Here is a 110,983-nt window from a genome sequence, read left to right on the forward strand (position 1 = left end):
TCCACGTCGCCATGAGCAGCGGGAAGTTCCACGGGATGATCTGCCCGACGACGCCCAGGGGCTCCTGGAAGTGGTAAGCGACCAGGTCCTCGTCGATCTGCGAGATTCCGCCCTCCTGGGCGCGGATCACGCCCGCGAAATAGCGGAAGTGGTCCACCGCGAGCGGCAGGTCGGCGGCCAGCGTCTCGCGGACCGGCTTGCCGTTCTCCCACGTCTCGGCGACCGCGAGCTTCTCGAGGTTCTCCTCGACGCGGTCGGCGATCTTGTTGAGGACGTTCGCGCGCTCGGCGGGCGAGGTCTTGCCCCAGGCGCGGGCGGCGCCGTGGGCCGCGTCGAGCGCGAGGTCGACGTCGTCGGCGGTGCCCCGGGCGATCTCGGTGAACTCCTCACCGGTGACCGGGGTGGGGTTGGCGAAGTACTCGCCCTTGGCGGGCGGTACGTACTCGCCTCCGATGAAGTGGTCGTACCGGTCGCGGTACGTGACCACGCTGTCCGGTTGCCCCGGAGCCGCGTACTTCGCCATGGGCGTTCCTTCCGCGTCGTTGCGAACAGGTGGCGAACGTAGAACCGGCAACGTTTCACCCGCGTTGCATCCGATCGGGGCAACGGGATGCTTGCAGGCGCGGCGACGCGGCCTGCATCCTTGACTGGTGCACCCAGCTGAGCTGGGGGACGCCCGCCCGGTGATCTTCGAGTCGTGGCGGCGGTCCCTCGCCGCGCGCGTCGACCCGGACCGGCACGAGGCGCCGGTCGTCTACGCGCCCGACGAGATCGCGGACCTGCGGGGCGCGCACCCGCTCGCGCACACCGTCCCGCTGCTGCGCGGCACCCTGTCGATGGACGACACGATCATGATCGTCACCGACGCGCGCGGGCACATCCTGTGGTGCGAGGGTGACAACCGGATCCGCCACCGGGCCGACCGCGTCCACCTCACCGAGGGCTCGCGCTGGAGCGAGGACGTCATCGGCACGAACGCGATGGGCACCGCTCTCGTGACCGGCCGTCCGGTCACCGTGCACTCGCGCGAACACCTGGTGCGCACCTACCACGGCTGGACGTGCGCCGCGAGCCCGATCCACGACCCGCACACCGGCGTCCTGCTCGGCGTCGTCGACGTCAGCGGGCCGCTCAAGACCATGCACCCGGCCGTCGCGCAGCTCGTGTGCGCGGCCGCCCAGCTCGCCACGCACCACCTGCGGCAGTTCGCCCCGCGCCGGCACGTGCTGACGCTGGAGTTCCTCGGCGGGCTGCACGCCGACCTCGACGGCAGGCCGCTCGCGCTCACGCTGCGCAACGCCGAGGTGCTGACCGCCCTCGCCCTGCACCCCAGGGGGCTGACGGCCGAGCAGCTCGCGTTGTTGCTCTACGGCGAGCGGGGGAACCCGACCACGGTCCGCGCGGAGCTGCACAGGCTGCGCGCGCAGCTCGGTGGTGTCCTGCTGACGAGGCCGTACCGGCTCGACGCGGTGGTGCGCGGCGACTTCCTGGACGTGCGGACGGCACTGCGGTCCGGCGACGCGGGCGAGGCGACCCGGCACTACAGCGGTGACCTGCTGCCGCGCTCGGACGCCCCGGTGGTCCGCGAGGAACGGACCGACCTGGCCGCCGCGGTGCGCAGGGGCGTGCTGGAGCGAGGCGACCTCGACGCGCTGCTGGCGTTCGCGGACAGCGGGGAGGACGCCGAGGTGCTCGAACGCCTGCGGGTGTCGCTGCCCGTCACCGACCCCCGGCACGCCCTGGTCTCCTCGCGCCTGAAAAGGGCGCTGGAATAGGCTTTCCCGCAAGGGGAGGGCGAGTGAAGCAGTGCATCAACTGCATGACCAGGTTGCCGCGCAAGGAAGTCACCGAGGTCGCGTGGTGTGCTTTGTGCGCGCCGTGCCTGCGGGTCGTGGCGGACCAGATGAAGGTGCTGCACGACAGGCCCGGTGGCGCGCCCGTGCAGATCCGGCAGTGCGGCTGGTGCGGTGTCGCGCGGTCCTGCGGTACCGCAGCGCGCACGCGGTGCCTGGTGTGCCTGGACGACAGGTCGGTGCCGGACCCGGCGGTGCAGGAGATCGCGCACCGGCTGGAGCTCGACGGCACCTGGCGGGAGAACTCGGAGCTCATCGCCGCGACGACCGTCAAGGTCCGGCTCGCCAGGTACGCCCGGCCGGGCTGGACCGTGCTCGCGACCGACGTGCACGGGTTGCCGTGGACGGGCTTCCGCTGGCTCACGAAGTCGCACGGCACGTGGGGCCGCAATGACGAGACGGGCGAAGTGCAGCAGCTCAAGCGTGCGCGCGGGGAGGCGACACTGCTCTACCTCGTGCGGTACGGCAAGGTGCTGAAGTTCGGGCGCGGCAGCGAGGACAGGGTGGGCGCGCACGTCTCGCAGGGCGCCGTGCCGGTTCTCGTGCTGACCGCACCGGGCGAGCAGGTCGCCGTCGCGAGGGACCGGCTCAAGCGCGAGCACCGCGGCGAGATGGTGTCGCCGCGGACGCCGGTCGACCTCTTCGCCGTGCTGCCCGGCGGCGAGGACGTCACCGATCGGTTCTCGCGGAGTTGATCGGCCCCCGGCCGGGTAGTCCTGCACCGTGGACGAAGTCGTCGTGGTGGGACAGATCGCACGGGACCTGGTCCTCGTCGTCGACGAGGTGCCGGACGCCGGGGGCACCGCGCCCGTGCGGGAGCGCCGGGAGGTGCTCGGCGGCAAGGGCGCGAACATCGCGGTCGGCCTGGCGCAGCTGGGCGCGCCGGTCGCGCTCGTGGGTGTGGTCGGTGACGACGACGTCGGTGAACGGCTGATCGCGCGGGCCGCCGCGGACGGGATCGCGACCGGAGCCGTGGTGCGCCGCCCCGACCAGGAGACCGGGCTGATCGTCGACGTCGTGGCGGACGGCTGGCGCTACCTGGAGCACCTCCCGGACGACCTGCTGCTGCGCGAGGAAGACCTGCCGGTCGACCTCATCGAGGGCGCGGCCGCCGTGGTCGTGCAGCTGCAGCAACCGCCCGAGGTCGCGTTGAAGGCCGCGCGGGCGGCGCGGGGCCGCGTCGTGCTCGACGGCGCCCCCGAACGGCTGCGAGCCGAACTGCTGGAGTGCGCCGACGTCGTGCGCGCCGACCACCGGGAGGCCGAGCTGCTCACCGGCTGGACCATCAAGACAGCGGACGACGCGGTGAACGCGGCTCGCGAGCTGATGCCCAAGGAGCTCGTCGCGTTCGCCGTGGACGACGTGGGCAACGTGTTCGTCTGGGACGGGGGAGAGCTGGTGGTGCCCCTGGGCGACGTCGAGGTCGTCGACACGACCGGAGGCGGCGACGCGTTCGTGGCGGCGTTGACGTTCGCGCTCACGCGGGGAGACGGCCCCGAGGACGCTGCCCGGCTGGCCGTGGAGGCGTCCGGGGCCACCGTGACGCACCCCGGCGGACGGCCTGAGCTCACCGGACGCTGATCAGTCGCGTTATCGTTGTGGGCGTCCGATGAGGGGAGGGGTCTGCGTGCGAGTGCTCGCCGTAGTGCTGTTGTTGCTGCTTTCCGCCACGCCCGCGCACGCCGCAGCGGGCACGTACCTGCGGCTCGGGCACTTCTCGATGGACCAGGCCCGCGTGGACGCCTCACTCGACGGTGTCGAGCTCGGCACCCTCGACTACGCCGACCTCCACGACTACCGCCGCGTCGAACCGGGCGAGCACGTCGTCGAGTTCCGCGCGGCCGGCTCCGATGCCGGCAGCCCGGTGCTGCGGTCGGTGCTCGTGCGGGCCGGGGCGGGCAAGGCGTACACGGTCGTCGACATCGCGTCGTCGATGAAGGTGCTGGAGGACGACGTCAACCTGCCGCCGAACGGGCAGGCGCGGCTGCGGGTGATCAACGCGGGCGACGCCGAGATGGACCTCCTGCGCGGCAGCGTGTTCGTGCACCGCGGTGTGCAGCCGACCTCGGCCACCGGCTACGTCATGATGCTGCCCGGCTCGGACGCCCTGCAGGTGCTGCCGCGCGGCAAGGACTCGACGAGGCTGGAGGCGACGCTGGAGAGCGGCGCCGTCTACTCGTTGCTGGTCAGCGCCCGGCGCATCGAGCTGCGCACGGACGCCAAGGGTGCCGAGGTCGTGCCCGGCGGCGGCCAGGAGACCGGCTTCGGCGGCATGGCGGGTGGCTGGGACTGGGTCACGGCGCTGGTCATCGCGCTCATCGTGGGCATCGCGATGCACTCGGCGCGCGGCAGGCTGTTCCGGTTCGGCTGATGGCCAGGGGCAAGCTCCTCATGGGGGCGGCGGTGCTGGTCACGCTGATCTACGTGGTCAAAGGGCCCGGCGGGGACGAGGTGCCGGAGCCCGTCACGGTCCGGATCCCGTCGATCGGCGTCGAGACGTCCCTCGAAGCGCTGGACGTCGACTCCTCCGGCGCGCTGGAGCCGCCGACGCGCGCGGACAAGGCCGGGTGGTACGCCAAGGGCGTCGCGCCGGGTGACGCCGGGCCCGCGGTGATCTCCGGCCACGTCGACTCGAAGACCGGGCCCGGCGTGTTCTTCCGGCTGCCCGAGCTCGAGCCCGGAGCCGAGGTGCTGGTCGAACGCGAGGACGGCAGCAAGCTGACGTTCGTCGTGAACAACTCCTACTCGACGCAGAAGACGGCGTTCCCGACGGCCGTGGTCTACGGACCGGCACCGTTGTCCGAGCTGCGGCTCGTGACGTGCGGCGGGGAGTTCGACCGGGTCGCCGGCAGCTACCGCGACAACGTCATCGTGGAAGCGGTGCTGAAAGCCTGACCGTCTCGTCCGCCCACCGCGCGAGCAACGTGGCGTCGTGCGAGATCGCCAGCACCCCGGCGCCGGATTCCCGCTGGTAGGCGCGGATCACGCCGACCAGCGCGGCCGTCGTGGAGGCGTCCAGCATCGTCGTCATCTCGTCGCAGATGAGGTAGCGCGGCTTCAGCGCCAGCGCGCGGGCGAGGCAGGCGCGTTGCAACTGGCCGTCGCTGACCTCGTGCGGGCGGCGGTCCAGCAGGTCGCCGGTGAGCATGACCAGGTCGGCGAGCTCGGTGACGTCCCCGCCCCGCAACGGCTCCGCGATCGCCTGGCGCAGGGTGAAGCGCGGGTCGACCGAGAGCCGGGGCTGCTGGAACAGCACGCCGATCTTCGTGCGCTGGGTCGCCTTGAACCGGAAGCCGGTGACCGTCTCGCCGTCGATCTCCACGGTGCCCGAGAAGGGCTTGTGCAGCAACGCGAGCACGCGCGCCACAGTGGACTTGCCCGAACCGCTCGGGCCGGCGAGGCCGGTCGTCCGTCCCGGCTGGACGGTCAGGCTGACGTCGGTGACCACCGGGTCGCGGTAGCCGGCGGTGATGCCGGTGCCGGTCAGCACGGGCGGTGGCACGCGACGGCGTGCGGGTCGTCGGTGAGCACGGGGCGGTCCTCGCAGACGGCGGTGGCCTGCGCGCAGCGCGGGGCGAACGCGCAGCCCGCCGGCAGGTCGGTGAGCAGGGGCGGCTGGCCGGGGATGGGCAGGAAGTCGCGTTCGGGCAACGCGTTGGCGAGCCCGCGGGCGTAGGGGTGCCGGGAGTCGTCCAGCACCGCGTGGGCCGGGCCGACCTCGACGATCCGGCCCGCGTACATCACCGCGATCCGGTCGGCGACCCGGTGCGCCGCGGCGAGGTCGTGCGTGATCAGCAGGACGGCGTGCCCGTCGTCGACGAGCCTGCGGAACTCGTCGAGCAGCCCGTCGACGAGGTCGCGGTCGAGCCCGGTGGTCGGTTCGTCGGCGATCAGCAGCGGCGGGTCGCCCACGAGCGCCAGGGCGTTCGCCACGCGCTGCGCCATGCCGCCGGACAGCTCGTGCGGGTAGCGGTCGAGGTGCTCGGGCAGCAGACCGGCGCGTTCGGCGGCCTTGCGCGCGTCGCCGCCGAGGACGCGGGCGGCTTCCTCGAGCTGCGAGCGGGCCGTGCGGACGGGCGTGAGGTGGCTCGCGGGGCTCTGCGGGATCAACCCGATCCGCCGGCCGCGGATGGTGGTCGCGAGCTCGTGATCGCTCGCCGCGAGCAGGTCCACGTCACCGAGCCGCGCGCTGCCGCTGGTCTCGGCGTTGCCGGGCAGGAACCCGAGCAGCGCCGACGCCAGCACCGTCTTGCCGCAGCCGCTCTCCCCGACCAGCGCCACGCACTCGCCGGGCCTGATCCGCAACGACACGTCGTTCACGGCCTCGACGGTCGCGCCCTGGAGCGCGAACCGCACCGACACCCGGTCGATCTCCAGGTTCACCACGTCAGCTCCGTGCGCCGCTTGGGGTTCAGCCGGTCCCGCCACACGCCGCTCGCCCCGGACACCGCGAGCGTCGTGATGATCAGCAGCAGTCCGGGCGCGAGCGACATCCACCAGCCGCCGGTCAGCAGCGACCGCTGGGCGTCGTTGATCATGTTGCCGATGCTGGCCGCGTGCGGCGGCAGGCCGAGGCCGAGGAACGACAGCGCCGTCTCGTGCCACACCGCGTGCGGCACCATCAGCGTGGTCGCGAGCAGGATCTGCGGCGCCACGTTCGGCAGCAGGTGCCGCGTCAGCACCCGCAGCCGCGAGGCGCCGCCGACGATCGCCGCGTCGATGAACGGCCGGGTGCGCAGCGACAGCACCTCCGAGCGCACGATCCTCGCCGCGGTGAGCCAGTGGGTCAGGGCGATCGAGATGATCACGGCGGTGAGGCTGGGCCGCAGGACCGCGACGATCACGATGCCCAGCAGCAGGTGCGGTACCGAGGCGATCGCGTCGACCACGCGCATCAGGACCCGGTCGAACCAGCCGCCGACGGTGCCGGCGAGCGCGCCGACCGCCGTGCCGACGACCGCGGAGATCACCGCGGCCACCAGACCGACCGTCAGCGAGACCCTCAGCGCGTAGACGCAACGCAGCAGCACGTCGCGGCCGAGCTCGTCGGTGCCGAACAGGTGCGCGGCGGACGGCGGCCGGTTGGCGACCGCGAGGTCGACGTACTGCTCGTTGAGCTCCACGACCAGCGGGACGACCAGGACGGTCAGCGCGACGAGCACGAGGATCGCCGCCGAGGGCAGCAGCCGCCACTTCGGGGAGCGCGGCGGGCTCGCGGCGGTCAGGCGGCTGCGCGGAGCGGGACGCCAGGTCAGGTCAGCCATCGAGCGCCACCCTCGGGTCGGCGAGCGAGTACAGGACGTCGGCCAGCAGGTTGCCCAGCAGCACCACGCCCGTCGCCATCACGGTCAGCGCGCCCAGCAGCGCGAAGTCGACGTTCAGCGCCGCCTCGACGGTCGCGCGTGCGATGCCGGGCCACGAGAACACCGTCTCCACCAGCAACGCCCCGGTGATCAGCTCGGGCAGCCGCGCCCCGAGCAGCGTCAGGAACGGCAGCAGCGAGGTGCGCAGAGCGTGCCCCGACACCACCAGGTGGTCCGGGAGGCCGCGAGCGCGAGCACCGATCACGTGGTCCTGCGTGAACGACTCGAGGAGGTTCTGCCGCACGAACAGCACGAACCACGGCGCCTGCGAGATCGCCAGCACCGCCACCGGCAGCACCATGTGGACCGCGACCCCGCCGGCGGACACCGGTTCGGACCCGGACGTCACGCCACCGCCGGGCAGCCACCGCAGCTGCAGCGCGAACACGTACAGCACCGCGAGCCCCACCCAGAACACCGGCGCCGCCTCCAGGGCGTAGCAGCCGCCCGTGATCAGCCGGTCGAGCCACGTGCCCTGCCGCCACGCCGCGAACGTGCCCAGCAGCAGCCCGAGCAGCAGGGCCAGCGTGAAACCGGCCGACACGAGCAGCACCGTCCACCCGAGACGGTCGCCGATGACCTCGGACACGGGCTGCTGCAACGACAGCGAGTCGCCCAGGTCGCCCGTCACCGCGTGCCGCAGCCAGGCCCAGTACTGCGCGACGACCGGTTCGTCGACGCCCCAGTTCTCCCGCAGCTGGGCCACGCGCTCGGGCGAGGCGCCGATGATCCGCACGCCGAAGTAGCGTTCGACGGGGTCGAAGGGGGAGGCCTTCGCCAGCACGAACAGCGCGAAGCTGACCACGAGCAGCACGGGGACCGCGAAGGCCAGCCGCCGCAGGGCCAGCCGGCCGATGGACCGGGTCACGACTTCGGCGTCCAGCGCTCGAGGTTCCACCACACCGCGTGCACGAGGCCGTGGTCGTGCGGCTCGACCTGGGTCTCCTGGCCGTTCCACCTGTCCCGGATGACGTACGTGTGGTCGAGGAATACCAGGAACGCCCAGCCCGGGTCGGCGGAGTAGGCCTTCTGGAACTCGTCGTAGGCCTTCTTGCGGGCCGCGGGGTCGAGGCTGCGGCGGGCGGTGTCCAGGGCGGTGTCCACAGTGGAGTTGCGGTAAAGCGTCATGTTGACGTAGCCGTCCTGGCCCGCGTACTTGCTGTGCAGCAACGTGTACGCGGCCGTGTCCGGGTCGTACGGGTCACCGCCACCCCACACCGACGCCGCTTCCTCGCGGCGCTGCAGCATGGTGTCGAACGTCGTCGCCTCGACGGGCGCGTCGATGCCGAGCTTCGCGATGTCGGACGCCGTGGCGAGCGCCAGCTCCTTGCGCAGCACGTCCGGGGCGGGGTAGAGCACGGGCAGCTTCGCCGGCTGGCCGTCCTTGGAGCGCTTGCCGTCCGCGCCCTTGCGCCAGCCCGCCTCGTCGAGCAGCTTCTCCGCCTCCGCCACGTCGTACGGGAACGCGGAACCCTCGTCGTACCAGTCCTTCAGGTGCGGGGAGATCGGAGTGGACGCGGGCTTGCCGGAGCCCGCCAGCACCGCGTCGATCATGGCCTGGCGGTTGATGCCGAGGTTGATCGCCCGCCGGACCTGCGGGGAGGAGGTGAGCGGCAGCTCGGACGGGATTCCGAGGCCGCGGTAGTCCGCCGACGGGTTCTGCACGACCTTGTACCCGGACCGGTCGCGGTAGGTCTGCGCGAGCTTCGGGGGCAGCACCGTGCCGTCGAACTCACCGGCGGCCATGCGGGTCGCGCGGGCGTTGTCGTCGGCCACGAAGACGACGGTGACGGTTTTGACCGCCGGTGCGCCGCCCCAGTACTTCTCGTTGGCCTTCAACACCATCCGGTCGCCCTTGCGCCACTCGGCGACGGTGTACGGGCCGCTGCCGACCGGGGCGGTGTTGAACGGCGCGCTGTTGATGTCGATGCCGGAGAGCTTGGCCGCGGGCACGATGCCGAGCGCGAGCTGCTGGGCGAACGGCGCGTAGGCGTACGACAGCTTGAACTCGACCGTGCTGTCGTCGGTCGCCACGACGTCGGTCAGCGCGTCGAAGCGCGTGGCGATCGTGGAGTTCACCTTCTTGTCCAGCACGGATTTGTAGGTGAACACGACGTCCTGGGCGGTCACGGGCGTGCCGTCGGAGAACGTGACGTCCTTGCGGAGCTTCGCCGTCCACGTCAGGCCGTCCGCCGACGCCTTCGGGAGCTCCGCGGCCAGCGCGGGCTTCAGCGCCAGCGAGGCGTCGCGCGCGACGAGGCCGTCGAAGATCTTCGCGGCGCCGTCCGGGGCGTAGCCGAGCACGGGGTTGAGGTTCTCGGGTTCGCTGCCCGCGCCGATGACGATCGACGTCGCCGGTGCGGTGGTGGAGCCGTCGGGTGACGTGCACCCCGCCAGCAGAACGAGGGCCAGCAGAGCCGCGCGCCGCATCCAGTTCCTCCCCAGGTTGCCGTGTTGCCTGGGGTAGCTAACAGCAATGATGTTGCAATAGGCAAGATCTGGCGTCAGTGCGCTCCAGGGGGACTCATGCCAACATCAAGTCATGACCAACGGAGTGCACACCCACGAGCACAGCCACGGTGACACGACTCACTCGCATCCCCACGGGGAGCACACGCACGAGCACGTTGAACACGAGCACACCCACACGCACGGCGGCGAGACGCACTCACACACGCACGTGCACGACGCCGGACACGTCGAGGAGCACGAGCACTCGCACTAATGCGACTCGCGAGCGACGTCGCTGCCGCTGGAGCCGACCAGGAAGTCGAGGTCGGCTCCGGTGTCGGCGCCCAGGACGTGGTCGACGTACAGGCGTTCCCAGCCGCGCTTCGGTGAGGCGAACGCCCTGGCCATCGCCTCGCTCGGGGTGCGCCGCGCGAAGTCCGGCGCCTCCACGTCGATCCGCCGGTTCGCCACGTCGAGCACGATGACGTCCCCCGTCCGGACCAGCCCGAGCGGCCCGCCCGCCGCCGCCTCCGGCGCCACGTGCAGGACGACCGTGCCGTAGGCCGTGCCGCTCATGCGCCCGTCGCAGATCCGCACCATGTCCCGCACGCCCTGCTCGAGCAGCTTCTTCGGCAGCGGCATGTTCGACACCTCGGGCATGCCCGGGTAGCCGCGCGGGCCGCAGCCCCGCAGCACCAGCACGGAGTCCGCGTCCACGTCGAGGTCCGGGTCGTCGACGCGGGCGTGGAAGTCCTCGATGCTGTCGAACACCACGGCCCTGCCGCGGTGCTGCAGCAGGTGCGCCGACGCGGCCGCCGGCTTGACCAGAGCCCCCGATGGCGCCAAGTTGCCTCTCAGCACCGCGATCCCGCCCTCGGCGATGATCGGCTCCGCGCGGGTCCTGATCACCTGCGGGTCCCAGATCGGCGCGTCATCGAGGTGCTCGGCGAGCGGCCGGCCCGTGACCGTGAGCGCCGCGGGGTCGAGCAGGTCGCGCACCTCCCGCAGCACGGCCAGGAGGCCGCCCGCGCGGTGGAAGTCCTCCATCAGGAACCGGCCCGCCGGCTGGAGGTCGACGAGGAGCGGCACGCCCGAGCCGACGCGGTCGAAGTCGTCGAGCGTGAGGTCGACGCCGAGGCGTCCGGCGATGGCGAGCAGGTGCACCACGGCGTTCGTGGACCCGCCGATCGCAGCCAGCGCCACGATCGCGTTGTGGAAGCTGGCCTTCGTGAGGAACGTGCTGGGCCTGCGGTCCTGCTCGACCAGCTCGACGACGAGGCGGCCGGTGGCGTGCGAGGCTTCGAGGAGCCTGCTGTCCGCCGCAGGGGTGCCCGCGACACCGGGAACGACGGTGCCCAGCGCCTCCGCGACCAGTGCCATCGTCGACGCCGTGCCCATCGTGTTGCAGTGGCCGCGGCTGCGGATCATCGCCGACTCCGAGCGCGCGAACTGCTCCTGCGACAACGTGCCCGCGCGCACCTCCTCGGACAGCCGCCAGACGTCCGTGCCGCACCCGAGCGGGACGCCGCGGAACGTGCCGGTCAGCATCGGTCCGCCGGGCACGACGACCGCCGGGATGTCGACGGACGCGGCGGCCATCAGCAACGCCGGGATCGTCTTGTCGCACCCGCCGAGCAGCACCACGCCGTCGACCGGGTTGGCGCGCAGCATCTCCTCGGCGGCCATCGCGGCCATGTTGCGCCACAGCATCGCGGTGGGGCGCACGTTGGTCTCGCCGAGCGACACCACGGGCAGGTTGAGCGGGATGCCACCAGCCTCGTACACGCCGTGGGAGACGGACTTCGCGATCTCGTCCAGGTGCGCGTTGCACGGGGTGAGGTCGGAGGCGGTGTTGGCGATCGCGATCTGCGGCCGGCGGAACGCGTCGTCCGGGGTGCCGCGGCGCATCCAGGCCCGGTGGATGTAGGCGTTGCGGTCGTCCCCGGCGTACCAGTGCTCGCTGCGAAGTCCCACTGCGCCTCCTCGCGGTCCCTCCCGACCATAACCGGGGAGGCAGGCCTCAGACACCGCCGTCGCGCAGCGAATCGACCATGCTCCGCAGCGCCCGGAACGCCGCCGACCGCTCGGCTTCCGCCATCCCGGACAGCATCCGCACCTCGACGGCCCGGACCGCCGCGGACGCCTTGTCGAGCTTCCGCCGGCCGCGGGGCGTGAGCCGGGTGGGGAGGACCTTCCCGACGGGCGCCTCCGCGGGCCTGGTCACGTCGCCGTCCCGCTCCAGGGCCTGCAGCAGCACGTTCATCGACTGCCGCGTGACGAACGCGCGCCGTGCCAGTTCGGAGTTCGACAGGCCCGGTCGCTGGGCCAGCAGTTCGAGGCAGGAGTAGTGCGTCACGGTCATCCCGAGCGGCCGCAGCACCTTCTCCATCTCCGCGCGCAGGACGCTCGACGCCTCCTTCAGCAGGTACCCGAGCGACGTGTCCAGGTCGATTCCGGCGTCGTCTTGACTCATGTCAGGATTCTGACATAGCCTCTGCCATGTCAGAAAACTGACACATATGGAGGAGACACCATGCCCGTCACCGGTCCCGACTTCCTCTCGCTGCAGGCGCGCGACCTCGACGCCTCGCGGGCGTTCTACGAGCGCTACCTGGGTCTCGTCCGCTCACCGGCCGGACCTCCGCACGCGGTGGTCTTCGAGACGAAGCCGATCGCGTTCGCCCTGCGCGACGTCGTTCCCGGCACGGACCTCGCCTCGGCCTCCAGGCCCGGGATCGGTGCCGCGATCTGGCTGCACGCCACGGACGTCCAGGGCATCCACGACGCCTTGGCCGCCGACGGGCACGCCATCGTCTCGGCGCCGGTCGACGGCCCCTTCGGCCGGACCTTCACCTTCGCCGACCCCGACGGCTACCACGTCACGCTGCACGACCGCGCCTGACCGGCGGGCGACTACATCGGCAGGTCGGGTGGGAGCTGCAGCGCGATGGTGATCAGCGAGTGCACGCGGTTCGCGATCACCGCCAGCAGGCCGTGCATCTCCGGAGACGCCGCGTCGGCCGCCTCTTGGAGCGTGCGCAGGTCCGTGTCGATCTGCCCGAGCACCGCCGCGGTGTCGGCGGGGCCGGCGGCGAACGCGCGGGCGATGTCCTCCAGGGGCAGCCCGTGGACCTCCAGGCGCTGGACGAGGTGGATGCGGTCCACGTCGTCGGCGCGGTAGAGGCGGTAGTTGCTCGCGGTCCGCTGGGCGGGGCTGATCAGGCCCAGCGTCGTGTAGTAGTCGACCGTGCGGATGCTCACGCCGGCACGGGCGGCGAGCTCTCCGATCTTCAGCAGCGATTCGGACAAAGCGGTCACCTCCCTCAGTCAACCGTACAGTGCTACGTGTTACTGTCGAAGTATGCCTGAAGGAGCCGGCGCGGAGGGCCGCAGCACGTTCCTGCTGCTGATCGACGGCAGCCTCATCGCCGAGGGCTTCGACCAGCACATCCCGAAGGGGTACGTGTGCGGGCCGATCGCGTTCTCGGTGTTCGTGGAGTTCCTGAACCTGCGCATGCGCGCACGGCGCAACTCCAAGCCGGTGGAACTGCACGGACATACGTGAAGAACGATTGACGTTTGCACGCTCCCCACCGGGGTAACCGCGCCCTGCGTCAAGCAGTCGGCGCTGTTGCCCCGGTGAGCGGAGGGTGGTGGCGACGTGATGGCGCAAGTGCTCGACTACGCGCTGAGGGTCACGCGGGAACTCGGACTGAGCGGCGAGTCCTCCTGCATCGATCGGGAGAAGCCCCTGCGCGTGTACATCGCCGTGGACGGCAGCCTCCCCGACCACCCCGGCAGCGACGTGGCCCTGCTGTGGACCGAGGGACACGGGTGGGCGATCGCCGTCGAGGACGGTGCCGAACTGGCCGTGGTGGCCCAACTCGCCGGAGCGGTGGAGCCGCCACCGCGGACGGTGGCCCGGTGGGTGAGGCGCCAGTTCTCCACAAGCCGCTCGCCCGTCTCCATGACGCGGACCGGACACGTGGCCTGACAGACGAAAAGATCCGCCCTCACCCAAGACACACGGGTGAGGGCGGATCTCTGTCCACCGGTTCGGTTAGACGGTGACCGGCTCCTGCTGGTCCTTCTTCTCGATCTCGTCGAGCGCCGTGCCTTCGACGTCGAGCTCCGGCAGCCACCGCAGCCACTTCGGCAGCCACCAGGCGCGCTCACCGATCAGGGCCAGCGCGGCCGGCACGAGCACCATGCGGACCACGAACGCGTCCACGAAGATGCCCACCGCCAGGGCGAAGGCGATCGACTTCACGGTCGGCTCGCCCGCCGGGACGAAGCCCGCGAACACCGAGAACATGATCAGCGCCGCGGCCACGACGACCGGGGCCGCCTGGCGGAAGCCCGTGGTGATGGCCTCGATCGGCCGGGCGCCGCGGTGGTGCGCCTCGTGCATCCGGGACACCAGGAAGATCTGGTAGTCCATGGCGAGCCCGAACAGGATGCCGATCACCAGGATCGGCGTGAGGCTGATCAGCGGGCCGGTGCCGTCGAGGTTGACCGCGTCGGCGAGCCAGCCCCACTGGAACACCGCGACCGTCGCGCCGAGCGAGGAGCCGATGGTGAGCAGGAAGCCGAGCACACCGACGACCGGCACCAGCAGCGAGCGGAACACGAGGACCAGCAGCACGAGCGCGAGGCCCACGACGACCGCGAGGTAGATCGGCAGCGCGCGGTCCAGGGACGTGGCCACGTCGACGCTCACCGCGGTGGCGCCGGTGACGTAGGCCTTGCCGCCGTCCAGGTCGGACAGTTCGGCGCGCAGGTCGGCGACGAGCTGCTCGGTCTCCGTGCTGTCCGGGCCGGACTTCGGGATGACCGTGACCATCGCGGACCCGCCGTCCTGGCTCGGCTGCGGGGGCGTCACGAGAGCGACGTCGGACAGCTTCGAGATCGGCTCGGCCGCCTTGCCGGCGATGGCGGCGGCGCCGTCCCCCTCGACCAGGACGATGATCGGGCCGTTGAAGCCCTCGCCGAACCCCTTCGCGAGGATCTGGTTGGCGCGCTCCTGCGTGGAGCCGGCCGGCGGCTGCTGGATCAGCGTGGTGTCCATGGACGCCACGGGGATCGAGACGATGCCGAGCGCCACGACCGAGAGCAGCAGCGCGACGAGGCGGTTGCGGGTGATCGCACCGGCCCAGCCGGTGATGACGCCGCGGTCCTTGGGCTCGGCACTCGCGGCGCCGCGCTCCTTGCGGGTCAGCACGCGGCGGCCGAGCAGGCTCAGCACCGCGGGGACCAGCGTGATGGCGATCAGCACGGCGACGACGATCGTGGCCGCGGCCGAGACGCCCATCTGCGTGAGGAACGGGATGCCCGCGATCGCGAGGCCCACCAGCGCGATCACGACGGTCAGACCGGCGGTGACGACGGCCGAACCGGCGGTGCCCACCGCGGTCGCGACGGCGTGGCCGACGTCCGAGCCGCGGCGCAGCTCCTGGCGGTAGCGGTTGATGATGAACAACGCGTAGTCGATGCCGACCGCGAGACCCAGCATCGAGGCGAGGATCGGCGTGGTCGACTGCAGGTCCATGAACCCGGTCGCGATCGTGATGCCGAGCGTGCCGATGCCGACGCCGATGCCGGCGCTCAGCAGGTTCATGCCCGCGGTCACGAGCGAGCCGTAGGTCAGCGCGAGCACGACGAGCGCCAGCACGACACCGATGGCCTCGGTCGGGCCTCCGACGTGCGGCGTCTCCTGCATCGCGGTGCCGCCGACCTCGACGGTCAACCCGGCCGCGCGGGCCTTGTCGACGGCCTTGAGCAGGTCGGCGCGCTGCGCGTCGGTGACCTCACCGGGCTTCACTTCGTAGGTGACGGTGCTGTAGCCGACGTCGAGGTCCTTGTTGACGCTCGGCGCGGCCGGGTCGAGCGGGTTCGTCGCCGACCGCACGCCCTGCAGCGCGGACTCGTCCGCCACCAGGTCGGTGATCGTCTTGACGTGCTGCGGCAGCTTCTGCCCGGCAGGAGCCTGCAGGACGACCCGCGCCGACGCGCTCTCGCCCGTGCCGAACTTCTCCTGGATCCGCTCGAGCGCGGTCGTCGACTCCTGGCCCGGGATGGACATCGAGTTGGACGTCTCGCCGCCGAGCGTGAAGGCCCCCACCCCGGAGCCGACCAGCACGAGGAGCCAGAGCAGGATGACCGGAAGGCGGTGCCGGTGCGCACCCCTACCCAGTCTGTAGAGCAGTTTCGCCATGGTGGTCAGGCCTCCCGGTGCCCGAGTGCGTCATAACAGGTAGCGAGGATCAAGGGGCGCCACAGCGTCTTGTCACCCTCCTGGTTGGCCAGCAGGGTGAGCACCGCCATGGCGCTGAGCGCGCCGACGATCCGGATGGCGCGCGGCAGTTCGGTGGTCGGGTCGATGACGAACATCTCGTTGAGCAGCAGCTCGTCCTGCGCCTGCTGGGGGTCCTCGCCGGGCGCCGTCATCGACCGGAACAGCAGCGAGACCATGCCCGGCCGGTCGAGCGCGTAGTCGGTCAGCAGCTCGACCGACCGGCGCTCGCGAGCGGGTCCCGCCGGCATGTCCGAGACCAGCTCGAGCACGTGCCGGCAGATGACGCGGCTCTGCTCCCACGCCGCTTCGAAGAGAGCTTCCTTGCTCGGGAAGTGGTGCAGCAGGCCGGCCTTGGACAGGCCGACGGCGTCGGCGAGGGCCTTCACCGAGGTCTGCTCGAAGCCGTGCCGCGCGAAGAGCGCGGCGGCGGCGTCGAGGATCCTCTCGTCGACCCCGGCCCTGGGCTGTCGTGGCATGTCCTCGACTTTACGGTGTTCACCAACCGATTCGGTAGGTAAACCGACCGAAGTGGTCGGTGGCGTTCGTCACCATAACGGGTGAGCGACCGCGCTGAAGTCGGCTGGTCTGGTGACTGACGGTGACGGCGGGGTGGATGTACGGCATGGCGAAGAGCCGGCCCTCGCGGTTCGACGAACTGCTTCCACGTCAGCGCACCGCTGTGAGCGTGGCTGCGAGAATGGCCGGATGTTCGTCTTCGACGCGGAGCTGTGGCTCTGGGACGCCCGCCGCATGGACACCTGGACGTTCGTGACGCTGCCCGAGGACGTCTCGGACCAGATCCGCGACATCGCCACGCCGGGTGCCGGGTTCGGCTCGGTCAAGGTGCGGGTGGGCGTGGGCGCCAGCACGTGGTCCACGTCGGTGTTCCCGGACAAGCAGTCGGGGTGCTACGTGCTGCCGATCAAGGCGGCCGTGCGCAAGAAGAACGACATCAGTCCCGGGGACGTCGTCGAGGTGACGGTCGAGGTCGTCTAGCGGGTCCGGTCGATGTCGGCGCAGATAGCGGCGCGGTCGCTCGCGGCGTGCACCTCGCCTGTCATGGTTTCGTAGACCTCCCAACGGTTTCGCGTCCGCGGACCGCGCCACACGCCTTGCGGACGCGCGGGTCGGCGGCCTCGCAGGGGAGGAACACGGGTGGGTACCGCGTGAACAGGTCGTCGACGCGCAGGCGGTCTAGGCTCGGACAGATCAGCTCGAGGAGGCCGTCTTGATCTTCATCACCGCCAAGTTCCGCGTCCTGCCCGAGCACGCCGAGGCCTGGCCGGAGCTCAGCAGGAGCTTCACCGAGGCCACCCGTGCCGAGCCCGGCTGCCTGTGGTTCGACTGGTCGCGCAGCCTCGACGACCCGAACGAGTACGTGCTGGTCGAGGCGTTCCGCGACGGCGACGCCGGTGGCGCGCACGTGCGGTCGGAGCACTTCAGGACCGCCCAGGAGGAACTGCCGCGCTACCTCGCCGAGACGCCGCGCATCGTGAGCCAGGTCGTCGAGCAGGACGGCTGGTCGGAGCTCGGCGAGATGGAGGTTGCGCCACGCGGGTGAGCCTGGCCCGGATCGTGTGGCGCACGGGAGTTCCTCCGCTGAGGATGGCGGGATGGACGCCTTCGTGGAGCTGTCCGCCGAGCTGACCGGGTTCTCGGTGGAGGAGCTGAGGTCGACCGGACTGGTCGAGCAGTACCGCGCGCTGGCCGACGGCGCGTCCGAGGCCGAGGTCATCCAGCTCTGGTACACCGGGGTCTGGCGCGGGGCGGTCCCGGCCGAACGCGCCTACGCCGAAGGCCTGGCGTGGAAGGCGATCGGGGTCGCCCCGCCGGGCACGGCGGGGCCCGGTTTCGGCAGCTGGGAGCACAGACCGCGAAGAAGCGCCCGGTGAGGGCCGTGGTCGTCGGCGCGGGGTTCGCCGGCTCGCTCGTCGCCAAGGTGCTGGGGGACAACGGGTTTCGCGTGCTCGTCCTGGAGGCGGGCGCGGAACCGAACGACGACGCGGTCAGCCGCTTCCGCACGGCGCTCGTCAAGTCGCCGCTCACGCCCTACCGCACGACGGCCGCCGCGCCGTCCAGCGACTACCTGGTCACCACCGGCCCGCACTCGCTCGCGAGCCCCTACCTGCGCATGAACGGCGGCACGGGCACCCTCTGGACCGGCATCACACCCCGGATGCGCCCCGACGACTTCCGCACCGGCGACCTCGGCCGGGGCCGCAACTGGCCGCTGTCCTACGCGGACCTGGAACCACACTACCGCGCGGCGGAGTGGGAGATCGGCATCGCGGCCGACGCGGACGAGCAACGGCAGCACGTTCCCGTCGCCGACGGCTACCGCTACCCGATGCACGCGTTGCCCCGCACGTTCCTCGACCACGCCATAGCGTCCGTTGTGGACGGACGGCGCATCGACGGCCACAAGCTCCTGGTCGTCGGCACACCTCAGGCGCGCAACGGTGTCCCGGTCGACGGATACCGTCCGGACGGACGGCTCTGCGCCGGCTTCGCGAGCTGCGTGCCCGTCTGCCCGGAGGGTGCCAAGTACACACCGCGCCGCACGCAGGAGCGGTGGTCCGCCAGCGTCGAGCTGCGCACCCGCTGCGTGGTGAACCGGCTGCACGCCGACGAGACCGGCCGCATCACCGAGGTCGGCTACCAGCGCTACGAGGACGACACCTCCGGCAGGCACACGCGGCACACGGTGCCAACGGACGTCGTGCTCCTCGCCGCGCACGCCGTCGAGAACGCCAAGCTGCTGCTCATGTCAGGGCTCGCGAACAGCAGCGGGCAGGTGGGGCGCAACCTCATGGGACACCCGGTGCTGCTGACGTGGGGGCTGATGCCCCACCCGATCGGCCCGTTCCGCGGCCCGGGCTCGACGACCGGCATCGAGACCTTCCGGTCGGGCCCCGAGCGCCGCGCACGGGCGCCGTTCCGCATCGAGATCGGCAACTGGGGCTGGGGCTGGTCGGCGGGCAGCCCCGGCTCGGACACCGCCGAGCTCGTCGCCGCCGGTCTGCGCGGGACCGAGCTGAGGAAGGCGGTCGCGGAGCGGGTCGGCAGGCAGTTCACGCTGCAGATCGAGGTCGAGCAGGAGGCGGACCCCGCCAACCGCGTCACCCTCGCGGACGCACGCGACGCCCTGGGCAACCCGCGCCCGTCCGTCCACTACGCGCTGTCGGACTACGTCAAGGACGGCCTGCTCGCCGCGAAAAGGGTGTCGGAACAGCTGTTCCAGATGCTCGGCGCGGAGGACTTCACGGCGTACGAACCGGACGACGGGCACTACTTCGAACACGACGGCGAACCGCTCCGCTACTGGGGCGCCGGGCACAGCGGCGGTACGCACGTGATGGGCACGTCACCGCGCGACTCCGTCGTGGACGAGTGGCAGCGCTGCTGGGACCACCCGAACCTCTACGCGGTCGGGTGCGGGAGCATGCCCTCGCTCGGCACGTCGAACCCGTCGCTCACGATGGCGGCGCTGGCTCTGCGCACCGCCGGGCACCTCGTGTCGGGCAGGCGCTGAAGGAGTTCCGCGCGAAGATGTCGAAAGCTCCGTGACGTCGATCGACGCAGGGGTGGCGGCGGGCGTCGCCGTCAGTCGACATCGAGGAGAGACCATGCGGTTCATGCTCACGCACCGAGTCCGGGAGGACGACCCGGCCTCCTGGGAGCCGAACACCGAGCTCGTCGAGCGGATGAACGCGTTCGTCGGGAAGCTCGGCGCGAACGGCGTCCTGCTCGGCGCCGAGGGGGTGCACCGGACCGGCGCGGTGGTGCGCAGGCGCGGTGCGGCGGTCAGGGCGACGGACGGGCCGTTCGCCGAGGCCAAGGAGGTCGTCGGCGGCTTCCTGCTGATCGGCGCGAAGGACCTCGCGGAGGCCACGGCCGTCGCCGAGGAGTACATCACCTGCTTCGCGGGCGTCGAGGAGATGTCGGTCGAGGTCCGGCAGGTCGCCGAGGCCGAGGACATCGAGCCCTACCAGGCCAGGTAGCCCCAGGGGGCCGCACGTCCCCTCACGGTGACGTGCGGCCCCACCCGAAGAGGAACTCAGCGGGCACGAGCGTGCAGTGGTCGAGCTGCGCGAGAACGAGAAGCTCTCGCGTGGTGCGGCCTTCTAGTTCGCCGCTCCGCCGGCGGCGAGCCTCATCAGGTCGGAGTCGAGGTCGATCGTCAGCTCGGTGCCGCCCGCGCTGCCGAACTCGTGCTGGTAGCTGCCCCAGGACTCCTCGCGCACGGTCTTCTCGAACCCGGCGGCCATGAGCGCCACCAGTTCGAGGGCCGCGCGGTCGATGCGCTTGTTCAGCCCGTTGTCCTGCCAGTCCTCGGTGGAGGCGAACAGCGACGTCGGCACCACGACGGTCCGCAGGTAGGCGAACAGGCCGCGCATCTGGTCGTCGACCACGAGCGCGTGCCGGGCGGTGCCGGCGGTCGCGGCGAGCACGACCGGCTTCGCGATCAGCAGGTCGTTGTCGAGGAGCTGGAAGAACGAGGTGAACAACCCGCTGGCGCCCGCCTTGTAGACCGGCGTGCTCGCGACGACGCCGTCCGCGTGCTGCAGGGCGGAGACCGCCTTCTGCAGCTTCGGCCCGACGTGGTTCGACACCAGGGCGTTCGCGATCTCGGAAGCGAGCTCGCGCAGCTCGACGACGCTCGTGGTGACGGTCTGCCCGCGCCGGCCGGCGAGGGCGGTGACCCGTCCGGCGACGCGGTCGGCGAGCAGGCGGGTGGACGACGGGTCGCTGGTGCCCGCGGAGACGACCACCAGCTGGAAGGTCTGGCTCATTGCTCCTCGTTCTGGCTGAGCTTGCCGGTGATGGCGGCGAGCTGGTCGAGTTCTTCGGGCGTCAGCACGCTCAGGGCGCGCGCGACGCTGCGTGCGTGCGGCCGGCCGATCGCCCGCTGGGTGTCCCGGCCGGCCGGGGTGAGCGACAGGCGCACACCCCGGCGGTCGCCGGGGTCGGGGCAGCGCCGCACCAGACCCCGCTCGACCAGGCGGTCGACCATGCGGGACAGGGCGGGCTGGCTCAGCAGCACGTGCCGGTTCAGCTCACTCATCCTGAGTGGACCGTCGCACTTGGACAGCTGGTACAGCACGTCGTACTCCCGCATGGTCAACTCGCCCCAGACGTCCTCCGCGTTGAACTGCTTCGTCAACACGGCGTACGCCCGCATCAGCGACTCCCACGCCTCGTTGGCACGAGTCACCGCTCGTCCTGGTACGGCGAGCCACCCGTGACGTTGTCACCCCGGTTGGCGTTCGGCCTCGGCTGACGCGCGGGCTTGTCGCCGTACTTCTCCTTCAGGCGACCGGCGTGCGTCGGCGGCTTGGCGGTCTCCGGGTCCTGGCGCGACTCCATCTCCTTGCGCAGCACCGGGACGACCTCCTCGCCGAGCAGGTCGAGCTGGTTCAGCACGGTCTTGAGCGGCAGGCCCGCGTGGTCCATCAGGAACATCTGGCGCTGGTAGTCGCCGAAGTGCTCGCGGAAGGTCAGCGTCTTGTCGACGACCTCCTGCGGGCTGCCGACCGACAGCGGCGTCTGCTCCATGAAGTCCTCCATCCGCGGCCCGTGGCCGTAGACGGGGGCCTCGTTGAAGTACGGGCGGAACTCGCTGATCGCGTCCTGCGACCGCTTGGCGATGTACGCCTGGCCGCCGAGGCCGACGACGGCCTGCTTCTCCGTGCCGTGGCCGTAGTGCGCGTACCGCTGGCGGTAGAACTTGATCAGCCGCATGTAGTGCTCTTTCGGCCAGAAGATGTTGTTCGCGAAGAAGCCGTCGCCGTAGTAGGCGGCCTGCTCCGCGATCTCCGGCGTGCGGATCGACCCGTGCCACACGAACGGCGGGAGGTCGTCGAGCGGCCGCGGCGTGGAGGTGAAGCCCTGCAACGGCGTGCGGAACTTGCCCTCCCAGTCCACGACGTCCTCGCGCCACAACCGGTGCAGCAGGTTGTAGTTCTCGAGCGCGAGCGGCAGGCTCTGCCGGATGTCCTGGCCGAACCACGGGTAGACCGGCGCGGTGTTGCCGCGGCCCAGCATCAGGTCCATGCGGCCCTTCGCCAGGTGCTGCAGCATCGCGTACTCCTCCGCGATGCGCACCGGGTCGTTGGTGGTGATCAGCGTCGTGGCGGTGCTGACGATCAGCTTGCGGGTCTTCGCCGCGATGTGGCTCAGCAACGTCGTGGGTGCGGACGAGAAGAAGGGCGGGTTGTGGTGCTCGCCGATGGCGAACACGTCGAGACCGACCTCCTCGGCCTTCTCCGCGATCTGCACGATCGCGTCGATGCGCTCGGCCTCGCTGGGGGTCTCGCCGCTCACCGGGTCCCTGGTGATGTCGCTCACCGAGAAGATTCCGAACTGCACGGTCCCCGCCTCCTTCGTCCTTCGTGATTAATGCGTTTGCATCTACCCTAACGCCTGGGTGCGCGATCCATTCCCGATACCCTGATCACATGTCGCTGGCCGTGGGGGACGCCGGCTTCGGCTACGGCCCGGTTCCCCTCTTCTCGGGTTTGTCGTTCAACGTGGCACCCGGTGAGGCCGTTGCCGTCGTGGGCGCGAACGGCGCCGGCAAGTCGACGCTGCTGCGGTGCCTGGCCGGGGCCGAGGTGCTGGACTCGGGGAGCGTGCTGATCGGCGGCGCGTCCCTGGACGAGTCGTCAGCCGCGTTCCGGACCGCCGTCGCGTCCCTGCTCGACGACGCCGACCACTTCCCGGACCTGTCCGTCGTCGAACACCTGCGGCTGCTGGCCTCGCTGCACTCCTCGCCCTTCGACGTGCTGGCGCTGCTGGAGGAGGTCGGGCTGGCCGCGGTGGCCGACCAGCTGCCGCCGACGCTCTCGTCGGGACAGCGGCACCGGCTCGGCCTGGCCTCCTGCTTCGTCCGCCCGCGGTCGGTGCTGGTGCTCGACGAACCGGAGCAGCGCCTCGACGCGTCCGGTCGCGCCTGGTTGCGCTCCCGGCTGCTGGCCGAGAAGGCCGCCGGGGTGGCGGTGGTCTTCGCGTCGCACGACCAGGAGCTGGTGGAGGCGGTGGCGTGCCGGACCGTGGTGCTGTGACGGCGGTCCGGCGCCGGTTGCGAGCGCCGGTGCCGTGGCGCGTCAGGGTCGTCCGCGCCTACCCGCTGCTGGTCAACGTCTCGATCACCGGCCTCGTCGGAGCCGGGTGGGCTTCCGCCGGCCTCTCCGGGGCGGGGCGGCCGGGAAGTGCGTGGGTCGCGCTCTGGTTGTCGGTGCTGGCCGCTGCCGTGCTGCTGAAGGTGCTGCTCGCGGTCGGGCCGGTGTTCGCCGGAGCCGACCGGCTGTTCTGGGTGTTCAGCTCTCCGGTGCCGCGCGGGGAACTGCTGCGGCCCCGGTTGGCCTGGCTGCTCGCGGGCGGCGCCGCGGCAGGCGCCGTGTGGCCCGCGGTGGTGTCCGGTGTGGTGGGTACCGTCCTCCCGCCGTTCGTCGCCGTGGGGATCGGGGCTGCCGCCGGGGTGGCGGTGGTGGCTGTCGCCGTGGTGCTGCAGCGCGTGCGGGTTCGTCCGCAGAGGTGGTTGAGCGTGCTGGCCGGCGTCGCGGTGCCGGCGTTGTTCATGCCGCCGGACTGGGACGTCCGGGAGCCCGCGTCCGGCGTGGTCGCGGTCGCGTGGGCGGTGGCGATCACCCTCGCGGGCGTCGCTCTCGAGTCGGTGCGCCACTTGCGGCGGTTCGACCTCGCGGCGGGCGCGGTCCTCGCCGGGGTCGCGCGGGTCTCGGTGAGCTGGTTCGACCTCGCCCTGCTCGGCGCGATCCTCGCCGAACGCCGTGCGCGCGCCCTCGGCCGCGTGAAGTCCGCGCGGTTGCGAGGCTCTCGTCTCGTGGTGCTGGTCTGGAGTGACGTCCTGCGCCTGCGCCGCAGCCCGAACGCCCTGCTGGTCTGGGCGGCCCTGCTCCCCGTCCCCGGACTCGTGGCACTGGGCGGCGAGGTCGAGGTCGTCGCGGCCGTCCACCTCGTCGCCGCGTTCCTCGCCACCGACCGGCTCGCCGCGGGCTTGAAGTCCGTGTGCCGCTCACCCGCGCTGCGCCGCGCCCTGGGCCTGCCGGACCGGACGCTGCGCCTGGCGCACCTCGCGTTCCCCGCGGCCGGTGCCGTGCTGTGGTGCGCGGTGACGACCGCGATCACCCCGCACGTGACCGTGCTCAACGGAGTCGTCTCGGCGGTGGGCGCGGTCGCGGCCGTATATCGGATCGCGACGCGGCCGCCGGTCGACTACGGTGCCGCGATCGTGAGCGTCGGGTTCTACGGACCGGCGCCGCTGGGGCTGGTCGTGCAGCTGAGTCGTGGCCCGGCGCTGCTGGCCGTGCTCGCGGTGGCGCAGACGGCGTTGTGAGGCAAGGGGGACGGACGTGCACGCGGGGAGCTTGAGCTGCACGGGGGCAAGGTGTAATCGCAGCCGATGCTGACGCCGGCTGGACGCACTCCTCGCCGCCCTCCGCGCCTTTCGAGGTGGTGGAGGTGGAGGAGGAGTACGTGGTCGACGACGACGCGTTGCACATCGGCGACGGCTGGATCAGCGGGCCGGGCAACTGGCACCGCGACCGCGACGAGAGGATGCGGCGCGCACCCGCCGGTCAGGAGGGGTTCCAGTCGACGTACCAGCCGCTCGCGGAGGTCGACCTCGTGTTCGAGGAGGACCTGCCGATCGCGCCGGAGCCCGTGCGGATCGCCGGCACCACCCTGCTCGCGGCGAGCAGGGAGCTGTCGCTCGCGTGGAAGGTGCAGTGGCTCGCGACCGACATGTGGCCGCAGGTCAAGGACCTCCACGACACCGCGCTGCTCGTCGGTCACGCCACCGTCGACACCGCCGTGGTGCGGGAGCTGATCAGGCCGGAGGGGGCACGACACGGACGGGTTCGGACCGGAGCCGGTGGCGCGCCCCGGCGACGTCGACCGGGGAACGCGCCGTCCGAGCTGCCGGTCATCAAAGCGACGAACCCGCCCTGCCGCGGCGGATCGCGGCAGCGCCTCGTCAGGCGAGCAGGGAGGCGACCCGCTCCGCGGTGGCCACGGTGGACTGCGGGTTCTGACCCGTCACGAGCCTGCCGTCCACGACCACCGTGCTCGACCACGGCTCACCCGTGCGCAGCCGCGCGCCCAGTTCCGCCAGCCGTCCGGCGACCGAGTAGGGGACGTCCAGGCCGCCCTGGCGCTCCTCCTCGTCGCTGAACACCGCCATCTCCTTGCCGGCGAAGACGAACGTGCCGTCCTCGCGGACCGCGCTGAGCAGCCCGGCCGGCCCGTGGCACAGCGCCGCGACGAGCTTGCCGCCGTCGTGGAACGCCGCGAGCAGGCCGCCGAGCGTCGCGTCGGAAGCCAGGTCCGCCATCGGGCCGTGACCGCCGGGCAGGTAGACCGCGTCGAAGTCGGCGGCCCGCACCGACGACAGCGACACCGGGGCGCGCAGGTCCTCCAGTGAGGCGACGGCCTCGTCGAACGTGCCGTCGAGGCTCGCCTTGTCCACGGTCGGCACGACACCGCCCGGCGTCGCCAGCGTGACCTCGACGCCCGCCTCGCGCAGCACGCGCACCGACTCGACGACCTCCTCGGCCCAGAACCCCGTGGGGTGGCTCGTGCCGTCCGCCAGGGTGAGGGAATCGGCGGCGGACACGACCATCAGTAGCTTCTTCATGCGTCCAGGACATCACAGATCCGCAGAACTTGTCGGCGGAGCTATAAGCTGCCTTATGGCTGACGGCTTGACGGACCTCGATTTGCTCGCGACGTTCCTGGAGATCCACCGCAGCGGCTCCCTCACCGCCGCGGCCGCCCGGCGCGGGCTCACCCAGCCCGCCGTGAGCGGCCAGCTCGCCAGGCTGGAGAAGCACCTGGGCCAGCCGCTGTTCGTCCGGGGAAGCCGTGGCGTCACGCCCACGCCCCGCGCCGACGAGCTCGCGCGGCGGGTGGGGCAGCACGTCGACCAGCTCAGGACGGCGCTGGATCCCGAACCGGGGCTCGACGGCACCGTGCGGATCGGGGGAGCGGCGGAGTTCCTGACCGTCCGCGGCCTGCCCGCGCTCGCCCCGCTGACCCGGCGCGGACTCCGGTTCGACGTCGTGTTCGGCCTGGCCGGGGACCTGCTCGCCTCGCTGCGGGCCGGGCAGCTCGACGTCGTGCTGTCCTCGGTGCGGCCGCCGGCCGGGTTCACCGCGATCCCGCTCACCGACGAGGAGTTCCTGCTGGTCGGCCCGCCGCTGCTGGCCAGGACCGTGGACCCGGACCTGCTCGCGCGGGACCCGGCGCGCGCCCTCGAGCACCTGCCGCTCGTCGCCTACTCCGACGACCTGCCGATCATCCGCCGCTACTGGCGCAGCGAGTTCGGCAGGCGCCCGCGCGCCACGACCGCGATGACGGTTCCGGACCTGCGCGGGGTGCTGGCGGCGGTGATCGCCGGTGCCGGGGTCTCCGCCCTGCCGCGCTACCTCGCCGAACCCGCGCTGGCCGCCGGTTCGGTCGAGCAGCTGCACCACCCGGAGGTGCCGCCGCTCAACACCCTCTACGTCGTCACCCGCGGAGCGACGACCCCGGCCGTCGACGCCGTCGTGGACCACCTGCGCTCCCGCGACTGGGGTGGCCTGTAACGGTCCACAGTGGTCAGATGCTGCGGAGCACCGAGACGACGACGCCGAGGATCACGGCCTTGTCGCCGTCGATCACGGGGTAGGCCGCGTTGCGCGGCTCGAGGTGCACGTGACCGCCGCGGCGCTGGTACACCTTGACCGTCGCCTCCTCCTCGATCATCGCGGCCACGATCTGCCCGTTGTAGGCCTCGTGCGTCTGGCGCACCACCACGGTGTCGCCGTCGCAGATCGCCGCGTCGATCATCGAGTCACCGCGCACGCGCAGCGCGAACACGTTGCTGCCGCGCCCTACCAACCCGCGCGGCAGGTGCAGCACCTCGTCCACGTGCTCGATGGCGGAGATCGGGGCGCCGGCGGCGATGTCGCCGACGACCGGCACCGAGATCGAGTCACTCGCGCCCCGCCCCGGCACGACCGGCGCCCCGCTGAGGAACACCCGCACGTCCATCGGCCGCGTCACGGAACCGCCGCGCTTGAGAAAACCCTTGTCCTCCAACGCCGCCAGGTGCTTCGACACGCTGGACGACGACTTCAGCCCAACCGCCTCGCCGATCTCGCGGGTGCTGGGGGAGTAGCCGTGCTCGACGACCCAGTCCCGGATGGCGACCAGGATCTTCTGCTGGCGCTCCGGCAGCACCGTCGTGTCGAGCTCAAGATCGTCGTAGGCGGTCATCGGGCGATAGTAGTGATCGGGACGCGCGACACGATCGGGTGGCTGTCGATCGGGAACGCTCCGGGGTCCTGCGGTCAGGTGGGGATGTGCGAAGCGACGTGGCGCCGGTGGCGCTGAAACCCGAGACGAGGGCGCCCGCGGTGCTGGACGAGGCCGCACTGCTGGCGCTGTACGAGACGACGGCCGAGCGGCTGCACCGCTACGTGGCCAGGCGGGTCGGTGCCGACACCGCGCAGGACGTGGTCTCCGAGGCGTTCCTCGTGCTGTGGGACCAGCGGGCCGGGCAGGTCTACGAGGCCGATGCCGTGCGCGCGTGGCTCTACGGCGTGGCGACGAACCTGTTGCGCGGTCACGTGCGGGCCGAGGAACGCAAGCTGCGGGCGTGGAGCAAGGAGCACGCCGCCCGCACCGACGAGGCCGACATCGGTGACCGGGCGAGTGCGGCGGCGGACGCCGAGGTGCTCGCCGGTCCGCTGACCGCGTGGCTCGCCGAACTGCGGATCGAGGAACGCGAGGTGTTGCTGTTGCACGCCTGGGCGGACTTCACGCCGACCGAGATCGCCGTGGCGCTCGACGTCCCGGTGGCCACCGTCCGCACCAGGCTGCACCGCGGCCGCGCCCGGCTGCGCACCCGTCTCGCCGCCACCGACCACGACTCCAGCGAGGAAAGCGATGCCTGAGCCCACCAAGTCCGAGACCCTCGACCGCGTGCTCGACGCCGCCCTGGCCCGTGCCGGTGCCGAACCTGTCCGGTTCGACGTGGCGGCGGGCAGGATCGCGCTGGCGGCCGCTCTGGCGGACCGCACGTCCGGGAGGCCGCGCCGCCGCACCCGCTGGCTCGCCGCCGCGGCCGCCGTCACGGTGCTGACCGGCGCGGGTCTGGCGGCCTCCACCGTCGACCTCACCGGCGGCGGGAACGCCGCGACAGCCGCCGAGGAGCTGACCAGGGCCGCCGACCTCGCTTCCCGCGTGGTCGAACGCCCGGTCGGTCCCGGCCAGTTCCGCTACGTGCGCAGCAGGTACGAGGGGATCACCACCGGGGCCGGTCCCGGGGAGGCGACCCACACCGACCTGACGCAGGAGGAGTGGGTGCCCGCCGACCGGCGCGACGAGTGGCTGTTCCGCAACGAGATCAACTCGGTGCGGTGGCTGGAGGGCCACGAGGGCCAGGGGCAGCCGCAGGCGGGCACGTCGTTCGAGGACGGCCAGGAGTTCCGCGGCAGGTGCGGCAGGTACCCCTACTTCGCCGAGGGACAGCCGGACCGCTGCACCGCGGGCTCGTTCGGCAACCCGACGCCGGAGTTCGTCGCGGCGTTGCCGGAGGACCCGGCGGCGTTGCTGGACGAGTTGAGGAAGGCCGGCGGCACCGGCGACGCGGGCGCGCTGGTGGAAGCGGGCGAAGCGCTCGGGTCGGGGGAGTACCCGGCCCGGGTGCGCGCGACGATCTTCCGCGCCCTCGCCCTGCTGCCGGGACTGGTCGTGACCGAGAAGAGGGCGAACCTCGACGGCAAGGAGGGCGTCGCGCTCGGCCTGAAGCACTTCGACGACTTCACCGAGATGATCATCGACCCGGACAACGGCGACTACATCGGTCGCCGAGAGACCGTCGCCGTGGACCTGCCGCACGACCAGGGCGGTCTGGAGAAGGGCACCGTCCGCAGTTCGTCCGCCGTGACCACCAAGGTCGTCAGCTCCCTGGGCGCCCGATAACTCGCAACCCTGGAGTTGCACATTGTTCCGGGAATGTGCAACTCTGAGGTTGCACTTATTCGCGGACCTGGGAGTTGTCGTGAACGTGGACCGGATCGAACGCGAGACCCTGATCGAAGCGCCGCTGGAGCGGGTCTGGCGGCTGGTGACCGAACCGGGGTTCTGGGTGGCCTCCGAGCCGTCGGGCGCGGCGGTCGAGGGGGAGACGACGTTGTGCAGGAACGAGCGGTACGGCGACTACCCGGTGCGGGTGGAGACCGTCACGCCGCGGACCTACGTGTCCTACCGGTGGGCGAGCGCGTTCGAGGGGCAGGACCTGCGCGAGGACAACACGACGCTGGTCGAGTTCACCCTCACGCCCGAGGGCGCCACGACCCGGCTGAAGGTCGTCGAGAGCGGGTTCGCCTCGCTCGCGGGCCCGCCCGAGCTGCGCGCGAAGGCCCACCGGGACAACACGGGCGGCTGGGGTGAGGTGCTCGACGCGTTCGCGAAGCGGGCCGGAAGCTGATGGCGTGGACGTCGGCGCGTGGTCGCGCTCGGCAGGATCCGTCACCGATGTTCCGAGCCACGCCGTTAAGTTTGGCCTGTGCCGAACTCAGCCGACCGCGGTCGCCGCACCCGTGAACAACTGATCGACGCCTCCGCCCGGCTCGTGGGCGAGGTCGGCTGGGGCGCGGTGACCACACGGCTGGTCGCGGAACGGGCGGGCGTCAACCCCGCGCTCGTGCACTACCACTTCTCGTCGGTGCAGGAGCTGCTGTCGACGGCCGCGCTGCGGTTCGCCTCGAAGGTGCTGGAGGAGTCCGCGGACGCGCTGCGCGAGGTGCCGCCGGCCGAGGGCGTCGAGCGGATCTTCGAGGACCTGACCCGCTTCACCGGCACCGACCCGGAGTCGTTGCTGCTGGCCGAGGCGTTCCTGGCGGCGCACCGGCTGCCCGGGCTGCGGTCCGGCCTGTCGGCGCTGGTCGCGGACTTCCGGGAACGGGTCGCGGACTGGCTGCGGGCGACTGGTGTTCGTGACGCCGACGAGGTGGCCTTGTTGTTGGCCGCGGCCATCGACGGGTTGGTGCTGCACCGCGCGCTGGACTCCTCGGTCGACTTCCGCGCGGTCGCGCGCCCGTTCCGGCGTCTCGTCGAGAGCTGACCAGCGCAGTTCGCTCCCGGCCTCGGCGAACTCGGCGAGTTCGCCGACCAGCCCGTGCTCGCGACGCCGAGTTCACCTGCGGAAAGCACTCGTGCTGCTAAATTGGGCATATGCCTAAGTCGAACGCCCAACGGGCGCTGGTGGTCGGAGCGGGAATCGCCGGGCTCACGTCCGCGTGGTGGCTGGAACGCGCGGGCTGGGACGTGCTGGTGGTCGAGCGGGCGCCGTCGTTCCGCGAGGGCGGCTACATGATCGATTTCTTCGGTCCCGGTCACGAGGTGGCGCGGCGCATGGGTCTGCTGCCGGCGCTGGAGGAGCGGCGCGCGCCGATCTCGTCGGTGACGAGCGTCGACGCGTCCGGCCGGCGGCGCGGCGAGATCTCGGCGTCCGCCTACGAGGCGGTCGCGACCGGTGTGATCAGCCTGCTGCGCGGTGATCTCGCGTCGGTGGTCCGCGATGACCTGCGGTCGCCGATCCGTTACGGCACAACGGTTTCTTCCATCGACGACGGGTGGGTGACGTTCTCGGACGGGTCGTGTGCCTCGTTCGGCCTCGTCGTGGGCGCGGACGGCGTGCACTCGCGGGTCCGGGAGCTCGTCTTCGGGTCTTCGTCCGTGCGCTACCTGGGGCATCACACGGCGGCGTTCTCGTTCCGGGACCCCTTGCTGAGCGAGCGGATCGGCTACCGGTACCAGATGCTGACCGTCCCGCACCGCATGGTCGGCTGCTACGCCGTGCGGGACGGGTCGATGGCCGCCCTGATGCTGTTCCGGTCTCCGTCCGCCGCTCTGCCCGCCGACCCGGTGGCGACGTTGCGCTCGCGGTTCGGAGACCTGGGCTGGATCACGCCGTCATTGCTCTCCGTTGTGCCGGAGGACGTCTACTACGACACGGTGTCCCAAGTGGACATGCCTGTCTGGCACCGCGGCAAGGTCGTCCTCGTCGGCGACGCCTGCGGGGCCGTCTCGTTGTTCGCGGGCCACGGCGCCTCGCTGGCGATGGCCGGCGCGTCCGTTCTGGCGGAGGAGCTCTCCTTCGGCTTCGACGGCGCGTTCTCGCGCTACCAGGCCCGCATGAAGCCCGCCGTGGAGCACACGCAGGAGTTCGGAAGGCGCTTCATCGGCTGGATGGCGCCGTCATCGGAGTGGCGGATCTCGGTGCGCGACTGGGCTTTCCGCCTTTCCGGTCTCCCCGTGGTGCGCTCCCTCATCCGCGGTTCGGTCGTGCCGGACGTCGAGGTGCGTCAGCGCGCGTCGTAGGCCTCGCGGTTCACCAGCACCTCGGCGAACACGTGCCGCGTGACCAGCCAGCCCGTTCGCCGTTGCCACCACCTACTTCGACGCCCTGGAGTCCGGTGACCTCGCGACCGTCGCCGAGCAGTTCGCCGACGACCTCGTGTGGCACCAGCCGGGGGAGAACCAGTTCTCCGGCGTGCACTGCGGCAGTGCGGCTGGGACGACCGGTCCGCGGTCCGGCCCTCCGGGAGACGCCGAGCTAACAAAACGGCATGTCTGCGATCCCCCGCGCGCGGGTAACGAGAGACTGTGCGCGTGACAGGGGAACGCAGGTGGGTGGACAAGGGTGAGGCCATCGGGCACGGCGTGAGCTGGCTCGCGCGGTGGAGTCTGCGGACGGCGCTGGCCGTGCTCGGTCTCTGGATGGTGCTCTGGCTGGTCGGGAAGCTCTGGGTGGTCGTCATGCCCGTGCTGATCGCCCTGCTGATCACGACGGTGCTGTGGCCACCGGCCCGGTGGCTGATGTCCAAGGGGTTCAACTCGGCGCTGGCGGCGACGATCGTGCTGCTCCTCGGGCTCGGGGTGCTCGGCGGCGTCATCGCGGCCATCTCGTCGTCGATCGCGTCCGGGGTGCCGGAGATCGCCCAGAGCGCGCAGAAGGCCATCACGCAGCTGCAGGACTGGGTGGGCGGGCCGCCGTTCAACCTGCGGGGCAGTGATCTGGACCGGTTGATCGCCCAGGGCGTCGACCAGATCAAGTCGAGCATCGGGTCGATCGCGGGCGGGCTGCTGACCGGGGCGGGCGCGGTGACGTCCGGGCTGGTCACCGGTGTGGTGGCGCTGCTGCTGGCGTTCTTCTTCGTCAAGGACGGCATGCGCTTCACGCCGTGGCTGCGCGGTGTCATCGGCGAACGGGCCGGCGGTCACGTCACGACGGTGCTGGAGCGGATCTGGGTGACGCTCGGCAGCTTCATCCGCAGCCAGGCGGTCGTGTCGCTGATCGACGCCGTCCTCATCGGGCTCGGGCTGGTCATCCTGGGGGTGCCGCTCGCGATCCCGCTGGCGGCGCTGACGTTCCTCGGCGGGTTCGTGCCGATCGTGGGTGCGTTCATCGCCGGAGCGCTGGCCGTGCTGGTGGCGCTCGTCAGCAACGGGCTGACCACGGCGCTCATCATGCTGGTGATCGTTATCGTGGTGCAGCAGGTCGAGGGCAACGTGCTGCAGCCCATCCTGCAGTCGCGCAGCCTGCGCCTGCACGCGGCGGTCGTGCTGCTCGTCGTCACGGCCGGCACCAGCCTCTACGGCATCGCGGGCGCGTTCTTCTCCGTGCCGGTCGCCGCGGCGGTGGCGGTCGTCATCCGCTACCTGGGCGAGGTCATCGAGTCGAGGTCCGTAATGGATACGTCACAACTCGGCGGGGATGAACCAGCCGAGACCGAACGTTCTCCTGAGTGAACACCGAGCAGAGGAGTATCACCGTGACGGAGAAGGCTGTTCTCGCGGGCGGCTGTTTCTGGGGCATGCAGGACCTGTTCCGCCGCCACCCCGGCGTCGTCTCCACCCGTGTCGGCTACACCGGGGACCCCAGCACGCCGAACGCCACGTACCGCCGCCACGGCAACCACGCCGAGGCCATCGAGGTCGTGTTCGACCCCGAGCAGCTGAGCTACCGGCAGGTCCTGGAGTTCTTCTTCCAGATCCACGACCCGTCGACCCGCAACCGCCAGGGCAACGACATCGGCGCCAGCTACCGCTCGGCGATCTTCTACACCGACGACGCCCAGAAGGAGGTCGCGGAGGAGGTCATCGCCGCGGTCGACGCCTCCGGCAAGTGGCCGGGCGAGGTCGTCACCGAGGTCACCCAGGAGTCGGACTTCTGGGAGGCCGAGCCCGAGCACCAAGACTACCTGGAGCGCTTCCCGAACGGCTACACGTGCCACTACGTGCGGCCGGAGTGGCAGCTCGGCGAGCGTTGATCGAGATCGTCGCGCTGCACGTCTCACCCGTGCACGCCTACGAGGGCCGTCCGTCGGACGGCCCTCGTAGGCGTGCACGGGCCGGTCTCGCGCGACGTCGTCGAGGTCCGCGCCCGGCTCGGCGTCGTGGGTGACCGGTACTTCAACCACCCCGCGCACCGCAACGCCGCCGTCACCCTGATCGCGGCCGAGCCGCTCGCCGCGTGGCCCGTGGACCCGTTGGTGGCACGCCGGAACGTCGTGGTGCGCGGGTTCGACGTGGATGCGCTGCCGCGCGGCACCGTGTTCAGCCTCGACAGCGGCGACGGGCCGGTGCGGTTCGAGGTGCACCGGCCCGCGAACCCCTGCGCCTGGATGGACCGGGTGATCGCGCCCGGTGCCTTCAAGGCGTTGTGCGGCAAGGGCGGGATCCGCACGGTGCCGCTGGACGACGGGGTGCTGCGCGTCGGAGGAGCGGAGTTGGCCATAGTGGGCGCATGACGTGGTCGCGCCGCAAGCCGGCGGTCATCACCGCCGTGAGCCTCGCCGTGGTGCTGGTCGCCGCGGGCTCCCTGTGGAACGTCAGCAGCGCCCGCACGTTCCAGTTCTTCGGTGACCTGGTCCACCGCGTCGAGACCGGCGAGAAGCTCGTCGCCCTCACCTTCGACGACGGCCCCGACCCGGCCGGCACCCAGCATGTCCTCGACGTCCTGGAGGCGGAGGACGTCCACGCCACCTTCTTCCTCGTCGGCCGCGACCTCGAGGAGCACCCGGACCTGGGCAGGAAGATCGCGCAGGCGGGGCACGAGATCGGCAACCACACCTACCACCACCGGCGGATGGTCGGAGTCCTGCCCGGCACGGTGGCGCGGGAGGTCGAGGACACCGACGCCCGGATCCGCAGGACCGGCTACAGCGGTGACATCCACTTCCGGCCGCCCAACGGCAAGAAGCTGTTCGCGTTGCCGCACTACCTCCAGCGGCACGGCCGAACGACGGTCATGTGGGACGTCGAGCCGGACTCCGAGGGCGTGCACACCGCCGGGCAGATCGCGGAGCGGACCCTGCGGGAGACCCGACCGGGTTCGATCGTCCTGCTGCACCCCATGTACCCGGCGCGGGAGCAGACCCGGCAGGCGCTGAAGCCGATCATCGCGGGGCTGAAGGAGCGCGGCTATCGGTTCGTCACCGTGTCCGCGCTGCTGGACAGGCGTTAGACCAGGTCGGCCAGCTCCACGCGGCGCAGGAACTCGCCGCGCACCCGGTCCGCGACCGCGTTCACCACCTCGGCGCCGTCGGAGGAGGGGTCGACGTGCACGCGGAACGGCGGGGAAGCGCTGCCCACCACGGACACGATCGCGTCCGCCACGGCCCCGGCGTCCGCCCACGGGGGCTCCAGTTCGGCGAGCCGTGCCCCGACCTGCTCCACCAGGCCGGGGTAGAGCTCCTCGTACTCCGCGGCGCGCGAGGTGTCGGCGGGGGTGCCGCTGTGCGCGAAGTGGTGGGTGCCGCGGGTGCAGGCGCCCGGCACGACGCCCGCAGGTGGGGCAGCGCGGCGCGGTTCACGCGTTGCGTGCCCAGGACGTTCACGTCGGACAGAGCCGCGTACTGCTCCGGTGTGAAGGCCTCGGCGGGACCGGTGAGCATGTGGCCCGCGAGACCGAGCCTGCGGACCGCCAGGGCGCCGAAGCCGCGCAAGCGGGAGGCGCGGCTGACGGCGGACGCGATGCTCCGCGGGATCATCAGCCGCGTCGCGGCTGCGGGCCGGTTGACGGTGCCCGTCGAGCAGGCGGCGCAGTTCGTGCACGCCGCGGGCCCGGGTGTGGTGCCGGCGCTGATCGCGACGCCCGAGGAGGACCGCGACCTGGGGCTGATCGGGTTCACGCGCGAGAACGTGATCAGGGCGATCACCTCGGACGCCTCACCGGACGAGCCGAAGGACATCCCGAGCCGGGCGATCGCGCTGAGGGTGGCGCTGGAGGAGGACCCGCCTCCGGTGCTGTCCCCGGCGGAACGGGCCCTCCTGGCCGAGTGGCTCGACCGCGTCGCGAGGTAGCGCGTCAGGCGTTCGGGTCGAACGGGATCCCGGCGGGCTTCGCGATGCTCAGGTTGTGGTTGAACGCGCCGTCCTTGATCGCGAGGGACGCGCTGCCGAAGTTCGCGTTCACGAGCTTGTCGCGCACGCCGGCCGGGAAGCGGTCCCAGCTGACCAGGTCGGGGTACTGGTAGACGCCGTAGTGGTTCTCCGCCACCTCACCCGCGCCCGCGAGGCGGAAGCAGTGCGTGCTGGCGCCGTCCTTGTGGTAGATGATCTTCGGGTGGGTGCCTTCCCACTGCACGTTCGCACGCGGGTGCACCTTGTACTTGCCGTGCTCCGATGTCGAGACGTACTGGGCCACGTCGTTCTGCACCCAGACCACCACGTGCTCGATGTCGTGGCGGTGGCCGCAGCAGTCCCACACCGGCACGGCCTGGTCCTTCTCGAAGTACAGGTCGTACAGGTAGGCGCACCAGCCGTTGTTGCACTTGGAGCGGCTGTAGGAGTTGGTGTTGTCCAGGTCGGACTGGTCGTGGCAGTTGCCGTTCAGCGCGCCCGAGTTCTTCAGGCCGGGCGCGATGTCACCGGTCGGCGAGATCGCCGGGGTGGGGTAGCACCCGTCGCCGTCGTAGTCGAACGCCGGCTGCCACTTGCCGTCCGCCGCCTCGAAGTTCGCGGGGATGGCGCGGGGCGGGTCGGCCAGCGCGACGCCGGGGAACAGGGCGGTGATCAGCAGGGCACCGGCGAGCGCGGGCAGGATCTTCTTCCTCAACAGGAGCCTCCGGTGGGCAGGGGAGCGGAGAGGCTTGCGAGGCAGAAGGTGGTACATGAACAGCGTTCACGTCTAGGTGGTTCGCTGAATCTTTGCCGTCCGGGAAATTCACATCCCGGCGCGGAATCGGTCACGTGCGCTTTTCCGCGGCGGTGACGGGGTCAATCCCCCAACGTTCACCTGGCGCCGTTCGCGACCACCGTCGGGTCCACCACAGCGGCGTACGGGTTCCGCCGCGGCCACCGCGCCTCCGCGCGGCTTTCGAGGTTTTCTCCTGGTTCGGGCTGCTCGCGCGCCGCGCCGAACACCCGCCTAAGCGCCTCTGCCGGATGCGGTGTCGATCACGTCGTCGAGGACCTCGCGGGTGGTGCGCAGGTCCGCGATCATGCGGTCGATCCGCGCGCGCTCATCCTCGAGTTCCGCGACCAGCCGCGAGGTGGCGTTCTCGGACGGCCCGCCGTCGGCGTCGCGCAGGCAGGGCAGCAGCCGCACGACCTTCCTGCTGGACAGCCCGGCCGCGAACAGCTCCTGGATCCGGATGACCCGGTCGACCGCGGCCTCGGGGTACTCGCGCTGACCGCCGGGCGTCCTGGCCGGCACCAGCAGGCCCTGCTCCTCGTAGTAGCGCAACGACCGCTCGCTCACGCCCGTCCGTCGTGCCAGCTCACCGATCCGCACCGGCCGCACCCCCGTGAAACAGCTTGAACCTCACATCGATGTCAAGTCCTACCGTCCGGGCATGACGCGCAACAAGCTCTACGACTACTCGCCGATCGTCGACCGGCCGCCGTTGATCTGGCCGAACGGCGCGAGGGTGGCCGTGTACGTCGGACTCAACGTCGAGCACTTCCTCCCGGGCGCACCGTCCACCAGCAGGTGGCCCGGCACGGCGACCCTCACCCCTGATCCGCTCAACCACGGCTGGCGCGACTACGGCGCCCGTGTCGGCATCTGGCGCACGATGGAGTCGTTGGACCGCCACGGACTGAGGGCGAGCGTGCTGCTCAACTCGATGGTGGCCGAGGAGTACCCGCGGATCATCGAGGCGGGTGTCGCGCGCAACTGGGCGTGGCTCGCGCACGGCGAGACGAACTCCAGGCTGCACACGGACTTGGCCGAGGACGAGGAACGCGAGGTGCTCGCCCGCATCGTCGGCACGATCGAAAAGGCGACGGGGACGCGTCCACGGGGCTGGATGGGACCGGGGCTCACCGAGACCGCCGCGACGCCGCGCCTGCTGGCCGAGCTCGGGCTCGACTACGTGCTCGACTGGACCGCCGACGACCAGCCGTTCGCGCTGAACGTTCCCGGGATGGCCAGCGTGCCGTACTCGGTCGAGCTGAACGACCTGCTCTTCCTCGACCGGTCGCCGGCGGACCTCCTCCTGGCGGTGGAGGACCAGTACGAGGTGCTGCACGCGGAAGGCGGCCGGGTGCTTGCGCTGGCGTTGCACCCGTTCGTCACCGGGCAGGCGTTCCGGCACAAGTACCTCGACCAGGCGCTCGCGCACCTCGCCGCCGCACCCGACGTGTGGCTCACGACCAGCGACGACATCGCCGCCCACTACTTGAGGCACAACTAACAGGGACCCGGGCGTGCATGCTCATACATCATCGTGCATAATTCTCATCGTGTCCAAGGTGCTCACTTCACTTCCGGCCGGCGAACGCGTCGGCATCGCCTTCTCCGGTGGTCTCGACACTTCCGTCGCGGTCGCGTGGATGCGTGAGAAGGGCGCTGTGCCCTGCACGTACACCGCGGACATCGGGCAGTACGACGAGCCCGAGATCGACACCGTCCCCGGTCGCGCCGGCACGTACGGCGCCGAGATCGCCCGCCTCGTCGACTGCCGCTCGGCGCTCGTCGAGGAGGGTCTCGCGGCCCTGGCCTGCGGCGCGTTCCACATCCGCTCCGGTGGTCGTGCCTACTTCAACACGACGCCGCTCGGGCGCGCGGTCACGGGCACGATGCTCGTGCGCGCCATGCTCGACGACGACGTGCAGATCTGGGGCGACGGCTCCACCTACAAGGGCAACGACATCGAGCGGTTCTACCGCTACGGCCTGCTCGCGAACCCGTCGCTGCGGATCTACAAGCCGTGGCTCGACGCGGCGTTCGTGACCGAGCTCGGCGGCCGCAAGGAGATGTCCGAGTGGCTGCTCGAGCGCGGCCTGCCCTACCGGTCGAGCGTCGAGAAGGCGTACTCGACGGACGCGAACATCTGGGGCGCCACGCACGAGGCCAAGTCGCTCGAACTGCTCAACGAGGGCATCGAGATCGTCGAGCCGATCATGGGCGTGAAGTTCTGGGACCCGTCGGTCGAGATCGCGACCGAGGACGTCACCATCGGCTTCGACCAGGGCCGTCCGGTCACGATCAACGGCAAGGAGTTCGGCGACGCCGTCGATCTCGTGCTGGAGGCGAACGCCATCGGCGGCCGCCACGGTCTCGGCATGTCCGACCAGATCGAGAACCGCATCATCGAGGCCAAGAGCCGCGGCATCTACGAGGCGCCCGGCATGGCGTTGCTCTACATCGCCTACGACCGCCTCGTGAACGCGATCCACAACGAGGACACCGTCGCGGCGTACCACAACGAGGGCCGCAAGCTCGGCCGCCTGCTGTACGAGGGGCGCTGGCTCGACCCGCAGTCGCTGATGCTGCGCGAGTCGCTGCAGCGCTGGGTCGGCTCCGCGGTCACCGGTGAGGTCACGTTGCGGCTGCGCCGGGGCGACGACTACTCGATCCTCGACACGTCCGGCCCGGCGTTCAGCTACCACCCGGACAAGCTGTCGATGGAGCGCACCGAGGACTCGGCGTTCGGCCCGGTCGACCGCATCGGCCAGCTGACCATGCGCAACCTCGACATCGCGGACTCGCGCGCCAAGCTGGAGCTGTTCGCGGGCCTCGGCATGGTGGGCACCCGGCAGTCGGCGCTCATCTCGGCGCAGCCCGAGCCGACCCAGCTGATCGGCGAGGTGCCGGACGGCGGCGCGGAGGCCATCGCCTCGCGCGGTGAGGTCTCGGAGGCCGACGAGCTGCTCGACGCGGCGGCCATGGAGTTCGGCACGGACTGATTTCCGCAAGGGAGCGGGGTGGGCGACGTGATCGCCCACCCCGTTCCCGTCACGTCTGCGGCCACATGGAGTAGATGAGGTTCTCCGCGTCGGAGCACACGACCTGGGGCATGAGCCCCTCGGTGACCTGGTTGCACGACATCGGCCCGATCTCGACCGGCGGCAGCCCGGTCTTGGGGTCGGAGCGTTCGGCGTAGTAGTCGAACAGCACCGCCCCGGCCTGGTCGCAGTTCAGCCTCCCCTGCGGCGTCTCCACGACGACGGCCAGCATCGGCTTGCCGAGCGCCCCCGTGAACGGCCGGTCGCAGAACTGCGACGGCAGGCCCTCGTACTGGTCCGGCTGCACGCCGGGCAGCGGGTTGGCGGCGGCCCTGGTCGTTTCCCGCGTCGTCGTTTCCTGAGTGGTCGTCTCCTGAATGGTCGTCTGCGGAGTGGTCGTCCCGGTGGCCGTGGACGACGTGGGGTCCGCCGCGGAGCCGGACCCGGTGACCTCCGGCGTGCAGCCCGCCACCAGGACGGCGAGGAGCACGGGTGTGATCAAGAACCTCATGCCTGCATGAATCTGCGCGGAGCCCGCCGCCGTTACCCCGCCACCCTTCCGGTTCGTGCTGATCGACGCCGGTCGGGCCAGGCCCGCGGTGCTGCTCAACCCGCTGGAAGGCGACCAGACGACGCCAGCGGTCACATCGGCGGCCGGTGCGGCTCCAGGCGCGACTTCCCCGCGCGTGCAGGTGAAGCTCACCGCGCTGTCCGGGACAACGGGGCCGGTCCGGGTATGCGCAGAGCGGACGCGTGCGGTCGTGCGCGATAGGCGTCCACCACGGGGTGGCTGTCCACTCGCCGCCTGTGCCGGAGGCGTTCTCTCACATGCGATAGGCGTCGCACGCCAGCGTGATCAGATCGGTGAGGTGGTGCGGCGGCTGGTCCTTCCACCACGCCAGCCACACCGCGATCGGGGGCGCGTCCACCACGGCCCGGTAGGCCACGCCCGGTCGCGGGTTGAGGCTCGCCGTCGCCTCGGACGTCATGCCGACGGCCTGCCCCGCCGCGATCAGCGTCAGCCACTCGTCGACGCCGCCGGTGTTGCGCACGACGGACGGTGCCCCGCCCGGCTGCCACAGGTCCAGGGTGGTCGTGCCGGTGCGGTCGTCCACGGCCAGCGAGTACCGGGCCAGGTCCGCCAGCTTCAGCGAACGCTTGCGCGCCAACGGGTTGTCCGTCGCGATGACGCCGTAGCGCCGTTCGGTGCCGAGCAGCGCCGTCTCGAACCGCGGGTCGTCGAGGGTTCTGCGCACCACGGCGACGTCGGCGGTGCCTTCCGCGAGCCCCGCGGTCGGCGAGTTCGACTGGACGAACACCAGCGGCAGCCCGGGGTGCTCGGCGGCCCACGCCTTCTGCACGCGCCGGGTGTGCTTGCCGAGCGCCGCCCAGGCGTAGCCGATCCGCAGCTCCGTCGGCGACCGGGACGCGATCCGGTGCAGGTGCGCGACCTCGTCCAGCACCCGGCGGGCGCCTGCGAGGACCTTGGTGCCGACCGCGGTCAGGGCGACGTGCCGGGTGGTCCGTTGCAGCAGCCGCACGCCCAGCGACGCCTCCAGGGCGGCGACCGACCGGGACACCGACGCCTGCGTGAGGCCGAGTTCCCTTGCGGCGTCGGTGAACGTGCCCGCGTCGACCACCGCCACGAACGCCCGGACGTGCCGCAGATCCATGCGTCCAGCGTATAGCTCGCCCGGCTCGTGCATTTCCCGCATCTGTCTTCGCTCCGCAGGCTGGACGGCATGAAGAGTTCCAGCGGGTTCGCGACGATGACCGCGAGCGCGGCCAGCAACCAGCTCGGTGCCGCCGTGGGCGCCCACGCGTTCGCCGCCATCGGCCCGGCCGGGGTGGTGGCGGTGCGCCAGTTGGTGGCGGCGGCGGTGCTGCTCCCGATGGCCCGCCCGGACGTCCGGAGGTTCACCTGGGCCCAGTGGTGGCCGACGATCGCGCTCGGTCTGGTGTTCGCGACGATGAACCTCAGCCTGTACGTGGCGGTCGACCGCATCGGCCTCGGTCTCGCCGTCACACTGGAGGTGCTCGGGCCGCTCGGCGTCGCCCTGGCCGGGTCGCGCACGCGCCGCGACTTCCTGTTCGTGCTGATCGCGGCCGCCGGCGTGTACGTGCTGGTGCTGCCCGGCCCGAGCAGCGACTACCTCGGCGTCGGGCTCGGCCTGCTCGCGGCGGGGTGCTGGGCGTCCTACATTCTGCTCAACCGCCTGGTCGGCGCGCGCTTGCCGGGTCTGCAGGCGCCCGCGGTGGCCACCGCGATGTCTGCGGCGCTGTACGTCCCGGTCGTCGTCCTGCTGGTGGTGCACGGGAAGCTGACGGGGTTGCCGGTGCTGTACGCGATCGGCGCCGGCGTGTTTTGCAGCGTCGTGCCGTACGCCGTCGACGTGGTCGCGCTGCGGAAGGTGCCCGCCCGGTTGTTCGGGCTGGCGATGAGCGTCCACCCGGTGCTGGCGGCTCTCGCCGGTCTGGTGGTGCTGGGGGAGACCCTGGAGCCGCACCACTGGGCCGGGATCTTGCTCGTCGTCACCGCCAACGCACTCGCCGTGACTTGCTCGAAGTGGTCTGGATCACCTACCGTCGACCCTGAAATGTGAATACAATTCACTTCGGCGGGGTGGTCATGCGGACGAAAGTCTTGACGGTGGTCGTCGCACTCGTCGGTGCGGCGCTGGTCAGCGGCCCGTTCGCATGGGCGGAGCCAGAGCCGTACCTGGTGGGCCGCGGCATCTCCGACGTCACCGGCCCGGCTGCCGAGAACGGCATGATGGGCTACTCGAAGTTCGACCAGAAGACGACGGGCATCCACCAGCGGCTGCGGTCGCGGGCCTACGTCGTGGTCGACCGGGCGACGAACAAGCGCGTCGCGTACGTCAACGCCGACCTCGCGATGATCTTCCGCGCGGTCCAGGAGGGCGTGCTCGCCAAGCTGCAGACGAGGTACGGCAGCACCTACACCCGCGAGAACCTGCTGCTGTCCGCCACGCACACGCACAGCGGTCCCGGCGGCCAGTCGCACAACCTCGCCTACAACCTCTCGATCCTCGGCCTGCAGCCGCAGGCTCTCGCCGCGGTCGTGGACGGCATCACCGAGTCGGTCGTCGAGGCGCACGAGGACGTGAAGCCCGGTTCGATCAGCCTCGGCTTCGGCGAGCTCACGGACGCGTCGGTCAACCGGTCGCGCGTGGCGTTCGACCGCAACCCGGACAAGGGCTTCTTCCCGCGCGGCATCGACCCGCAGGTGACCGTGCTGAGGTTCCGGCAGTCCGGTGACGACGTCGGGGCGATCAGCTGGTTCGCCACGCACAACACGTCGATCACCAACGCCAACACCCTGATCAGCCCGGACAACAAGGGGTACGCGGCGTACCAGTGGGAGCACGACGACGAAGGCGTGCGGTACCTGGACGACGCGGCGGGCTTCGTGGCGGCGTTCCCGAACACCAACGCCGGTGACATGTCGCCGAACCTCAACCTGAAGCCCGGCTCCGGCCCGACCGAGAACGAGTTCGAGAACGCCCGGATCATCGGTGAGCGCCAGAACCGCAAGGCGCAGGAGGTCTACGGCGGACCGCAGGCCGCGGTGTCCGGTGGCGTCGACCACCGGATGCGGTTCGTGGACATGTCGGCCGTGCGGGTCGAGGGCCGCTACACCGACACCGGCCAGCCCGGCACCACCTGCTCCGGCGTCGTCGGCGCGTCCACGATCGCGGGCAGCATCGAGGACGGCCCGGCGATCCCCGGCTTCTCCGAGGGCATGCAGTCGCCGTGGAAGAAGCTCTTCGAGCCGTTGCAGATGGAGGTCCCGCAGTGGCTGCGGGACTGCCAGTTCCCCAAGGCCTCCCTGGTGCCGACGGGTCTGATCGGCGCGACCCCGAACGTCGTGCCGCTGCAGATCGTCCGCATCGGGCAGCTGCACCTCGTCGCGGTGCCCGGCGAGGTCACGATCACCGCGGGCCTGCGCATCCGCAGGGCGGTGGCCGCCGAAGCCGGTGTGCCGGTGCGGAACGTGCTGATCCAGGGCTACGCCAACGACTACAGCCAGTACGTCACCACGCCGGAGGAGTACGACTCGCAGCAGTACGAGGGCGGCTCGACGTTGTTCGGCCGCAACACCACGCCCGCGTACCAGCAGGAGTTCGCGAAGCTCGCGGCGTCGATGAAGGCCGGAACCGCGCTGCCCGCCGGGCCGGACCCGGGCAAGCCGCCGTTCACCGAGATCAACCTGCAGACCGGTGTCGTGCTCGACGACAAGCCCGCCGACAAGAGGTACGGCGACGTGCTGACCGCGCCGAAGGCCTCGTACCGGCGCGGCGAGACCGTCACGTCGGTGTTCGTCACCGGGCACCCGAAGAACAACCTGCACCGCAACCACACCTTCCTGGAGGTGCAGCGGCAGGTGGACGGCCGGTGGGTGCGCGTGGCCGACGACGGTGACTGGTCGACGCGCTACCGGTGGGAACGGGTCGGCATCGCCTTCTCGAACGCCACGATCACCTGGCAGATCCCGGCGGACACCCCGGCCGGCACGTACCGGATCGTGCACCACGGTGACGAGAAGTCCGGGTGGACCGGCAGGATCACCGGCTTCACCGGCGCCACGGCGGGCTTCACCGTCGGCTGAGGCCTCTGCCCTGGACGGCCCCTGCCCTGGACGGCCCCTGCCCTGGACGGCCCCTGCCCTGTGCGGACAGGGGCCGTCATTATTCCCGGAGGTGATGAGGTCCTGATTACGTTGTGCGCGATTTAATCGCGCACTAGCTTTATGGCATCACCCCGAACACCAGGAGGAAGCCATGAAGCGCCCAGTTCTCGAGCAGGCCGCCGCCGAGTTCGCCGCCGCCACCGCGCAGCGGCCGTTCCTCTTCGAGCTCGACCCGGCCGAGGGCCGCAAGGCCGTCGACGATGTCCAGTCGGGCGAGATCGCGGCGCCCGAGGTCGACGAGCAGTGGGTCGAGCTCGACGGCTTCAGGGTCCGCGTCGTCAAGCCCGCCGGCGCCACCGGTGACCTGCCGGTCATCCTCTACATCCACGGCGCCGGCTGGGTCTTCGGCAACGCCCGCACCCACGACCGCCTGGTCCGCGAGCTCGCCGCCGGCGCCGGTGCCGCGGTTGTCTTCCCGGACTACTCGCTCTCACCCGAGGCGCGCTACCCGGTCGCGATCAACCAGAACTACGCGACCGCGCGGTGGATCCGGGACTCCGGCGCCTCCCACGGCCTCGACGCGACCCGCGTGGCCGTCGCCGGTGACTCGGTCGGCGGCAACATGGCGGCCGCGCTGACGTTGCAGGCCAAGGAACGCGGTGACGTCGACCTGGTGGCCCAGGTGCTCTTCTACCCGGTGACCGACGCGTCCTTCGACACCGACTCGTACCTGCAGTTCGCCGAGGGCTACTTCCTGCGCCGCGACGGCATGCAGTGGTTCTGGGACCAGTACACGACGAACCCGGTCGAGCGCGCCGAGATCACCGCCTCCCCGCTGCGCGCCACGCCCGATCAGCTCGCCGGTCTGCCGCAGGCGCTCGTGATCACCGCCGAGGCCGACGTCCTGCGCGACGAGGGCGAGGCCTACGCCGACAAGCTGCGCGCGGCGGGCGTGCCCGTCACCGCCGTCCGCTACGCGGGCGCGATCCACGACTTCGTGATGCTGAACGCCCTGCGCGGTACGCACGCCGCCGAGGCCGCGATCAACCAGGCCGTCGCCTTCCTGCGCGAGGCGTTGAAGAAGTAGGCACCGCAGGCGTTCCGCGGCCCCGCTCCCCGGTGGAGCGGGGCCGAACGGCGTTCAGAGGAGCAGGTACGCGAGCACCGCCGCGGTCGCGACGAGGACCACCAGTCTGGCAAGGGCGAGCACGAGAGGGGTGCGACGTGCGGTCGAGGGCCGCGCGGCCGAGAGCTGGATGGTCGCCATGACCTGGATCGTGGCGGGGAGCTGGATCGACGCCGGCACGTGGACGACGGGCGGGAGCTGGATGGTCGCCTGGACCGGCACGCCCGCGACGGGCGGCCAGCCGGTGGGAACGGGGACCGGTCCCGTCGGGAACGGGCCGGCTCCCGCGGGCGGTCTCTGCGCCGGGAACGGCACGGACTGCGGAGGCGGCGTGGGCGGCAGGGGCGCCGGGATCGGCACGGCCGCCGTCGGTGCCTGGACCGGCGTGGGCAGCCCGTAGTTGATCATGCTTCGGTCCACCGGCGGCCACGGCTTCGCGGCCTCGCCCCCGGTGGCGGTCTCCCCGGACTCCTGGGCCATCACGACCACCCCTTCAACTGCGCCAGCTGCACGCACCACGCCGACACCTCGACCAGCAGGAGCACGAGCCCGGCCACGAAGCACCACTGCAGCTTGCGGAGCTTCTTCTCGTTGGCGTCGAGCCACTGTTCGAAGTCGGCCGCGAGGTGCCGCCGCATCGAGTCGAGGTCGTGACCGAGGTCGACGGCGCCGAGCAGGCGGGACGCGCTCGACAGGAACGTCCACCGCCAGACCGGCGCGCAGATCACCAGTGCCAGCGCTAGGACGCCGGTCATCGCGGTGATCGCGACGACCGTGGCCGTGCCCCAGCGCGGGCTCTGCAGGGCGGTGCCGACGAACGAGGAGCTCACGAGAGCGGCTCCCGCGGTCAGGAGGGTGACGCGGGAGCGCAGGTTGTCGAGGGCGCCCTGCTGGTAGCTCAACGCCCGCAGCGACTCCGAGAACACCAGCTCGAGCCGTTCGTCCGGCTCCACTCGCCCATCATCCGCCGGAAGGCCCAGCGCGGCGTGCTCCGTTCGGGTGGAGTCAGATCCGCGAGATGCGGGTCACGGCGAACGGGGTGCCCTGCTGGCACGTCGTCACAGCGCCGGGGTCGGGCCTGCCGGACACCTCGACGACGGCGCCGTCCACCGCGATCGCGGGATCCGCGCCGAGCAGCAGGTACTGCTCGCCGGGTGTGCTGAGGAGCGTGCAGCCCGGCTCGACGCCGGCGGACACCGTGCCCCGCACCGTCTTCAGGGTCGGGTCGAGCGCCCGAGACGGCGTGGGCAGCGGCGGCGGGGCCTGGGTGGGCGCCACCGACGACGGAGGCAGCGGCGCGGGGGTGCTCGCCGTGCTCGTCGGTGTGTCGGACGTGCTCGACGCGGAACTCCGCGGGGGCACCTGATCGGCGGCACCGCACGAAGCAAGCACCAGGCACAGCAGCGCAGCCGCTATCCCGCGCATCTCACGTCACCTCCGATGGACGACCGCGACCGCGCACGGCGCGTGGTGCAGCACAGCGTGGCTGACCGACCCCAGGATCGCACGGCTCACCGCGCCGCGGCCGTGGCTGCCCACCGCGACGAGAGCCGCGCCCTCGGCCGCGCGCAGCAACGCGCGGGCGGGAGCGTCGAACGCGACCTGCCGCGTCACGTGCACGCCGGGCCACCGCGCGGCGTGGGGTGCGAGCCGTTCGTCGAGGAGCTGGGCGAGGTCGGCGCGGACGTGGCCGACGTCCGGCTCGGGCAGCTCGGCCCAGCCGGCGTCGTTGAACGCGTGGATCGCCAGCACCTCGCGGCCGTGGCGGGAGGCGAAGTCGAAGGCGAACGCGAGGGCGCCCGCCGAGGTCTCGGAGCCGTCGACGCCGACGACCACGCGGCCCTCCAGCGGGCCGGCACGGGTCACGACCACCGGACGCCCGCAGGTCGACACCAGCTCGAGGGCGGTGGACCCGAGGAACATCTCGCGGATGCCGGTGCGGCCGGAGGACCCGAGCACGAGCAGCTCGCCGGGTTCGCCGGCGAGGACGTCGACCGGACGGCCGAGGCGGACGTGCGGGGAGACGGCGAGTTCCGGCCAGTTCCGCCTCACCTCGGCGGCGAGCTCGGCGAGGTGGTCCTCGGCGGCCTTCGACATCGTCTCCTCGGAGACGAACTCCGGCACGGGGATCGTCATCGGTGTGAACACCGGCTCCGGCAGAGGAGCCCGCACGGCCTGAACGACCTGCAACGCCGCACCGCGCCGGGAAGCTTCCTCGGCACCCCAGAACACCGCTCGCCGCGACAGGTCGGAACCGTCGAAGCCGACCACGACCGTGGACATGGGAAACCACCTCCGGCCGGGGCATACCCGGCCGGAGGTGGCGCCAAAAGTGAGCTAGCCGATGACGAACTGCGAACCCGGCTCGACGGTGATGTCGCCGTCCCGCGAGTTCGTGATCGTCACGTTCGTCAGGCGAGCCGACCCGCGGGCCTGGGCCATCGCGAGGATGCCCGAGCCGTTGGTGGACCTGTCGATGCGCACGTTGGTGATCCGCACGTCCGGCATGCCGCTGCCGCCGCCCTTGAACTGGATCCCGTCGTAGGTCGAGTCGAGGATCTCGGTGTCGCGGATGACGACGCCGGGGATCGGCAGGTTCTGGGAGAACAGCGTGATGGCGCCGAACTCCTGCGCCTCACCCCAGAACGCGCCGCCCGTGCGGTGCAGGGCGTTGTTGGCGAGCAGCGTCGTCCCGCCGAACGGCAGCGGGTCGTGGTCGGTCGCCAGCATGATGCCCGGGTAGTTCGCCGTGTCGGAGATGATGTTGTTCTCGGCGCGGTTGCCCGAACCGCCGTAGATGGCGATCCCGTTGGCACGCCAAGGAAGTGCGATCGTGTTGTTGAGGAACGCGTTGCCGCTGCCGACGTCGGCGTTCTGGTCCTTCACGTACTTCGACGCCCATACGGCCAGCGCGTCGTCGCCCGTGGTGCGGAACGACGAGTTGAACACCGTGGAGTTGCGGGTGCCGTTGGTGAAGTTGATGCCGTCGGCGTAGGTGTCGCGGATGCGCATTCCGCTGAACAGCAGGCCGTCGCCGGGGTTCCAGCGGTCGGGCAGGTTGGCGTAGTCGCGGCCGACCCAGACACCGACGTTGGCGTGCTCGATCCACACGTTGGTGACCTTGGTGTTCTTGCCGAACCGGCCGTTGAGGCCGACGCCGCCCTCGGCGCCCCCGTCGCCGCCGCGGATCCGGCCGGAGCCGAAGATCGCGATGTCGGAGATCTGCGTGTTGTCGTCGACGTCGAACCCGAAGTTGCCCTCGTGCGGGTGGTTGATCGTGTCCGCGTCCTGCGGCTGGATCAGCGAGAACAGCTGCGAGCGCCACATGCCGGCGCCGCGGATCGTGACGTTGCGGATGCCGACCTGGTTGTCGCCGCCGCTGTTGAACACGGTGAGAATCTTCTTCTCCTGGCGGAAGCGGCCCTCCGGGATCCAGACGCAGGGGATCTCCCCGTTCTGGTCGGCCGTCACGGCGCGCTGCAACGCGTCCGTGTCGTCGGTCTGGTCGTTCGCCGTGGCACCGTACTGCGTGATCGAGACGCACTCCGCCGGCTTCTGCGCCGCGGGTGCCACCTGCTCCAGGTCGACCAGGTCGATCACGTAGAACTGCGCCGTGTCCCCGGAGTCGCGCTGCAGCTTGAACTTCGTGCCCGCGGGGTAGGAGTTCGCGAGCAGCGCCTGGGACTCGTCGAACAGCCTGCGGGCGTCGCCGCCCGGGCGGTTCGTGAGGCCTTCGGGGTCGTCGGTCGTGCCGTAGAGCCAGCTGTGCCGCGACGACAGGGTCAGCTTCTGCACGAACTGGTCGTTCGCGTACAGGCTGATCGTCGCTTCCTGGCCGCCGCCGGTGGCGGCGTCCGGGATCGAGTTGCGCACGACGATCGAGTTGGTGCTGACCGTCGAGGTGATCTCCACGAACTGGCCCTGCGCGTCGAGGCGCACCGACTTGCGGCCTGAGGACTCGGAACCGAAGTTGGTGTGCCCGAACGTGCGCTTGGCGTCGGCCTCCAGCAGCGTGCCCTGGTAGCGGCCCGCTTCCGCCTCGTACGTGGTGAACGGCGTCGAAGCGCCGCGTCCGACCACAATGGACTGCGTGGCGGTGTTGTTGTTCTCGTTGGTCTCCGCGACCTGGTTGGTCGCGTCCGCCGTCGCGGTGGCCGTGGCGCCGCCGTTCGTGGCGGTCCAAGAGCCGACGTTGACCGTGACGGTTTGACCGGCGTTGATCGCACCCGTGTTGGCGTTCAACGTGCTGCCACCGACGGACACGCGGGTCACCGACGCACCCGCGGCCGAGGTGCCGCGGTTGTTCACCGACACCGCGAACGTCACCTGCTGGCCCGCCGCCGGGGACGACGGGTTCGGCGTGACGCCGGTGATCCGCAGGTCCGGTCCCGGTGCCTGGCCGACGACCAGGGCGGAGCCGGAGATGAAGGTGTTGTTGCCCTCGTTGGTCTCCGCGACCTGGTTGGCCGGGTCGACCGCGGCCACGGCCGCGTAGGACCCGGCACCCCGCCGTCCCGCGTCGACGGTGACGGTGGCGGTGGCGTTGGGAGCGAGACCGCCGACCTGCGCGGTGCCCGCGGAGGTGCCGCCGAGCGTGACGTTCAGCGTCGTCGCGCCGGAGGCCGCGGTGCCGCCGTTGCGCACGGTGGCGGTGAGCCTGATCGCGTCGGCCTCACTCGGGTTCTGAGGCGTCCACGTCAGGTTCGTGACGGTCAGGTCGGGAGCCGGTGCGGCGGACCCGAACACCTGGAGCTCGGCGACCTGGCCGCCGGGCGCGCCCGTGTTCGAGTAGAAGTGCAGGCGCACGTCCGACGCGCGGCCGGACACCGGGATGGTGACGCTGTTGCCGGTGGCCGGGTCGAACCGGTAGTCGGCGCGTGCCTTCAGGGTCCCGAACGCGGAAGCGCTCGCTTCACGGCCCAGCACCTCGAAGTTCTGCGTGCGCGCGCCCCAGGCCGGGTCGGGGTTGAGCTTCACGACGACGGAGGTGACGTCCGCGTTCGAGCCGAGCTTCGCGGTCAGGTGACCGGGAAGGCCACTCGACTCCCAGTAGGAGGCCACGTTGCCGTCGACCGCGTTGGCGGGCACGAAGTTGTGCACGTGCCCCGACTCCTCGACCGGCTTGCCCGCCGCGAGGTTGTCGCCGGGCGGCGGTGGGTCGACAGGCCCGGACTCGCCGTGCACCTCGAACTCGCTGAGCTGGCCGGCGGACCAGCCGCTGTTGGCGGTGATCGTCACCCGCACGTACCGGGTGCCGGTGGCCGCGAAGTCCAGCGTCACCGTGTTGTTCGAGCCGGGCGAGAACACCCGCGCGCCGGAGCCGACGATGTCGCTGAACTGCGATCCGTTCGCACTCCCCTGCACGGCAAGCGTCTGCGAGCGCTGCTCCCAGTTCGAGGGCAGGCGCAGCACGACCTTGCTGACGCTCTTCGCGGCGCCGAGGTCGGCCTGGAGCCACTGCGGGAACACGCCGTTCGCGCTCTCCCAGTAGCTGCCCTGGTTGCCGTCACCGGCGTTGCCGGCGCCGTACGGGCCGTTGCTGCTGGACGCGGTCAGATTCGCGGACAGCCTGACGACCGCTGCTCCTGCCGTGGGTGTCAATCCGAACAGTGCGAGAGCGCTGACGAGCGCAGCACTCACCGCACGCCTCATGAGCGTGGATTTCATGTGGTCTTCCTTCGCGGCAGGGATATCAGTTGATGTTGATCTTGAAGGTGGACGTCGTGTTCCTGATGTCCTGGAAGTTGTCGCTGAACCTCAGGCCGGTGAAGGTGACCTCGCCGACGGCGGGTCCCTGGTGTGGTTCCGGCATCTCGTTGGCCCACAGGCCGAAACCGGACTTGGCGTCGAACGCGTCGCCGCTCTTGCGCGCACCCGAGATGCTCACGCCGGACAGCACCGTGTCCTGGAAGACGTTCTCGGCCGCACCGTTGTACTTGGTCTGGAACATGATCCCGCTGTACGTCGGATCGATGATCTCGACGTCGTTCACCCGGATCCCCGTGTACTTCTTGGAAGCGGAGAACATCCAGATCGCGCCGAACGTCTGCGCGCCCCAGAAGTGCCCGCCGGAGCGGACCAGGGTGAGGCCGCTGAACGTGGTCGGCTCGGGCCCGAAGTCCTCCATCGGGTATCCGAAGTCGAGCGAGCTGATCGTCACGGCGGAGTAGGTGAGCGTGTCCGCCACGTAGATGTTGCGGAACGTGTTGAGCTTGCCGCCGTAGACCGCGAGACCGGCCGCGCGCCACGGGGTGAGCACGGACAGGTTCTCGAAGACGTTGCCCTGCTGACCGGTTCCGCCGTTGTCGGTCGCGGCGAACAGCGCGAACGCGTCGTCGCCGGTCGAGCGGGCCTCGATGTTCGCGATCCGGTTGCCCGACGAGCCGTTGGTCATGTTCAGGCCGTCCGCGTACATGTCGCGGATGCGGCTGTCCCTGATGACGTTGTTGTCGACGTTGTTGCCCCAGAACAGGCACATCATGTGCTCGACCCAGATGTTCTCAATGGTCGTGTTCTGCACTCCGGCGACGTCGAACACCTTGCCCGGCCCGTTGATGCGCGCGGTGTAGTTGCCGAAGACGGCGAACCCGCTGAACGTCGAGCCGCTCGCGGACGACTGCGCGGAGAAGCCGATGTCGGTGTTCTCCTGAGTGAGCGGGGCCTGGAACCGGGTGAACCAGGGACCGGCGCCGACCACGCGGACCGCCTTGCCGTAGACCTGGAACTTCTGCGCCGTCTGGTACGTGCCCGCGGGCAGGTACACGCCGACGAGGTTCCCCGTGGTGTCCATCCGGACGCGGTCGAGCGCGTTCTGCACGTCCTGGTGGGTGAACCCGGCGGGCACGGCGTAGCGCGCGGCGTCGGGGTTTCCAGCGGCCGTCACCTGTTCGAAGTTCACGAAGTCGATCGCGTAGTTCGTGGTGTTGGCGGCGTCCTTCTGCAGCTTGATCCTCGTGCCCGCCGGGAACGTCGAGTTCAGCATCACATTGGCCTCGTCGTAGATGTGGCGCGGGCCGCCCGCCCCCGGCGAGTTGCCGGGCTCGGCCTCGTTGCCGTAGAGCCACATGTACTTCGACGTCAGGTCGATGGCTTTGTGGAACTGACCGTTGACGTAGACGTTGAGGGTCGAGGTGATGCCGCCGCCACCGGAGCTGTCCGGGATGGAGAAGCGGGTGACGAGCGTGTTGGTGGGACCGGACGTCGTGAACTCGACCGACTGGCCGGTGCCGTTCAGCGTGACCGCGCGGCGGCCGGACGCCTCACCGGCGAGGTCGCCGATCGTCCTGTTCGGACTGAGGACCTGCGCGCCGCCGCCGGCGGTGGCGTCCTCGGCCTCGACGTGCTGCCACGGGACGCTCGCACCTCGGCCGATGAACAGCGACTGCTCGCTGGTGTTGTTGCCCTGCTTGGCCGGGACCTCGTTGCCGTCGATCGCGATCACCGTGCGAACGGTGTACCGGCCGTTGGCGGCGGGCCAGGTGCCGAGGTTGACCGCGGCGATCGTCGCACCCGCGCCGATCGTGCCGTTGTGGCTGCCGGTCAGCGTGCGGACGGTCTGGCCGCTGCTGTTGACGATCGTGACCGTGATGCCGTGGGCACCGGCCGCGCTCGCGATGCTGCCCTGGTTCTTGAGCGCGACGCTGAACGTGGTGCTCTGGCCGTTGCCGGGGTTGCTCGGCGACCAGGACGGCACGGCCACCAGGTCGGAGCTCGGGACCGGCGTCACGACGAGCCGGTCGGGGTGGACGCGGGTGTTGTTGGCCTCGTTCTGCTCCGCCACCTTCTTGGTCTCGTCGACCTTGGCGGTGTACTCGTAGGAGCCTTCCGGACGCGCGGAGATCGTGGTGCTGACGTTCGCCTGCGCGCCGGCCGCGAGCGCGCCGACCTGAGCGGTGCCGACGGCCGTGGTGCCGAGGAGGAACGTCACGTCGGTGGCACCGCTTGCCGCCGATCCCGCGTTGCGGACGGTGGCGTTCAGCGTGATCCGGTCGGTTTCGACGGGGCTCGCCGGCGTGAACGACGTGGCGGTGACGGTGAGGTCGGGGTTCGGGGCAGGGGTGCCGAACACCAGGACCTCCGCCACCTGGGCGCCGGGCGCGCCGGTGTTGGACGTGAACCGCAGCTGGACGTCGGCGACCCGGCCGCCGCCGGTGATGGTGATGCTGTTGCCGTTCGCCGGGTCGAAGCGGTGGTCGCGGCCGGCGACGAGGCTCGTGAAGCCGGTGGCGTTCTGCTCGCGACCGAGGACCTCGACGTTCTGCGTGCGCGCACCCCACGCCGAGTCGGGGTTGAGCTTGATGGCGACGGAACCGACGTCCGCGTTCGATCCCAGCTGGACGGTCAGCGTGCCGGGGAACCCGCCGGACTCCCAGTAGGTCTGCACGTTGCCGTCGTTGGCGTTGGCGGCGACGAAGCCGTGCACGTTGTTGTTCGCCGTGACGGGCTTGCCCTGCGCCAGGTTCGTGCCCGTGGCGCCCTCGCGCGTCACGGAGCCACTGGCGGGGGACTGGTTCCCGGCCGCGTCCTTCGCGACCACGTGGTAGGTCACGCGCAGGCCGTCCGGCTGGGTGTCGGTGTGGGTCGTGCCGGTGACGGTCGTGCGCAGGGTGCCGTTGGCGTAGACGTCGTAGCCGGTGACGCCCACGTTGTCCGTGCTGGCGTTCCAGGTCAGCCGGATCTGCCCGGCCTGCGGCTGGGTGAGGGCGAGGTTCGCCGGTGCGGTCGGGGCCTGTGCGTCACCGCCCGTCGGGCCGTGGACCTCGAACTCGCTCAGCTGCCCGGCGGGCCAGCCGGTGTTGCCGGTGATCCGCAGCCGGACGTACCGCGTGGTGGCCGCGGTGAACTCGACCGCGACCGTGTTGTTCGAGGCCGGGGTGAACTCGTAGCCCTTGCTCGCCACCAGATCCGTGAAGGTCGTGCCGTCCGTGCCGCCCTGCACGGCGAAGGTCTGGGTGCGGGCGCCCCAGTTCGCCGTGGGGAGCTTCAGCACGACCCGGTCGGCCTTGACCGCGGAACCCAGGTCGGCCTGGATCCACTGCGGGAAGGCGTTGTTCGCGCTCTCCCAGTAGGTGCCCTGGTTGCCGTCCCCGACGTTGGCGGCGCCGTAGTCCTGGGTGCTGCTGCTCGCGGTGAAGGTGGCGGAGAGCCGCGCGCCGGCGGCGGCTTCGCGGACCTCCAGCTTCGCCGTCGTCTTCGTGGCCCGCACGTGCCGCACCAGGGTGGGGTCGACCTGGAAGGTCACCCTGCCGTCGCGGAAGGTGTGCGGTTGTTCGGCGACCAGCGTCGACCAGCCTCTGCCGTCGAGGCTCGTCTGCACGGCGAAGGTCTCGGTGCCGTTCTTCGGGGAGGAGAGCGTGACGCGGTCGATGCGGGTCTGCTTGCTGAGGTCCAGGCTGACCGGTGCCGCCTGTGCCGCGGGGGAGATCGTCAGGGTGGCCGCGGCGGTGATCGTTGCTACCAGCGGGGCTAGCAGGGAGCGAGCGCGTGTCGTCGGTGACATGGCGTGCTTGGCCCTTCTCGGTGGGGACGCGAGGGGGTGTGGCCCGCCTCACCGTAGAAGTGGCCAGCAGATTACCGCAATATCTCGACGTGATTGCGCAAATTTGCGACAAAGGGTCTGAACAGGAAAGACGTGTGCTGCTTTCCGGATACGACCAGTGTTACGGCGTGTGCGAGGTCGATCACCAGCGGCTGGAGCGAGGACGTTGCAGGAGGTTCGGACCCGAATCGCTCTCCGAAATTGATTCGATCTTGACGGGTTCGCTTGCGGCGGTTTGCTCAGCGCTTGCTCAGGTTGCGCAATCCTTGCGCAAGTGGCGAAGCCCGGCGAAGGCACCCGTCCTCCTCGTCGCTTGATCTCCAGCTAACTGCAGGTTCTACGGTCGGGTCCATGACGGTTCTCGTGACGGGAGCGACCGGGAACGCCGGGCGCCGGGTCGTGGACGAACTCCTCGCACTGGCCGTGAGGTCCGCGCGGTCACCAGGAACGCGGCCGCCGCACGGCTCCCGGCCGGGGTCGAGGTCGTCGAGGGAGACCTGACCAGGCCGGAGACGATCCCGTTCGACGGGGTGCGCGCCACGGGGGAGGTGCGGGAGCCGTTCGCGTACGCGCGGAGCGCGCTCGTGCACGAGGGCGACATCGGCGCGGTGGCGGCCGCCGTGCTCGTGAGGGGTGGGCACGGCGGCCGCACGTACACGCTGACCGGGCCGGAAGCGCTGACCGTGCCGGACCAGGTGGCCGCGATCGCCGCCGCCACCGGCAGGGAGATCAGGTACGTCGAGCAGTCCGAGGAGGAGGCACGGGCCGGGATGCTCGCGGCCGGGCGGCCCGCCGAGGTCGTCGACCTCCTGCTCGACTGGAAGCGGGACATGCCCGCGGTGGGGTACACGGTGGTGCGCGACGTCGAGGACGTGCTGGGAAGGCCCGCGCGCTCGTTCGCCTCGTGGGCTCGCGAGCACGCGGGCGCGTTCGTCAGCGGAGCAGGTACGCGTCGATGATCGTCTGCTCCGCGGTCTGGCCGCTGCCGGACGCCTTGGCGCGCAACGACACCGACCTCGCCTCCCTCGGGTGGGCGAGCAGCACGCGCCCGGCCGTGATCTGCGTGCGGCGCCACGTCGTCCCGCCGTCGTAGGAGACCTCGACGGACGTGATGCGGACCGAGTCCACCTGGGACTGCGTGGACAGCGGCATCGCCAGCATCTGGCCCGCCTTCCCGTAGCCCTCGTCGTCCAGCTGCGGCGTGAAGCGGATGACCGACAACGGCAGCGCGGTCTGCTTCGCGGTGGTGTCGCTGCGGAACGTCCAGACGCCGGAAACCTTGGTGCTCAAGGCGGTGTCGCGGGTCGCGGACGCCTCCACGCGGTAGTTCGCGGAGCCCGGTTCGACGTCGAGCGCCGCCCAGCCCGCCTCGGCCGTCTCGGCGGCCTTGACGCCGTCGCGGTACACCGTGGTCTTCGCCTCGGACACGCGGCTGTAGCCCTCGTTGCCCGCGCTGTCGCCGTGCAGCGGCACGGCGATCCGGACGAAGTCGCCGGTGCGGAACGAGTGCGGCACGCCCCGCGCCGGTGGCAGCGCCGGGCCGAACACCGCGCGGTGGAAGGGTTCCACGTACGACCGGCCCGGCCGGTAGTGCCGCAGCGGTGTGACGAGACCACCGGTGTTGCCGGTCTCGTCGAACAGGGCGAACCGGCGCGACCAGTCGCCGCCCTCGCCGCCGTAGTACTCGGTGCGCGGACCGGGCGTGAAGTTGTCGAGTGAGCCGTAGGTCCAGTCGGCGCGGCCCTCCGGCGAGGAGGTGTGGCCGATGCTCGCGGACTGGCCCGGCCCGAGCGGTGGCATGTCGACCCTGACGGTCGCGAGGTCCTTCCTCGCGACCGTCTTCGTCAGCCCGCTGGGCGCGGATCCCCCGCGGTACCAGGCGAGCCCGTAGAAGTCGGTGCCCGCGGTCCAGAACGTCGCGATCTTGCCGGTGACCTCGTCCGAGTCGGGGCCGAGGCTCGCGACGCCGAGGTGGTCGATCGCGCCGCCCACCGAGAAGTTGCCGATGGTGTAGCTCGTGCCGTTGACGACCCGTTCGAAACCGGTCTGCAGCAATGACAGCTGCGCGGCGACCGGGAGCGTCACCTTGATCGGCTGGGCCTGCCGGGCGTCGAGCGTGATCGTCGTCGCGCCGGTGACGGTGAGGTTCGGGTAGTTGATGGCGTCGTGCGTGTAGCCGCCGCCGGACGACAGGACGCTGCCGGACAGGACGTAGCGGCCCTTGGCCAGGCGTGCCACCCCGGTCGCGCTGTCCGGCCACGCGCGGGCGCCGGTGTCGACGTTGACGAGGAACGCGAAGGTCGACGCCGCCGGGGCGCCGGAGCGTTCGACGCCGGCGACCGCGACGTCGTAGCTCTCGACCTCCAGGTCGGCGACGACGGCCGTCCGCACCCCGCTCGCCACGACCGCGCCGCCGAACACGCCGCCGGCCGGTTGCTTCGCGAGGTCCGCGGTGACCGTGGCCTTCGCGGTGCCGCCCGCCGGGATCGTGAGCGTGGCGGGGGAGACGCTGAACAACGCGCCGGTCGTCTCGGTCGTGAGATCGAGCGTGACGGGCTCGGAGCCCGCGTTCGAGTAGGTGATCTCCTTCGACAGCACGGGTTCCCCGGCGTGCGGCCACTGGTGCGAACCGAAGCTGATGCCGGTCGGGCTTGCCGTCACGTTCTGCTCGACCAGCTTGGCGACGTCGACGCGCCCGGAGCCCTGCTCGAACGGCGTCAGCTCCCCGGTCGGCGTGGTGCCGCCGGTCAGCCGCGCCTTGAGCGCGGCGCCGCCGAGCCCGGGGTGCCGCTGGCGCAGGAGAGCCGCCGCGCCCGCCACGTGCGGCGTCGCCATAGAGGTGCCGTCGAGCGAGGTGTAGCCGTCGGCGACCGGCGCGCCGATCCTGCCGTCCGAGTGCCGGGCGGCGACGATGCCGACGCCCGGCGCGGTGAGGTCGGGCTTGAGCGCGCCCGCCTGCGTCGGGCCGCGGCTCGAGAACTCGGCGATGCGGTCTTGATCGTCGACCGCGCCGACGGTCAGGGCCGCGTCGGCGGTGCCGGGAGAGCCGACGGTCTTCGCGTTCGGGCCGCTGTTGCCGGCCGCCACGACGAACAGCGTGCCCTTCTCGGCGCTGAGGCGGTTGACGGCTTCTTCGAGGGGCTCGACGGCGGGGGTGTCGAAGCCGCCGAGGCTCATGTTGACGACCTGGGCGCCCTGCTCGACCGCCCACTCCATGCCGGCGATGATGCCGCTGTCCTGACCGGAACCGTTGTCGCCCAGCACCTTCACGTCGAGGATGCGCGCACCCGGCGCCACCCCGTGGTACTTGCCGCCGCTCTTCGCGCCGGTGCCCGCGATGATCGACGCCACGTGCGTGCCGTGGCCGTGGTGGTCGCCGTTGTCGGGTGAGCCGGTGAAGTTCCGCTCGCCGACCTCGCGGTCTTCGAGGTCGGGGTGGGTGTTGTCGACACCGGTGTCGAGGACGGCGACCGTGGTGCCCGTGCCGGTGAGGCCCGCGTCGTAGGCGGCCGGGGCGTTGATCTGGGCGACGCTGCGGTCCAGGGTGGCGTGGCGGCGGGCGTCGAGCCAGACCTTCTCGATGCCGCCCAGCGCTTGACCGGCCCGTTCCAGCGCTCCCGGCTCCCGCCGCGACCCTTCTTGTAGGAATGTTGACATTCCGGCAAGAGGCGTCCGGGCCGCGTCGAACGCGACGCCGTTGATGCTCGGCAGCTGCAGCCCGGTGCTCAGGGTGCGCGGTGCGCCGTCGGGGTAGGTGACGATCACGGGCAACGCCCCGCCGTACGTGGCGAGCTCGGTGACGTCGAAGAGCCGTTCGTCGAGGCGTCCACTCGCGATCAGGGGCATGGCGTCCCGCGGCACGACGTACTCGTGGCCCTGCGCGGTGTAGGTCGAGAACAAGACCCGCTCGCGGCCTGGCGCCGGCCTGACGGCCCGCTGTCCGGTGAGGACCTGGTCACCGGTGATCAGCGTGACGGTCGGCGCGGACGCCGTCTGCTGCGCAGCGGCCGGGGGCGGAGCGGCTCGGTGCGGGGCTGCCAGGGTGGGAGCGGCTCGGTGCGGAACTGCTGGGGCGGGAGCGGCTTGCCCCTGGCCGGCGGTGAGCAGGGCACCGGTCAGGACGACGACTCCGAGTAGGCGCACCCGGTCCTCCGTGGGTCTGTGAGAGCGATCCCACGGACCGTAGTGAGGTGCTCACTCGGGTGACAAGGTCTACACCAATTTTCGGCACGCTTTAATCTTTGCGCCATGACGGGGCTGCGTGAACGCAAGAAGGCCGCCACCAGGGAGGCGCTGGGGGACGCGGCCTGGAGCCTGTGCGTGCGGCACGGCCTCGACCGGGTGACGGTGGACCAGATCGCGCGGGCGGCCGGGGTGTCGCTGCGGACGTTCTTCAACTACTTCTCCTCCAAGGAGGAAGCGGTCGTCGCCGGCGACACGGCCACCGCGCTCGCGTTCGTCGAGGAGTTCGCCGCACGCCCGCCCGGCGAACCGGTGCTGGTCGCGCTGCGGGAGGCCCTGCACTCCATCTACCCGCAGCACGTCGACCTCGAACGGCTCCGCCAGCTGCGCGAGCTGCGCCGCCACCCGTCGCTGCTGCCGCACGTGTTCGCCGCCTACTCGGCCCGCGAACAGGCCCTCACGGCGGCGATCGCCGAGCGCTGCGGCGTCGATCCGTCCGTGGACCCCTATCCGGCCGTGACGGCGTCGACGATCCTCGCGTCGATGCGCGCCGTGTTGCAGTGGTGGCTCGACACCCCCCAAGCTTCGGAGCGCTACACGGCGGCCGAGCTGGTCGGCCGCATGATCGACCAGCTCGGCGCCGGGTTCACCAGGTGACCGGCAGCCTGTGCACGCCGTAGATCGACATGTCGGTGCGCAACGGCACCTCGTGAGCCGGCACGGCGAGCTCCAGGGCGGGCAGCCTGCGCAGCAGCTCGGTGAAGCCCACCGCCATCTCGACGCGTGCCAGCTGCTGGCCGAGGCACTGGTGGATGCCGTGCCCGAACGCCACGTGGTGCCCGCGCGGCCGGTCGAGCAGGAGCGCGTGCGGGTCGTCGTACTGGCGCTCGTCGCGGTTGACCGCGGGCACCGACACCACGACCGTCTCCCCGGCCCGGACGGTGACGCCGCCGATCTCGACGTCCTCCCTCGCGTGCCGTGAGACGCCCGCGCTGATGATCGACAGGTAGCGCAGCAGCTCCTCGACCGCGTTCTCGACCAGCTCGGGGTCCGCGCGCAGCTTCTCGAGCTCCGCGGGGTGCTCCAGCAACGCGAACGTGCCGAGCGCCAGCATGTTCGCCGTCGTCTCGTGGCCCGCGACCAGCAGCAGGTTCGCGATGCCGACGAGCTCGTCCGTGGTGAGGTCGGTGTCGCGCACGAGCCCCTACAGCAGGTCGTCGCCGGGGTCGCGCTGCTTCTCCTCGACGAGCGCGCGCATGAACAGGCGCATCTCGGTCGCGTTCTTGATCTGCTCGTCGACGGTCGTGTTCAGGCTGAGCAGCTTCGACGTGCGGCGCTGGAACTCGTCGCGGTCGCCGTAGTCGACGCCCAGCAACTCGCAGATCACCAGCGACGGCACGGGCAGCGCGAAGTCGTGCACCAGATCGGCAGGCGGCCCCTTCTCGACCATCGCGTCGAGACAACCGGTGACGATCTCGTGCACGCGCGGCGTGAGGTCGCGCATCCGGCGCACGGTGAACTGCCCGGTCAGCAGCCGCCGGAAGCGCGTGTGCTCCGGCGCGTCCATGAAGATGAACGACCCGGCCCGCCGCTCCGGCGGGAACATCTCGGCGTGCAGCTCGGGCGAGAGCAGGGCCTTCGCACGAGGGCTGTTGATCCGGTCCGAACTCATCTGCGGCGCGGCCAGCACGGCCCGCGCCTCGTCGTGCCCGGTCACGAGCCAGACGGAGTCCCCGTTGTGCTCGACGCGGTGGATCCCGCCGCGCCCGCTCAGCTCGGTCAGCCCCGTGGCCGGGTCGAACGGGCACCCTGCGCGCTTGTCGGTGAGTTCGGCGGGCAACTGCGGGCGGAGGAGCTGTGCCGCGTTGCGCTGCCGCTCGGCCGTGGTCATGGCCTCTCCCTGTCTGACCCGGTGTGGCCGGGCCGTGGCTCGGCGTCACCTCCACGCTACTCAAACTTGCGCATCGTGCAAGATTCTTATGTGTCTTCAGCCGGGAGAGGGATCGGGAGCCGCTGCGTCTCGTTGCCTGGCACGGCTGAGGTTCGCCGTGAAGAGGCGCCGGCTGGAACGGGAGCGCTTGCTTCGGACCGTGAACCGGCACCGCCTCAGACCGCGAACACCTGCGAGTCGTCCGCGAAAGCCTTGAACTCCAGCGCGTTGCCCGCCGGGTCCAGCAGGAACATCGTCCACTGCTCGCCGGCCTCGCCCTTGAACCGCACGTACGGCTCGATCACGAACTTCGTGCCGGCCTCGGTGAGCCGCGCGGCGAGCTCCTGGAACTCGTCGACCTCCAGCACCAGCCCGAAGTGGGGGACCGGCACGTCGTGGCCGTCGACGGGGTTGCTGACGCGTTCCGTCTTCGGCGCCAGGTGGGTGACGAACTGGTGGCCGTGCAGGTTCCAGTCGATCCACGTGTCGGAGCTGCGGCCCTGCTCCAGGCCGAGCGTCTCGCCGTAGAAGCGGCGGGCGGCGGCGAGGTCGTCGACGGGCATGGCGAGGTGGAAGCGGGGGATGTTCGGCATGTAGGAATGTTAACATTCCTACAATCGACGGGATTGTGCGGTTGTTAACATTCGGACATGGGTAAGGACGACAAGCCGCTCACCCTCGCGCCCGCCCGTCGCCGGGGCCTGGGCAACGAGGTCGCGGACACGATCCGGTCGACGATCTTCACCGGCATGTTCCGGCCCGGTGATCCGTTGCGCGAGGTCGAGTTGTCGAAGGCGTTGCAGGTCAGCCGGGGTCCTGTGCGGGACGCGCTGCAGTTGCTCGAGCGCGAGGGGATCGTGCGCAGCGAGTGGCACCGGGGCGCCACGGTGACGGTGTTGTCGGACGAGGACGTGGCCGAGCTGAACAGCTTGCGCGGTGCCTTGGAGGAGCTGGCCGTGCGCCGCGTGGTCGAGCACGCCAGCGACTCGGCTCTCGTCGCGATCATCATGGCGGCGAAGGCGATGGAGCGGGCCGAGGACCCCTACGGGATGGTGCGCTGCGACATCCAGTTCCACGACGCCGTGTTCGTGGCGGCCAAGCACTCGCGGTTGCTGGAGGCCTGGTACGGGATCCGCTCGCAGGTGTTCCTGTTCCTGATCATGCGCATCAACTCGAGCACGGCCGGCTACCTCGACCACGTGCGGCTGGAGCACGACATGCTGGTGGCGGCGTTGCGGGCGCGGAACGTCGAGGCGGCGCTGGAGCTGTTCGCGGTGCATCGCAAGCACGCGTTCGACGTGCTCACCTCGGAGGCGTGAGCCGCAGTCCACACCGGACACGAAATCGCAGCCGGAAGCCGGAAGCCGGAAGCTAGAGCCACCCGTGCTCGACGGCCAGGTGGAAAGCCTCGGACCGGTTGGCCACGCCGAGCTTCGCCACGGCGGCCGACAGGTGGTTGCGCACGGTGCCGGCGGACAGCGAGGTGCGGGAGGCGATCTGCGCCACCGGTGTTCCGAACTCGCTGAGCCGCAACACCTCCAGCTCCCGCTGCGTGAGCGGGCAGGGCGGAGCGGCCAGCGCGTCGGCGGCCAGGGCCGGGTCGACCCAGCGCCCGCCCGAGTGCACGCGGCGGATCACGTCGGCGAGCGTGCCGCCCGGGGATCCCTTGGGCAGGAAGCCGCGAGCGCCGGCGTGCAGGGCCTGCTGCAGGTGCGGTGGCCGGCCGCGGCCGGTGAGGATCACGACCGCGCACGAAGGCAGCACCCGCCCCAGCTCCCCGGTGACCTCCAGGCCGTCCAGGAAGGGCATCTGCAGGTCCACCACGGCCACGTCCGGCCGGTGGGCCCGGGCGGCCTCGACAGCGGCCCTGCCGTCACCGGCGCGGGCCACCACCTCGAGGTCCGGTTCCAGGGCCAGCAGGGCCGCGAGGGCGTCGCGGATCAGCTCCTCGTCGTCGGCCAGCAGCACCCTGATCACGCGGGCACCACGACCTGCAGCGTGAAGACGTCGCCGGACTTCTCGGCGGACACCTGGCCGCCCACGGCCGCGAGGCGTTCGCGGATGCCCCGCAGGCCGTTGCCCTCCTGAGAAGGCTTCTCGGTGCCGTCGTTCGTCACGGTCATCCGCACCTCCTCGTCGGCCACAGCGACGTCGATCATGCACCACGTGGCGTGGCTGTGGCGCAGCACGTTGGTGCACGCCTCGCGCAACGCCAGCGCGAGTTGCGTGGCCGGCTCGCCGTGCACGTCGACGTCCGTCACCGTGCAGCGGATGCCGGCTTCCGTCATGACATTGCGCACCGCCTCCAACTGCTCCGGCAGGTTCACGGCGCGATAGCCGTGCACGGCGTCACGCACCTCCTCCAGGGCCGTGGACGCCAGTCGTTGCGCCTCGAACGCCTCCGCGGCCGAGCGCTCGGGGTCGGTCGCGGCCAGGCGCCCGGCCAGTTCGGACTTCAGGGCGATCACGGTCAGGCGGTGGCCCAGCAGGTCGTGCACGTCGCGGGCGAACCGCAGGCGTTCCTCGCTCACGGCGAGCTCGGCCTGCGCCTCGCGACCGGCGCGGGCCTCGCCGAGCAGCCCGGCGAACCACATCGGCAGGCCGCCCATCGCGATGATCGTCGCGCCGACGGAGGCCGCGATCATCTGGTACGTCGTGTGGTCGCGGCTGACGAAGAAGCCGACGACCCCGGCCAGCACGACGGAGCCGACCGCGGCGAGCCACCGCCAGGGACCGGTCAGCAGCAGCGGCGCGAAGCCGGCCGCCGCGCCGCCGATCCACGCCCAGGTGGTCAGCTCGTCGGGGCCGACCGGCGCGACCAGCGGGATCGTCGCCAGGGTCGCGGCCACGAGCACCCGCAACGGGCCGCCGCGCAGCGTCACCGCGTACGCGACGGCCAGCACCAGCAGACCCAGCACGCCGAGCCAGCGCGTCCCGGACGGCTCGCGCAGCACCGCGACCAGCGGCACGGCGAGCGACGCCACCCACAGCAGGTGCAGGGTGCCGCGCAGAGCGGTGTGCGGAAGATCGGTCATCGCCATCGGACTAGAACCACACCAGCAGGATCGTGACCGCGATGACCAGGTCGAACACACCGCAGAACTCCGACCACCAGCGCGGCACGACCGCGTTGCGCACGTGGTGGAAGAGGTCCCAGACGGCGTGCGCGCCCCAGCCGAACGCGATCAGCAGGACCCCGGCCGGGGGCGACACCAGGACCACCGCGGCGGCGAGCACCGCGTAGAGGCCGAACGCCCCGAGCTGCACGCCCGGCGCCCGCCGGCCCCAGAACAGGTACACGGCCTGGCACAGCAGCAGCGTCCACACGGGAGGCACGAGTGGCGACTGCCAGAAGTCGAACGTCACCGCGAGAGCGATCACGGTGGGCCAGCGCGAGCCCAGTGCCTTGACCACCGGGTTGGCGCTGGGTGTCCCGTGCGCGTCGTGCCGGTGCCTGACCAGCACGAACGCCATAGCGGGCAGCATCAGCAGATGTCCGCCCATCTCGACCGCGTGAGCGTCGAGCAGCCCGAACCAGTACGGCACGAGCATCGCCAGGTACGGCACGAACATCGCCGCGCACATCTCGGCGATCCGGCCATGACCCCGGTACGCCATCCACAACGCCATCGGCACCGACATCGCCGCCGCCATCCACAGGGCGGCGAGCTCGACGCGCTCCGGCGTCCACAGCGGCCCGAGCAGGGCCATCCCGACGAGCATCGCCACGAGCATCTCGGCTCCGTGGCGCACCAGCGGCCGAACCGCGGGAGAAACCGTTGTTGTCATGTACCGAGCATCGGCAAGACCGGGGACAAGCCCCATCCGTGCGATGTCATGACCTGTCTGTGCGAAACCCACAGACGATCTACACGTCGATCTCGGCCCAGATGGTCTTCCCGCCGGTGAACTCACGCGTGCCCCAGCACCGGGAGATCTGGGCGATCAGGATCAACCCGCGTCCCCGCGAGTCTCCTAGCCTGGACTCGCCGAGCTGCGGCAGTTCGGCGGGTGTGTGGTCGTCGACCTCGACCCGCACGAAGTCGGTGTGACGTTGCACACGCACGACCCGAGGTCCCTGCGCGTGTTCATAGGCGTTGCTGGCCAGTTCAGTGCACACCAGCAGGACGTCGAGCCGGGTGTCTTCCGACAGGTCCCGCAACAGCGCCCCCACCCACGCGCGCACAGCGGCGAGGTCGGGCGTTCCCTCCGGCAGGGTGTGCACGGTCCTCGCGGAGGCGCTCAGCACCTCTGGGGTGTCCATCTCCATCCCACCTCGTTCGGCTGAGGGCCTTCTGGCTGCTCAAGACGGCCGTCAGAGTGCGAAATACCACCGTGCGTGCTACCCCAAACGTGTGGACGGGTATGGCTTGGACCTCGCGCTTGTCGCGCTGCTGGTGTTGCTCAACGCCGCCTTCGCGGGCAGTGAGATGGCATTCGTGTCGTTGCGGGAGGGCCAGCTGCGCTCCTTGGAGAGGGAGGGGCACCGCAGGCTGGTCAAACTGGCACGGGACCCGAACCGGTACTTCGCGACCGTGCAGATCGGCATCACCCTGTCCGGCTTCCTGGCGTCGGCCACGGCGGCGGTCTCGCTCGCGGCGCCGGTGGTGCCGCTGCTGAGCTTCCTTGGGGGCGCCGCCAACGGGGTCGCGATCGCGCTCGTGACCGTCGTGCTGACGTTCGTCACGCTGGTCTTCGGGGAGTTGGCGCCCAAGCGCCTCGCGATGCAGTACTCGGTGCGCTGGGCGAAGATCGTCGCGCGCGTGCTCGACCTGCTCTCGACCATCTCGCGACCGGCGGTGTGGCTGCTGAGCAGGTCGACCGACCTGGTGGTGCGGATCCTCGGCGGTGACCCGAACCGCGACGAGGAGCAGATGTCGGCGGAGGAACTGCGGGATCTCGTTGAGGTGCAACAACATCTGAACCCCGAGCAGCGCACGATCATGACCGGTGCGCTGGAGATCCACGAACGGCGCCGGCGCGAGGTCCTCGTACCCCGAAGGCAGGTGACCGTCCTCGAAGCAGGTTTGGACACGGCGGTGGCGCGGGAAGTCCTGGCGAAGTCCGGACATTCACGGGCACCGGTGACCAAGGACGGTCACCTGGACGACGTGGTCGGCGTGGTCCACCTGCGCGACCTGCTCGACGACGAGGTGGCCCTCGCGGACGTGGCGAGGGCGCCGATGGTGCTCCCGGACTCGGTACGCGTCACGGACGCGTTGCGGCGCATGAAGGCCGAGCACGAGCAGATGGCGCTCGTGGTCGACGAACACGGCGCCGTCGACGGCATCGTGACGCTGGAGGACCTGCTGGAGGAGATCGTCGGTGAGATCTACGACGAGACCGACTCCGACGTGGTGGCGGTGAAGGCCGAACCCGACGGGTCGATCGAGCTGCTGGGCACGTTCCCGGTCCACGACCTGGTGGACGTCGGCGTCGAGCTGCGGGACCCGCCCGCGGGGCCCTACTCGACGGTCGCGGGCCTCGTGCTGGTGCTCCTCGGCCGCATCCCCGAACAACCGGGGGACGTGGTGGAGATCTCCGGCTGGTCGATCGAGGTGCTGAAGGTCGAACACCACGCGATCACCAGGGTGCGGTTGAAGTACCGGAAGCAAGATGAGGGAGAGGTCACAGGGGAAACCGCGGAATGAGACGGACCTCTGAACCGTTACACATCAGTGGAGCCACTTCGGCTCCCACTCCTGCCAACGGAAAACGGGGAGATTTGTCATGCCTGCAGATCTGAAGAACCGCGCATCCGGGCAGCAGGACGGCGACTCGGTCGGCCAGTACCTGCGCGATGTCGGACGCACGCCGCTGCTCACCGCCTCGGAAGAGGTCGAGCTGTCCCGGCGCATCGAGGCCGGTGTCTACGCGGCCCAGCTCCTGGAGAGCGGTGACACCGGCAAGCGCGAACCGCGGCTGCTGCGCCGCGTCGTGGCCGAGGGCGAGCGCGCCAAGGACCACATGATCCGCGCGAACCTGCGCCTGGTCGTGTCGGTCGCGAAGAAGCACTCGTTCCGCGGTCTGCCGTTCGGCGACGTGGTCCAGGAGGGCAACCTCGGCCTGATCCGCGCGGTCGAGAAGTTCGACTACGCCAAGGGTTACAAGTTCTCGACCTACGCCATGTGGTGGATCCGCCAGGCGATCGAGCGCGGTCTCGCCGAGCAGACCCGCACCGTCCGCCTGCCGGTGCACGTGGTCGAAGAGGTCAACAAGCTCAAGAAGATCGGGCAGAAGCTGTCCGCGTCGCTCGGCCGCGAGGCGACGGTCGAGGAGATCGCCGCCGAGGCCAAGTGCTCGCCGCAGCGCGTGCAGGACATGCGCGACGCGGCCCGCACCTGCGTGTCGCTGGAGACGCCGGTCGGCGGCGAGGGCGACTCGGTGCTGGGCGACCTGATCCAGGACACCGACGGGGTGTCGGCGCCGGATCTGGTGGAGCAGCAGGAGTTCACCGAGAACGTGCGGTCCCTGTTGGACGTCCTCCCCGAACGGCAGGGCCGGATCATGCGCCTGCGCTACGGCCTGGAGGACGGGCGTGCCCGCACCCTGCAGGAGGTCGCCGAGGAGCTCGGCCTCACCCGTGAGCGCATCCGCCAGCTCGAGAAGCAGTCGCTCGCCCAGCTCAAGCAGTCGGGCGACCGGGACGACCTCTTCGCGCTGGCCGGCTGAGAACCGTACGAAAGTCGCTTGTTCCCGGGCTTGTCGCAACTAAAGACTCATCACGTCCGACAACGGACTAACGCTGTTTCGCAACCGCGTGTGAACGCATCTTGGGGCCGTCGAGGGCCGGCCCGCGTTCACACGCGGTTCCCTGCGAATGAGGAGCAGTGATGAGACAACGCACCCTGCGCACGCTCGGCGTGGCGGCTATTGCCGTCGCCGGCACCGTTCTGGCGCTTCCCCAGGCCGTCGCCGCACAGCCGGAGGGACCGATCGTCGCGGAAAGCGCGCCGAACGCGGTCCAGGACAGCTTCATCGTGGTGCTGAAGGACAGCGCCGTCGCGCGCTCGGAGGTCAGCGGCCGCGCCGACGACCTGGCCGCGCGCTACGGCGGCAAGAAGGGCTTCACCTACAAGGCCGCGTTCAAGGGCTTCTCGGCCACGATGTCGAAGCAGCAGGCCAAGCGCCTCGCCGCGGACCCGTCGGTGGCCTACGTGGAGCAGGACCGCACCGTGCAGGTGCTCGCGGACCAGCTGAACCCGCCGTCGTGGGGCCTGGACCGCGTCGACCAGGCGGACCTGCCGCTCGACAGCAGGTACAGCTACAGCACCGGTGCCTCCAACGTGACCGCGTACGTGATTGACACCGGCATCAACTACGACCACGCCGACTTCGGCGGCCGGGCGACGTTCGGGTTCGACGCGTTCACCGACGGCCGCAACGGCAAGGACTGCCAGGGTCACGGCACGCACGTCGCGGGCACCGTCGGCGGTTCCACCTACGGCGTGGCGAAGCAGGTCAAGCTCAAGGCCGTCCGCGTGCTCAACTGCTCCGGCGGCGGCTCCGTCTCGACCGAGGCGGCGGGTGTCGACTGGGTCACCGGGAACGCCGTCCTCCCGGCCGTCGCGAACATGAGCCTCTACACCGGCGTGGCGAACGAGCCGAGCCGCGTGCTCGACGACGCCGTGCGCGCGTCGATCGCCCGTGGCATCACCTATGTCGTGGCGGCGGGCAACTTCAACGACGACTCCTGCAAGTACTCGCCGCAGCGGGTCACCGAGACGATCAACGTCATGGCGACGGCCCGCACCGACGCCCGCGCGTCGTTCTCCTCCTACGGCACCTGCAGCGACCTGTTCGCGCCCGGCCAGGACATCGTCTCCGCGTCCTACAGCAACAACACCGGTTCGGCCACGATGAGCGGCACGTCGATGGCGTCCCCGCACGTGGCGGGCGCGGCGGCGCTGTACCTCGCGGACAACCCGGCCAAGACCCCGGCGGAGGTGCAGGCGGCGATCATCGCGCAGGCCACCCCGAACAAGGTCACCAACCCCGGCGCCAACTCGGCGAACCGCCTGCTGCGCACCGGCACCGGCGGCGTTCCCGGCGTCTCCGTGACCAACCCGGGCAACCAGAGCACCGCGCTCGGCGGCACGGCGAACCTCACCCTGTCCGCGTCCGGCGGCACCGCGCCGTACACGTGGTCGGCGACCGGTCTGCCGACCGGCCTGTCGATCGGGTCGTCGTCCGGTGTGGTCTCGGGCACCGCGACCGTCGCGGGCACCTACAACGTGACCGTCACGGCCACCGCGGCGGCGGGCGGCTCGGGCAGCACGTCGTTCACGTGGACGGTCGGCTCGGCCACCTGCGCCCCGCAGACCAACGGCACCGACGTCGCGATCCGCGACAACACCACGGTGACCTCGACGGTCGTGTTCAGCGGCTGCACCGGCACGGCGTCGGCGAGCAGCTCGGTCGAGGTGCACATCAAGCACACCTACAAGGGTGACCTCGTCGTCGACTTGGTCGCGCCGGACGGTTCGGTCTACAACCTGCACAACCGCGCGGGTGGCAGCGCCGACAACATCGACCAGACCTACGCGGTCAACCTGTCGTCGGAGACGCGCAACGGCACCTGGACGCTCCGGGTCCGCGACGCCGCCACCGCCGACGTCGGCAGCATCGACACCTGGACGCTGACGCTCTAAAGGCTTCGCAGCGTCTCGGTGAAGTAGTGCAACGCGAGCTCCGCGTCCCGTGACTTCTCGTGCGGGGCGCGGAGCTCCGCCGCGAAGCCCGCGATGTCGTCCACGGCCCAGCGCAGTGCGTAGAAGCCGGTTCCCCCGCCGAGGAACCACAGATCGCGTTCCGGCGGCGCCAGTCCGACGGTGTCCCAGTCGACCAGGCACAGCCCGGCGGGCGTCCGGATCACGTTGCCCGCGTGGGGTTCCCCGTGCGTGACCACCCGCTCGCCGGGCAGGTGCCCGGCGAGCCGGTCCAGTTCGGCCAGTGCGGCGCGGACGGCGTCGGCGTGCGCCACGAACACCTCCCGCGCCTGCCGCGAGAACCACTCGCCGGGCTCGTCGAGCAACGCCGCCAGTGCGACCGTGCCCGGCACCTCGACCGGCGCGACCGGGGTGCTCTCCGGCGGCTCGCAGCGGTGCAGCGCGGTCAGCAGCTCGGCGACACCCTCGTGGACGGGATCGCCGAAGTTCCCCGCTTTGCCCGCCCGGTAGGGGAAGACGCTCAGCGCGTAGCGGTCGTTGAGCAGGACCACGGTGTCGCCGTCGTCCGATCGCACCGGTGCCACCACGAACGGCAGCTGCTCGCCCAGCGCCGCCGCGGTGTCCATCGCCCGCCGCAGCCGCGACAGCGGCTTGGTCGTCAGGTCGGAGACCGAGGTGAACCACCGGTCGTAGACGGTCCAGTGGTGGTCGCCGAAGCCGACGGGGGCGTGGACGGGTTTGCCGGTGATGCCGTACCGGGCGAGTCCGTCGCGCAGCTCGTGCTCGGGCAGTCCAGCCGGAAGATCTTCCACGACCCGTGAAGCTACCGGTCGGGGTGCGAGGATGTCCGCGTGAACGTGCCCGCCGTCCTGCGCACACTGGCCCGCCTGAGCGCCGCCGAGCAGCCGCGGAAGCTCCAGCTCGACCTCAGCAAGGCGGCCGGCCTGCTGTGGCTGGGCGACCACGAGCCGTCGTGGCGGGCGATCACGCTCGTGCAGGAGGGTCCGCACTGGACGCCGGTGCCGTGGACCGCGCCGAAGCGGTCGCGGCAGGAGGTCGCGCACCTGGCGGCGTTCGACGCGCTGCACCAGGAGGACCGGTTGCTGCGGCTGGGCTGGGCGTTCCTCGCGGGGCCCGCGGAGATCGGCGGGCAGCGGCGCCGGGTCTGCCTGCCGCTCGTGTCCCGGCCCGTGCGGCTGCACCACGGCATCGGGCTCGGCTACGCCTACCACGTCGCCGGTGACGCCGGGGTGTTCCCGCTGATCGACGACTGGGCGAAGAGCGCGGAGCGGGAGGCCGCGCTCGCGCCGACCGGGGAGTGGATCGCGCAGACGCTGCGCCTGGCCGGGTTCGAGAACGTGCCGGTCGTGCACGACGACCCGAAGAAGCTGATCTCCGGCAACGAACTCGTCGTCGCGATGGGGGCCGGGCTGCACGCGGGCGAACCGGTCGTGAAGACCGAGCAGGGCACGGCGCTCTACGACTGGTCGGTCAAGCGCGGCGTCGACGACACGGCGTTCGCGGCGCTCTACGGCGCCGGTGTCACCACGGCGGACCACGATGAGCCGATCAGTTCGGCGTTGCCCTTGTCGCACAGCCAGATGCGTGCCGTGGAGCACGCCCGCCGCGCCCGGATCACGGTCGTCGGCGGGCCTCCCGGTGCCGGCAAGACCCACACGCTCGCCGCGCTGGCGCTCGACGCCGTGGCGGCGGGCAGGTCCGTGCTCCTCGCCAGCCGCTCGCGCAACGCCGCCGACGTGCTCGGGGCCGCGCTGCGCCGGGCGGGCGGCCCGGTGCCGGTCCTGTTCGGTGACTCCGAGCTGCGGCAGGAGATGGCACGCGAGCTCAGCGACGGGCTGACCGCCCAGAGCGATCCAGGACGCCTCGCCGAGCTCGACGGTGCCCGGCGCGCGGCGGCCGCGGCGGCCACCCGGGTCGAACGCGCGGTCGGCGGTGCGCTCGCGGACGAGGAGCTGGCGGCGCTGGGGAAGAAGCACCAGGCGCTGATGCCGGCACACCGGTCCGTGGCGCCCGCCGCGTTCGAAGCCGGCGCGGACTTCGCTGTGCTGCGCGGACTTCTGCGCCCGCGCACCGGATTCCTCAGTGGACCGCGCACGGGCTGGGCGCTGAGGAAGGCGCGGCGGCTGGCGGGGGCGGGAGACGCGTCGCCGGAGGACCTGTCCGCGGCGGTCGACGCGGCCGAGCAGACCGCGGCGGCCGTCCGGATCGGCACCGGTGGCGGCACGGCGTTCGGTGAGCTTCGGCCGTTGCTGGCCGAGCAGGACGCGCTGAGCCGCACGGCCACCGCCGAATGGCTCAGGGAGTACTCGGTGAGCCGCAGGGGACCGGGTGCGCGCCGGGCCGTCGCGGCGCTGGCCAAGGCGCTGCGGTCGGGACGGGCGGCCCGGCGCCGCGGCCTCGCCGAGATCGACAGCGCGGACTTGGTGGCGGCACTGCCGCTGTGGGTCGGCACGCTCTCCGACGTCGAGGACATCCTGCCGCCGGTGCCGGGCATGTTCGACCTGGTGGTCATCGACGAGGCGAGCCACGTCGACCAGCCGCTCGCCGCTCCGGCGCTGCTGCGCGGCCGGTCCGCGGTCATCGGCGGCGATCCCCGGCAGCTGCGGCACGTGTCGTTCGTGGGCGACCAGGCCGTGCAGGCGGCGGTGGACGCCGAGGGCACGCAGGACCTGCGCGACCGGCTCGACGTGCCGAAGGTGAGCCTGTTCGACGCGGGCGCGGCGACCGCGGGCGTGCACTGGCTCGACGAGCACCACCGCTGCGCGCCGCACCTCATCGGGTTCGCGGCGGCGAGGTTCTACGACGGCAGGATCGCGCTGCTGACCACGCACCCGTCCATCGCCGACGTCGACTGCATCGACACCGAACGCGTCCTCGGTGAACGCACGGCGAAGGGCGTCAACTCCGCCGAGGTGGACGCCGTCCTGGCCCACGTCCGCAAACGGGTCGCGGCGGGAGTGCGGTCGATCGGCGTCGTGACGCCGTTCCGCGCCCAGGCCGACGCGCTGGAAGCCGCGTTGCTGCAGGAGCTGACGCTGGACGAGATCACGACCGGTGGCGTGCGCGTCGGCACCGTGCACGGCGTGCAGGGCAGCGAGTTCGACGAGGTCGTGATCAGCCTCGCCGCCGACGGGAGGCCGGGCGGCTGGCGGTTCGTGAACGACCGCAACCTGCTCGCCGTCCTCACGACCCGAGCGCGCCGCAAGGTGCACGTGATCACCTCGGCGCCCGAACCGCCCGGCCTGATCGGCGAGTACCTGCGGCACGCGGACGTCGCGCCGACCGAGACCGCCGGGAGCGAGCCCGGCGACGACTGGACCGCGAGCCTCGCGGGGGAGCTGCGGGCCGCCGGGCTGGCCGTGCGGACCGGCTACCCGGTGGGGCGGTGGCGGGTGGACCTCGTGGTGGGGGAGAAGGACGACGCCGTCGCGGTCGAGACGCGCCCGCACCCCGAAGGCGCCGCGGCGCACCTGGCCCGGTGGCGCGCGCTCGGCCACGCCGGATGGCGGGTGCACGACGCGTTCGGCAGCCGGTTCGCGGGCGATCCCGCGCGGGCGGCGGTGGAGCTGGCCCACGAACTGGCCCACGAATTGGCCCGGGACTCGACGCGGAGGTGACGCGCCCGCGTCGCGGGGACGCGGGCGCACCGGATCTCCTCTACCTCCGCGTGGGCTTGAACAGCGGCTCGGCGGACGCGACCGAGGGCAGGAACGGGTTCGGGTTCGCCGGGCAGACGGTTCCGGCCGCCGGCAACGTCCCGTTCAGCAGGTAGGCGTTCGTGTGGTCGGTGGCGCACTTGCTGACCCCGTACGCCGTGTGTCCCCAGCCCGCGTAAGCCAGCAAACGGCTTCCAGCCAGCTGGCGGTTGGCCGCCTGCGCGCCGCGGAAGTCCGTGATGCCGTCGAAGTGGTTGCCCACCACGAGGACCGGCGCGGACGTCCGGGTGTGCCACGGCCCGGTGTGGCGGTCCGGGTTGGTCGGCCAGTTCGCGCACGCCGCGTTGCCCCACCACCACGCCGGCCCGAACTCCGAACCCGCTGCGGCGTAACGGGAAACAGCCTGGTAGGCGCTGAACGAGCGCGGGAACCCGATGTCCGCGCACACGTTGCCGTTGTAGGAGTCGAAACCGTTCGGGTAGTCCGGTTCCGCGGTGACCGACAGGCCGAGGGAGGCGTCCGAGAGCTGGTCGAAGAACGCGGCGGCGTCCGGCCAGTCGCTCGGTGAGTACATGGCGCCGATCGCTGCGTTGATCACCGCGTCGTAGGTGAACACCTGGCCGCCGAGCTCGATCGGCTTGGCGCGCACCGAGTCCAGCAACGCGTCCCAGCGCTTCTCCGACCGCGGGCCGAAGACGCACCGCGCCTCGTCGCAGTTGCGCAGGAACTCGCGGAACTCCTCCTTCGTGGCGATCCGGTCCGACTCGACCTGGCGGCCGCTGGACCACAGTTCGGGGTTCAGCACGCCGTCGATCACGAGCGCGCGGATGTTGCGCGGGAACAGGTTCGCGTAGGTGGCGCCCAGGAACGAGCCGTACGAGAAGCCCAAGTAGCTGATCTTGGCGTCACCGACGGCGCGGCGCAGCAGGTCCATGTCCCGTGCCACGTCGGCGGTGCTCATGTGCCGTGCGATCTTCTGGTCGTCGCGGCACTCGGGGCCGAGCGAGCGGTACCGGTCGAAGAACGGCCGCTCCTGCTCAGCCCGGTACGGGAAGCCGGGGATGCCCTCGAAGAACTTCCCGCGGTCTTCCTCGCTCGCGAAGCAGTGCAGCGGGTCGGACCTGCCGATGCCGCGCGGGTCGAACCCGACGATGTCGAACCGGCCCTGCAGGTTGGCCGACAGCGTGTCGCCGGCACCGAGCGCGAAGTCCACGCCGGACCCGCCGGGGCCGCCGGGGTTCAGGAACAGCGACCCGATCCGGCGGGCGCCGTCGGTCGCGGGCTTGCGCGCCAGGGCCACCGAGGTGGTGGCGCCGCGCGGGTCGTCGTAGTCGAGCGGCACCTCGACGGAGGCGCACTCGAAGCCGGGGTGTTCGGGCCCGCAGGCCGCCCACGCGATCTTCGGCACGGCGTGGCCGGGTGTGGCCTGCGCCGCGGGCGCGCCGGTGATCATGAGCGCGGCCGCGGCGGCCAGGACGGTGAAACGCATCGACAAGCTCCCCTCTTGTCCGCGGAAGCGCTCTTCCTACCGGTTCCCGGCCGGTGCCGTCGACCGCCGGAAGTCGTGTTCGGACCCCGTGCCGAGGAACGGGTTGGGGTTCGCGGGGCACACGGTCCCGGCGGCGGGCAGCGCACCGGACAGCAGGTACTCGTGGAGGTGGTCGGCCGCGCATCGGCTGCGCCGGTAGGCGATGTGGCCCCAGCCCGCGTACTCCAGCAGCCGGCTGTTCGGCAGCAGCCGCGCGACGGCCTGGGCGCCGCGCAGGTCGGTGGAGCCGTCGAAGCGGGTGCCCACCACCAGGACCGGCGCCGACGTGCGGGCGCTCCACGGTCCGGTGTAGCGGTCGGGGCTCGTGGGCCAGTCCGCGCACGCGCTGGTGCTCCACCACCAGTACGGGCCGAACTCCGACCCGGCCTCGGCGTAGCGGGAGATCGCCCGGTACGCCTCGAACGTGCGTGGGAACTCGGTGTCCGCACACGTGGTGCCGAGGTTGGCGTCGAAGAAGTTGTCGTACGGTTCAGGCGCCTCGGACGCCTCGGACGCCTCGGGTGGCGATGAGGCAGCCGCGTCCGACAGCTGGTCCAGCACCGCCGCGACGTCCGGCCACGCCTCCGAGGCGAACCCGGCGAACAGCGCCTGCTCGACCACCCGGTCGTAGGTCCACGTCTGCCCGCCCAGCACGATCGGCCGGGCCCGCACCGAGACCAGCAGGGCCTGCCACCGCTTCTTCGAGTCCGGGCCGAACGCGCACGCGGCCTCGTCGCAGAGCCGGAAGAACTCGTCGAGCACCTCGGCGGTGGCCCTGCGGTCCGAGGAGATCTGCCGGCCGCCGGACCAGAGCACGGGGTCGAGCACGCCGTCGATCGCGAGTGCGCGGATGTTGCGGGGGAACAGGTTCGCGTAGGTCGTGCCGATGTACGAGCCGTACGAGGTGCCGAAGTAGGTCAGCTCGCGGTCGCCGAGGACCTGGCGCAGCAGGTCGAGGTCGCGCACGACGTCGGCGGTGCTCATGTGCCGGGCGATCGGCTGGTCGCAGCGGGACGCGAGGGAGCGGTAGCGGTCGAAGAACGGCCGCTCCTGCGCCCGTTCGTAGGGGAAGACCGGGCCCCGCGCCAGGAACTCGGCACGGTCCTGTTCGGAGGCGAAGCAGCGCAACGGGTTCGACCGGCCGACGCCGCGCGGGTCGAACCCGACGACGTCGAACCGGCCCCGCACGCCGGCCGACATGCGCTCGCCCCACGCCCAGACGTGGTCGATCCCCGACGCGCCGGGACCGCCGGGGTTGAACACCAGCGACCCGACGCGGTGCGCCCGGTCGGTCGCCGGCTTCCTGGTCAGCGCGACCGGGATCTTCGGGCCGTCCGGGTCGTCGTGGTCGAGCGGCACGTCGAGGACGGCGCACTCGAAACCGGGCCGTGCGGGCGCGCACGCACCCCAGGCGAGCGGCGGGGGCGCGGCGTGGGCCACCGGGACGAGCGGGACCACGAGCGCCGCCACGGCGCCGAGCACGAAGAGACGCATGCGGCGTTCATAGCGGCCTTCAGTCCGGCCGTCGATGCTTTTGGCGAACACCCAGGTGATCGGCGATCTGGTCGTGGATGGGCGTGCCCATCACGACCGGGTTCGCGGGGGGCGCCTGCGGTGGTGTGCCAGGTGCGTCCTGGGTTTCCGGCATGCGAGGAGCGTAGGGATGGTCGACGACCCCTCAAGCACGCCGATCAAGGAATCACACGAGACGTACCCCAAGAGGTGAATGCGGTTCCCCTGATCTCTACCCAGCGTGGGAGGCCGGACCTGCTATGAAACCCCTGTGGGTGCCCTCGATGGGGTTAATCCGAAGTGCTCGGCAACATGCAATCTCATCGAACGGACACGGTGTTTGCGCGATCTCGCGACGATGCTGAACGATCGGGTCCAACGGCGGACGTACGTGGAGCGTGCTCATGGTCAGCGGCAAGCCCGGCGTCGCCAAGCGGCAGCTCGTCCTGCTCACGGGCAGGGCGCACCCGGAGCTCGCGGAGGCGGTCGCCGAGGACCTGGGCATCGCCATCACCCCGCAGGCGGCCTACGACTTCGCGAACGGCGAGATCTTCGTCCGCTTCGAGGAGAGCGTGCGCGGCGCGGACGCGTTCGTCATGCAGAGCCACAGCGCGCCCGTCAACGACTGGCTGGTGGAACAGCTGCTGATGGTCGACGCGCTCAAGCGCGCCTCGGCCAAGCGCATCACCGCGGTCGTGCCGTCGTACCCGTACGCGCGCCAGGACCGCAAGTACGCCGGTCGGGAGCCCGTCTCGGCGCGGCTCGTCGCGGACATGTTCAAGACGGCGGGCGCGGACCGGATCGTGACGGTAGACCTGCACACCGCGCAGGCCCAGGGCTTCTTCGACGGCCCGGTCGACCACCTGCACGCGATGTGGCTGCTCTGCGACCACGTCGGCGCCCGCTACCGGGGCGAGGACCTCACGATCGTCTCCCCGGACGCCGGCCGCACGAGGCTCGCCGAGAAGTGGGCGGACCTGCTCGGCGGCTGCCCGATCGCGTTCATCCACAAGACGCGCGACCCGTTGCGCCCCAACGAGGTCATGGCCAACCGAGTCGTCGGCGACGTCGAGGGCCGCACGTGCGTCGTGGTCGACGACATGATCGACACGGCGATGACGAGCACGACGGCCGCGCGACAGCTGCTGGAGCAGGGCGCGAAGGACGTCGTCCTCGTCGCCACGCACGGCGTGCTGTCCGGCGAGGCGCACGAGCGGCTCGTGGAGAGCAAGGCGCGCGAGGTGATCCTCACCGACACGCTGCCGATCCCGCACGACAAGCGCTTCCCGGGGCTGACGGTGCTCAGCATCGCGCCGTTGATCGCACGGGCGATCCAGGAGGTCTTCGAGGACGGCTCGGTGACGAGCCTGTTCGACGGCAACGCCTAGCACGCCGGCGCGTCCCGTGCTGCCATGAGGCATGGGCGACATGCGAGTGGAACGATCCGCGAAGCGGGTCCGCGCGTACTTCGGTGGCGAGCTGGTCGCGGACACGACCGAGCCGCGGCTGGTCTGGGAGGTCCCGCACTACCCGGCCTACTACCTGCCCCTGTCCTCGGTGCGCGTCGAGCTGGAGCCGACGGGGGAGACCAAGGGCGACGGCGTGGTCCACGACGTCGTCACGCGGGGCGGCACGGCCGAAGGCGCCGCGTTGACCTATCCGGACTCGCCGGAGCTGCGGGACCTCGTCCGGTTCGAGTTCGCGGCCATGGACGAGTGGCTCGAGGAGGACGAGCCGATCTACGTCCACCCGCGCGACCCGTACAAGCGGGTCGACGTCCTGAGCAGCTCGCGGCACGTGCGGGTGGCGCTGGACGGCGTGACGCTGGCGGCGTCGGGGCAGCCGCGGATCCTGTTCGAGACGAGCCTCCCACCGCGCTACTACCTGCCGTTGAGCGACGTCCGGTTCGATCTGCTGAGGCCGTCGGGCACGCGGACGCGGTGCCCGTACAAGGGAACGGCCTCCTACTGGTCGGTGCTCGTGAACGGCGTGCTGCACGAGGACCTCGTGTGGATCTACCGGGAGCCGCTGCCCGAGAGCCAGAAAATCGCTGGAACGGCCTGCTTCTTCAGTGAGAAGGTCGACCTCTTCCTCGACGGCGTGCTCCAGGAGCGGCCGAACACCCCCTGGTCGTAGCTGTCGGGAGCGAGGCCCAGTTCACACACTGCAAACTTGCAGTGACTGCAAAAAAGTCCGTACGCTCATCCCGTGAACCAGTCGGGGGAGAGCCTGCGCGACCGCAAGAAGCGCCAGACGCGCACCGCGCTCGAGCGCGCGACCGTGCGGCTCGCCGCCGAGCGGGGCTACGACAACGTGACCGTGGAGGAGATCGCCGCCGAGGCCGACGTCTCGGTTCGCACCTTCTTCAACTACTTCGCGAGCAAGGACGAGGCGCTCATCGGCGCGGACCCCGAGGCGGGCCCGCGCATGGCCGAGCGCATCCTCGCCTTCCCCGGCGACGTGACGCCGTTCGACGCGTACCGGCGCTCGGTGCTCGCGGAGATCACCGACGAGCTGAACAACGCCCGCGACCTGTGGCTGCTGCGCAAGGACGTCGTGATGCAGCGGCCGGACCTGCTGGTCAGGGCGTTCGCGAACAGCGCGGAGTCCGAGCAGCTGCTCGCGAGCGCGGTGGCGGCGCGGGCGGGGCTGCCCGAGTCGCACCTGTACCCGCGCCTGCTGGTCTCCGCCGGCAGTGCGGCGTTCCGCTGCGCCGTGACCCGCTGGGCCGCGGACGACAGCCTCGCGCTCGGTGACGTCGTCGGCGAGGCCCTCGACCTGTTCGGCGCCGGACTGGCTCACGTACCGCCGTACCACCACGAAGGGGGAACCTCATGACCACCGACGCAGAAGTGACACCAGTGCACGGCAGACGCGAAGTCGTCCAGGCCATGTGGGGCCTGATGATGGGCATGTTCGTCTCGATCCTCGCCAGCACCATCGTGTCGAACGCGCTGCCGCGCATCGTCGCCGAGCTCAAGGGCTCGCAGTCGATCTTCGCCTGGATCGTGACGGCCGAGCTGCTCGCGATGACCGCGACCGTGCCGCTGTGGGGCAAGCTCGCCGACCTCTACAGCCGCAAGCTGCTGATCCAGGCGTCGCTCAGCCTGTTCGTCGTCGGCTCGCTGATCGCGGGCTTCTCGCAGAACGTCGAGATGCTGATCGTCAGCCGCGTCGTGCAGGGCCTCGGCGCCGGTGGCGTCACGGCGCTCGCGACCATCGTGATGGCCGCGATGATCCCGCCGCGCGAGCTCGGCAAGTACTCCGGCATGTTCGGCGCGGTGTTCGGCGTCGGCACCGTCGCGGGCCCGCTGATCGGCGGCCTGCTGGTCGACACCTCGTGGCTCGGCTGGCGCTGGTGCTTCTTCATCGGCATCCCGTTCACCCTCGCCGCGATCTACATGCTCCAGCGCACCCTGAACCTGCCGGTCGTGCGCAAGGAGGAGACGAAGATCGACTACCTGGGCGCGTTCCTGATCGTGTCCGGCGTCTCGACGCTGCTGATCTGGTCCTCGCTCGCCGGCCAGAAGTTCGAGTGGGCGTCCGGCTGGACCGCCGGCCTGGTGTCGCTCGGCGTGCTCCTGCTCGTCGCCGCCGTGCGCGTCGAGGCCACCGCCCACGACCCGATCGTGCCGCTGTCGATCTTCCGCAACCGCACCGTCTCCCTGACCACCGTCGCCAGCGCCCTCGTCGGCGTCGCGATGTTCGGCGGCACGGTGTTCCTCTCGCAGTACTTCCAGCTCTCGCTCGGCAAGACCCCGACGCAGGCGGGCCTGCTGGGCCTGCCGCTGATCTTCGGCCTGCTGATCTCGTCCACCGTGGCCGGTCAGCTGATCACGAAGTTCGGCAAGTGGAAGGCCTTCCTGGTCTCCGGCGCCGTGGTCATGGTCGGCGGCATGCTGCTGCTGTCCACGATCACCGCCAAGACGTCGGTGTTCATGGTGTCCGTGCACATGTTCGTGCTCGGTGTCGGCGTCGGCATGCTGATGCAGAACCTCGTCCTGGCCGCCCAGAACGACGTCCCGGCCCGCGACCTGGGCGCCACCACGTCGACCCTGACGTTCTTCCGCTCGCTGGGCGGCGCGATCGGCGTCTCGGCGCTGGGCGCGGTGCTCGCCAACAAGGTCGCGTCGCTGACCGAGGAGAAGTTCGGCGCGTTCCCCGGCGCCGAGGCGTCCGCCCACGCGGTGCCGGACCTCTCGGTCCTGCCGCCCGAGGTCAAGGCCGTGATCGCCGAGATCTACGCGACGGCGACGGCGGACATCTTCCTGGTGGGCGTGCCGTTCGCGGTGCTGGCGCTGCTCGCGGTGCTGTTCATCAAGGAGAAGCCGCTCAAGGAGACGAGCGGTGACGACCGGCTGGCGGCGGAGATGGCCGCCGGTCACTGACCCGGTGCGGAAGCGGCCCTCGACCTCCGTGGTCGGGGGCCGCTCCCGTCCGGCGAGAGCCCGTCTCGGCCGGATCAGCGACCGCACGCTGCCGGAGAAGAGTCTCGCGCAGGCCACCACTCCCTCCGAGGCGGTGGAACGGATCGGGACCGCGTTGCGCAACGCCTTGCCGGACGACGAGTTCCGCTACACCGACACCAACCGCCACCTGCTCGCGCGGCTGGTCGCGCAGGCGTCCGGCGAGACCTTCAACGGCTACCTCGAGGCGCCGGCCTAGAACGGGAAGTGGCCGTGCTCGCTCGCCACGGTCACCCAGCGCGTCGCCGAGAACGCCTCGACGCCCCACCGGCCGCCGAACCTGCCGTAGCCGCTGGCCTTCACGCCACCGAACGGCGCCTGCGGCTCGTCGTCCACGGTCTGGTTGCCGACGTGCACGATCCCGGTGCGGATGCGCCGCGCGAGAGAGAGTCCGCGCCGTGAGTCCTCGGTGATGATGCCCGCTGTCAGCCCGTGCTCGGTGTCGTTCGCGATGGCCACGGCCTCGTCGTCGCCGTCGACCGGAACGACGACGACGGCCGGTCCGAAGATCTCCTCCTGGAAGATGCGCATCTGCGGTGTCACCTCGTCCAGCACGGTCGCGCCGCCACCACCACCGGCGCGGACGCGCGCACCCTTCTCGACCGCGTCGGCGACCAGGGCGGCGACGCGCTCGGCGGACCGCGGGTTGATCACCGGGCCGATGACCGTGCCGGGGTCGGCGGGGTCGCCGTGCGGGAGCGCCCCGACCTTGGCGGCGAGCTTCGCGGTGAACTCCTCGGCCACCGACCGGTCCACCAGGACGCGGTCGGTCGACATGCAGATCTGGCCCGCGTTGTGGAAGGCGCCGAACGTCGCCGCGTTCACGGCGTGGTCGAGGTCGGCGTCGCCGAGCACCAGCAGCGAGTTCTTGCCGCCGAGTTCCAGCACGGCGGGCTTGAGGTGTTGTGCCGCGAGCGTTCCGACGATCCGGCCCACCTCCGTGGACCCGGTGAAGTTCACGGCCCGCACCCGCGGGTCGGTGATCAGGGCCTCGGCGACGGCAGCGGCGTCGGCGGGGGCGTTCGTCACGACGTTGAGCACGCCCGCCGGCAGCCCGGCCTCGTGCAGCACGCCGGCGATCAGCAGCCCGGCCGCGATCGGCGCGTCCTCGCTCGGCTTGAGCACCACGGTGTTCCCGGCGGCGATCGGCGCGGCGACGGCTCGCGTGCTGAGGATGACCGGCGCGTTCCACGGCGCGAACGCCGCCACGACGCCGAGGGGTTCCCGGACCGCGAGCGACAGCTGACCGGGCGTCTCCGTCGTCAGCACCTCGCCGACGGGCTGGGTGACCGCCGCGGCCGCCTCTCGCAGGACGTTGGCGGCGAGCGCCACGTTGAACCCAGCCCACCCGCCGACACCGCCGACCTCGGCGGCCATCAGCGCCACCACCTCGGGCGTCCTCGCCTCCAGCAGGTCCGCGGCCTTCAGCAGGATCGCGCGGCGTGCGGACGGCGTGGTGGCCGCCCACTCCGCGGCGGCCTTCTCGGCCGCGTCGACGGCCCGCGTGACGTCGGCCGGTGAGGCGGCGGCGACCACGGCGTGGACCTCGCCGGTGAAGGGGTTGAGGTCGTCGGTGGTGCGGCCGTCCAGCGCCGGAACGCTGTCGCCGCCGATCAGGAGCTGGTGCTCTTCGCGTGCCACGACCGGGGATTCAAGCCGCAGGCGGCAGGGTCATCCAAGCCCGGCTTCCGGTGGGTGGAAACTCGGCTCCAACGTCCGCGCGATGCCCCGCGCCGCCACCTGCAGGGCCGCGACCAGCCGCACCCGGACGTTGCGCAGGTCCGGCACCACGATCCCGAGCGCCGCGACGACGTGCCCCTGCACCTCGACGGGCACCGCCACGCTGCACGCCCCGAGAGTCATCTCCTCGAACGTCTGCGCGTACCCGTCCCGCCGGACGCGGTGCAGCTGCGCCCGCATCCGCGCCGGCTCCGTCACCGTGTAGGCCGTGAGGCGCGTCAGCCCGCGCTCCAGCACCTCGTCCTGCACCTCCGCGGGCGCGTGCGCGAGCAGCACCTTGCCGACCCCGGTCGAGTGCAGCGGCAACCGGCTGCCGGTCGAGCTCACGATCGGCACCGACGCGTGCCCCGACACCCGGTCGAGGTACAGCACCTCGGTGCCCTCCCGCACGGCCAGGTGCACCACGGCCCGCGTCGCCGCGTGGAGGTCGTGCAGGAACGGCTCCGCGACCCGGCTCAGGTCGACCTCGCCCGCCGCGAGGAGCCCGAGCCGCCAGATCCGCCGCCCGATGACGTACTCACCGGACTCCAGCCGCCGCACCGCGCCCCACTCGGCGAGCTCGGCCAGCAACCGGTGCGTGGTGCTGACCGGCAACCCGCTGCGCCGCGCGATGCCGCTCAGGGTCTGGCGGCGGTGGCCGCCGTCGAACGTGCCGAGCAGTGACAGCAGCTTGGCGGAGACGGTGGCGGCCACCCGCAGATTCTGCACGCTCCACGCCGGACCGGCCGCCCCCGTGACCGGGCGGGTGGCCGCGACACCGGGGGAGGGCCGCGTGCCCCGCACGAGGCGCTCGCCGTCGCCGGGCGGCGCGGCGGGGAAAAGTCGTTTCGGACGCGCGGGCGCTGGTGGTGACACTGGGCGCATGACGTACCTCGGTGAAGGCTGGGACAGCACGGCCGTCCTGGTCGGCGGGCGGTGGGTGGAACGGCGGCCGCGCCGTCCGGAGATCGGGCCGCAGCTCCTGCGCGAGACGGTCGTGATGCCGTGGCTCGCGCCCCTGCTGCCGTTGCCCGTCCCGGTTCCGGTGGTCGTGTCGGAGGACCCGGTGGTGGTGCGGCACGACCTGGTGCCGGGCGGGGAGGTGGCGTCGCCCGGCGCCGTGCAGGGCAGGCAGCTCGGGGAGTTCCTGCGGGCGCTGCACGCGGCGCCCGTCGCCGAGGCCGTGCGGCGGGGTGCCGGCCCGAGGCCGCTGCCCGTGGAGCGGTTCCGCGCCGAGGTCGACGTGCCCGGCGGCGAGGAGCTGCTGGCGAAGCTCGACGGCCTGCCCGCGGACACGGTCGTGCACGGCGATCTGGGGCCCGAGCACGTGCTCGGTCGCGACGGCGTGCTGACGGGTGTGATCGACTTCGGTGACCTGCACATCGGTGACGCGGCGATCGACCTGGCGTGGGCGCTGCACTCCACGCCACCCGAGTTCGCGGCCGCGTTCGCCGAGGCATACGGCGTGACCGCGGAGCTGCGCGAGCGGGCGTTGACCTGGCACCGGCTCGGGCCGTGGCACGAAGTGCTGCACGGCAACGCCACCGGTGATCGCGGGATGGCGGAGATTGGGCTGGCTGGAGTACTGGAACGGCTCGGTGACGGGGTATCCCCGCATTAACAGCGACTTGTCAGGAGGACGAGATGCCCTGGGTTCGCCGGCACCGCCGCAGCGCCCCGTACAGCTGGTTCCGCACGACCACGGTCCGCAGCCACTACCGCAGGCCGGCCGGCAGCACGTGGATCATGGTGGTCATCGCGATCGCCCTGATCCTGCTGCTCATCGCCCTGTTCTGAGGGTAGCCTCGCGGACATGGGACAGTTGGGTGAGTTGTTCCCCGGCCGCAAGCTCCGCAGCGAGGCGACGGAGGCGGGCACGGGTGAGGACCACGAGGAGACCGGTCCGCTCGACCTGACTTCGGGCGCGGTCCGCTTGAGGCCGCGCCCGAAGCCCGTTCCGGCACCCGAGAGCGACGAGTGATCACCGGCACTATCCTTGGCCGGTGTTCGCTGGCCTGCTCTTCCTCATTCCCGCCTCGTTCTTCCTCATCGGGGTGGCGCGCGACCGCCGACGCCTGAGCAACGCGGTCTGGCTCGGCATCGCGCTGCTGATGCTGCTGCTCTGGCTCGCGGGTGCCGGGCAGGACAACCCGGCGGTGAGCCTGCCGTTGCTGCTCGGCTTCGTCCTGGCGGTCCTCGGCCTGCTGCTGCTCCCGCTCGCTTTGCTGGCCAACGGCGTCGTGATGCTGCGGCGCGAGGGTCGATCGCTGGGCAACCTGCTGTCGTTGCTCGCGGGCCTCGCCCTGATCGGCGAGATGCTCTACTTCTTCTGGGGGATCTCCCAGCCCAACGACTGGATCCGCGGCTCCGCCATCGGGTTGTTCCTGGTGTCGGCGTACATCGCGTTCCTGTTCGTGAGCCTGCTGCTGTACTCCGTGATCTACGGCCGGACGGGCCGCCGCCACGGGTTCGACGGCATCGTCGTCCTCGGCGCCGGCCTGGTCGGGTCCCAGGTGCCGCCCCTGCTCGCGAACCGGCTCGACCGCGCGTTGCGGCTGTACCGGCGCGACCGCGAGGCGGGGCGGTCACCCGTGATCGTCGTGTCGGGCGGGCAGGGGGCCGACGAGAACGTGTCCGAGGCCTTCGCCATGCGCGAGTACCTGCTCGAGCGCGGGGTGCCCGCCGACGACCTGGTGCTGGAGGACCAGGCGACCACGACCGAGGAGAACCTCCGCTACAGCAAGGCGTTGCTCGCCGAACGGGGTCTCAACGGCCGGGTCGTCGCGGTCACGAACAACTACCACGTGTTCCGCACCGCCGTGCTCTCCCGCAACCAGGGCCTGCGGCTGCAGGTCATCGGCGCGCCCACGGCCTGGTACTTCGTGCCGAGCGCGTTCCTGCGGGAGTTCGTGGCGCTGCTGGTGCGCAACCCCGTCGTGCACGGCCTGGCGTGCGCCGTGCTGATGGCGGGCGGCCTCGTGCTGACGCAGATCGGCTGACCGGGCAGCCGAGGGGCGCCTTCACCGAGCGCGCGTGAACCGCATGATCCAGTTCGGCTCCCAGGTCTCCCCACCGTCGTACGAGAACGCCTGCTGCCAGACAGGCTCCGGCCCCGCCGTCCAGTCGAACCGCAGCCTCACCGGATGCCCGCCTACCACGTCATCCCCGAGGAACACGCCGTGCTCCCCGTTGAACCGCCCCTCCAGCGGCGGGTCCAACTGGCCGGGAGCGCGGGTGGAAGCCCACCAGATGCGCCACACGTCACGAGCCGGGTCGTACTGGCGCAGCGTCATGCCCTCCCATCCGTCGGCGAAGAAGCTGTCGATGATCGCGGCGCCGCCGAGCAGCGGTCTCGCCTCGGCCGTCGCGTCGAACTCGACCCACTCGGTGCCGCGGCCCGGGATGTCGGCGATCTTGCGGTTGGCCACGTGCCACCGGCCGTGGAGGAAGTCGAAATCGTTCTCGCTCACGGAAACGGACGCTAAACCGATTCACTGACACGGAATGTCAGTGATCGAGTATTGACCTAAAGGTCTGGACCATTTTACCGTTCCCGGCAGGGGCCGCCGCCCTAGCCAGGAGGTCCTTCCCTTGCGACTGCTCGCCAGAGTGGTTCCGGTGCTAGCCCTGCTAGCCGGGACCGTGATAGCTGTGACCACCGCGCCGACCGCAGCCGCAGCCCACGAGGACTGCCGGCCGGACGGGCTGTACAAGACGCCGGGTGTCGAGTCGCCGTACTGCACGGTCTACGACACCGCCGGGCGCGAGATCATGGGGGACGAGTCCCGGAGGGTCATCGGGTACTTCACGAGCTGGCGCACCGGCAAGAACGGTCAGCCGGGCTACCTCGCGAAGGACATCCCCTGGAACAAGGTCACGCACCTGAACTACGCGTTCGCGCACATCGACGCGCAGAACAAGATCTCGGTCGGCGCGAACAGCCCGGCCAACTCGTCGATCGGCATGGAGTGGCCGGGTGTCGCGGGCTCCGAGATGGACCCGTCGCTGCCCTACAAGGGGCACTTCAACCAGCTGACGAAGTTCAAGAAGCAGCACCCGGACGTCAAGACGCTGATCTCGGTCGGCGGCTGGGCGGAGACGGGCGGTTTCTTCAACGCCGACGGCACCCGCAACGCTTCGGGCGGCTTCTACAAGCTCGGCCAGAACCAGGCCGCGATCGACACGTTCGCGGACAGCGTCGTGGCCTTCCTGCGCCAGTACGGCTTCAACGGCGCTGACATCGACTACGAGTACGCGACGTCGAACAACCACGCCGGCAACCCCGACGACTTCTGGATCTCCAACGCCAACCGCGGCACGCTGTGGGCCGGCTACCAGGCGATCATGAAGACGTTGCGCGAGAAGCTCGACCGCGCCGGTGCCGCCGACGGCAAGCACTACCTGCTGACCGCCGCCGTGCCCGCCTCGGGCTGGCTGCTGCGCGGCCAGGAGGCGTACCAGGTCGTCAAGTACCTCGACTACCTCAACGTCATGAGCTACGACCTGCACGGCTCGTGGAACCACTTCGTCGGCCCGAACGCCGCTCTCTACGACGACGGCAAGGACGGCGAGCTCTCGGCCGGTGGCGTCTACACGGCCCCGCAGTACGAGGGCATGGGCTATCTCAACACCGACTGGGCGTACCACTACTACCGCGGCGCCATGCAGGCCGGACGCATCAACATCGGTGTGCCGTTCTACTCGCGCGGCTGGCAGGGCGTCACCGGTGGCACGAACGGGTTGTGGGGCAAGGCGGCGTTGCCGAACCAGTCGCAGTGCCCGCCCGGCACCGGTTCCTCGGTCGGCTCGACCACGCCGTGCGGCAACGGCGCGTCCGGCATCGACAACATCTGGCACGACGTCACCGCCGGTGGCGCCGAGGTCCCGTCCGGTGTGAACCCGTTGTGGCACACCAAGAACCTCGAAGCCAAGATCGCCGGTTCGTACGGTCCGCAGTACGGTCTCGACCCGGTCAACGACCCGACCGACCGCCTCACCGGCACCTACACGCCGCACTACGACTCGACGCTGAAGTCGCCGTGGTTGTGGAACAACGACAAGAAGGTGTTCCTCTCCACCGAGACCGAGCAGTCGATCGCGGAGAAGGCGAAGTACGTGCGGGACAAGGGTCTCGGCGGCATCATGATCTGGGAGCTCGCCGGTGACTACCGGTTCGACTCCGCCAAGAACGAGTACTTTATCGGTGACACCCTGCTGTCGACCATCAACACCGGCCTGAACGGTGCCGCGCCCTACGGCGCCCTGAAGGCCACCACGCAGCAGACGCAGTCGCTGGCCGTGGACGTCGACATCTACGGCTACGCGCTGGGGGACAACAACTACCCGATCACGCCGAAGATCAAGTTCACCAACCGGTCGAACGTCACGATCCCCGGCGGGACGAAGATCGCGTTCGACTACGGCACCAGCGCTCCCGGCAGCATGGCCGACCAGTCCGGCTTCGGGCTGAAGGTCGTCTCGAAGGGACACACCGGGCCGAACGTGGGCGGCCTGAAGGGCGACTTCCAGAAGGTGGAGCTCGCGCTGCCGTCGTGGCAGTCGCTCGCACCGGGCGCGTCGATCGAGCTGACCGTCAGCTACCAGCTGCCGATCTCGACCCCGTCGAACTTCGTGTTCACGTTCGGCGGCCAGTCGTACGCGATCTCGGCTGACCACCCGCGCATCGGTGGCGGCACCCCGCCGACCTCCACGACCACGTCCACGACGACCACGACCACCACCACGACCACCACGACGACCACGACGACCACGACCCCGCCGGTCTGCTCGCTGCCGGCGTGGGACAGGGCGAAGGTCTACAACGGAGGCAACGAGGTGTCGCACAAGGGCCGCAAGTGGCGGGCCCAGTGGTGGACGCAGGGCGAGGAGCCCGGCACCGCCGGTGAGTGGGGCGTCTGGCGCGACCAGGGCGCCTGCTAGTCCCTGGGAGTCAGCGACCTGTCAGGCGCGGGCCTTAGGCTGTCGAACGTGACCGCCCAAGACCCGCGCCTGCAGGAGCTGGTCCTGCTCCGCAAGGTCCGCGACCGGATCGACCGCGAGTACCGCCAGCCGCTCGACGTGGCGGCACTCGCGCGCGGCGTCCACCTGTCGGCGGGCCACCTCTCGCGCGCGTTCCGCGCCGCGTTCGGCGAGTCGCCCTACAGCTACCTCATGACCCGCCGCATCGAGCGCGCCATGACGTTGCTGCGTCGCGGCGACATGTCCGTCACCGACGTCTGCTTCGAGGTCGGCTGCAGCTCGCTCGGCACGTTCAGCACGAGGTTCTCCGAACTCGTGGGCATGTCACCCAGCCAGTACCGCAAGGTCGCCGCGACCGACGGCCTGGGCATCCCGAACTGCCTGGCCAAGGCCGTGATGCGGCCGATCAGGAATCGAGAAGCGACCGCCGGGCCCGCGGACTAGGTTGACCGCCATGTCCGTCATCATCGCCTCGGCGTTCCTCCCGGCAGACGACCCCGAGAAGTCCCTCGGCTTCTTCCGCGACGCCCTCGGCTTCGAGGTCCGCCAGGACGTCGGCCAGGGCACCATGCGCTGGATCACCGTCGGTCCGCCCGGCCAGCCCGAGACCGGCATCGTCCTGCACCCGCCCGCCGCCGACCCCGGCGTGAGCGACGAGGAGCGCCGCACGATCGCCGTCCTGATGGCCAAGGGCGTCTACACGGCCATCTCGCTCGCCTCGAAGGACCTGCAGGGCACGTTCGACCGCGCGCGGGCGTGGGTCGAGTCGTCCGGCGCCGGCGAGGTGCTGCAGGAGCCCGAGGACCAGCCGTGGGGCGTGCGCGACTGCTCGTTCCGCGACCCGGCCGGCAACCTGGTTCGCATCAACCAGCTGTGATCGTCGTGCCCGGCTCGGCGTAGGACACCTCGCCCGAGTACCGCGACGAGGCACGGGTGACCGCGTCCCGCGAGGTCAGGAAGCGGCCCACGTGCGTGACGACCAAGCGGCCCGCACCGGCTTCGGAGGCCGTCCGACCTGCGTGCTCCGGTGTGTGGTGGGCCATGTCCGCGGTCTCCTCCGCGCTTTCGCTCTCACACAGCAGCACGTCGGTGCCGCGCGCCAGTTCGACCAGGCTCGCGCAGCGCGCGGTGTCGCCGGAGTAGGTGAGCGACCTGCCGCCCGCCTCGACGCGCAGGCCGAACGCCGGGATGCCGTGCTCGACGGCGGCCGTCGTGAGGGTGGCCGAGCCGACGGTCACCTGGTGGCCGTCGTGCAGTTCGGTGATCGCGAACGCCGACTCGACCGGGCTGCGCTCCGGTCCGTTGGTGAGGAACGCGGCCAGGCGGTCCGCGGTGCCGGGCGGCCCGTACAGCGGCACCGGGTCGCGCTCGACGTCCGCGAACAACAGGGCGTAGTAGGCGGTGAGCAGGTCCGCGCTGTGGTCGGCGTGCAGGTGCGAGATCCAGATCGCGTCGAGGTCCTGCAGGCGCGTGTGCCGTTGCAGCGGGCCGAGCGTGCCGGCGCCCGCGTCCACCCACAGGCGCGTGCCGCCGTGCGACACGAGGTAGCCGGAGCACGGGTTGTCCACGCTCGGGTAGGGCGTCGCGCAGCCGAGCACCGTCACACTGAGGTCCATGCACCGAGCGTAGATCAACGGGCTCCGGCGGCAGGTACCTTGAGCCCCGTGGAAGAGCCCGACTGGAACGAGTGGCGGCGGCCCGGACCCACGCCCGCGCAACGACGGCGTGACATAGGCATCGCCGTGATCGTGCTGCTGTGCGCGATCGAGGTCACGACGCTGGTCAACAGCATGGGCGCCTTCGCGTTCAGGAACCCGCCGAGCCTCGCCGCGCAGCTGGTGTGGATGGTCGCGCTGTCCGTGCCGCTGGTGGTGCGCCGCCGCTACCCGCTCGCCGTCGTGGTCGTGGTGTCCGTGATCTTCATCGCGGCGCAGATGAACCGCGTCGGTGACAACCTGGTGCCGTCCGCGATCCTGTTCCTCGCGATCTTCACCGTCGGCGCGTGGGAGAGGAATCGCGTCGTGGCGCGGTGGTCGCGCGTCGGCGTCATCGTCTCGATGTTCCTGTGGCTGGGGTTCAACCTCGTCCGCGCGCTGCTCGGGCCGAGGGGCGACTTCGAGAACGCGGCGGGGCCGATCGACCCCGTGCTCGCGTCCGTCCTCTACGGACTCGAGTTCAACGTTTTCTTCTTCCTGTTCGCCTACGTCGTCGGCGAGATGGCGTGGCTGGGAGCTCGCCGCCTGGCTCAGCTGGAGTTCCAGCAGGAGGAGCTGCGGCGTTCGCAGGAGCAGAACACCCGGGGCGCCATCACGGCCGAACGCATGCGCATCGCCCGCGACCTCCACGACGTCGTGGCGCACCACGTGTCCGTGATGGGCATCCAGGCAGGTGCCGCCCGCCGCGTCCTGGACTCCGACCCGGCCTTGGCCCGCGACGCGCTGCAGACCGTCGAGCAGACCGCCCGGACCGCGATCAGCGAGCTGCGCGGCCTGCTCGGCGTGCTGCGCGCCGACGCCGAACCCGACCTGAAGGCCGCTCCCGGACTCGACGACCTGCCGGAGCTGCTCGAGAACGCCCGCGCAACCGGCCTCGACGTCTCGCACGGCGTCTACGGTGCACCTCGGGAGGTGCCGTCTGGTGTCGCCTTGTCGGCGTATCGGGTCGTGCAGGAAGCACTGACGAACGTGGTGAAGCACGCCGACGCCAAGCACGTCGACGTGCGGATGCGGTTCCTCGACAGCGCTCTGGAGGTGGAGATCACCGACGACGGGCGCGGCCGTCCCTCCCAGACCGGACCAGGCTTCGGGCTCGTCGGCATGCGGGAACGTCTGGCCGTGCACGGCGGTTCGCTGGAAGCAGGACCAAGGCGCGAAGCGGGCTACCTGGTCCGTGCGTCGCTGCCGACGGCTTCGGAGGAGAAGGCGTGAGCTTGCGAGTCGTGCTGGCCGACGACCAGGACCTGGTCCGAGCCGGCTTCCGGGTCATCCTCGGCACCGAGCCGGGCATCGAGGTGGTCGGCGAGGCGGGCGACGGTGCCCAGGCCGTCGAGCTGGTCGCGGAGCTGAAGCCGGACGTCGTGCTGATGGACGTCCAGATGCCGCGCGTGGACGGCCTCGAGGCCACCCGCCAGATCCTTTCGGCGGGGCACGGCACCCGCGTGGTCATCCTGACGACGTTCGACCGCGAGGACTACCTCTTCGAGGCGCTGCAGGCGGGGGCGAGCGGCTTCCTGCTCAAGAACGCCTCACCCGAGGACCTGGTGGAGTCCGTCCGCGTCGTCGCCCGCGGCGACGCCCTCCTGTCACCCGAGGTGACGCGCCGGGTCATCGCGCGCTTCAGCACCTCCGCGCGGGAGCGCACCCGTCCGCCGGAGCTCACCGACCGCGAGTTCGAGGTGCTGGTGGAGCTGGCGAAGGGCGCCTCGAACGCGGAGATCGCCGCCACGCTGTTCCTGGGGGAGACCACCGTGAAGACGCACGTCTCGCGCGTGCTGACCAAGCTGGGCCTGCGCGACCGCACCCACGCCGTCGTGTTCGCCTACGAGCGCGGGATCGTGACGCCGGGTGGCTGAGGCTCGTACGCAGACTGACGTACGCGGGATCCTTGTGTGAGCGGATGATGCGGGCGTTCGTGGTGGCGAGAGTAGAACGCGACACCACGAGAGAAGGAGCGCACCGCGATGACTTCCACCCGCAAGCTCAGTGGCCGTACCCGCAAGGCGGTGCTGCTCGTGCACGTCCTGGCGGCGGCGGCGTGGCTCGGCATCGACCTCGCGTTCGGGATCCTCGTCGTGGTCGCCCTGTCCACAGAGGACACCTCGGTGGCCGGCATCGCCGTCCAGGCCGTGGACCTCTTCGCGATCTGGCCGATGTTCGGGGCCAGCGTCGTGTGCATGATCTCCGGCGTCGTTCTCGGTCTGGGCAGCAGGTACGGGCTCGTGCGGTACTGGTGGGTCGCTCTCAAGCTGTTCCTGAACGTCGGCATGTCGCTGCTGATCGCCTTCGCGCTGCGGCCGGGCGTGGCGGAGGCGGCGCGGATCGGCGAGCGGATGCTGGCGGGCGACCCGTCCGCGGTGCTGCCGTCCGGCCTGGCGCACCCGGTCGTGGTGGCGCCGACGTTGCTGCTGCTCGCCTACTTCCTGTCGGTGTTCAAGCCCTGGGGCCGGATCCGCTCGGCTGCGCGACCGGAGCGCCGTGATCTGGTCGGGGCGGTCTAGTGGCTCGGCCCGCCCCAGAAGTCCACCCTCATCACGAACCGCCGCTTCGTCGGACGCGTGACCTCCACGAACCCGGCCTCCTCGAGCACCTGCCGCGCTCGTACGTCGGCTCCTGCCGCCGAAACGCCTTGCGCACAAGGAACACCTCACGGCCCACACGCCGTCGTCGTCCGACGGCAGGATCCGGATCCTCCGGCCGACTAGAGCTGCTGCGTGAGGTTCACGGGGTTTCCGTCCGGATCGAACACGTGCGCGACCCGGCGGCCCCACGGCATGTCGTTCGCCGGTCCCCGCACCCGCCCGCCCGCGGGTTCGACCAGCGGCAGCAGCGCGTCGACGTCGGTCACGGCGATGTCCAGCGCGATCCGCGGCGTCGCCGAGAGGTCGGCGTCCTCCGCGACGAGGCCGAGCTCGGACTCGTCGATCCGCAGGGCCTTGTAGAACACCTCGCCCTGCTCCGGGTACCGGAAGACCTCGGTCGCGCCGAAGACCTGCTCGTAGAACGCCTGCACGGCCGGCAGGTCCGGGGTGATGATGATGGGCTGGATCCCCATTAACGCCTCCTAGTCGTCCACGGTGGTACGGGACGGCCGCCCGGAACTCATCGGTGCGCCGAACAACGGCAGCAACTCGTCGACGTTCAGGTACGTCGTCGTCCCCGTGACCAGCCCACCCCGCACGTCGAGGAACACCAGCCCGAACGGCTGCTCCATCCCCGGCCGCAGCTGCCAGTAGGCGGGCGACCCGTTCGCCCCGACGGGCACCAGCCAAGCACCGTCGCACGAGGCGTTCGGATCGCTCAACGCCAGGGAGATCGCCTCACGCCCGCGCAGCCACCAGCTGAACGGCGGCATCGACATCGTGGCGTCCTCGTGCAGCAACGCGACCAACGTCCGCACGTCGTGCCGCTCGAACGCCTCGCAGTACCGGCTGAGCAGTGACTTCTGCACAGGATCCGCCGGGTCCAGCGGCTCCCCGGGGTCGACGTCGCGCAGGGACGCCCGAGCCCGCTGCAACGCGCTGTTGACCGCGGCGACGGAGATGTCCAGCAGGGCGGCGACCTCGGCGGCCTGCCAGGCCAGCACGTCGCGCAGGATCAGCACCGCGCGCTGCCGGGCCGGCAGGTGCTGGAGTGCCGCCACGAAAGCCAGCCGCACGGTCTCGCGGCGGATCGCCAGGTCCTCGGGCAGCACCGCCGCGTCCGGCACCGGCTGCACGAAGACGCGTTCGGGCAGGGGAGCGCCGATCTCCCCGCCCGACGGCCCGAGGTCAACGGCCAGAGCACGCCGCTGAGCCGACCGTTGCATGTCGATGCAGATGTTCGTGGCGATGCGGTAGAGCCACGTGCGCAGCGACGCGCGTGACGGGTCGTAGCTGTCGTACGCCTTCCATGCGCGCACGAGTGTTTCCTGCACGGCGTCCTCGGCCTCGAAGCCCGAGCCGAGCATGCGGTAGCAGTAGCCGGTCAGCTCGATCCGGAACGGCTCCAGCGCGTCGATCACGCACCGACCCTACGCGGACCGATGAGTCCGGGCCGGACGATCCGTACACACGACCATGACGCAGGACATCCGGGCCGCGGTGGCGGCCGAACGACGTGAGCAGGCCGAGCTCCTCAGCGGACTGACCGAGGACCAGTGGAACGCCCCCAGCCTCTGCGAGGGCTGGACCGTCAAGCACGTCGTCGCCCACACGACGCTGCCGTACCGCTCGCCGGGCAGGCGCGTGCTGTGGGAGCTGCTCAAGTCGGCGGGTCGCTTCAACCACGCCTCCGACCGCATGGCCCGCCAGGACGCGGCGGCACTGTCCACGGGCGACCTGCTGCGAACGCTGAAGGCCAACGTCGACCACCCGTGGACGCCGCCCGGTGGAGGCGCGGTGGGCGCGTTGTCGCACGACGTGATCCACGGACTGGACATCACGGTGGCGCTCGGCCTGGACCGCAAGGTGCCCCACGAGCGGCTGCGGATGGTCCTCGACGGCATGAAACCCGCCAACGTCGAGTACTTCGGCGCGGACCTGCGGGACAAGCGGCTGGAGGCCACGGACCTGGAGTGGGCGTTCGGGCAGGGGCAGCCGGTCAGGGACGAGGCGCAGAACCTGTTGCTGCTGGTGTGCGGGCGACGGCTGCCGTCGGCTCAGCGGTAGCCGGGGCGGAGGACGTCGAGGGTGACCGGGCCGACGGGCGCGGAGGTCCGGTCAGTCGCTGTTCGCTGGAGCGAAAGCGTCCCCGTGGTGGACGCCCTCCTCGCGCAGGAGCCGGCCCCGGAACGCCGGGAGCCCGGGTCGAAGCCGCGGCTCAGCCCGTGCCGCTGACCTCTTCGCGCACCCGCGAGGTCGCCTCGATCGTCGACGCGAGGAACTTCGCCACCACCCCCCGCTCGTCCGGGCTCATCCCCGCCCAGGCCGAGGCGTACTCCCGGGCCAGCGGCTGGAAGAACGTGGCCGCCAGCGCCGTCGCCGTGTCGAGCACCCGCAGCTCGACGCGGCGGCGGTCGCCGGGATCGCGGTCGCGCACGACGTGGCCGGCCCTTTCCAGGCGGTCGAGGACGGACGTCGTGGCCGAGGCGCTGAGGTTCAGCGCCCTCGCCAGCGTGCCGGGTGTCATCGGAGTGGTCATGATGAGGTTCAGCGCTGTCATGTCGGTGGGATGCAACTCGTGAGCGGCGCTGAAGATCTCCAGGAACCGGTTCGACTCCATCACCAGCGTGCGCAACATCATGCTCAGGTCGTAGTCGGTTGCATCGTTCACGGGGACAGCTTACTGTTTCGGCCATCGAAACGTTCGACGATCGAAGGAACATCTGATGCGAGTCCTCGCCGGCGTCCTGCTCGTGGTCTGGCTGGCCCTGGGCGGCTTCACCGGCCCGTACGCGGGCAAGTTGTCGGAGGTGGCGGAGAACGACAGCAGTGCGTTCCTGCCCAACTCCGCCGAGTCCACCCAGGTCGCCGAGCTGCAGAAGAAGTTCCAGCGCGAGGAGGCCATCCCGGCGATCGTCGTGGTGGAACGCTCCGGCGGGCTGACCGAGGACGACAAGAAGTACCTCGCCGAGCAGGCCAAGGGCTTCCAGGCGTCGCCGGTGATCCCGGCGCCCAACGACAACGAGGCCGCGCAGCTCGTCGTGCTGCTCGATCCGGCCAAGGACGTCAAGGACTCGGTCTTCCAGCTCCGCGACGGCGCGCGAGGTGCGCCCGAGGGGCTGACGGTGCTGGTCACCGGGCCGGCGGCGCAGGTCGCGGACCTCGTGGAGGCGTTCGGCGGGATCGACGGGTTGCTGCTGGTCGTCGCGGCCGCGGTGGTCGCGCTGATCCTGCTCGTCGTCTACCGCAGTCCCATCCTGCCGGTCGTGGTGCTGGTGTCGGCGGTGTTCGCGCTGGGGCTGGCCAGTTTCGTGGTCTACCTGCTCGCCAAGAACGACGTGCTGGCGCTCAACGGCCAGAGCCAGGGCATCCTGTCGATCCTGGTGGTCGGCGCCGCGACGGACTACGCCCTGTTGCTGGTGTCGAGGTTCCGCGAGGAGCTGCGCGACAGCGAGGACAGGGTCGCCGCCATCAGGGCGGCCTGGCGCGGCACGATCGAGCCCATCGCCGCGTCCGCCGGCACCGTGATCCTCGGCGTGCTGTGCCTGCTGTTCAGCGACCTCGACTCGAACAAGGGCCTCGGGCCGGTGGCGGCCATCGGCATCGGCGCCGCGCTGATCACGACCATGACGTTCCTGCCCGCGGTGCTGGCGCTGCTCGGACGGGCCGCCTTCTGGCCGTTCGCGCCGAAGTTCGGCTCCGGGCACCCCGAGACGAGCGGGCTCTGGGGGCGCACGGCGAATTTCGTGCGCAGCAAGCCCCGGGCGATCTGGGTCGTCTCGACGCTCGTGCTGCTCGTCGGCGCGGCGTTCCTGCCGCAGCTCAAGGCGTCCGGCACGGCGCAGTCCGACGTGTTCCTCACCGAGGTCGAGTCCGTCGCGGGCCAGGAGGTGCTGTCGCGGCACTTCCCCGGCGGCACCGGGTCGCCGACGATCATCATCGCGCAGGAGGCGGAGGCCGCGGAGGTCCTGCGGAAGGCCGAGGTGGACGGTGTCGCCGAGGTCCGGCCGGCCGGAACCGCGGACGGGCTCGTCAGCATCCAGGCCACGCTCGCGGACGCGCCCGACTCCGACGCGGCGGTCGCGACCGTGCAACGGATCCGCGACGCCGTGCGCGGGACGGGCGAGGCGAAGGTCGGCGGGCCGACGGCGACGCTGCTCGACACCAGGACGACGTCCGAGCACGACCGGACGCTGATCATCCCCATCGTGCTCGTGGTGATCTTCCTGATCCTCGCCGTGCTGCTCCGGTCGCTGCTCGCGCCGTTGCTGCTGATCGCGACGGTGGTGCTGTCGTTCGCGGCGACCATGGGCGTGTCGGCGCTGGTGTTCAACCACGTCTTCGACTTCCCGGGCTCGGACCCGGTGGTGCCGCTGTTCGGGTTCGTGTTCCTGGTGGCGCTGGGCATCGACTACAACATCTTCCTGATGACCCGCGTCCGCGAGGAGACCCGGCGGCTCGGCACGGTCGAGGGCACGATCAGGGGCCTCAGCCTCACCGGTGGCGTGATCACGTCGGCCGGTGTGGTGCTCGCGGCGACGTTCGCGGCGCTGGCCGTGCTGCCGATCCTGTTCCTGACGCAGATCGCGTTCATCGTGGCGTTCGGCGTGCTGCTCGACACGCTGCTGGTGCGGTCGTTGCTCGTCCCGGCGCTGTCGGTGGACATCGGTGGCCGGATCTGGTGGCCGTCGAAGCTCCGGTGAGCCAGGATTGGCGGTCATGACCTACACGGCCCGTCAGCTCAACCGCGCCACCCTCGACCGGCAGATGCTGCTGAGGCGTGAACCCGTGGACGTGCTGACGGCCGTGGACCGGGTCGTGGCGATCCAGGCGCAGGAACCCGCGTCGCCGTACCTCGCGCTGTGGAACCGGGTCGAGGACTTCGACCCGGCGGACCTGGACGAGGCGTTCACGAGCGGGGCGGTCCGCAAGGCGTCGCTGATGCGGATCACCCTGCACGCCGTCACCGCCGCCGACCACGAGGTGTTCCACCACGCGATGCTGCCCGCGTTGCGCGCCTCCCGGCTGTACGACAAGCGCTTCAAGGGCATGGACGTCACGATCGAGCAGACCGACGCGTTGCTCGGGCACCTGCTGGAGTTCGCGAGGACGCCGCGGCAGAAGGCCGAGATCGAGGAACTGCTGCACTCCCACGTCGGCGACGTCGGCGAACCGGGCGTCTGGTGGGCGCTGCGGACCTACGGAGGTCTTGTCCACGCGCCGACGGGCGGGCCGTGGTCTTTCGGCCTGCGGCCCGCCTACCGGTCCGTGACGACGCGGGCGCGCGAACGGCTGGAGTGCGTGGCCGCGATGCTGCGCCGCTACCTCACCGGCTTCGGACCGGCGACCGTGCCCGACATGAACCAGTTCACCATGCTGCCGCGCACGACGATCCGCGAAGCCCTGGCACTGCTCGACCTCACCGAGTCCGGTGGCTACTACGACGTTCCCCACCGGACGGTGCCGGACGAGGAGACCCCGGCGCCGCCCAGGCTGATGGCGATGTGGGACAGCACGTTGCTCGCCTACGCCGACCGGACCCGGCTGATCCCGGAGCCCTACCGGAAAGTGGTCATCCGCACCAACGGCGACACCCTGCCCACCCTCCTCGTCGACGGCCGGGTCGCCGGCGTCTGGCGTCCCACCGAGGACGGCGGAATCGAAGCGACCTCGTTCCACGCGCTCAGCGACGACGACTGGACCGGCCTCGCCGAAGAGGCCGCGACGCTGAAGAAACTCCTCGGGGACAGGGAACCGCAGGTGTACCGCCGCTACGCACGGTGGTGGAACGGCCTTCCCGCCCACGACGTTCGTGTCGTGTGAGAACGTCGAGATCCACAAAGGACGCCCGCTGAGCCCTCCCGCGACGCCTGGTCACCAACGGCGTCGCGGAGTTCGTCGGCAAGCACCCAGCCCAGAACGTGGTCGCCATGGCGACCTCCTCGTTACGCCGATCGGACGCTGTGGTCGATAGGTCGTCCGGGAGTGACCAGGCGTTATCACGTTCGGCAACAATTCGGGGGCCGGTGTTGCCAGTCGATCGCGAGGCTCGCGCGACGGACACCGGGAAGCCGGCGTGCAGGAAGATCGAGGAATTCAGCGGCCCACGAGATGGACCGCTGGTGGTGGAAGCTGTCGAGGAAGACGCCCGGACCACCTCGCGGCCCCGCGGCACCCCGTCCAGGCGTCGCAGAACGTCGTCTTGCCTGCGCCGTCCACGCCGTCGACCGCCACCAGGCAGGTCTCACAGATCGTGACCGCGATGAGCCCTATCGGATGAGACCGGCGTCTCTCCTGCCTCAAGAACGCGTAAAGGCCGGGCCTGCCCCCGTAAGGACGTTGTCAGGCATCCCCTGATCAGGCATTTCGTGATGCACGCTGCCGGGCGTCCTCAAGAACGCCAAGTCGTGGAAGGGAGCGGCGTCATGGCCGACCTGGCCTACGCGTTGCTGCTGATCGGGAGTTTCGTCGTGCTGGGCCTGACGGTGCGTGGACTGGAGAAGTTGTGAGCACGGGACTCGTCGCGAACGCCGCCGGCGGCGTGATCGCGCTCGTGCTGCTCGTCTACCTGGTCATCGCACTCGTCAGGCCGGAGAAGTTCTGATGCCACCTCTCGCCGCCGGCCTCCTGCAGGTCGGCATCCTCTTCGCGGCCCTCGCGGTCGCGTACCGGCCCCTTGGCGACCACATGGCCCGCGTGTACACCGCGAAAGGCCATTTAGGACTCGAACGAGCCGTCTACCGGTTCGCGCGGATCGACCCCGAGGCCGAGCAGAAGTGGAGCACCTACGCCTACGGCGTGCTCGGCTTCTCGTTCGTCGGCATCGTGTTCCTCTACATCGTCCAGCGGCTGCAGTCGTTGCTGCCGTTCGACTTCGACCGCGGCAACGTCGGCCCCGGCATGGCGTTCAACACGGCGATCAGCTTCGTGGCCAACACCAACTGGCAGTCGTACGTGCCGGAGGTCGTGATGGGCCACGCGGTCCAGATGATCGGCCTGACCGTGCAGAACTTCGTGTCCGCGGCGGTCGGCCTGGCCGTCGCCGTCGCGCTGGTGCGCGGATTCGTGCGGCACCAGACGGACCGGCTCGGCAACTTCTGGGTCGACCTGACCCGCGGCACCGTCAGGATCCTGCTGCCCATCGCGTTCATCGGCGCCGTCGTGCTGGTCGCGCTCGGCGTGACGATGAGCCTCGAGTCCGGGGTGGACGTCGACGGCCAGGTGGTGGCGAACGCTCCGGTCGCCAGCCAGGAGGTCATCAAGGCGTTCGGCACCAACGGCGGCGGCGTGCTCAACGCCAACTCGGCGCACCCGTTCGAGAACCCGAACGAGTGGACCAACCTCGTCGAGGTCTTCCTGATCCTCGTCGTCCCGGTCGCGCTCACCCGCACGTTCGGCCGGCTCGTCGGCACCGCGAAGCAGGGTCACGTCCTGCTCGGCGTCATGGGCGTCATCTGGTCCGCGATGCTCGCGGTGATCTGGGCCGCCGAGGCGAACGGCGTCCGGCCGCTGGAGGGCAAGGAGCTCCGGTTCGGCATCCCCGGCAGCGCGATCTTCGCCGACGCCACCACGGGCACGTCGACCGGCGCGGTCAACTCGCTGCACGACAGCTACACCGGGCTCGGTGGCGGTGCGGCGATGCTGAATATGCTGTTCGGCGAGATGACGCCCGGCGGTGTCGGAACCGGTCTCTACGGCATCCTCGTCATGGCGGTCATCGCGATGTTCCTCGCCGGGCTGATGGTCGGCCGCACGCCCGAGTACCTCGGCAAGAAGCTGGGGCGCAGGGAGGTCACGGCCGCCGCGGTCTCGATCCTCGCGATGCCGACCGTGCTGCTGGTCGGAGCCGGCATCGCCGCTGTTCTGCCGGGCACGCCGGCCGCGCTGAACAACCCGGGAGAGCACGGTCTGTCGGAGATCCTCTACGCCTACGCGTCGGCTTCCAACAACAACGGAAGCGCGTTCGCGGGCATCACCGCGACCAGCGACTGGTTCCAGTCCTCGCTCGGCCTGTGCATGCTCTTCGGCCGCTTCGTCCCGATGATCGCGGTGCTGGCGCTCGCCGGATCCCTCGCGGCGCAGAAGAAGGTGCCGGTCACGGCGGGCACGCTGCCCACCACCGGCCCGCTCTTCGCGACGCTGCTGACCGGCGCGATCGTCCTGGTGGCCGCGCTGACGTTCGTTCCCGCTCTCGCCCTGGGTCCCATCGCGGAGGCACTGCTGTGACCGCCACGCTCCGGAAACCGGCCCCGCGGCAGGACAAGACCCCTGCCGAGCCGGGCATCGCCGCCGCACTCCCGGAGGCGGTGCGCAAGCTCCACCCGCGCCACCAGCTGCGCAGCCCCGTCATGGTCGTCGTCTGGGCGGGATCGGCGCTGGTCACCGTGTTCGCGGTGACCGGGCCGAGCGTCTTCACGATCGCCGTCGCGGCCTGGCTGTGGTCCACCGTGCTGTTCGCGAACCTCGCCGAGGCCGTCGCGGAGGGACGCGGCAAGGCGCAGGCCGAGTCGTTGCGCAGGACCAAGGAGGACGCCGTCGCCCGGCTCGCCAGCGGTGACGTCGTGCCCGGCACCGAGCTGAAGATCGGTGACCTCGTGGTCGTCGAGGCCGGTGAGGTGATCCCCGGTGACGGCGACGTCGTCGAGGGCATCGCGACCGTCGACGAGTCGGCGATCACCGGCGAGTCCGCGCCCGTCATCCGCGAGTCCGGAGGCGACCGGTGCGCCGTCACGGGTGGCACGACGGTGCTGTCCGACCGGATCGTCGTGAGGATCACGACCAGGCCCGGCGAGTCCTTCGTGGACCGGATGATCGCGTTGGTGGAAGGCGCCGAACGGCAGAAGACGCCGAACGAGATCGCGCTGACGATCCTGCTGTCGACGCTGACGATCATCTTCCTGCTGGCCGTCGTGGCGCTGCAGCCGTTCGCGATCTACTCCGGCGGCGAGCAGTCGGTGGTCGTGCTCACCGCTCTGCTGGTCTGCCTGATCCCGACGACGATCGGCGCGCTGCTGTCCGCGATCGGCATCGCCGGCATGGACCGGCTGGTGCGGCGCAACGTGCTCGCCACCTCCGGCAAGGCCGTCGAGGCGGCCGGCGACATCGACACGCTGCTGCTCGACAAGACCGGGACGATCACGTGGGGCAACCGGCACGCGACCGAGTTCATCCCGGTCGGCACGACCTCCCACGAGACGCTGGTGGCGGCGGCACGGCTCGCGAGCCTCGCCGACGACACCCCCGAGGGCCGCAGCATCCTCGAACTCGCGGGCGGTGAGCCCGCGGACGAGCACGAGAAGACCGGCGAGTTCGTGCCGTTCACCGCGCAGACCCGCATGTCCGGCATCGACCTCGACGGCCGGGTGGTCCGCAAGGGCGCCGCGTCCGCGTTCGAGCTGACCGACCCGGCGCGCGAGGTCGTGGACGGGATCAGCGCGCAGGGCGGCACCCCGCTCGTCGTGGCGGAGAACGGTCGTGTCCTCGGCGTCGTCCGGCTGTCCGACGTGGTGAAGCCCGGGATGAAGGAACGCTTCGCCGAGCTGCGCGCGATGGGCATCCGGACGGTCATGGTCACCGGCGACAACCCGTTGACCGCGAAGGCCATCGCCGCGGAAGCGGGAGTGGACGACTTCCTCGCGGAGGCCAAGCCCGAGGACAAGATGGCCCTGATCCGCAAGGAGCAGGAGGGCGGGCGGCTCGTCGCGATGACCGGTGACGGCACGAACGACGCGCCCGCGCTGGCCCAGGCCGACGTCGGCGTCGCGATGAACACCGGCACGTCCGCCGCGAAGGAGGCCGGCAACATGGTCGACCTCGACTCGGACCCGACCAAGCTCATCGAGATCGTGGAGATCGGCAAGCAGCTGCTGATCACCCGCGGCGCGCTGACGACGTTCTCCGTGGCCAACGACCTGGCGAAGTACTTCGCGATCCTGCCGGCCATGTTCGCGGCGATCTACCCGGCGCTCGACCGGCTCAACGTCATGCACCTCGCGACGCCGCAGTCCGCGATCCTGTCCGCGGTGATCTTCAACGCGCTGGTGATCGTGGCGCTGATCCCGCTGGCGCTGAGAGGTGTGCGGTACCGGCCGTCCAGCGCCTCCGCGCTGCTGCGGCGCAACCTGCTGATCTACGGCTTGGGCGGCGTCGTGACGCCGTTCGCCGGGATCTGGCTGATCGACCTGTTCGTGCGACTCATCCCCGGGATCGGCTGAACCGATGGACAACTTCCTCAAGCAGTCGTGGGCGGTCCTGCGGATCCTGCTCGCCCTCACGGTGCTCCTCGGCGTGTTGTACCCGTTGTCGGTGTGGGGCGTCTCGCGGCTCCCCGGCCTGCACACCCGCGCCGAGGCGCAGAACACCGACCTCGTGGCCGTGGTGCGCGAAGGGGACCGGTACTTCGTGCCGAGGCCGTCCGCCACGACGCCGCCCGCGTCCGGTGGCTCCAACAAGAGCGAGATCGACGAGGACTACACGGTGGTCGTCGCGGAGCGCAGGACGCGGGTCGCGCGCCGCGAAGGCGTGCCGGAGAGCCAGGTCCCGCAGGACGCCGTGACGGCCTCCGCGTCCGGTCTCGACCCGCACATCAGCCCGGAGTACGCGGCGTTGCAGGTGCCCCGCGTGGCGCGCGCGTCCGGGCTGCCGGTGGAGGAGGTCCGCGAGCTGGTCGCCGACCACACCCGCGGCACCTTCACCACCACCGTCAACGTGACAGCGCTGAACCGCGCCCTCGACAGCGCCACCGCAGAAGAGGGACGGTGACGTCCGTGCCGGTGCTCGTCGACCACGTGGTGGTGTGCACCCGGCCGTGGAAGCGGGTGCCAGCCCTACTGTCCGCCCTCCACGGAGCCGCTAGCGTGGAGGAACTTCGGGGGAGAGGTGGAGCAGTGGGGGATGTGGCACGCCGGGACCTGTTGTCCTGGATCGGAAAGGGCGCGCTCGGGGCGGCCGTGCTGGGAGTGGTGGGGCACCCGGCGGAGGCGTCGAGCGGCGTCACGGTGCTGCGAGGGGCCACGCTCGTCGACGGCACCGGGCGGCCCCCCGTGCGCGACGCGACCGTCGTGCTGGCCGGCGACCGGATCCTGGCCGCCGGACGGCACCGCGACGTCCCGCGCGGCGCTCGGGTGGTCGACCTCGCCGGGAAGTACGTGATCCCGGGCTTGTGGGACCTGCACACGCACGCGACGTACTTCGAGAACACCCTCGCGCCGTTGCACGTCGTCCAGGGCGTGACGGGCGTCCGCGAGATGTTCGGCCTGCCCGAGACGCACGACACCCGTCGCCGCATCGAGTCCGGTGAGATCCTCGGTCCGCGCATGGTCGTCGCCAGCGCGATCGTCGACGGTCCCGGCTCCATCTGGCCAGGGTCGGACGTCGTGCGCACCCCGGACGAGGCCCGCGCCGCCGTGCGCCGCGCCAAGGACGGGGGAGCGGACTTCGTGAAGGTCTACTCGTTCCTGTCCCCGCAGTGCCACGCCGCCATCGCCGACGAGGCGCGCCGGTTGCGGATCCCGTTCGCGGGCCACGTTCCCGCACGGGTCCCGGTGCAGGACGCCTTGGCACAGCACACGCACGAACACCTCTACAACCTGTTCACGTCCACTTCGGACAACGCCGACGTCCTCTACGCCGAGCTGCGCGCGAGGCCCGACGACCAGGCGAACCCGAACTGGTGGGGCCGTCACGCAGGCCGGGTGGAACGCGCGGCCGTCGCCACGCACTCGCCCGAGCGGGCCCGGAAGCTGTTCGCCGCCATGGCCCGGCAGGGCACCTGGCAGTCGCCGACGCTCTTCGTGGAACGCAACATGTCCCGTTCACCCGAGAGCATCACCAGCGACCCGGTGGCGCTTGAACGGATGCGGTACATCCCGGCCGATCTGCGCGCGCAGTGGCAGGCGATCATGTCCGGTCGCCCGCCCCGCACCCCGGAGGAGGTGGCCGAACTGCGGAGGTTCGGCGACGCGCGGATGCGGCTGCTGGGGCAGATGCACGAGGCCGGTGTCGGTGTCGTCGCGGGCACCGACGCGGGGTTCGCCTACGTCTTCCCGGGCTTCTCGCTGCACGACGAACTGGCGCTGCTCGTCCAGGCGGGCCTGTCGCCGATGGCGGCGCTCCGGGCGGCGACCAGCGAGGCCGCCCGGTGCCTCGGACTGGGCCACGAGACCGGCACCGTGACGCCCGGCAAGCAGGCCGACCTGGTCGTGCTGGACGCGAACCCGCTGCAGGACATCACGAACACAAGCCGCGTGCACGCCGTCGTCACCCGTGGCCGCTACCTCGGACCGGCCGACAGGGCACGGGTGCTGCGCGAGATCGAGGCGGCGGCGCAGGAACCCGTCGACGCTCCGCGCACTCCGATGGGCTGCTGCGAGCACTGAGGTGGCGCCCGCCGGGCTCAGCCGGCGAAGACCGGGTAGTGGTCGGACAGGTCGTTGTAGGTGTACTTGCGCCCCCACGACCAGATCGACCACTCAGGACTCTTCACGCGCCGGGTCTCGTTGCGCAGCAGGGGACCTTGCACCGTCAGCACGTAGTCGAGCTGCTCGGACGCGTACTCCGGCCCGTACTGGTCGCGGCAGACGCTGTTGTCCGCGCAGTCCCACGAGAACGGGTGCCCGCTCATCTCGGGGGTCCGCGCGCCCAGGTCCGCGACCATGCGCGGGAACTCGGCGCTCGCCCCGACCACGTTCAGGTCGCCGGCCACGTAGACGGGCTCGGCCGCGGGGATGTTCCGCGCCGTGAGGAACGCCCTGATCTCGGCGCGCTGCTTCGCCCGGTACCCACCGGGCGCACTCGCGCACGCCGAGTCCTCGGCCTGCATGTGCGTGCCGATCACGTGCAGCGGCCCGGACGGCGCCTCGACCCGCACGTACGCGAACCCCTTGGCGGACAACCAGTCGGCGCCGCAGCCGTCGCGGTAGACGTGCTGGATCCGCGTGCTGATCGGCCACCGGCTCAGCACGGCGACCCCACCGTCCTCCGGCGTCGCGTCGCTGTACCGGCCGCTGGTGACGTCCCACCCGGCACGGCTGCGGCCGAGCACCGGCGTCTGGTGGGGGTAGGTGTCGCGCAGGTTCGCGAGGAGGCGGTCGGACGCGGTGTTGTCGAAGGCCTCGTTGAGCACCACGACGTCCTGGCCGTCCAGCACGCCGGTGCTGTCGACGAGGTCGGCCCGCTGGACCTGGCCCCAGTTCGGGTAGAGGTTCCGCGAGAGCATGAACACGTTGTAGGTGGCGATCCTCGGGGCGGCCGGGGCCGCGACCGCGGGGGCGGCGGAGATCGTGAGCACGGCAGCGGCGGCGAGCGTGATCAGGCGCATGAGGCCCGATGGTGGAGGACGTGAAAGTCTTTCACAACCGGGCGGGGGTGTCGTATCGATCAAGCGCGGATGAACGTCTTGATCTCCTCGATCGGCGTGCGGGCGAGGGCGGACCCGACCCCGCAGGCCACCGCGCCCGCCTCCAGCCAGGCGGGAACATCCGCCGGTGCCACCCCGCCCGTGGGCACCAACGGCGCGTAGGGCAACACGGCCAGCACGTCCTCGACCCACCGCGGTGTCGGCGCCGGGAACACCTTCACCGCGTCCGCCCCGGACTCCAGCGCCTGGACGACCTCGGACACCGACCCGGCTCCGGGCAGCACCGCCGCCCCGTACCGGTGTCCGGCGCGGATCACCGACGCGTCCAGGTTCGGTGCGACCAGGAACTGCGCCCCGGCTCGAACGGCGGCCACCGCGGAAGCCTCGTCCAGCACGGAGCCCGCGCCGATGACAGCCGAGGGGTGGTCCGCCCGCAGCACCCGGATCGCCTCCAGGGCACCGGGGTTCGTCAGCGGGAGCTCCAGGGACGTCAGGCCGGCCTCCAGCAGGACGGTGGCCGCCTGGACGGCGGAGGCGGTGTCGGCGGTGCGGATGATCGCGATGATGCCCTGCCGCACGACCGCCCGGGTGATCTCGTAGCGGTAGCTCACGTCCGCCACGTTATTGCACCTGCTCGGTGTCGTGTCAGCGCTGTCAGCCGGTGCCAGGGAGGTGTGCGCCCGGTGCCAGCGGCCGGGCGGAGGGTAGGTCGTGCCGGCCCACCACCGGGCGGCACGACCCACCAGGAGAGTTCACCCATGCAGGTCACGATCATCGGCGCCGGTCTCGGCGGCCTCACGCTCGCCCGCGTGCTGCACGTCCACGGCATCCCCTCCGCCGTCTACGAGGCGGAGGAGTCGCCGACGGCGCGGACGCAGGGCGGGATGCTCGACATCCACGACTACAACGGCCAGAAGGCCGTCGAGGCCGCCGGTCTGGTGGACGAGTTCCGCGCGCTCGTCCTGGAGGGCCGCCAGGCCCTGCGCGTGCTCCACCCCGACGGCTCGGTGCTGTTCGAGAAGGGCGACGACGGCACCGGCGGACGTCCCGAGGTGCAGCGCGCCGACCTGCGCCGGATGCTCCTCGACTCGCTGCCGGAGGGCACCGTCCGCTGGGGCCACAAGGTGGTCGGCGTCCAGGGCAGGACGGTGACCTTCGCGAACGGCACCACCGTCGAGGCGGAGGTGCTGGTCGGCGCGGACGGCGCGTGGTCCCGCGTCCGGTCCGCCCTGACCGACGCCAAGCCGGAGTACACCGGCGTGTCGTTCGTCGAGACGTACCTCCACGACGCCGACACCCGGCACCCGGAGGTGGCGAAGGCGGTCGGCGGCGGAATGATGATCGTGCCCTCGCAGGGCAAGGGCATCTTCGCGCACCGCGAGAGCGGCGGCACCCTGCACGCCTACGTGGAGTTCACGAGGCCGCTGGAGTGGTTCGACGACCTCGGCAGGATCGCCGCCGAGTTCGAGGGCTGGGCGCCCGAGCTGACCGCGCTGATCACCGAGTCCGACACCGAGCCGGTGTTCCGCCCGCACCACGCCCTGCCGTCCGGACACCGCTGGGACCGCGTGCCGGGCGTGACCCTCCTCGGCGACGCCGCGCACCTGCAGGCCCCGAACGGCGAAGGCGCCAACCTCGCCCTGCTCGACGGCGCCGACCTCGCCCTCGCGCTCGCCGAGCACCCCGGCGACGTCGAGGCCGCGCTGTCGTCGTACGAGGAGACGATGTTCGTGCGCGCCGCCGAGACCGCCGCGGACTCCGAGGAGATGGTCCAGAGCCTGTTCGGCGACGAGCCGCCGCAGAAGCTCCTCGACCTGCTCCTCGACGCCTGACCACCAGGGCGAACAGGGCCGCCATGACGGCCACGCCGGTCGCCGTGGCGGTCCGCCGGGCAGGACGGTGAGAGGTGGTGTCGGTGACGAACAGCGCCATCAGCACGAGACCGTTGCGGACACGGCGAAGCCAAGCACTGTTTGCTCATCAGGCATACGCTCATGCGCATGACGCAAGAAGATGGCGACCTGGACGGCCTCGTGCGCAAACGCATCCGCGCCCTGCGGGTGGCGCAGGGCTGGTCCCTCGACGAGCTGGCCGGCCGGGCCCGGCTGAGCCCGTCGTCGCTCAGCCGCATCGAGAACGGCCAGCGCCGCCTCGCCCTGGACCAGCTGGTGGTCCTGGCGCGCGCCCTCGACACCTCGCTGGACCAGCTGGTCGAGACCGACACCGACGACGTGATCGTCAGCCCCATGCTCGACGGCGCGCACGGCACGATGCGGTGGCCGATCAAGGCCGAGCCGGGCATGACGGTGATGCGCCAGCGCATGACCTCGCCACCGCCGGACAACCCCGCCTCGCTGCGCGCCCACTCCGGGCGGGAGTGGCTGGTGGTGCTGTCCGGGGTGGCGGTGCTGCTGCTCGGGAACCGGCGGATCCGGGTGGAGACCAACCAGGCGGCCGAGTTCCCCACGATGCTGCCGCACGCGATCGGGACGGCTGGGGGGCCCTGCGAGATCCTCGGGATCTTCGACCGGGAGGCTCGGCGGGGGCACAACGCGGATCGGAAGGGCTGATCGGGAGGCCGGTGAGGTGGTCAGGAGTGGTCGACCTTGCGCCCAGGGCAGCTGGCCGGGCGATCTTCTTGCCGGATGCGCAAGCGGTCGTGCATCTGACGCATGGCCGACCTACGTTGAGGGCATGAACGACCACAGACACGGGCATGGACACGGTCACGGGCATGGCCACGGGTACGGGCACGGCCACGCCGACATCATCGACCAAGCCGAAATCCTCGACCTCGACGCCGAACTGCTCGCCACCCACACGGCCGACATCATCGATTGGCTCCCCACCACCTCGCCGCGTCACGTGGTCGACCTGGGCGCCGGCACGGGCGCGGGCACCTTCGCCCTGCTCGCCCGCTTCCCCGAGGCCCACGTCACCGCGGTCGACTCCTCGCTGGAACACCTCCAGCGCCTGCGCGTCAAGGCGGGCGAGCGAGGCCTGGCCGACCGGGTCCACACCGTCCTGGCCGACCTGGACACCGACGTGCCGGACCTCGGCGCCCCGGACCTGATCTGGGCCTCCGCCTCCCTGCACCACCTGAAGGACCCGGCACACACCCTCCGCCGGCTCCACGACGTGCTGGCGGCCGGCGGTCTGCTCGCCGTCGTCGAACTGGCCGGCATGCCGCGGTTCTTCCCCGGGCAAGCCCCGGACGCCCTCGACGAACGCCTGCCCCACCGCGGCGCCGACTGGGGGCCGATGCTCACCGCGGCGGGCTTCGTGCGGGAAGGCGAACGCACCATTACCGTCCACATCGAACGGTCGCCGGAGGTGGAGCGCTACGCGCAGATCGTCCTCGGCAGGCAACTGCCGCCGCAAGAGGCCGCCAAGGCCCTGAGCCGCGACGACCTCGCCCTGCGCACCGAACGCACGGTGTGGGCGGCAAGGCGGAGGCCTCCCCTGGGATCCGGCGGGTGATGTTCGGATCCTGGGTCGGGTTCGCCCTGGAGTTCCACGTCGAACGGGACCCGGGACTGCTGTGCGTCGACATCTTCGCCGGCGGCCTGCACGTGAACTCGTGGGACAACGCGTTCTACCCGCCGTTGCTGGTCAAGAAGAACAAGGACGAGCTCGGCCGCCTAGCGGAGGGCGCACCCGGCTACCAGTTCCTGGAGTGGGGCGAGTGCACCGACGAGGTGCTGGTGTTCGCCGAGGCCACCGGCGGAGTCTGGAGGTCGCCGAACGCGAGTGGGCCACGAGGCTTGCCGCCATCAAGGCGCGCGACTAGCGGGAAGCTTCGACCGGTGCCGCCCCGATTTCACCCCATCGAGCCCCTTGTTGCTCTTCGAGCAAGCCCTAACGTCGAGCCATGGCCACGAGCACACCGTCCACTGCGTACAGCAGGGACCTAGGCGACGAACTGCGCAAGGTGCGCGAAACCAGCACCGGTCTGACGGGCGCGGCCCTCGCCGTCCGCCTGGGCTGGGACCCCAGCAAGGTCTCGACGCTGGAGAACGGCAAGTACCGCCCCAGCGAGATCGACCTGGTGCAGTACCTGTCGATGCTGGGCAAGGACATCGACTTCTTCGAAGACTTCAAGCGGCGCTACCGCAACGCCTTCGAGGAGTACATCGTCCAGGTGCCGGACAACCTGCGGACGCTCGCGATGGCGGAGTCCACGGCCACGACGATCACCAGCTACGACCCGAACGCCGTGCCGGGTCTGGTGCAGACACCGGAGTACGCCGACGGGCTTTACCGGCTGACCGGGGTCGTGCCCGAGGAGCGAATCCCGACCGTCGTGCAGTTCCGGATGGATCGGCAGGCGATCCTGAGGCGGCATGATCGACCGAAGTGCCTGTTCTACGTCCACGAGCAGGCGTTGCGGATGAGGGTCAGCGACCACGCGGTCATGGAGGACCAGTACGCCAAGCTGTTGTTCAGCTCGCACGCGATCCGGATCGTGCCCGCCGAGGTGTCCGTGGCTTGGACGAGCTGTGTGCTGTGGGAGTACGAGAAGGCGATGCCGGTGGCGTTCACCTCGACCGACCTGGCCAAGGTGTTCGTGCAGGATCCGGGCGTGATCGCCCGCACCCGGTTGCTGTTCGACCGTCTGGCTGAGATCGCCTTGGATGCGGAACAATCGCGGAGCAAGCTGGCGGAGTACGTCGGCCGACCGCGAGAGGACTTCGATGACCCAGGACAGCTCATGGCGTAAGAGCAGCTACAGCGGTGGCACTGAGGACGACAACTGCGTCGAGGTGTCGCTGTCCGCTGACGCTCTCGTCCGTGACTCGAAGAACCCCTCCGGAGGTGTCCTGACCTTCAGTTTCGCCGCCTGGAAAAATTTCCTCGAAACTCGTTGAACCGCGGCTCGTCCCCCTACGTGTTCCCGCCGTCGAACGGGATCGAGGGGACAGGGTCATGGCTGACGAGAAGACGGTGTTGATCGGCCGCTGCGGCCCGACGGTGAAGCTGCCCAAGCAGGGCAGCCGGGTCGTGCCGCTGCGCCAGGCGGCGCCGCTGCGCGTGGACGTGGCGGGCGGTGGCCCGGTGGGTCTCGCGTTCGCCTGCACCGTGAAGTCGCTGCTGGGCGACGGCGTCTCGATCCGCGTCCACGACCGCCGCTGGACGCGCCGGG

At 70.9% G+C, this 110,983-nt stretch carries 117 protein-coding genes and 1 pseudogene (2 of these 118 only partly in view); 70 read left to right on the plus strand and 48 right to left on the minus strand.

Annotation, left to right across the window (positions count from 1 at the left end; all coding sequences use genetic code 11):
• Positions 1-523: the beginning of an acetaldehyde dehydrogenase ExaC gene (exaC, locus tag BLQ91_RS21000; protein WP_090098912.1), read on the minus strand. It extends 1,001 nt beyond the left edge of the window; 523 of the gene's 1,524 nt are visible here — the first part of the coding sequence; its start codon is at positions 521-523; the stop codon falls past the left edge of the window.
• Between the two features lie 127 nt (positions 524-650).
• On the opposite strand from exaC, the gene BLQ91_RS21005 reads away from it, so the two are divergent.
• From BLQ91_RS21005 to BLQ91_RS21025, 5 genes are read left to right on the plus strand one after another with little or no spacing between them, the layout of a single operon-like run.
• Positions 651-1,775: a GAF domain-containing protein gene (locus tag BLQ91_RS21005; RefSeq protein WP_245733701.1), complete on the plus strand. Its 1,125-nt coding sequence runs from the start codon at positions 651-653 to the stop codon at positions 1,773-1,775.
• Positions 1,776-1,798: 23 nt separating this feature from the next.
• Entirely contained in the window at positions 1,799-2,548 is a 750-nt protein-coding gene (locus tag BLQ91_RS21010; RefSeq protein WP_090098917.1) for a hypothetical protein, read from the plus strand.
• A 28-nt stretch (positions 2,549-2,576) separates the two neighbouring features.
• The gene (locus BLQ91_RS21015) at positions 2,577-3,434 is read left to right on the plus strand and encodes a PfkB family carbohydrate kinase (RefSeq protein WP_090098919.1); all 858 of its coding nucleotides are present in this window, start codon (positions 2,577-2,579) and stop codon (positions 3,432-3,434) included.
• A gap of 46 nt (positions 3,435-3,480) precedes the next feature.
• On the plus strand, positions 3,481-4,224 hold the full coding sequence (locus BLQ91_RS21020; RefSeq protein WP_176959868.1) for a DUF4397 domain-containing protein: 744 nt from the start codon (positions 3,481-3,483) through the stop codon (positions 4,222-4,224).
• A complete protein-coding gene (locus tag BLQ91_RS21025; RefSeq protein WP_245733702.1) occupies positions 4,224-4,748 on the plus strand; it encodes a class F sortase in 525 nt (174 codons plus the stop codon). The genes BLQ91_RS21020 and BLQ91_RS21025 overlap by 1 nt, the downstream gene beginning before the upstream one ends.
• Here the strand turns inward: BLQ91_RS21025 and BLQ91_RS21030 are convergent.
• From BLQ91_RS21030 to BLQ91_RS21050, 5 genes are read right to left on the minus strand one after another with little or no spacing between them, the layout of a single operon-like run.
• A complete protein-coding gene (locus tag BLQ91_RS21030) occupies positions 4,720-5,355 on the minus strand; it encodes an ABC transporter ATP-binding protein (RefSeq protein ID WP_245733703.1) in 636 nt (211 codons plus the stop codon). The two genes, BLQ91_RS21025 and BLQ91_RS21030, sit on opposite strands and share 29 nt — an antisense overlap.
• Positions 5,337-6,239: an ABC transporter ATP-binding protein gene (locus tag BLQ91_RS21035; protein WP_245733704.1), complete on the minus strand. Its 903-nt coding sequence runs from the start codon at positions 6,237-6,239 to the stop codon at positions 5,337-5,339. Before BLQ91_RS21035 ends, BLQ91_RS21030 begins: the two co-directional genes overlap by 19 nt.
• Positions 6,233-7,117: an ABC transporter permease gene (locus BLQ91_RS21040; protein WP_090098928.1), complete on the minus strand. Its 885-nt coding sequence runs from the start codon at positions 7,115-7,117 to the stop codon at positions 6,233-6,235. Before BLQ91_RS21040 ends, BLQ91_RS21035 begins: the two co-directional genes overlap by 7 nt.
• Positions 7,110-8,084: an ABC transporter permease gene (locus BLQ91_RS21045; RefSeq protein WP_218130346.1), complete on the minus strand. Its 975-nt coding sequence runs from the start codon at positions 8,082-8,084 to the stop codon at positions 7,110-7,112. The genes BLQ91_RS21040 and BLQ91_RS21045 overlap by 8 nt, the downstream gene beginning before the upstream one ends.
• A complete protein-coding gene (locus BLQ91_RS21050; protein ID WP_090098930.1) occupies positions 8,081-9,646 on the minus strand; it encodes an ABC transporter substrate-binding protein in 1,566 nt (521 codons plus the stop codon). The genes BLQ91_RS21045 and BLQ91_RS21050 overlap by 4 nt, the downstream gene beginning before the upstream one ends.
• 112 nt (positions 9,647-9,758) lie before the next feature.
• Here BLQ91_RS21050 and BLQ91_RS21055 point away from each other — a divergent pair, with 112 nt between their 5' ends.
• Positions 9,759-9,941 carry a zinc transporter Slc39a7 gene (locus tag BLQ91_RS21055; protein ID WP_090098932.1) on the plus strand — a complete coding sequence of 61 codons (183 nt, stop codon included), beginning with the start codon at positions 9,759-9,761 and terminating at the stop codon, positions 9,939-9,941.
• On the opposite strand, the gene BLQ91_RS21060 is transcribed toward BLQ91_RS21055, so the two are convergent.
• Both BLQ91_RS21060 and BLQ91_RS21065 read right to left on the minus strand, forming a co-directional pair.
• Complete coding sequence (locus BLQ91_RS21060; RefSeq protein ID WP_090098934.1) at positions 9,938-11,641, minus strand: IlvD/Edd family dehydratase; 1,704 nt, start codon at positions 11,639-11,641, stop codon at positions 9,938-9,940. The two genes, BLQ91_RS21055 and BLQ91_RS21060, sit on opposite strands and share 4 nt — an antisense overlap.
• A gap of 46 nt (positions 11,642-11,687) precedes the next feature.
• Complete coding sequence (locus tag BLQ91_RS21065) at positions 11,688-12,140, minus strand: MarR family winged helix-turn-helix transcriptional regulator (protein WP_090098936.1); 453 nt, start codon at positions 12,138-12,140, stop codon at positions 11,688-11,690.
• Positions 12,141-12,200: 60 nt separating this feature from the next.
• On the opposite strand from BLQ91_RS21065, the gene BLQ91_RS21070 reads away from it, so the two are divergent.
• A complete protein-coding gene (locus BLQ91_RS21070) occupies positions 12,201-12,569 on the plus strand; it encodes a VOC family protein (RefSeq protein WP_090098938.1) in 369 nt (122 codons plus the stop codon).
• Positions 12,570-12,580: 11 nt separating this feature from the next.
• On the opposite strand, the gene BLQ91_RS21075 is transcribed toward BLQ91_RS21070, so the two are convergent.
• Positions 12,581-12,985: a MerR family transcriptional regulator gene (locus tag BLQ91_RS21075; protein ID WP_236224743.1), complete on the minus strand. Its 405-nt coding sequence runs from the start codon at positions 12,983-12,985 to the stop codon at positions 12,581-12,583.
• A gap of 43 nt (positions 12,986-13,028) precedes the next feature.
• Between BLQ91_RS21075 and BLQ91_RS21080 the strand changes: the two genes are divergently transcribed.
• Together BLQ91_RS21080 and BLQ91_RS21085 are read left to right on the plus strand one after the other, a co-directional pair.
• Positions 13,029-13,232 (plus strand): hypothetical protein, encoded by a 204-nt coding sequence (locus BLQ91_RS21080; RefSeq protein WP_218130347.1) that lies wholly within the window; start codon positions 13,029-13,031, stop codon positions 13,230-13,232.
• Positions 13,233-13,331: 99 nt separating this feature from the next.
• On the plus strand, positions 13,332-13,661 hold the full coding sequence (locus BLQ91_RS21085) for a DUF6292 family protein (RefSeq protein WP_143022743.1): 330 nt from the start codon (positions 13,332-13,334) through the stop codon (positions 13,659-13,661).
• A 66-nt stretch (positions 13,662-13,727) separates the two neighbouring features.
• On the opposite strand, the gene BLQ91_RS21090 is transcribed toward BLQ91_RS21085, so the two are convergent.
• Together BLQ91_RS21090 and BLQ91_RS21095 are read right to left on the minus strand one after the other, a co-directional pair.
• Positions 13,728-15,881, minus strand: coding sequence for an MMPL family transporter (locus BLQ91_RS21090; protein WP_090098942.1), 2,154 nt, complete (start codon positions 15,879-15,881; stop codon positions 13,728-13,730).
• A 5-nt stretch (positions 15,882-15,886) separates the two neighbouring features.
• Positions 15,887-16,438 carry a TetR/AcrR family transcriptional regulator gene (locus tag BLQ91_RS21095; RefSeq protein ID WP_090098945.1) on the minus strand — a complete coding sequence of 184 codons (552 nt, stop codon included), beginning with the start codon at positions 16,436-16,438 and terminating at the stop codon, positions 15,887-15,889.
• A gap of 229 nt (positions 16,439-16,667) precedes the next feature.
• On the opposite strand from BLQ91_RS21095, the gene BLQ91_RS21100 reads away from it, so the two are divergent.
• From BLQ91_RS21100 to BLQ91_RS21120, 5 genes are all read left to right on the plus strand, one after another.
• Positions 16,668-16,958 carry a DUF1905 domain-containing protein gene (locus BLQ91_RS21100; RefSeq protein WP_090098947.1) on the plus strand — a complete coding sequence of 97 codons (291 nt, stop codon included), beginning with the start codon at positions 16,668-16,670 and terminating at the stop codon, positions 16,956-16,958.
• Positions 16,959-17,190: 232 nt separating this feature from the next.
• A complete protein-coding gene (locus BLQ91_RS21105; protein ID WP_090098948.1) occupies positions 17,191-17,523 on the plus strand; it encodes a putative quinol monooxygenase in 333 nt (110 codons plus the stop codon).
• A gap of 52 nt (positions 17,524-17,575) precedes the next feature.
• On the plus strand, positions 17,576-17,854 hold the full coding sequence (locus BLQ91_RS21110; protein ID WP_090098950.1) for a hypothetical protein: 279 nt from the start codon (positions 17,576-17,578) through the stop codon (positions 17,852-17,854).
• Positions 17,851-19,494: a GMC family oxidoreductase gene (locus tag BLQ91_RS21115; protein ID WP_090098952.1), complete on the plus strand. Its 1,644-nt coding sequence runs from the start codon at positions 17,851-17,853 to the stop codon at positions 19,492-19,494. Before BLQ91_RS21110 ends, BLQ91_RS21115 begins: the two co-directional genes overlap by 4 nt.
• Before the next feature lie 94 nt (positions 19,495-19,588).
• Positions 19,589-19,963 carry a YciI family protein gene (locus BLQ91_RS21120; protein WP_090098954.1) on the plus strand — a complete coding sequence of 125 codons (375 nt, stop codon included), beginning with the start codon at positions 19,589-19,591 and terminating at the stop codon, positions 19,961-19,963.
• Between the two features lie 123 nt (positions 19,964-20,086).
• Here the strand turns inward: BLQ91_RS21120 and BLQ91_RS21125 are convergent, their stop codons facing one another.
• The 3 genes from BLQ91_RS21125 to BLQ91_RS21135 are packed head-to-tail and all read right to left on the minus strand — an operon-like array spanning position 20,087 to position 22,331.
• A complete protein-coding gene (locus BLQ91_RS21125; protein WP_090098956.1) occupies positions 20,087-20,755 on the minus strand; it encodes a CE1759 family FMN reductase in 669 nt (222 codons plus the stop codon).
• Positions 20,752-21,177 (minus strand): MarR family winged helix-turn-helix transcriptional regulator, encoded by a 426-nt coding sequence (locus BLQ91_RS21130; protein WP_245733705.1) that lies wholly within the window; start codon positions 21,175-21,177, stop codon positions 20,752-20,754. Before BLQ91_RS21130 ends, BLQ91_RS21125 begins: the two co-directional genes overlap by 4 nt.
• Positions 21,174-22,331 (minus strand): LLM class flavin-dependent oxidoreductase, encoded by a 1,158-nt coding sequence (locus BLQ91_RS21135; protein WP_090098958.1) that lies wholly within the window; start codon positions 22,329-22,331, stop codon positions 21,174-21,176. The genes BLQ91_RS21130 and BLQ91_RS21135 overlap by 4 nt, the downstream gene beginning before the upstream one ends.
• Positions 22,332-22,420: 89 nt before the next feature.
• On the opposite strand from BLQ91_RS21135, the gene BLQ91_RS21140 reads away from it, so the two are divergent.
• Complete coding sequence (locus BLQ91_RS21140) at positions 22,421-23,026, plus strand: ABC transporter ATP-binding protein (RefSeq protein ID WP_090098960.1); 606 nt, start codon at positions 22,421-22,423, stop codon at positions 23,024-23,026.
• Positions 23,023-24,318 carry a DUF6297 family protein gene (locus tag BLQ91_RS21145; RefSeq protein ID WP_143022744.1) on the plus strand — a complete coding sequence of 432 codons (1,296 nt, stop codon included), beginning with the start codon at positions 23,023-23,025 and terminating at the stop codon, positions 24,316-24,318. The genes BLQ91_RS21140 and BLQ91_RS21145 overlap by 4 nt, the downstream gene beginning before the upstream one ends.
• Before the next feature lie 241 nt (positions 24,319-24,559).
• On the opposite strand, the gene BLQ91_RS41495 is transcribed toward BLQ91_RS21145, so the two are convergent.
• Together BLQ91_RS41495 and BLQ91_RS21150 are read right to left on the minus strand one after the other, a co-directional pair.
• On the minus strand, positions 24,560-24,727 hold the full coding sequence (locus BLQ91_RS41495; RefSeq protein WP_176959870.1) for a hypothetical protein: 168 nt from the start codon (positions 24,725-24,727) through the stop codon (positions 24,560-24,562).
• A gap of 230 nt (positions 24,728-24,957) precedes the next feature.
• On the minus strand, positions 24,958-25,617 hold the full coding sequence (locus tag BLQ91_RS21150) for a type 1 glutamine amidotransferase domain-containing protein (protein ID WP_090098964.1): 660 nt from the start codon (positions 25,615-25,617) through the stop codon (positions 24,958-24,960).
• A gap of 67 nt (positions 25,618-25,684) precedes the next feature.
• On the opposite strand from BLQ91_RS21150, the gene BLQ91_RS21155 reads away from it, so the two are divergent.
• Positions 25,685-26,566, plus strand: a complete 882-nt coding sequence (locus tag BLQ91_RS21155) for a LysR family transcriptional regulator (RefSeq protein WP_090099197.1) — start codon at positions 25,685-25,687, stop codon at positions 26,564-26,566.
• Between the two features lie 13 nt (positions 26,567-26,579).
• On the opposite strand, the gene lexA is transcribed toward BLQ91_RS21155, so the two are convergent.
• Positions 26,580-27,239, minus strand: a complete 660-nt coding sequence (gene lexA, locus BLQ91_RS21160) for a transcriptional repressor LexA (RefSeq protein ID WP_090098966.1) — start codon at positions 27,237-27,239, stop codon at positions 26,580-26,582.
• Positions 27,240-27,325: 86 nt separating this feature from the next.
• Here lexA and BLQ91_RS21165 point away from each other — a divergent pair, with 86 nt between their 5' ends.
• The 10 genes and pseudogenes from BLQ91_RS21165 (at position 27,326) to BLQ91_RS21205 (ending at position 34,500) form a co-directional block, all read left to right on the plus strand.
• Entirely contained in the window at positions 27,326-27,919 is a 594-nt protein-coding gene (locus BLQ91_RS21165; protein WP_176959871.1) for an RNA polymerase sigma factor, read from the plus strand.
• Positions 27,912-28,949 carry a CU044_5270 family protein gene (locus BLQ91_RS21170; protein ID WP_090098969.1) on the plus strand — a complete coding sequence of 346 codons (1,038 nt, stop codon included), beginning with the start codon at positions 27,912-27,914 and terminating at the stop codon, positions 28,947-28,949. Before BLQ91_RS21165 ends, BLQ91_RS21170 begins: the two co-directional genes overlap by 8 nt.
• A gap of 79 nt (positions 28,950-29,028) precedes the next feature.
• Entirely contained in the window at positions 29,029-29,457 is a 429-nt protein-coding gene (locus BLQ91_RS21175) for an SRPBCC domain-containing protein (RefSeq protein WP_090098972.1), read from the plus strand.
• A 78-nt stretch (positions 29,458-29,535) separates the two neighbouring features.
• On the plus strand, positions 29,536-30,093 hold the full coding sequence (locus BLQ91_RS21180; protein ID WP_090098974.1) for a TetR/AcrR family transcriptional regulator: 558 nt from the start codon (positions 29,536-29,538) through the stop codon (positions 30,091-30,093).
• A gap of 110 nt (positions 30,094-30,203) precedes the next feature.
• Positions 30,204-31,352 (plus strand): FAD-dependent oxidoreductase, encoded by a 1,149-nt coding sequence (locus BLQ91_RS21185; protein ID WP_090098976.1) that lies wholly within the window; start codon positions 30,204-30,206, stop codon positions 31,350-31,352.
• A 79-nt stretch (positions 31,353-31,431) separates the two neighbouring features.
• Positions 31,432-31,647: pseudogene (locus BLQ91_RS43795) on the plus strand (hypothetical protein); the annotation flags it as partial.
• Positions 31,644-32,783 (plus strand): AI-2E family transporter, encoded by a 1,140-nt coding sequence (locus BLQ91_RS21190; RefSeq protein ID WP_090098978.1) that lies wholly within the window; start codon positions 31,644-31,646, stop codon positions 32,781-32,783. The pseudogene BLQ91_RS43795 and the gene BLQ91_RS21190, both read left to right, overlap by 4 nt.
• 23 nt (positions 32,784-32,806) lie before the next feature.
• Positions 32,807-33,304 (plus strand): peptide-methionine (S)-S-oxide reductase MsrA, encoded by a 498-nt coding sequence (msrA, locus tag BLQ91_RS21195; RefSeq protein ID WP_090099199.1) that lies wholly within the window; start codon positions 32,807-32,809, stop codon positions 33,302-33,304.
• A gap of 72 nt (positions 33,305-33,376) precedes the next feature.
• A complete protein-coding gene (locus tag BLQ91_RS21200) occupies positions 33,377-33,784 on the plus strand; it encodes an MOSC domain-containing protein (protein ID WP_245733706.1) in 408 nt (135 codons plus the stop codon).
• Positions 33,781-34,500, plus strand: a complete 720-nt coding sequence (locus tag BLQ91_RS21205) for a polysaccharide deacetylase family protein (protein WP_090098980.1) — start codon at positions 33,781-33,783, stop codon at positions 34,498-34,500. The genes BLQ91_RS21200 and BLQ91_RS21205 overlap by 4 nt, the downstream gene beginning before the upstream one ends.
• Here BLQ91_RS21205 and BLQ91_RS21210 read toward each other — a convergent pair.
• Positions 34,497-34,814 (minus strand): Rossmann-fold NAD(P)-binding domain-containing protein, encoded by a 318-nt coding sequence (locus BLQ91_RS21210; protein ID WP_090098983.1) that lies wholly within the window; start codon positions 34,812-34,814, stop codon positions 34,497-34,499. The genes BLQ91_RS21205 and BLQ91_RS21210 overlap by 4 nt on opposite strands.
• Positions 34,815-34,856: 42 nt before the next feature.
• Here BLQ91_RS21210 and BLQ91_RS21215 point away from each other — a divergent pair, with 42 nt between their 5' ends.
• Positions 34,857-35,339: a hypothetical protein gene (locus BLQ91_RS21215; protein WP_143022745.1), complete on the plus strand. Its 483-nt coding sequence runs from the start codon at positions 34,857-34,859 to the stop codon at positions 35,337-35,339.
• Between the two features lie 4 nt (positions 35,340-35,343).
• On the opposite strand, the gene BLQ91_RS21220 is transcribed toward BLQ91_RS21215, so the two are convergent.
• The gene (locus tag BLQ91_RS21220; protein ID WP_425412509.1) at positions 35,344-36,093 is read right to left on the minus strand and encodes an NPP1 family protein; all 750 of its coding nucleotides are present in this window, start codon (positions 36,091-36,093) and stop codon (positions 35,344-35,346) included.
• Between the two features lie 312 nt (positions 36,094-36,405).
• On the minus strand, positions 36,406-36,771 hold the full coding sequence (locus BLQ91_RS21225; protein ID WP_090099201.1) for a MerR family transcriptional regulator: 366 nt from the start codon (positions 36,769-36,771) through the stop codon (positions 36,406-36,408).
• Positions 36,772-36,832: 61 nt separating this feature from the next.
• Between BLQ91_RS21225 and BLQ91_RS21230 the strand changes: the two genes are divergently transcribed.
• A complete protein-coding gene (locus BLQ91_RS21230) occupies positions 36,833-37,675 on the plus strand; it encodes a polysaccharide deacetylase family protein (protein ID WP_090098989.1) in 843 nt (280 codons plus the stop codon).
• A 49-nt stretch (positions 37,676-37,724) separates the two neighbouring features.
• Positions 37,725-39,170: an argininosuccinate synthase gene (argG, locus tag BLQ91_RS21235; protein ID WP_090098991.1), complete on the plus strand. Its 1,446-nt coding sequence runs from the start codon at positions 37,725-37,727 to the stop codon at positions 39,168-39,170.
• A 49-nt stretch (positions 39,171-39,219) separates the two neighbouring features.
• On the opposite strand, the gene BLQ91_RS21240 is transcribed toward argG, so the two are convergent.
• Both BLQ91_RS21240 and BLQ91_RS21245 read right to left on the minus strand, forming a co-directional pair.
• Positions 39,220-39,720 carry a hypothetical protein gene (locus BLQ91_RS21240; protein ID WP_143022746.1) on the minus strand — a complete coding sequence of 167 codons (501 nt, stop codon included), beginning with the start codon at positions 39,718-39,720 and terminating at the stop codon, positions 39,220-39,222.
• A gap of 313 nt (positions 39,721-40,033) precedes the next feature.
• Positions 40,034-40,882 carry a LysR family transcriptional regulator gene (locus BLQ91_RS21245; RefSeq protein WP_090098995.1) on the minus strand — a complete coding sequence of 283 codons (849 nt, stop codon included), beginning with the start codon at positions 40,880-40,882 and terminating at the stop codon, positions 40,034-40,036.
• 69 nt (positions 40,883-40,951) lie between these two features.
• Between BLQ91_RS21245 and BLQ91_RS21250 the strand changes: the two genes are divergently transcribed.
• The 3 genes from BLQ91_RS21250 to BLQ91_RS21260 all read left to right on the plus strand — a co-directional run bounded on the left by BLQ91_RS21250 (position 40,952) and on the right by BLQ91_RS21260 (position 44,947).
• On the plus strand, positions 40,952-41,812 hold the full coding sequence (locus tag BLQ91_RS21250) for an EamA family transporter (RefSeq protein ID WP_245733707.1): 861 nt from the start codon (positions 40,952-40,954) through the stop codon (positions 41,810-41,812).
• 26 nt (positions 41,813-41,838) lie between these two features.
• Positions 41,839-43,839, plus strand: coding sequence for a neutral/alkaline ceramidase (locus tag BLQ91_RS21255; protein WP_090099205.1), 2,001 nt, complete (start codon positions 41,839-41,841; stop codon positions 43,837-43,839).
• Between the two features lie 172 nt (positions 43,840-44,011).
• The gene (locus BLQ91_RS21260; protein WP_090098997.1) at positions 44,012-44,947 is read left to right on the plus strand and encodes an alpha/beta hydrolase; all 936 of its coding nucleotides are present in this window, start codon (positions 44,012-44,014) and stop codon (positions 44,945-44,947) included.
• A 54-nt stretch (positions 44,948-45,001) separates the two neighbouring features.
• Here the strand turns inward: BLQ91_RS21260 and BLQ91_RS21265 are convergent, their stop codons facing one another.
• The 6 genes from BLQ91_RS21265 to BLQ91_RS21290 are packed head-to-tail and all read right to left on the minus strand — an operon-like array spanning position 45,002 to position 54,485.
• Positions 45,002-45,505 carry a hypothetical protein gene (locus tag BLQ91_RS21265; RefSeq protein ID WP_176959872.1) on the minus strand — a complete coding sequence of 168 codons (504 nt, stop codon included), beginning with the start codon at positions 45,503-45,505 and terminating at the stop codon, positions 45,002-45,004.
• Positions 45,466-45,939 (minus strand): hypothetical protein, encoded by a 474-nt coding sequence (locus BLQ91_RS21270; protein ID WP_090099001.1) that lies wholly within the window; start codon positions 45,937-45,939, stop codon positions 45,466-45,468. The genes BLQ91_RS21265 and BLQ91_RS21270 overlap by 40 nt, the downstream gene beginning before the upstream one ends.
• A gap of 52 nt (positions 45,940-45,991) precedes the next feature.
• Positions 45,992-46,411, minus strand: coding sequence for a hypothetical protein (locus BLQ91_RS21275; protein ID WP_218130349.1), 420 nt, complete (start codon positions 46,409-46,411; stop codon positions 45,992-45,994).
• A gap of 6 nt (positions 46,412-46,417) precedes the next feature.
• On the minus strand, positions 46,418-47,269 hold the full coding sequence (locus tag BLQ91_RS21280; protein ID WP_090099006.1) for a universal stress protein: 852 nt from the start codon (positions 47,267-47,269) through the stop codon (positions 46,418-46,420).
• A gap of 54 nt (positions 47,270-47,323) precedes the next feature.
• The gene (locus tag BLQ91_RS21285; protein ID WP_090099008.1) at positions 47,324-50,653 is read right to left on the minus strand and encodes a CARDB domain-containing protein; all 3,330 of its coding nucleotides are present in this window, start codon (positions 50,651-50,653) and stop codon (positions 47,324-47,326) included.
• A gap of 25 nt (positions 50,654-50,678) precedes the next feature.
• On the minus strand, positions 50,679-54,485 hold the full coding sequence (locus tag BLQ91_RS21290) for a discoidin domain-containing protein (RefSeq protein WP_090099009.1): 3,807 nt from the start codon (positions 54,483-54,485) through the stop codon (positions 50,679-50,681).
• A gap of 390 nt (positions 54,486-54,875) precedes the next feature.
• Here BLQ91_RS21290 and BLQ91_RS43645 point away from each other — a divergent pair, with 390 nt between their 5' ends.
• Entirely contained in the window at positions 54,876-55,025 is a 150-nt protein-coding gene (locus BLQ91_RS43645; RefSeq protein WP_342670655.1) for a hypothetical protein, read from the plus strand.
• A 29-nt stretch (positions 55,026-55,054) separates the two neighbouring features.
• A complete protein-coding gene (locus tag BLQ91_RS21295) occupies positions 55,055-55,483 on the plus strand; it encodes a Rossmann-fold NAD(P)-binding domain-containing protein (RefSeq protein ID WP_342670656.1) in 429 nt (142 codons plus the stop codon).
• Here BLQ91_RS21295 and BLQ91_RS21300 read toward each other — a convergent pair.
• Positions 55,458-58,667 (minus strand): S8 family peptidase, encoded by a 3,210-nt coding sequence (locus BLQ91_RS21300; protein ID WP_090099011.1) that lies wholly within the window; start codon positions 58,665-58,667, stop codon positions 55,458-55,460. The genes BLQ91_RS21295 and BLQ91_RS21300 overlap by 26 nt on opposite strands.
• Before the next feature lie 105 nt (positions 58,668-58,772).
• On the opposite strand from BLQ91_RS21300, the gene BLQ91_RS21305 reads away from it, so the two are divergent.
• Positions 58,773-59,363, plus strand: a complete 591-nt coding sequence (locus BLQ91_RS21305) for a TetR/AcrR family transcriptional regulator (protein ID WP_090099012.1) — start codon at positions 58,773-58,775, stop codon at positions 59,361-59,363.
• Here the strand turns inward: BLQ91_RS21305 and BLQ91_RS42810 are convergent.
• The 3 genes from BLQ91_RS42810 to BLQ91_RS21315 all read right to left on the minus strand — a co-directional run bounded on the left by BLQ91_RS42810 (position 59,353) and on the right by BLQ91_RS21315 (position 61,229).
• A complete protein-coding gene (locus BLQ91_RS42810) occupies positions 59,353-59,904 on the minus strand; it encodes a cytochrome P450 (RefSeq protein ID WP_245733708.1) in 552 nt (183 codons plus the stop codon). The two genes, BLQ91_RS21305 and BLQ91_RS42810, sit on opposite strands and share 11 nt — an antisense overlap.
• A gap of 6 nt (positions 59,905-59,910) precedes the next feature.
• Complete coding sequence (locus BLQ91_RS42815) at positions 59,911-60,597, minus strand: cytochrome P450 family protein (RefSeq protein WP_245733709.1); 687 nt, start codon at positions 60,595-60,597, stop codon at positions 59,911-59,913.
• A gap of 215 nt (positions 60,598-60,812) precedes the next feature.
• Positions 60,813-61,229, minus strand: coding sequence for a VOC family protein (locus BLQ91_RS21315; protein WP_090099014.1), 417 nt, complete (start codon positions 61,227-61,229; stop codon positions 60,813-60,815).
• A 57-nt stretch (positions 61,230-61,286) separates the two neighbouring features.
• Between BLQ91_RS21315 and BLQ91_RS21320 the strand changes: the two genes are divergently transcribed.
• Positions 61,287-61,955: a GntR family transcriptional regulator gene (locus BLQ91_RS21320; protein ID WP_090099016.1), complete on the plus strand. Its 669-nt coding sequence runs from the start codon at positions 61,287-61,289 to the stop codon at positions 61,953-61,955.
• A 52-nt stretch (positions 61,956-62,007) separates the two neighbouring features.
• On the opposite strand, the gene BLQ91_RS21325 is transcribed toward BLQ91_RS21320, so the two are convergent.
• The 4 genes from BLQ91_RS21325 to BLQ91_RS21340 all read right to left on the minus strand — a co-directional run bounded on the left by BLQ91_RS21325 (position 62,008) and on the right by BLQ91_RS21340 (position 64,900).
• Positions 62,008-62,613: a response regulator transcription factor gene (locus BLQ91_RS21325; protein ID WP_090099018.1), complete on the minus strand. Its 606-nt coding sequence runs from the start codon at positions 62,611-62,613 to the stop codon at positions 62,008-62,010.
• A complete protein-coding gene (locus tag BLQ91_RS21330) occupies positions 62,610-63,671 on the minus strand; it encodes a sensor histidine kinase (RefSeq protein ID WP_218130350.1) in 1,062 nt (353 codons plus the stop codon). Before BLQ91_RS21330 ends, BLQ91_RS21325 begins: the two co-directional genes overlap by 4 nt.
• Before the next feature lie 10 nt (positions 63,672-63,681).
• Positions 63,682-64,425: a hypothetical protein gene (locus BLQ91_RS21335; protein WP_090099023.1), complete on the minus strand. Its 744-nt coding sequence runs from the start codon at positions 64,423-64,425 to the stop codon at positions 63,682-63,684.
• A gap of 79 nt (positions 64,426-64,504) precedes the next feature.
• A complete protein-coding gene (locus BLQ91_RS21340) occupies positions 64,505-64,900 on the minus strand; it encodes an ATP-binding protein (RefSeq protein WP_176959873.1) in 396 nt (131 codons plus the stop codon).
• Positions 64,901-64,991: 91 nt separating this feature from the next.
• Here BLQ91_RS21340 and BLQ91_RS21345 point away from each other — a divergent pair, with 91 nt between their 5' ends.
• The 3 genes from BLQ91_RS21345 to BLQ91_RS21355 all read left to right on the plus strand — a co-directional run bounded on the left by BLQ91_RS21345 (position 64,992) and on the right by BLQ91_RS21355 (position 69,287).
• Positions 64,992-66,287 (plus strand): hemolysin family protein, encoded by a 1,296-nt coding sequence (locus BLQ91_RS21345; RefSeq protein WP_090099027.1) that lies wholly within the window; start codon positions 64,992-64,994, stop codon positions 66,285-66,287.
• Positions 66,288-66,366: 79 nt separating this feature from the next.
• A complete protein-coding gene (locus BLQ91_RS21350; RefSeq protein ID WP_090099029.1) occupies positions 66,367-67,308 on the plus strand; it encodes a sigma-70 family RNA polymerase sigma factor in 942 nt (313 codons plus the stop codon).
• Positions 67,309-67,469: 161 nt separating this feature from the next.
• Complete coding sequence (locus BLQ91_RS21355) at positions 67,470-69,287, plus strand: S8 family peptidase (protein ID WP_090099031.1); 1,818 nt, start codon at positions 67,470-67,472, stop codon at positions 69,285-69,287.
• Here BLQ91_RS21355 and BLQ91_RS21360 read toward each other — a convergent pair.
• Positions 69,284-70,117, minus strand: coding sequence for a phosphotransferase (locus BLQ91_RS21360; protein WP_245733710.1), 834 nt, complete (start codon positions 70,115-70,117; stop codon positions 69,284-69,286). The genes BLQ91_RS21355 and BLQ91_RS21360 overlap by 4 nt on opposite strands.
• 39 nt (positions 70,118-70,156) lie before the next feature.
• Between BLQ91_RS21360 and BLQ91_RS21365 the strand changes: the two genes are divergently transcribed.
• Positions 70,157-72,943 carry an AAA domain-containing protein gene (locus tag BLQ91_RS21365; protein WP_090099033.1) on the plus strand — a complete coding sequence of 929 codons (2,787 nt, stop codon included), beginning with the start codon at positions 70,157-70,159 and terminating at the stop codon, positions 72,941-72,943.
• Positions 72,944-72,983: 40 nt separating this feature from the next.
• On the opposite strand, the gene BLQ91_RS21370 is transcribed toward BLQ91_RS21365, so the two are convergent.
• Both BLQ91_RS21370 and BLQ91_RS21375 read right to left on the minus strand, forming a co-directional pair.
• Positions 72,984-74,471 carry an alpha/beta hydrolase gene (locus BLQ91_RS21370; protein ID WP_090099035.1) on the minus strand — a complete coding sequence of 496 codons (1,488 nt, stop codon included), beginning with the start codon at positions 74,469-74,471 and terminating at the stop codon, positions 72,984-72,986.
• 36 nt (positions 74,472-74,507) lie between these two features.
• Complete coding sequence (locus BLQ91_RS21375; RefSeq protein ID WP_143022748.1) at positions 74,508-76,004, minus strand: alpha/beta hydrolase; 1,497 nt, start codon at positions 76,002-76,004, stop codon at positions 74,508-74,510.
• A gap of 422 nt (positions 76,005-76,426) precedes the next feature.
• Between BLQ91_RS21375 and BLQ91_RS21380 the strand changes: the two genes are divergently transcribed.
• The 5 genes from BLQ91_RS21380 (at position 76,427) to BLQ91_RS21400 (ending at position 80,687) form a co-directional block, all read left to right on the plus strand.
• The gene (locus BLQ91_RS21380; protein ID WP_090099039.1) at positions 76,427-77,410 is read left to right on the plus strand and encodes a ribose-phosphate diphosphokinase; all 984 of its coding nucleotides are present in this window, start codon (positions 76,427-76,429) and stop codon (positions 77,408-77,410) included.
• Positions 77,411-77,450: 40 nt separating this feature from the next.
• Positions 77,451-78,158, plus strand: coding sequence for a DUF427 domain-containing protein (locus BLQ91_RS21385; protein WP_090099209.1), 708 nt, complete (start codon positions 77,451-77,453; stop codon positions 78,156-78,158).
• 72 nt (positions 78,159-78,230) lie between these two features.
• On the plus strand, positions 78,231-78,860 hold the full coding sequence (locus BLQ91_RS21390; protein ID WP_090099040.1) for a TetR/AcrR family transcriptional regulator: 630 nt from the start codon (positions 78,231-78,233) through the stop codon (positions 78,858-78,860).
• Positions 78,857-80,410, plus strand: coding sequence for an MDR family MFS transporter (locus BLQ91_RS21395; protein ID WP_090099042.1), 1,554 nt, complete (start codon positions 78,857-78,859; stop codon positions 80,408-80,410). The genes BLQ91_RS21390 and BLQ91_RS21395 overlap by 4 nt, the downstream gene beginning before the upstream one ends.
• Positions 80,411-80,414: 4 nt before the next feature.
• Positions 80,415-80,687 (plus strand): hypothetical protein, encoded by a 273-nt coding sequence (locus tag BLQ91_RS21400; RefSeq protein ID WP_143022749.1) that lies wholly within the window; start codon positions 80,415-80,417, stop codon positions 80,685-80,687.
• Here the strand turns inward: BLQ91_RS21400 and BLQ91_RS21405 are convergent.
• Together BLQ91_RS21405 and BLQ91_RS21410 are read right to left on the minus strand one after the other, a co-directional pair.
• On the minus strand, positions 80,684-82,129 hold the full coding sequence (locus tag BLQ91_RS21405; RefSeq protein ID WP_218130352.1) for an aldehyde dehydrogenase family protein: 1,446 nt from the start codon (positions 82,127-82,129) through the stop codon (positions 80,684-80,686). The genes BLQ91_RS21400 and BLQ91_RS21405 overlap by 4 nt on opposite strands.
• Positions 82,130-82,159: 30 nt before the next feature.
• The gene (locus BLQ91_RS21410) at positions 82,160-82,936 is read right to left on the minus strand and encodes an IclR family transcriptional regulator (RefSeq protein WP_245733719.1); all 777 of its coding nucleotides are present in this window, start codon (positions 82,934-82,936) and stop codon (positions 82,160-82,162) included.
• A 154-nt stretch (positions 82,937-83,090) separates the two neighbouring features.
• On the opposite strand from BLQ91_RS21410, the gene BLQ91_RS21415 reads away from it, so the two are divergent.
• From BLQ91_RS21415 to BLQ91_RS21420, 4 genes are read left to right on the plus strand one after another with little or no spacing between them, the layout of a single operon-like run.
• On the plus strand, positions 83,091-83,828 hold the full coding sequence (locus tag BLQ91_RS21415) for a phosphotransferase (protein ID WP_090099050.1): 738 nt from the start codon (positions 83,091-83,093) through the stop codon (positions 83,826-83,828).
• 23 nt (positions 83,829-83,851) lie between these two features.
• On the plus strand, positions 83,852-84,004 hold the full coding sequence (locus BLQ91_RS41500) for a hypothetical protein (RefSeq protein ID WP_176959874.1): 153 nt from the start codon (positions 83,852-83,854) through the stop codon (positions 84,002-84,004).
• A 16-nt stretch (positions 84,005-84,020) separates the two neighbouring features.
• Positions 84,021-84,188, plus strand: a complete 168-nt coding sequence (locus BLQ91_RS41505) for a hypothetical protein (RefSeq protein ID WP_176959875.1) — start codon at positions 84,021-84,023, stop codon at positions 84,186-84,188.
• A 22-nt stretch (positions 84,189-84,210) separates the two neighbouring features.
• Positions 84,211-85,206 carry a YdcF family protein gene (locus tag BLQ91_RS21420; RefSeq protein WP_090099052.1) on the plus strand — a complete coding sequence of 332 codons (996 nt, stop codon included), beginning with the start codon at positions 84,211-84,213 and terminating at the stop codon, positions 85,204-85,206.
• Positions 85,207-85,227: 21 nt separating this feature from the next.
• Here BLQ91_RS21420 and BLQ91_RS21425 read toward each other — a convergent pair whose 3' ends face one another.
• The gene (locus BLQ91_RS21425) at positions 85,228-85,677 is read right to left on the minus strand and encodes a hypothetical protein (RefSeq protein WP_090099054.1); all 450 of its coding nucleotides are present in this window, start codon (positions 85,675-85,677) and stop codon (positions 85,228-85,230) included.
• Between the two features lie 172 nt (positions 85,678-85,849).
• Here BLQ91_RS21425 and BLQ91_RS21430 point away from each other — a divergent pair, with 172 nt between their 5' ends.
• The 3 genes from BLQ91_RS21430 to BLQ91_RS21440 are packed head-to-tail and all read left to right on the plus strand — an operon-like array spanning position 85,850 to position 89,063.
• Entirely contained in the window at positions 85,850-88,147 is a 2,298-nt protein-coding gene (locus tag BLQ91_RS21430) for a glycosyl hydrolase family 18 protein (RefSeq protein WP_425412513.1), read from the plus strand.
• A gap of 48 nt (positions 88,148-88,195) precedes the next feature.
• Positions 88,196-88,630, plus strand: coding sequence for a helix-turn-helix transcriptional regulator (locus tag BLQ91_RS21435; RefSeq protein ID WP_245733712.1), 435 nt, complete (start codon positions 88,196-88,198; stop codon positions 88,628-88,630).
• 10 nt (positions 88,631-88,640) lie between these two features.
• Positions 88,641-89,063, plus strand: coding sequence for a VOC family protein (locus tag BLQ91_RS21440; protein WP_090099058.1), 423 nt, complete (start codon positions 88,641-88,643; stop codon positions 89,061-89,063).
• On the opposite strand, the gene BLQ91_RS21445 is transcribed toward BLQ91_RS21440, so the two are convergent.
• The gene (locus BLQ91_RS21445; protein WP_090099060.1) at positions 89,050-89,802 is read right to left on the minus strand and encodes an MBL fold metallo-hydrolase; all 753 of its coding nucleotides are present in this window, start codon (positions 89,800-89,802) and stop codon (positions 89,050-89,052) included. The two genes, BLQ91_RS21440 and BLQ91_RS21445, sit on opposite strands and share 14 nt — an antisense overlap.
• A 48-nt stretch (positions 89,803-89,850) precedes the next feature.
• Here BLQ91_RS21445 and BLQ91_RS21450 point away from each other — a divergent pair, with 48 nt between their 5' ends.
• From BLQ91_RS21450 to BLQ91_RS21460, 3 genes are all read left to right on the plus strand, one after another.
• Positions 89,851-91,113: a sensor histidine kinase gene (locus BLQ91_RS21450; protein ID WP_245733713.1), complete on the plus strand. Its 1,263-nt coding sequence runs from the start codon at positions 89,851-89,853 to the stop codon at positions 91,111-91,113.
• On the plus strand, positions 91,110-91,757 hold the full coding sequence (locus tag BLQ91_RS21455; RefSeq protein ID WP_090099062.1) for a response regulator: 648 nt from the start codon (positions 91,110-91,112) through the stop codon (positions 91,755-91,757). The genes BLQ91_RS21450 and BLQ91_RS21455 overlap by 4 nt, the downstream gene beginning before the upstream one ends.
• A gap of 108 nt (positions 91,758-91,865) precedes the next feature.
• Positions 91,866-92,402, plus strand: coding sequence for a hypothetical protein (locus BLQ91_RS21460; protein ID WP_090099064.1), 537 nt, complete (start codon positions 91,866-91,868; stop codon positions 92,400-92,402).
• Positions 92,403-92,602: 200 nt separating this feature from the next.
• Here the strand turns inward: BLQ91_RS21460 and BLQ91_RS21465 are convergent, their stop codons facing one another.
• Both BLQ91_RS21465 and BLQ91_RS21470 read right to left on the minus strand, forming a co-directional pair.
• Positions 92,603-92,956, minus strand: coding sequence for a VOC family protein (locus BLQ91_RS21465; RefSeq protein WP_090099066.1), 354 nt, complete (start codon positions 92,954-92,956; stop codon positions 92,603-92,605).
• Positions 92,957-92,965: 9 nt separating this feature from the next.
• Positions 92,966-93,904, minus strand: coding sequence for a sigma-70 family RNA polymerase sigma factor (locus tag BLQ91_RS21470; RefSeq protein ID WP_090099068.1), 939 nt, complete (start codon positions 93,902-93,904; stop codon positions 92,966-92,968).
• A gap of 55 nt (positions 93,905-93,959) precedes the next feature.
• Between BLQ91_RS21470 and BLQ91_RS21475 the strand changes: the two genes are divergently transcribed.
• On the plus strand, positions 93,960-94,550 hold the full coding sequence (locus tag BLQ91_RS21475) for a maleylpyruvate isomerase family mycothiol-dependent enzyme (protein ID WP_090099070.1): 591 nt from the start codon (positions 93,960-93,962) through the stop codon (positions 94,548-94,550).
• 151 nt (positions 94,551-94,701) lie between these two features.
• Here the strand turns inward: BLQ91_RS21475 and BLQ91_RS21480 are convergent, their stop codons facing one another.
• Positions 94,702-95,154 carry a MarR family winged helix-turn-helix transcriptional regulator gene (locus tag BLQ91_RS21480; RefSeq protein WP_245733714.1) on the minus strand — a complete coding sequence of 151 codons (453 nt, stop codon included), beginning with the start codon at positions 95,152-95,154 and terminating at the stop codon, positions 94,702-94,704.
• Between the two features lie 55 nt (positions 95,155-95,209).
• Between BLQ91_RS21480 and BLQ91_RS21485 the strand changes: the two genes are divergently transcribed.
• The 7 genes from BLQ91_RS21485 (at position 95,210) to BLQ91_RS21515 (ending at position 104,860) form a co-directional block, all read left to right on the plus strand.
• Positions 95,210-97,186, plus strand: a complete 1,977-nt coding sequence (locus BLQ91_RS21485; RefSeq protein WP_090099072.1) for an MMPL family transporter — start codon at positions 95,210-95,212, stop codon at positions 97,184-97,186.
• A 16-nt stretch (positions 97,187-97,202) separates the two neighbouring features.
• Positions 97,203-98,306: a winged helix DNA-binding domain-containing protein gene (locus tag BLQ91_RS21490; protein ID WP_090099216.1), complete on the plus strand. Its 1,104-nt coding sequence runs from the start codon at positions 97,203-97,205 to the stop codon at positions 98,304-98,306.
• Positions 98,307-98,988: 682 nt separating this feature from the next.
• Entirely contained in the window at positions 98,989-99,087 is a 99-nt protein-coding gene (kdpF, locus tag BLQ91_RS21495; RefSeq protein ID WP_090099074.1) for a K(+)-transporting ATPase subunit F, read from the plus strand.
• On the plus strand, positions 99,087-100,709 hold the full coding sequence (gene kdpA / locus BLQ91_RS21500; protein WP_090099076.1) for a potassium-transporting ATPase subunit KdpA: 1,623 nt from the start codon (positions 99,087-99,089) through the stop codon (positions 100,707-100,709). The genes kdpF and kdpA overlap by 1 nt, the downstream gene beginning before the upstream one ends.
• On the plus strand, positions 100,706-102,697 hold the full coding sequence (kdpB, locus tag BLQ91_RS21505; RefSeq protein ID WP_090099079.1) for a potassium-transporting ATPase subunit KdpB: 1,992 nt from the start codon (positions 100,706-100,708) through the stop codon (positions 102,695-102,697). Before kdpA ends, kdpB begins: the two co-directional genes overlap by 4 nt.
• 4 nt (positions 102,698-102,701) lie before the next feature.
• Positions 102,702-103,244 carry a potassium-transporting ATPase subunit C gene (locus BLQ91_RS21510; protein WP_090099080.1) on the plus strand — a complete coding sequence of 181 codons (543 nt, stop codon included), beginning with the start codon at positions 102,702-102,704 and terminating at the stop codon, positions 103,242-103,244.
• 125 nt (positions 103,245-103,369) lie between these two features.
• Complete coding sequence (locus BLQ91_RS21515; protein WP_090099083.1) at positions 103,370-104,860, plus strand: amidohydrolase family protein; 1,491 nt, start codon at positions 103,370-103,372, stop codon at positions 104,858-104,860.
• Positions 104,861-104,877: 17 nt separating this feature from the next.
• On the opposite strand, the gene sph is transcribed toward BLQ91_RS21515, so the two are convergent.
• Positions 104,878-105,801 (minus strand): sphingomyelin phosphodiesterase, encoded by a 924-nt coding sequence (gene sph, locus BLQ91_RS21520; protein ID WP_090099085.1) that lies wholly within the window; start codon positions 105,799-105,801, stop codon positions 104,878-104,880.
• A 59-nt stretch (positions 105,802-105,860) separates the two neighbouring features.
• On the minus strand, positions 105,861-106,451 hold the full coding sequence (locus BLQ91_RS21525; RefSeq protein ID WP_090099217.1) for a bifunctional 4-hydroxy-2-oxoglutarate aldolase/2-dehydro-3-deoxy-phosphogluconate aldolase: 591 nt from the start codon (positions 106,449-106,451) through the stop codon (positions 105,861-105,863).
• 147 nt (positions 106,452-106,598) lie between these two features.
• Between BLQ91_RS21525 and BLQ91_RS21530 the strand changes: the two genes are divergently transcribed.
• From BLQ91_RS21530 to BLQ91_RS41510, 6 genes are all read left to right on the plus strand, one after another.
• Positions 106,599-107,672, plus strand: a complete 1,074-nt coding sequence (locus BLQ91_RS21530; protein ID WP_090099087.1) for an FAD-dependent oxidoreductase — start codon at positions 106,599-106,601, stop codon at positions 107,670-107,672.
• Between the two features lie 168 nt (positions 107,673-107,840).
• Positions 107,841-108,410, plus strand: coding sequence for a helix-turn-helix transcriptional regulator (locus tag BLQ91_RS21535; RefSeq protein WP_090099220.1), 570 nt, complete (start codon positions 107,841-107,843; stop codon positions 108,408-108,410).
• A 124-nt stretch (positions 108,411-108,534) separates the two neighbouring features.
• The gene (locus BLQ91_RS21540; RefSeq protein ID WP_090099089.1) at positions 108,535-109,320 is read left to right on the plus strand and encodes a class I SAM-dependent methyltransferase; all 786 of its coding nucleotides are present in this window, start codon (positions 108,535-108,537) and stop codon (positions 109,318-109,320) included.
• A 391-nt stretch (positions 109,321-109,711) separates the two neighbouring features.
• Positions 109,712-110,560 carry a helix-turn-helix domain-containing protein gene (locus BLQ91_RS21550; RefSeq protein WP_090099091.1) on the plus strand — a complete coding sequence of 283 codons (849 nt, stop codon included), beginning with the start codon at positions 109,712-109,714 and terminating at the stop codon, positions 110,558-110,560.
• Positions 110,535-110,708: a DUF397 domain-containing protein gene (locus tag BLQ91_RS21555; protein ID WP_090099093.1), complete on the plus strand. Its 174-nt coding sequence runs from the start codon at positions 110,535-110,537 to the stop codon at positions 110,706-110,708. The genes BLQ91_RS21550 and BLQ91_RS21555 overlap by 26 nt, the downstream gene beginning before the upstream one ends.
• Positions 110,709-110,766: 58 nt before the next feature.
• Positions 110,767-110,983, plus strand: the 5' portion of a protein-coding gene (locus tag BLQ91_RS41510; protein WP_090099095.1) for a hypothetical protein. Its footprint extends 1,370 nt past the window's final position; the window shows 217 of its 1,587 coding nt (coding positions 1-217); its start codon is at positions 110,767-110,769; the stop codon falls past the right edge of the window.

It is taken from the genome of Lentzea jiangxiensis (assembly GCF_900104175.1).
Classification (GTDB): Bacteria; Actinomycetota; Actinomycetes; order Mycobacteriales; family Pseudonocardiaceae; genus Lentzea; species Lentzea jiangxiensis.

Bases quoted from the DNA above. Each gene is read 5' to 3' on its own strand.
- BLQ91_RS41495 (WP_176959870.1), bottom strand. From the start codon at position 24,727: ATGTCGGTCGCGAGCCACTGCACCTTCCACGCGAGCGACAGCTCCCTG.
- BLQ91_RS21335 (WP_090099023.1), bottom strand. From the start codon at position 64,425: ATGACAACAACGGTTTCTCCCGCGGTTCGGCCGCTGGTGCGCCACGGA.
- BLQ91_RS21245 (WP_090098995.1), bottom strand. From the start codon at position 40,882: ATGGATCTGCGGCACGTCCGGGCGTTCGTGGCGGTGGTCGACGCGGGC.
- BLQ91_RS21535 (WP_090099220.1), top strand. From the start codon at position 107,841: ATGACGCAAGAAGATGGCGACCTGGACGGCCTCGTGCGCAAACGCATC.
- BLQ91_RS21070 (WP_090098938.1), top strand. From the start codon at position 12,201: ATGCCCGTCACCGGTCCCGACTTCCTCTCGCTGCAGGCGCGCGACCTC.
- BLQ91_RS21540 (WP_090099089.1), top strand. From the start codon at position 108,535: ATGAACGACCACAGACACGGGCATGGACACGGTCACGGGCATGGCCAC.
- BLQ91_RS21205 (WP_090098980.1), top strand. From the start codon at position 33,781: ATGACGTGGTCGCGCCGCAAGCCGGCGGTCATCACCGCCGTGAGCCTC.
- BLQ91_RS21530 (WP_090099087.1), top strand. From the start codon at position 106,599: ATGCAGGTCACGATCATCGGCGCCGGTCTCGGCGGCCTCACGCTCGCC.
- BLQ91_RS21125 (WP_090098956.1), bottom strand. From the start codon at position 20,755: ATGAGCCAGACCTTCCAGCTGGTGGTCGTCTCCGCGGGCACCAGCGAC.
- BLQ91_RS21465 (WP_090099066.1), bottom strand. From the start codon at position 92,956: ATGGGGATCCAGCCCATCATCATCACCCCGGACCTGCCGGCCGTGCAG.
- BLQ91_RS21350 (WP_090099029.1), top strand. From the start codon at position 66,367: ATGCCTGCAGATCTGAAGAACCGCGCATCCGGGCAGCAGGACGGCGAC.
- sph (WP_090099085.1), bottom strand. From the start codon at position 105,801: ATGCGCCTGATCACGCTCGCCGCCGCTGCCGTGCTCACGATCTCCGCC.
- BLQ91_RS21375 (WP_143022748.1), bottom strand. From the start codon at position 76,004: ATGCGTCTCTTCGTGCTCGGCGCCGTGGCGGCGCTCGTGGTCCCGCTC.
- BLQ91_RS41500 (WP_176959874.1), top strand. From the start codon at position 83,852: ATGCCCTGGGTTCGCCGGCACCGCCGCAGCGCCCCGTACAGCTGGTTC.
- BLQ91_RS21305 (WP_090099012.1), top strand. From the start codon at position 58,773: ATGACGGGGCTGCGTGAACGCAAGAAGGCCGCCACCAGGGAGGCGCTG.
- BLQ91_RS21320 (WP_090099016.1), top strand. From the start codon at position 61,287: ATGGGTAAGGACGACAAGCCGCTCACCCTCGCGCCCGCCCGTCGCCGG.
- BLQ91_RS21440 (WP_090099058.1), top strand. From the start codon at position 88,641: ATGTCCGTCATCATCGCCTCGGCGTTCCTCCCGGCAGACGACCCCGAG.
- BLQ91_RS42815 (WP_245733709.1), bottom strand. From the start codon at position 60,597: ATGACCACGGCCGAGCGGCAGCGCAACGCGGCACAGCTCCTCCGCCCG.
- BLQ91_RS21080 (WP_218130347.1), top strand. From the start codon at position 13,029: ATGCCTGAAGGAGCCGGCGCGGAGGGCCGCAGCACGTTCCTGCTGCTG.
- BLQ91_RS21255 (WP_090099205.1), top strand. From the start codon at position 41,839: ATGCGGACGAAAGTCTTGACGGTGGTCGTCGCACTCGTCGGTGCGGCG.
- BLQ91_RS21395 (WP_090099042.1), top strand. From the start codon at position 78,857: ATGACCACCGACGCAGAAGTGACACCAGTGCACGGCAGACGCGAAGTC.
- BLQ91_RS21050 (WP_090098930.1), bottom strand. From the start codon at position 9,646: ATGCGGCGCGCGGCTCTGCTGGCCCTCGTTCTGCTGGCGGGGTGCACG.
- BLQ91_RS21380 (WP_090099039.1), top strand. From the start codon at position 76,427: ATGGTCAGCGGCAAGCCCGGCGTCGCCAAGCGGCAGCTCGTCCTGCTC.
- BLQ91_RS21330 (WP_218130350.1), bottom strand. From the start codon at position 63,671: ATGACCGATCTTCCGCACACCGCTCTGCGCGGCACCCTGCACCTGCTG.
- BLQ91_RS21150 (WP_090098964.1), bottom strand. From the start codon at position 25,617: ATGAAGAAGCTACTGATGGTCGTGTCCGCCGCCGATTCCCTCACCCTG.
- BLQ91_RS21240 (WP_143022746.1), bottom strand. From the start codon at position 39,720: ATGAGGTTCTTGATCACACCCGTGCTCCTCGCCGTCCTGGTGGCGGGC.
- BLQ91_RS21475 (WP_090099070.1), top strand. From the start codon at position 93,960: ATGACGCAGGACATCCGGGCCGCGGTGGCGGCCGAACGACGTGAGCAG.
- BLQ91_RS21185 (WP_090098976.1), top strand. From the start codon at position 30,204: ATGCCTAAGTCGAACGCCCAACGGGCGCTGGTGGTCGGAGCGGGAATC.
- BLQ91_RS21285 (WP_090099008.1), bottom strand. From the start codon at position 50,653: ATGAAATCCACGCTCATGAGGCGTGCGGTGAGTGCTGCGCTCGTCAGC.
- BLQ91_RS21355 (WP_090099031.1), top strand. From the start codon at position 67,470: ATGAGACAACGCACCCTGCGCACGCTCGGCGTGGCGGCTATTGCCGTC.
- BLQ91_RS21100 (WP_090098947.1), top strand. From the start codon at position 16,668: ATGTTCGTCTTCGACGCGGAGCTGTGGCTCTGGGACGCCCGCCGCATG.
- BLQ91_RS21230 (WP_090098989.1), top strand. From the start codon at position 36,833: ATGACGCGCAACAAGCTCTACGACTACTCGCCGATCGTCGACCGGCCG.
- BLQ91_RS21510 (WP_090099080.1), top strand. From the start codon at position 102,702: ATGGACAACTTCCTCAAGCAGTCGTGGGCGGTCCTGCGGATCCTGCTC.
- BLQ91_RS21260 (WP_090098997.1), top strand. From the start codon at position 44,012: ATGAAGCGCCCAGTTCTCGAGCAGGCCGCCGCCGAGTTCGCCGCCGCC.
- BLQ91_RS21555 (WP_090099093.1), top strand. From the start codon at position 110,535: ATGACCCAGGACAGCTCATGGCGTAAGAGCAGCTACAGCGGTGGCACT.
- BLQ91_RS21460 (WP_090099064.1), top strand. From the start codon at position 91,866: ATGACTTCCACCCGCAAGCTCAGTGGCCGTACCCGCAAGGCGGTGCTG.
- BLQ91_RS21485 (WP_090099072.1), top strand. From the start codon at position 95,210: ATGCGAGTCCTCGCCGGCGTCCTGCTCGTGGTCTGGCTGGCCCTGGGC.
- BLQ91_RS21110 (WP_090098950.1), top strand. From the start codon at position 17,576: ATGGACGCCTTCGTGGAGCTGTCCGCCGAGCTGACCGGGTTCTCGGTG.
- lexA (WP_090098966.1), bottom strand. From the start codon at position 27,239: ATGACCGCCTACGACGATCTTGAGCTCGACACGACGGTGCTGCCGGAG.
- BLQ91_RS21340 (WP_176959873.1), bottom strand. From the start codon at position 64,900: ATGGACACCCCAGAGGTGCTGAGCGCCTCCGCGAGGACCGTGCACACC.
- BLQ91_RS21055 (WP_090098932.1), top strand. From the start codon at position 9,759: ATGACCAACGGAGTGCACACCCACGAGCACAGCCACGGTGACACGACT.
- BLQ91_RS21025 (WP_245733702.1), top strand. From the start codon at position 4,224: ATGGCCAGGGGCAAGCTCCTCATGGGGGCGGCGGTGCTGGTCACGCTG.
- BLQ91_RS41505 (WP_176959875.1), top strand. From the start codon at position 84,021: ATGGGACAGTTGGGTGAGTTGTTCCCCGGCCGCAAGCTCCGCAGCGAG.
- BLQ91_RS21370 (WP_090099035.1), bottom strand. From the start codon at position 74,471: ATGCGTTTCACCGTCCTGGCCGCCGCGGCCGCGCTCATGATCACCGGC.
- BLQ91_RS21385 (WP_090099209.1), top strand. From the start codon at position 77,451: ATGCGAGTGGAACGATCCGCGAAGCGGGTCCGCGCGTACTTCGGTGGC.
- BLQ91_RS21040 (WP_090098928.1), bottom strand. From the start codon at position 7,117: ATGGCTGACCTGACCTGGCGTCCCGCTCCGCGCAGCCGCCTGACCGCC.
- BLQ91_RS21170 (WP_090098969.1), top strand. From the start codon at position 27,912: ATGCCTGAGCCCACCAAGTCCGAGACCCTCGACCGCGTGCTCGACGCC.
- BLQ91_RS21090 (WP_090098942.1), bottom strand. From the start codon at position 15,881: ATGGCGAAACTGCTCTACAGACTGGGTAGGGGTGCGCACCGGCACCGC.
- kdpA (WP_090099076.1), top strand. From the start codon at position 99,087: ATGCCACCTCTCGCCGCCGGCCTCCTGCAGGTCGGCATCCTCTTCGCG.
- BLQ91_RS21275 (WP_218130349.1), bottom strand. From the start codon at position 46,411: ATGCGCGGGATAGCGGCTGCGCTGCTGTGCCTGGTGCTTGCTTCGTGC.
- BLQ91_RS21445 (WP_090099060.1), bottom strand. From the start codon at position 89,802: ATGGACCTCAGTGTGACGGTGCTCGGCTGCGCGACGCCCTACCCGAGC.
- BLQ91_RS21280 (WP_090099006.1), bottom strand. From the start codon at position 47,269: ATGTCCACGGTCGTGGTCGGCTTCGACGGTTCCGACCTGTCGCGGCGA.
- BLQ91_RS21095 (WP_090098945.1), bottom strand. From the start codon at position 16,438: ATGCCACGACAGCCCAGGGCCGGGGTCGACGAGAGGATCCTCGACGCC.
- BLQ91_RS21550 (WP_090099091.1), top strand. From the start codon at position 109,712: ATGGCCACGAGCACACCGTCCACTGCGTACAGCAGGGACCTAGGCGAC.
- BLQ91_RS21250 (WP_245733707.1), top strand. From the start codon at position 40,952: ATGAAGAGTTCCAGCGGGTTCGCGACGATGACCGCGAGCGCGGCCAGC.
- BLQ91_RS21490 (WP_090099216.1), top strand. From the start codon at position 97,203: ATGACCTACACGGCCCGTCAGCTCAACCGCGCCACCCTCGACCGGCAG.
- BLQ91_RS21120 (WP_090098954.1), top strand. From the start codon at position 19,589: ATGCGGTTCATGCTCACGCACCGAGTCCGGGAGGACGACCCGGCCTCC.
- BLQ91_RS21065 (WP_090098936.1), bottom strand. From the start codon at position 12,140: ATGAGTCAAGACGACGCCGGAATCGACCTGGACACGTCGCTCGGGTAC.
- BLQ91_RS21085 (WP_143022743.1), top strand. From the start codon at position 13,332: ATGGCGCAAGTGCTCGACTACGCGCTGAGGGTCACGCGGGAACTCGGA.
- BLQ91_RS21315 (WP_090099014.1), bottom strand. From the start codon at position 61,229: ATGCCGAACATCCCCCGCTTCCACCTCGCCATGCCCGTCGACGACCTC.
- BLQ91_RS21140 (WP_090098960.1), top strand. From the start codon at position 22,421: ATGTCGCTGGCCGTGGGGGACGCCGGCTTCGGCTACGGCCCGGTTCCC.
- BLQ91_RS21415 (WP_090099050.1), top strand. From the start codon at position 83,091: ATGACGTACCTCGGTGAAGGCTGGGACAGCACGGCCGTCCTGGTCGGC.
- BLQ91_RS21290 (WP_090099009.1), bottom strand. From the start codon at position 54,485: ATGTCACCGACGACACGCGCTCGCTCCCTGCTAGCCCCGCTGGTAGCA.
- BLQ91_RS43645 (WP_342670655.1), top strand. From the start codon at position 54,876: ATGACGGTTCTCGTGACGGGAGCGACCGGGAACGCCGGGCGCCGGGTC.